Annotated in this window: 98 protein-coding genes, 1 tRNA gene, 1 other RNA gene and 4 pseudogenes (1 of these 104 running past the window's edge); 51 read left to right on the plus strand and 53 right to left on the minus strand. The window is 63.0% G+C overall.

What is annotated here, in order from left to right:
* Both N181_RS34265 and N181_RS11130 read left to right on the plus strand, forming a co-directional pair.
* The coding region (locus tag N181_RS34265) for a hypothetical protein (RefSeq protein ID WP_210172812.1) at positions 1–200 on the plus strand (200 nt) is incomplete at its 5' end.
* Positions 197–901: an aspartate/glutamate racemase family protein gene (locus tag N181_RS11130; RefSeq protein WP_037393497.1), complete on the plus strand. Its 705-nt coding sequence runs from the start codon at positions 197–199 to the stop codon at positions 899–901. The genes N181_RS34265 and N181_RS11130, both read left to right, overlap by 4 nt.
* Positions 902–1886: 985 nt before the next feature.
* On the opposite strand, the gene N181_RS11135 is transcribed toward N181_RS11130, so the two are convergent.
* Positions 1887–2099 (minus strand): ribbon-helix-helix domain-containing protein, encoded by a 213-nt coding sequence (locus tag N181_RS11135; RefSeq protein WP_037393499.1) that lies wholly within the window; start codon positions 2097–2099, stop codon positions 1887–1889.
* A 664-nt stretch (positions 2100–2763) separates the two neighbouring features.
* On the opposite strand from N181_RS11135, the gene N181_RS11140 reads away from it, so the two are divergent.
* The 3 genes from N181_RS11140 to N181_RS11150 are packed head-to-tail and all read left to right on the plus strand — an operon-like array spanning position 2764 to position 5520.
* A complete protein-coding gene (locus tag N181_RS11140) occupies positions 2764–3873 on the plus strand; it encodes a reverse transcriptase domain-containing protein (protein ID WP_037393501.1) in 1110 nt (369 codons plus the stop codon).
* Between the two features lie 41 nt (positions 3874–3914).
* Positions 3915–4349 carry a helix-turn-helix domain-containing protein gene (locus N181_RS11145; protein WP_037393503.1) on the plus strand — a complete coding sequence of 145 codons (435 nt, stop codon included), beginning with the start codon at positions 3915–3917 and terminating at the stop codon, positions 4347–4349.
* A gap of 19 nt (positions 4350–4368) precedes the next feature.
* Positions 4369–5520 carry a tyrosine-type recombinase/integrase gene (locus tag N181_RS11150; RefSeq protein WP_157784636.1) on the plus strand — a complete coding sequence of 384 codons (1152 nt, stop codon included), beginning with the start codon at positions 4369–4371 and terminating at the stop codon, positions 5518–5520.
* A gap of 216 nt (positions 5521–5736) precedes the next feature.
* Here the strand turns inward: N181_RS11150 and N181_RS11155 are convergent.
* The 3 genes from N181_RS11155 to cpdR1 all read right to left on the minus strand — a co-directional run bounded on the left by N181_RS11155 (position 5737) and on the right by cpdR1 (position 6489).
* Positions 5737–5811, minus strand: a tRNA-Val gene (locus N181_RS11155).
* On the minus strand, positions 5802–6011 hold the full coding sequence (locus N181_RS33070; RefSeq protein WP_153451997.1) for a hypothetical protein: 210 nt from the start codon (positions 6009–6011) through the stop codon (positions 5802–5804). Before N181_RS33070 ends, N181_RS11155 begins: the two co-directional genes overlap by 10 nt.
* Positions 6012–6126: 115 nt before the next feature.
* Positions 6127–6489, minus strand: coding sequence for a response regulator CpdR1 (gene cpdR1 / locus N181_RS11160; RefSeq protein ID WP_012709376.1), 363 nt, complete (start codon positions 6487–6489; stop codon positions 6127–6129).
* 191 nt (positions 6490–6680) lie between these two features.
* Between cpdR1 and N181_RS11165 the strand changes: the two genes are divergently transcribed.
* On the plus strand, positions 6681–7562 hold the full coding sequence (locus N181_RS11165; protein ID WP_037393506.1) for an N-formylglutamate amidohydrolase: 882 nt from the start codon (positions 6681–6683) through the stop codon (positions 7560–7562).
* Positions 7563–7809: 247 nt separating this feature from the next.
* The gene (gene hisN, locus N181_RS11170) at positions 7810–8586 is read left to right on the plus strand and encodes a histidinol-phosphatase (protein ID WP_037393508.1); all 777 of its coding nucleotides are present in this window, start codon (positions 7810–7812) and stop codon (positions 8584–8586) included.
* 63 nt (positions 8587–8649) lie between these two features.
* Here hisN and N181_RS11175 read toward each other — a convergent pair whose 3' ends face one another.
* Positions 8650–9633 carry an alpha/beta fold hydrolase gene (locus tag N181_RS11175; protein WP_037393510.1) on the minus strand — a complete coding sequence of 328 codons (984 nt, stop codon included), beginning with the start codon at positions 9631–9633 and terminating at the stop codon, positions 8650–8652.
* 390 nt (positions 9634–10023) lie between these two features.
* On the opposite strand from N181_RS11175, the gene N181_RS11180 reads away from it, so the two are divergent.
* The gene (locus N181_RS11180; protein ID WP_012709372.1) at positions 10024–10485 is read left to right on the plus strand and encodes an Hsp20 family protein; all 462 of its coding nucleotides are present in this window, start codon (positions 10024–10026) and stop codon (positions 10483–10485) included.
* 79 nt (positions 10486–10564) lie between these two features.
* Here the strand turns inward: N181_RS11180 and N181_RS11185 are convergent, their stop codons facing one another.
* On the minus strand, positions 10565–11611 hold the full coding sequence (locus tag N181_RS11185) for a threonine aldolase family protein (protein ID WP_037393512.1): 1047 nt from the start codon (positions 11609–11611) through the stop codon (positions 10565–10567).
* 621 nt (positions 11612–12232) lie between these two features.
* Here N181_RS11185 and gltB point away from each other — a divergent pair.
* A complete protein-coding gene (gene gltB / locus N181_RS11190) occupies positions 12233–16894 on the plus strand; it encodes a glutamate synthase large subunit (RefSeq protein ID WP_475513889.1) in 4662 nt (1553 codons plus the stop codon).
* 97 nt (positions 16895–16991) lie between these two features.
* Positions 16992–18449 (plus strand): glutamate synthase subunit beta, encoded by a 1458-nt coding sequence (locus N181_RS11195; RefSeq protein ID WP_060563381.1) that lies wholly within the window; start codon positions 16992–16994, stop codon positions 18447–18449.
* A 281-nt stretch (positions 18450–18730) separates the two neighbouring features.
* Here N181_RS11195 and N181_RS11200 read toward each other — a convergent pair whose 3' ends face one another.
* Together N181_RS11200 and N181_RS11205 are read right to left on the minus strand one after the other, a co-directional pair.
* Positions 18731–19987: an SGNH/GDSL hydrolase family protein gene (locus N181_RS11200; protein WP_037393526.1), complete on the minus strand. Its 1257-nt coding sequence runs from the start codon at positions 19985–19987 to the stop codon at positions 18731–18733.
* A gap of 110 nt (positions 19988–20097) precedes the next feature.
* Entirely contained in the window at positions 20098–21315 is a 1218-nt protein-coding gene (locus N181_RS11205) for a lytic murein transglycosylase (protein WP_037429763.1), read from the minus strand.
* Between the two features lie 251 nt (positions 21316–21566).
* Between N181_RS11205 and galU the strand changes: the two genes are divergently transcribed.
* The 3 genes from galU to N181_RS11220 all read left to right on the plus strand — a co-directional run bounded on the left by galU (position 21567) and on the right by N181_RS11220 (position 24223).
* Positions 21567–22454, plus strand: coding sequence for a UTP--glucose-1-phosphate uridylyltransferase GalU (galU, locus tag N181_RS11210; protein WP_037393530.1), 888 nt, complete (start codon positions 21567–21569; stop codon positions 22452–22454).
* A gap of 302 nt (positions 22455–22756) precedes the next feature.
* On the plus strand, positions 22757–23758 hold the full coding sequence (locus tag N181_RS11215; RefSeq protein ID WP_037429761.1) for a threonine ammonia-lyase: 1002 nt from the start codon (positions 22757–22759) through the stop codon (positions 23756–23758).
* 135 nt (positions 23759–23893) lie between these two features.
* A complete protein-coding gene (locus N181_RS11220; protein WP_060563383.1) occupies positions 23894–24223 on the plus strand; it encodes a DHCW motif cupin fold protein in 330 nt (109 codons plus the stop codon).
* A 24-nt stretch (positions 24224–24247) separates the two neighbouring features.
* Here the strand turns inward: N181_RS11220 and N181_RS11225 are convergent, their stop codons facing one another.
* The 3 genes from N181_RS11225 to N181_RS11235 all read right to left on the minus strand — a co-directional run bounded on the left by N181_RS11225 (position 24248) and on the right by N181_RS11235 (position 27243).
* Entirely contained in the window at positions 24248–25687 is a 1440-nt protein-coding gene (locus N181_RS11225) for an outer membrane beta-barrel protein (protein ID WP_037393535.1), read from the minus strand.
* Positions 25688–25790: 103 nt separating this feature from the next.
* Positions 25791–26246, minus strand: a complete 456-nt coding sequence (locus N181_RS11230) for an NfeD family protein (protein WP_037393537.1) — start codon at positions 26244–26246, stop codon at positions 25791–25793.
* Positions 26247–26256: 10 nt separating this feature from the next.
* Positions 26257–27243 (minus strand): SPFH domain-containing protein, encoded by a 987-nt coding sequence (locus tag N181_RS11235; RefSeq protein ID WP_037393540.1) that lies wholly within the window; start codon positions 27241–27243, stop codon positions 26257–26259.
* 202 nt (positions 27244–27445) lie between these two features.
* Here N181_RS11235 and N181_RS11240 point away from each other — a divergent pair, with 202 nt between their 5' ends.
* The 3 genes from N181_RS11240 to N181_RS11250 all read left to right on the plus strand — a co-directional run bounded on the left by N181_RS11240 (position 27446) and on the right by N181_RS11250 (position 32065).
* Positions 27446–29332 carry a diguanylate cyclase gene (locus tag N181_RS11240; protein WP_037393541.1) on the plus strand — a complete coding sequence of 629 codons (1887 nt, stop codon included), beginning with the start codon at positions 27446–27448 and terminating at the stop codon, positions 29330–29332.
* Positions 29333–29491: 159 nt separating this feature from the next.
* Entirely contained in the window at positions 29492–30928 is a 1437-nt protein-coding gene (locus N181_RS11245; RefSeq protein WP_037393543.1) for a metal-dependent hydrolase family protein, read from the plus strand.
* Positions 30929–31033: 105 nt separating this feature from the next.
* Complete coding sequence (locus N181_RS11250; RefSeq protein WP_037393545.1) at positions 31034–32065, plus strand: AI-2E family transporter; 1032 nt, start codon at positions 31034–31036, stop codon at positions 32063–32065.
* Between the two features lie 118 nt (positions 32066–32183).
* Here N181_RS11250 and gltS read toward each other — a convergent pair.
* The 4 genes and pseudogenes from gltS to N181_RS11270 form a co-directional block, all read right to left on the minus strand.
* Positions 32184–33382 (minus strand): annotated as a pseudogene (gene gltS / locus N181_RS11255) (sodium/glutamate symporter).
* A gap of 102 nt (positions 33383–33484) precedes the next feature.
* Entirely contained in the window at positions 33485–36643 is a 3159-nt protein-coding gene (locus N181_RS11260; RefSeq protein ID WP_037393549.1) for an efflux RND transporter permease subunit, read from the minus strand.
* A complete protein-coding gene (locus N181_RS11265) occupies positions 36640–37815 on the minus strand; it encodes an efflux RND transporter periplasmic adaptor subunit (RefSeq protein WP_037393551.1) in 1176 nt (391 codons plus the stop codon). The genes N181_RS11260 and N181_RS11265 overlap by 4 nt, the downstream gene beginning before the upstream one ends.
* A gap of 332 nt (positions 37816–38147) precedes the next feature.
* Positions 38148–38627, minus strand: coding sequence for a YqhA family protein (locus tag N181_RS11270; protein WP_012709357.1), 480 nt, complete (start codon positions 38625–38627; stop codon positions 38148–38150).
* 379 nt (positions 38628–39006) lie between these two features.
* Between N181_RS11270 and N181_RS11275 the strand changes: the two genes are divergently transcribed.
* The 4 genes from N181_RS11275 to N181_RS31570 all read left to right on the plus strand — a co-directional run bounded on the left by N181_RS11275 (position 39007) and on the right by N181_RS31570 (position 43861).
* Complete coding sequence (locus N181_RS11275) at positions 39007–40434, plus strand: basic amino acid/polyamine antiporter (protein WP_037393553.1); 1428 nt, start codon at positions 39007–39009, stop codon at positions 40432–40434.
* Positions 40435–40761: 327 nt separating this feature from the next.
* Complete coding sequence (locus tag N181_RS11280) at positions 40762–42195, plus strand: basic amino acid/polyamine antiporter (protein ID WP_014329771.1); 1434 nt, start codon at positions 40762–40764, stop codon at positions 42193–42195.
* A 15-nt stretch (positions 42196–42210) separates the two neighbouring features.
* Positions 42211–43467 (plus strand): arginine deiminase, encoded by a 1257-nt coding sequence (locus N181_RS11285; protein ID WP_037393556.1) that lies wholly within the window; start codon positions 42211–42213, stop codon positions 43465–43467.
* 106 nt (positions 43468–43573) lie between these two features.
* Positions 43574–43861, plus strand: coding sequence for a glycine zipper 2TM domain-containing protein (locus N181_RS31570; protein ID WP_014329769.1), 288 nt, complete (start codon positions 43574–43576; stop codon positions 43859–43861).
* A 140-nt stretch (positions 43862–44001) separates the two neighbouring features.
* Here the strand turns inward: N181_RS31570 and hemH are convergent, their stop codons facing one another.
* The 5 genes from hemH to N181_RS11310 form a co-directional block, all read right to left on the minus strand.
* On the minus strand, positions 44002–45039 hold the full coding sequence (gene hemH / locus N181_RS11290; protein WP_037393586.1) for a ferrochelatase: 1038 nt from the start codon (positions 45037–45039) through the stop codon (positions 44002–44004).
* 114 nt (positions 45040–45153) lie between these two features.
* Complete coding sequence (locus N181_RS11295) at positions 45154–47028, minus strand: bifunctional metallophosphatase/5'-nucleotidase (RefSeq protein WP_037435202.1); 1875 nt, start codon at positions 47026–47028, stop codon at positions 45154–45156.
* 225 nt (positions 47029–47253) lie between these two features.
* Positions 47254–47619 (minus strand): outer membrane lipoprotein Omp10, encoded by a 366-nt coding sequence (omp10, locus tag N181_RS11300; RefSeq protein ID WP_014329766.1) that lies wholly within the window; start codon positions 47617–47619, stop codon positions 47254–47256.
* 363 nt (positions 47620–47982) lie between these two features.
* The gene (locus N181_RS11305; protein WP_037393560.1) at positions 47983–49434 is read right to left on the minus strand and encodes a homospermidine synthase; all 1452 of its coding nucleotides are present in this window, start codon (positions 49432–49434) and stop codon (positions 47983–47985) included.
* A 190-nt stretch (positions 49435–49624) separates the two neighbouring features.
* A complete protein-coding gene (locus tag N181_RS11310; protein ID WP_037393562.1) occupies positions 49625–50536 on the minus strand; it encodes a heme-dependent oxidative N-demethylase family protein in 912 nt (303 codons plus the stop codon).
* Between the two features lie 117 nt (positions 50537–50653).
* Between N181_RS11310 and N181_RS11315 the strand changes: the two genes are divergently transcribed.
* Positions 50654–51604 (plus strand): GGDEF domain-containing protein, encoded by a 951-nt coding sequence (locus tag N181_RS11315; RefSeq protein ID WP_014329763.1) that lies wholly within the window; start codon positions 50654–50656, stop codon positions 51602–51604.
* On the opposite strand, the gene N181_RS11320 is transcribed toward N181_RS11315, so the two are convergent.
* From N181_RS11320 to N181_RS11330, 3 genes are read right to left on the minus strand one after another with little or no spacing between them, the layout of a single operon-like run.
* Entirely contained in the window at positions 51569–52195 is a 627-nt protein-coding gene (locus N181_RS11320; RefSeq protein WP_037393564.1) for an aminotransferase class IV family protein, read from the minus strand. The two genes, N181_RS11315 and N181_RS11320, sit on opposite strands and share 36 nt — an antisense overlap.
* Positions 52192–53349 carry an aminodeoxychorismate synthase component I gene (locus tag N181_RS11325; protein WP_037393566.1) on the minus strand — a complete coding sequence of 386 codons (1158 nt, stop codon included), beginning with the start codon at positions 53347–53349 and terminating at the stop codon, positions 52192–52194. Before N181_RS11325 ends, N181_RS11320 begins: the two co-directional genes overlap by 4 nt.
* Before the next feature lie 43 nt (positions 53350–53392).
* A complete protein-coding gene (locus tag N181_RS11330) occupies positions 53393–55261 on the minus strand; it encodes a M3 family oligoendopeptidase (RefSeq protein WP_037393568.1) in 1869 nt (622 codons plus the stop codon).
* Positions 55262–55446: 185 nt separating this feature from the next.
* Here N181_RS11330 and N181_RS11335 point away from each other — a divergent pair, with 185 nt between their 5' ends.
* Positions 55447–56991, plus strand: a complete 1545-nt coding sequence (locus tag N181_RS11335; protein WP_037393570.1) for a sigma-54-dependent transcriptional regulator — start codon at positions 55447–55449, stop codon at positions 56989–56991.
* A gap of 180 nt (positions 56992–57171) precedes the next feature.
* On the plus strand, positions 57172–59031 hold the full coding sequence (locus tag N181_RS11340; protein ID WP_037393572.1) for a peptidoglycan L,D-endopeptidase MepK: 1860 nt from the start codon (positions 57172–57174) through the stop codon (positions 59029–59031).
* Between the two features lie 67 nt (positions 59032–59098).
* On the opposite strand, the gene N181_RS11345 is transcribed toward N181_RS11340, so the two are convergent.
* From N181_RS11345 to N181_RS11355, 3 genes are all read right to left on the minus strand, one after another.
* The gene (locus N181_RS11345) at positions 59099–59365 is read right to left on the minus strand and encodes a DUF2312 domain-containing protein (protein WP_014329758.1); all 267 of its coding nucleotides are present in this window, start codon (positions 59363–59365) and stop codon (positions 59099–59101) included.
* A 175-nt stretch (positions 59366–59540) separates the two neighbouring features.
* Entirely contained in the window at positions 59541–59846 is a 306-nt protein-coding gene (locus N181_RS11350) for a DUF1244 domain-containing protein (protein ID WP_037393574.1), read from the minus strand.
* A gap of 31 nt (positions 59847–59877) precedes the next feature.
* Positions 59878–60672, minus strand: coding sequence for an N-formylglutamate amidohydrolase (locus N181_RS11355; protein ID WP_037393576.1), 795 nt, complete (start codon positions 60670–60672; stop codon positions 59878–59880).
* A 297-nt stretch (positions 60673–60969) separates the two neighbouring features.
* Between N181_RS11355 and N181_RS11360 the strand changes: the two are divergent.
* Positions 60970–61344: pseudogene (locus N181_RS11360) on the plus strand (DUF1036 domain-containing protein); the annotation flags it as partial.
* A complete protein-coding gene (pyk, locus tag N181_RS11365) occupies positions 61344–62783 on the plus strand; it encodes a pyruvate kinase (protein ID WP_014329754.1) in 1440 nt (479 codons plus the stop codon). The pseudogene N181_RS11360 and the gene pyk, both read left to right, overlap by 1 nt.
* On the opposite strand, the gene N181_RS11370 is transcribed toward pyk, so the two are convergent.
* The 6 genes and pseudogenes from N181_RS11370 to N181_RS11395 form a co-directional block, all read right to left on the minus strand.
* Positions 62750–63796 (minus strand): alpha/beta fold hydrolase, encoded by a 1047-nt coding sequence (locus tag N181_RS11370; protein WP_037393578.1) that lies wholly within the window; start codon positions 63794–63796, stop codon positions 62750–62752. The genes pyk and N181_RS11370 overlap by 34 nt on opposite strands.
* A gap of 22 nt (positions 63797–63818) precedes the next feature.
* On the minus strand, positions 63819–64418 hold the full coding sequence (locus tag N181_RS11375; protein WP_037393580.1) for a tetratricopeptide repeat protein: 600 nt from the start codon (positions 64416–64418) through the stop codon (positions 63819–63821).
* Positions 64419–64513: 95 nt separating this feature from the next.
* Positions 64514–64639: a type B 50S ribosomal protein L36 gene (gene ykgO, locus N181_RS11380; RefSeq protein ID WP_012709334.1), complete on the minus strand. Its 126-nt coding sequence runs from the start codon at positions 64637–64639 to the stop codon at positions 64514–64516.
* A 177-nt stretch (positions 64640–64816) separates the two neighbouring features.
* Positions 64817–65865, minus strand: a pseudogene (locus N181_RS11385) (5-(carboxyamino)imidazole ribonucleotide synthase).
* A complete protein-coding gene (gene purE, locus N181_RS11390) occupies positions 65862–66326 on the minus strand; it encodes a 5-(carboxyamino)imidazole ribonucleotide mutase (RefSeq protein WP_037393588.1) in 465 nt (154 codons plus the stop codon). Before purE ends, N181_RS11385 begins: the two are co-directional and overlap by 4 nt.
* Before the next feature lie 53 nt (positions 66327–66379).
* A complete protein-coding gene (locus tag N181_RS11395) occupies positions 66380–66583 on the minus strand; it encodes a YdcH family protein (RefSeq protein WP_034855051.1) in 204 nt (67 codons plus the stop codon).
* A 211-nt stretch (positions 66584–66794) separates the two neighbouring features.
* On the opposite strand from N181_RS11395, the gene N181_RS31575 reads away from it, so the two are divergent.
* Positions 66795–66968 carry a YdcH family protein gene (locus N181_RS31575; protein WP_012709330.1) on the plus strand — a complete coding sequence of 58 codons (174 nt, stop codon included), beginning with the start codon at positions 66795–66797 and terminating at the stop codon, positions 66966–66968.
* A gap of 178 nt (positions 66969–67146) precedes the next feature.
* Here the strand turns inward: N181_RS31575 and N181_RS11400 are convergent, their stop codons facing one another.
* Together N181_RS11400 and N181_RS11405 are read right to left on the minus strand one after the other, a co-directional pair.
* A complete protein-coding gene (locus N181_RS11400; protein ID WP_037389169.1) occupies positions 67147–67407 on the minus strand; it encodes an ArsR/SmtB family transcription factor in 261 nt (86 codons plus the stop codon).
* Between the two features lie 88 nt (positions 67408–67495).
* The gene (locus N181_RS11405; RefSeq protein ID WP_060563385.1) at positions 67496–68275 is read right to left on the minus strand and encodes a sulfite exporter TauE/SafE family protein; all 780 of its coding nucleotides are present in this window, start codon (positions 68273–68275) and stop codon (positions 67496–67498) included.
* 204 nt (positions 68276–68479) lie between these two features.
* On the opposite strand from N181_RS11405, the gene N181_RS11410 reads away from it, so the two are divergent.
* The 6 genes from N181_RS11410 to N181_RS11435 all read left to right on the plus strand — a co-directional run bounded on the left by N181_RS11410 (position 68480) and on the right by N181_RS11435 (position 75744).
* Entirely contained in the window at positions 68480–69133 is a 654-nt protein-coding gene (locus tag N181_RS11410) for a thiamine phosphate synthase (protein ID WP_037393594.1), read from the plus strand.
* Positions 69134–69414: 281 nt separating this feature from the next.
* Positions 69415–70557 (plus strand): tetratricopeptide repeat protein, encoded by a 1143-nt coding sequence (locus N181_RS11415; RefSeq protein WP_037393597.1) that lies wholly within the window; start codon positions 69415–69417, stop codon positions 70555–70557.
* A gap of 246 nt (positions 70558–70803) precedes the next feature.
* On the plus strand, positions 70804–71604 hold the full coding sequence (locus N181_RS11420) for an inositol monophosphatase family protein (RefSeq protein ID WP_014329745.1): 801 nt from the start codon (positions 70804–70806) through the stop codon (positions 71602–71604).
* Between the two features lie 275 nt (positions 71605–71879).
* Positions 71880–72986 (plus strand): MotA/TolQ/ExbB proton channel family protein, encoded by a 1107-nt coding sequence (locus tag N181_RS11425; protein WP_037393599.1) that lies wholly within the window; start codon positions 71880–71882, stop codon positions 72984–72986.
* Between the two features lie 3 nt (positions 72987–72989).
* Entirely contained in the window at positions 72990–74021 is a 1032-nt protein-coding gene (locus N181_RS11430; RefSeq protein ID WP_014329743.1) for a peptidoglycan -binding protein, read from the plus strand.
* Between the two features lie 73 nt (positions 74022–74094).
* A complete protein-coding gene (locus N181_RS11435; protein WP_081318989.1) occupies positions 74095–75744 on the plus strand; it encodes an FAD-binding dehydrogenase in 1650 nt (549 codons plus the stop codon).
* 206 nt (positions 75745–75950) lie between these two features.
* Here N181_RS11435 and N181_RS11440 read toward each other — a convergent pair whose 3' ends face one another.
* A complete protein-coding gene (locus N181_RS11440) occupies positions 75951–76943 on the minus strand; it encodes a Bug family tripartite tricarboxylate transporter substrate binding protein (RefSeq protein WP_014329741.1) in 993 nt (330 codons plus the stop codon).
* 136 nt (positions 76944–77079) lie between these two features.
* A complete protein-coding gene (locus N181_RS11445) occupies positions 77080–78882 on the minus strand; it encodes an ABC transporter transmembrane domain-containing protein (RefSeq protein WP_037393611.1) in 1803 nt (600 codons plus the stop codon).
* A gap of 197 nt (positions 78883–79079) precedes the next feature.
* Here N181_RS11445 and rpmE point away from each other — a divergent pair, with 197 nt between their 5' ends.
* A complete protein-coding gene (gene rpmE, locus N181_RS11450) occupies positions 79080–79301 on the plus strand; it encodes a 50S ribosomal protein L31 (RefSeq protein WP_012709319.1) in 222 nt (73 codons plus the stop codon).
* 140 nt (positions 79302–79441) lie between these two features.
* Here the strand turns inward: rpmE and rcdA are convergent, their stop codons facing one another.
* From rcdA to N181_RS11465, 3 genes are all read right to left on the minus strand, one after another.
* Positions 79442–79960 carry a protease adaptor protein RcdA gene (rcdA, locus tag N181_RS11455; protein ID WP_014329739.1) on the minus strand — a complete coding sequence of 173 codons (519 nt, stop codon included), beginning with the start codon at positions 79958–79960 and terminating at the stop codon, positions 79442–79444.
* Positions 79961–80309: 349 nt separating this feature from the next.
* Entirely contained in the window at positions 80310–80498 is a 189-nt protein-coding gene (locus tag N181_RS11460) for a DUF1192 domain-containing protein (protein ID WP_060563388.1), read from the minus strand.
* Positions 80485–81786 (minus strand): MFS transporter, encoded by a 1302-nt coding sequence (locus tag N181_RS11465; protein WP_037393626.1) that lies wholly within the window; start codon positions 81784–81786, stop codon positions 80485–80487. Before N181_RS11465 ends, N181_RS11460 begins: the two co-directional genes overlap by 14 nt.
* 178 nt (positions 81787–81964) lie before the next feature.
* Here N181_RS11465 and N181_RS34020 point away from each other — a divergent pair, with 178 nt between their 5' ends.
* Positions 81965–82120, plus strand: coding sequence for a hypothetical protein (locus N181_RS34020; RefSeq protein ID WP_080577376.1), 156 nt, complete (start codon positions 81965–81967; stop codon positions 82118–82120).
* 170 nt (positions 82121–82290) lie between these two features.
* The gene (locus N181_RS11470; RefSeq protein WP_080577378.1) at positions 82291–84198 is read left to right on the plus strand and encodes a TPR end-of-group domain-containing protein; all 1908 of its coding nucleotides are present in this window, start codon (positions 82291–82293) and stop codon (positions 84196–84198) included.
* Between the two features lie 23 nt (positions 84199–84221).
* On the opposite strand, the gene N181_RS11475 is transcribed toward N181_RS11470, so the two are convergent.
* From N181_RS11475 to tkt, 6 genes are all read right to left on the minus strand, one after another.
* Entirely contained in the window at positions 84222–85139 is a 918-nt protein-coding gene (locus N181_RS11475) for a PhzF family phenazine biosynthesis protein (RefSeq protein ID WP_037393613.1), read from the minus strand.
* Positions 85140–85301: 162 nt separating this feature from the next.
* Complete coding sequence (locus N181_RS11480) at positions 85302–86327, minus strand: class I fructose-bisphosphate aldolase (RefSeq protein WP_037393614.1); 1026 nt, start codon at positions 86325–86327, stop codon at positions 85302–85304.
* A 241-nt stretch (positions 86328–86568) separates the two neighbouring features.
* Positions 86569–87768: a phosphoglycerate kinase gene (locus N181_RS11485; RefSeq protein ID WP_037393616.1), complete on the minus strand. Its 1200-nt coding sequence runs from the start codon at positions 87766–87768 to the stop codon at positions 86569–86571.
* The gene (locus N181_RS11490; RefSeq protein ID WP_037393618.1) at positions 87768–88358 is read right to left on the minus strand and encodes a putative glycolipid-binding domain-containing protein; all 591 of its coding nucleotides are present in this window, start codon (positions 88356–88358) and stop codon (positions 87768–87770) included. Before N181_RS11490 ends, N181_RS11485 begins: the two co-directional genes overlap by 1 nt.
* Positions 88359–88362: 4 nt before the next feature.
* Positions 88363–89373 (minus strand): type I glyceraldehyde-3-phosphate dehydrogenase, encoded by a 1011-nt coding sequence (gene gap, locus N181_RS11495; RefSeq protein ID WP_037393620.1) that lies wholly within the window; start codon positions 89371–89373, stop codon positions 88363–88365.
* Positions 89374–89445: 72 nt separating this feature from the next.
* The gene (gene tkt / locus N181_RS11500) at positions 89446–91422 is read right to left on the minus strand and encodes a transketolase (RefSeq protein ID WP_037393622.1); all 1977 of its coding nucleotides are present in this window, start codon (positions 91420–91422) and stop codon (positions 89446–89448) included.
* A gap of 410 nt (positions 91423–91832) precedes the next feature.
* Here tkt and N181_RS11505 point away from each other — a divergent pair, with 410 nt between their 5' ends.
* The 3 genes from N181_RS11505 to ssrS all read left to right on the plus strand — a co-directional run bounded on the left by N181_RS11505 (position 91833) and on the right by ssrS (position 92748).
* The gene (locus tag N181_RS11505) at positions 91833–92102 is read left to right on the plus strand and encodes a DUF4164 domain-containing protein (protein ID WP_012709307.1); all 270 of its coding nucleotides are present in this window, start codon (positions 91833–91835) and stop codon (positions 92100–92102) included.
* A 12-nt stretch (positions 92103–92114) separates the two neighbouring features.
* Positions 92115–92492: a cell division protein ZapA gene (locus N181_RS11510; protein ID WP_014329728.1), complete on the plus strand. Its 378-nt coding sequence runs from the start codon at positions 92115–92117 to the stop codon at positions 92490–92492.
* Between the two features lie 97 nt (positions 92493–92589).
* Positions 92590–92748, plus strand: a non-coding RNA gene (gene ssrS / locus N181_RS11515) — 6S RNA.
* Between the two features lie 10 nt (positions 92749–92758).
* On the opposite strand, the gene N181_RS11520 is transcribed toward ssrS, so the two are convergent.
* Positions 92759–93625 (minus strand): LysR family transcriptional regulator, encoded by an 867-nt coding sequence (locus tag N181_RS11520; RefSeq protein WP_060563389.1) that lies wholly within the window; start codon positions 93623–93625, stop codon positions 92759–92761.
* Positions 93626–93727: 102 nt separating this feature from the next.
* Between N181_RS11520 and N181_RS33075 the strand changes: the two genes are divergently transcribed.
* Positions 93728–93952 carry a hypothetical protein gene (locus N181_RS33075; RefSeq protein ID WP_141322203.1) on the plus strand — a complete coding sequence of 75 codons (225 nt, stop codon included), beginning with the start codon at positions 93728–93730 and terminating at the stop codon, positions 93950–93952.
* Here N181_RS33075 and N181_RS11525 read toward each other — a convergent pair.
* On the minus strand, positions 93947–94156 hold the full coding sequence (locus N181_RS11525) for a hypothetical protein (RefSeq protein WP_014329726.1): 210 nt from the start codon (positions 94154–94156) through the stop codon (positions 93947–93949). The two genes, N181_RS33075 and N181_RS11525, sit on opposite strands and share 6 nt — an antisense overlap.
* A 272-nt stretch (positions 94157–94428) precedes the next feature.
* Between N181_RS11525 and N181_RS11530 the strand changes: the two genes are divergently transcribed.
* The 6 genes and pseudogenes from N181_RS11530 to N181_RS11555 all read left to right on the plus strand — a co-directional run bounded on the left by N181_RS11530 (position 94429) and on the right by N181_RS11555 (position 102422).
* Positions 94429–95010: a 5-formyltetrahydrofolate cyclo-ligase gene (locus tag N181_RS11530; RefSeq protein ID WP_037393633.1), complete on the plus strand. Its 582-nt coding sequence runs from the start codon at positions 94429–94431 to the stop codon at positions 95008–95010.
* A 5-nt stretch (positions 95011–95015) separates the two neighbouring features.
* Entirely contained in the window at positions 95016–95840 is an 825-nt protein-coding gene (locus tag N181_RS11535; protein WP_014329724.1) for a TIGR00282 family metallophosphoesterase, read from the plus strand.
* 349 nt (positions 95841–96189) lie between these two features.
* A complete protein-coding gene (locus N181_RS11540; RefSeq protein ID WP_014329723.1) occupies positions 96190–97347 on the plus strand; it encodes an efflux RND transporter periplasmic adaptor subunit in 1158 nt (385 codons plus the stop codon).
* Positions 97344–100519, plus strand: a pseudogene (locus tag N181_RS11545) (efflux RND transporter permease subunit). Before N181_RS11540 ends, N181_RS11545 begins: the two are co-directional and overlap by 4 nt.
* 174 nt (positions 100520–100693) lie before the next feature.
* Entirely contained in the window at positions 100694–101533 is an 840-nt protein-coding gene (locus N181_RS11550) for an MBL fold metallo-hydrolase (protein ID WP_037393637.1), read from the plus strand.
* A 142-nt stretch (positions 101534–101675) separates the two neighbouring features.
* Positions 101676–102422: a YebC/PmpR family DNA-binding transcriptional regulator gene (locus N181_RS11555; protein WP_037393639.1), complete on the plus strand. Its 747-nt coding sequence runs from the start codon at positions 101676–101678 to the stop codon at positions 102420–102422.
* Positions 102423–102481: 59 nt separating this feature from the next.
* Here the strand turns inward: N181_RS11555 and N181_RS11560 are convergent, their stop codons facing one another.
* Positions 102482–103483, minus strand: coding sequence for an LLM class flavin-dependent oxidoreductase (locus N181_RS11560; RefSeq protein ID WP_037393661.1), 1002 nt, complete (start codon positions 103481–103483; stop codon positions 102482–102484).
* A gap of 168 nt (positions 103484–103651) precedes the next feature.
* Between N181_RS11560 and ruvC the strand changes: the two genes are divergently transcribed.
* The 4 genes from ruvC to N181_RS11580 all read left to right on the plus strand — a co-directional run bounded on the left by ruvC (position 103652) and on the right by N181_RS11580 (position 107155).
* Entirely contained in the window at positions 103652–104164 is a 513-nt protein-coding gene (gene ruvC, locus N181_RS11565) for a crossover junction endodeoxyribonuclease RuvC (RefSeq protein WP_037435225.1), read from the plus strand.
* A 281-nt stretch (positions 104165–104445) separates the two neighbouring features.
* Complete coding sequence (gene ruvA / locus N181_RS11570) at positions 104446–105063, plus strand: Holliday junction branch migration protein RuvA (RefSeq protein WP_037393643.1); 618 nt, start codon at positions 104446–104448, stop codon at positions 105061–105063.
* A gap of 146 nt (positions 105064–105209) precedes the next feature.
* Positions 105210–106250, plus strand: a complete 1041-nt coding sequence (ruvB, locus tag N181_RS11575; RefSeq protein ID WP_060563390.1) for a Holliday junction branch migration DNA helicase RuvB — start codon at positions 105210–105212, stop codon at positions 106248–106250.
* Between the two features lie 2 nt (positions 106251–106252).
* A complete protein-coding gene (locus tag N181_RS11580) occupies positions 106253–107155 on the plus strand; it encodes a metallophosphoesterase (protein ID WP_014329715.1) in 903 nt (300 codons plus the stop codon).
* A 186-nt stretch (positions 107156–107341) separates the two neighbouring features.
* On the opposite strand, the gene N181_RS11585 is transcribed toward N181_RS11580, so the two are convergent.
* From N181_RS11585 to N181_RS11595, 3 genes are read right to left on the minus strand one after another with little or no spacing between them, the layout of a single operon-like run.
* Positions 107342–108238, minus strand: a complete 897-nt coding sequence (locus N181_RS11585) for an NAD-dependent epimerase/dehydratase family protein (RefSeq protein WP_037393647.1) — start codon at positions 108236–108238, stop codon at positions 107342–107344.
* On the minus strand, positions 108235–109116 hold the full coding sequence (locus N181_RS11590) for a glycosyltransferase (protein ID WP_014329713.1): 882 nt from the start codon (positions 109114–109116) through the stop codon (positions 108235–108237). The genes N181_RS11585 and N181_RS11590 overlap by 4 nt, the downstream gene beginning before the upstream one ends.
* Positions 109113–110333, minus strand: a complete 1221-nt coding sequence (locus N181_RS11595; protein WP_037393649.1) for an NAD-dependent epimerase/dehydratase family protein — start codon at positions 110331–110333, stop codon at positions 109113–109115. The genes N181_RS11590 and N181_RS11595 overlap by 4 nt, the downstream gene beginning before the upstream one ends.
* A 125-nt stretch (positions 110334–110458) precedes the next feature.
* Between N181_RS11595 and ybgC the strand changes: the two genes are divergently transcribed.
* A complete protein-coding gene (gene ybgC, locus N181_RS11600; protein WP_037393663.1) occupies positions 110459–110911 on the plus strand; it encodes a tol-pal system-associated acyl-CoA thioesterase in 453 nt (150 codons plus the stop codon).
* 61 nt (positions 110912–110972) lie between these two features.
* On the opposite strand, the gene ligD is transcribed toward ybgC, so the two are convergent.
* Complete coding sequence (ligD, locus tag N181_RS11605; protein WP_037393651.1) at positions 110973–113573, minus strand: DNA ligase D; 2601 nt, start codon at positions 113571–113573, stop codon at positions 110973–110975.
* A gap of 9 nt (positions 113574–113582) precedes the next feature.
* Positions 113583–114437: a non-homologous end joining protein Ku gene (ku, locus tag N181_RS11610; protein ID WP_037393654.1), complete on the minus strand. Its 855-nt coding sequence runs from the start codon at positions 114435–114437 to the stop codon at positions 113583–113585.
* 378 nt (positions 114438–114815) lie between these two features.
* On the opposite strand from ku, the gene tolQ reads away from it, so the two are divergent.
* On the plus strand, positions 114816–115343 hold the 5' portion of the coding sequence (gene tolQ / locus N181_RS11615) for a protein TolQ (protein ID WP_037393655.1). The gene runs 195 nt beyond the window's last position; only the first 528 of its 723 coding nucleotides appear in the window; the start codon lies at positions 114816–114818; its stop codon lies beyond the right edge, outside the window.

Below are 115343 nucleotides of genomic sequence, written 5' to 3' on the forward strand. Positions count from 1 at the left end.
CTCTACATTCCGTTTTCGCCCGGGCGACAGTCACAGCTACGACGGTCGAATGGGTAAGTTTCAGAGAGTCGTCTGACGACAGTGGTTTTGAATCGACTCCGGTCGAGCACGGCAATAGCGCGATCGGGTTCATATCACCCCTGCTGTTAGAGGCTCAAATTGAAGAGCGTGCACAATCAAACACAGAGATGAAGCCATGACTGCAGACGTTCATGAGTCCCCTGCGCTTGCCATGATCCATACTGTCGCCGGCATCATCCCCGCGTTTAACGAACTCGTTGGCCTCCATCTGCCCGGCTGGCGGCCGTTCAACATGTTGGATGAGAGCCTGCTGGGGAACACGATCCGCGAAGGCACGCTGTCACTTCAAACCAAGCGGCGGCTTTCGACTCACATCTGGTCGGCGGTGGATGCGGGTGCTTCGGCTGTCCTCGTAACCTGTTCCTCGCTCGGCCCTGCAGTGGATGCGGCAATGTCGCTCTGCCCCGTACCCCTCTTCCGTATAGATGACGGGATGGCGGTTGAGGCGATCCAACGCGGGAACCGAATTGGCGTCCTTGCAACTCTGGCTACAACAATGATCCCCACAACCCGCTTGATTGAACGCCATGCTCAAAGAATGGGTCATAACGTTTCCGTCACCAGTCGTCTTTGTGAAGAAGCCTTTGACAAATTGCGAAGCGGGGACAGAGCAGCGCATGACGCGATGATACGTGAAGGCCTCGCTTCCCTCGTCGGCAGTGTCGACGTGGTTGTTCTTGCTCAAGCATCAATGGCAAATGCCCTGAACGAAATGGGCGAGATATCGGTGCCAGTACTTACTAGCCCTGAACTCGGTGTGCTGCACATGTCCTCCACACTGAATGTGCGCTCCCGCGTCCAGGAAAATGCGCAAAGGTAGGCCAGCGGTTTGCCCGTTTTCAGCGGTCCAGAGCAGGCCTTCGGGCCAATTAACTTCTGATCAACAACGCCAGCAGCGGAGCTTCATCGACGGTGGCACTCTCCGGGAAGCGTGCATCCACCCGCCGCCTCATTGCCTCATTGCCTCATTGTCCGCTTTTTGGACCAGCACTGCACATTCCCGTCGGTATCGGTGAATGGCCGCTCAGGGTCGAAACCGGTATTTCAGCTCCGGTACCTTTACCACTAGTCAAGTGCGAAACACCGGAGTCGTCATGCTTGAACCGCGGTCAGTGTCACGACCCGAAATGCCTTATTGAAAACAATGGTGTATAGTGTCTTCTAGCTAAGACATTGATTTTTAACGATTTTCGTTGTAAAACCTTGGCTGTTGATCGGCCGCACGACTACTATTGGCCAGGCGAAAGTATCAACTCGATTGGGCGAACATCGTTCGCTTTCATTTTAACAAAGAGCGCCATTGCGGCGCTCTTTTGCTTTTCAGGAGCTACCCGATGCACATGCCTTCGACCTCGCCTTCTACGCCGCGTTCGGCGATCACGCTGGCACCCGTTTCGATTCTGGGCGCCGCCCCCGCGCTCGGCAACCTCCAGCCAAATTGCGCTCGGGATCTGCATACAGCGCGAAATGCGGTCATAGTCGGCGACAGAATGAGTTCCCCTCGATGGCACTATGGTCACGTTGCTGCTATCGGTCTTACCATCTGTCTTCGCGTAGGACAGCTCGGGCGGCAACGGTATTCCGGAGAAGGATGCCGAGGCGGCACGCCGGGAGCTGGAACAACCGTGATGGCAATCAGCCGCTTGAACCATGCCTGATCCAGCGGCGGCTGCGGTTCGTCCTTGAGCCGCTGCATGAAGCTTTGAAAATTCTTCTGCCCGCCGAGGTGTAGTCGGAGGCGCAGCGCCTTCTGGCGGCTCCACGAAAAACTCCGACAGCGCCCATGGGTACCTTTCTTTCGGGGATCAGGCGCTGGCGTGCGTTGCAACGGGTTGCACACGCTCGCGCTGGCGAATGGTCGATGCGGAGGCGTCCGTTTCGAGCAGGTGGTCGATTGCTGCCCTGACAAAGGCACTTCGGGTTGCGTAGTGACCAAGATCACCGGGAGAGCCTTTTCCGATGCGCGCATCAATCTGCTTTAGGATGCTGTCCTTAACATGTGTGGCGATGAGTTTCACGGCGGTTTTCCTAGTTAAATTCCATAAATGTTCTTACCATTGTGAGCGTGTCTTGGGAATATGGCTGAGTGTTTGTCAAACTACATTGTGCTCAATTGAAATAAATTCTTGAAAAGCTTCTTTAAGTACTTTACATATTTGTCGAGTTTACTGCAGGGAAAGTTATGTCGTTATCACCCGCCGACGCGTGTCTCAATGCCGTGCCTACAAATGGCCAAGGTCAAGGAAGTGAGATTGCGCGCGAGCCGGGACCGGGCGTCCTGAACCGCAAGCGCATGAGCAAAAAAATGCGCAAGGTGAGCGCAAAAAACCTCAAGCGGTTACAGCGACGCATTGCGAGAGCCGAGGCCCGCGGAGACTTTCGCGCTGCTGAACGCCTTCGGCGTCTCATTTCGAAGTCCTACTACATCAGAGTGGGAATGCTTGTAGAGGAAATGGACAGGCAGAACGGCCGTCGGCGCCCACGCCCCCAATCGACGGGGGAGGCGGGCAGTCCTCGTTGCAACTCGTTGCAACGAGACCGAAGCATGCTGACGGATATCACCTGGCACGACGAAGAGCTTGCTCCAAACGAAGTCCTAATCGAGAACGACGTCGTGAAGCTCGGCAGAGACTGCGTGTCAGCTCGGCGCTGGCGCCTTACCGTAACGTGGACGCGACGCGTATGGCGCAAAACCTCCATCTGGGAAAGGCGCCTCGCGATCTCTACACGGTTTTCCCGGTGACAAAGTCCGGAGGCGGCTTGCGTCCAATTCACGCCTTCGGGCCGATTGATCGAGTGCGCCAAAGACTTGCGTTGGCTGCGTACGGCGATCGTCTCAAGACTGCGCCTGGCATCTACTCCGCTAAGGGCAACGGCGGAAGAGGCGCGGCACTTGCTAAGGTCATTTCGTTACTGGAACTTGATGGGGCCGTGGCTTGGGCTGCGCCGCTCGATATCAAGCGCTTCTTCAACACTGTAAATCACGGATGGCTGGTCAAAAACCTGCCGTTGCCGAAAACATTCACCAAATCGACAATCCTATTAGACGACGGAGGAGAGCATGTAGGCGAATTCATGAGAGATTGTTTTGGCATGGCCAGAACAAGAGCCAAACTGACCGGAGTTAGTCAGGTGGCTGACATGATGCTTAGAGAGCTATGGAACACCTCACGTGCTGGGTTGCTACAGGGCGCCGCCACGTCTTCCGCAATTGCTACCCACATCGTCGCCGATGTCTTAGCCGACCTGATGCTGCCGCAAGGTGTCTTCTTGATCGTCTATGCCGACGACATTCTGCTGTTGGGGGCGAAGAAGGAGGCTGTGGAAAGGGCTGTTTTGACCTTGTGCGGGACGTTCGCGTCCCACCCAGCGGGCCCTTTCGTGTTGCATCGTGCCAACCCCCGACGAGTTTCCGACGGGTTCGAGTTTTTAGGTATGTCATTCAGACGGCAGAGGGGGCGTGTTGTTTGTAGACCCGATGTTGATGCATTGCGCCGGGCGCGCACGAGGATTGTGAAAACTTTGCTTTCTGTCCTGGAAGACACTGCCGAATTTGCGGCTCTAGAGAACGTGCTAACGGGGGCTGCCGCAAGTTTCGCGCCTTGGTCGATGCGGTGGAACTGGGTTTGGAACGTAGCGAGACAATTCAAAGTGGCTTTTCCAGAACTGTCTCCGCGCTCAAATCAGCTCTTTGCCCAGCTGAGGCGCGCCGCATCCGTTGAAATAGAAGAATACGGCCGACGTGCATGTCTTCCGTCGGAAGCGAGACCTCATCCAGAGCCTGAAAACTAGTGGGTCGATAGTGTAGTTCGGTTTCGTTTTGGGGGGTGCTTATGAGGCTACTTGATAAGTTGGGGGCGTCGGTCAGAGCTTCTTACGAGGCCGACAGACGGGCCAATCCGCATTGGTTCATAGGCAGCCCAGACGGCCTAGGGAGCGAGTTCCTCTTTGTCGAGAACGTTGCTCGGATGCTGGGCTGCGGCCTGGACTTCGTCCGCCGCATTCCCCGCAGCGAACTGCCCGCGTCGAAGATTGGCGCCCGCCTGATCTTTCGACGGGCCGATGTGATCGCCTTCATCAACTCGCGGCGGGACCACGGAGCCGGTGCCAAGCTGGTGCCAGCTCGAAAAGTGCGCATGCCCGTCGCGCGGGAGCCGTTGCAACTTATTGCACCGGAAAACGCCGGGTCATTTGATCCGGTGGTCTACGTGCGCAGTCTGACGAAAGGGGAAAACCAAAGAGATGACAAAGGCAAAACTAGAGGCTGAGAAGATCGGGCCATTCCGGGTGGCCCCGCGCATCCGCGACGGTGCGCATACAGGCGCATGGATCATTGATGTTCCGCCGCACCTGTCACCGAACGGGAAGCGTGCCCGCCATACGCTGGCGACAAAGGCGGAAGCGCTTGCCGATGCGAAGAGGATGCTGAGAGAGCTTCAGCTTGATGGCGCTCTATCGGGGCGCGGCTTCGCTCGCAGTATGAGCGGCGTCACCCTCTCAGAGGTTTCTAAGCGATGGCTGGAGGAGCAGGTTGACCGGGTGGCGACCGGCAAGAAGCGACAATCGTCCCTGGACGCTGATGGCTTCAAGCTGAAAGCAATCTTGGGCAAATTCCCCGAGACTGATGTCTCCAGCATCGGCACCAAGGAAATGGCTGACTATCAGAAGCACCGGGTTGAAGTGGGTTGCGTCGCAGCGACCATCAACGCGGAGACCTCCTTGTTCCTACAGGTGCTCCGGTGGGCTCAAGAAAAGGGCCTCGTGGAGAAGCTCCCGAAGGTGGAACGCATTCCGGTACCGGTGAAGCGGGTGGACGTGCCCACGCCTGAAGAGATGTCCCTCATTATGGACGCTCTCGGGGAGCAGAGAGCTCTGCTGGTGCGCTTTCTAGCGGAGACTGGTGTCCGCAAGACAGAGGCCTACACGCTCGAATGGTCGGACCTGGACACGGCAAATCAGCTCGTCTCCATTCGTCGCAAGGATGGCTTCACGCCCAAGACGCGCCACTCGGACAGAGACATTCCGATAAGCGCTTCCCTGTGTGAGGCACTCTCGGCAGCGAAGCGGGCAGTCCGAGCCAAGGCAATGAAGGCAGGCGAGACGCCACCCGCTCTTGTCTTCCCGGGCCGATTTGGCGGCAAGCTCGTGAACATTCGCCGTGCGCTTGCTAGCGCGGTGAAGAAGGCCGGGGTGAAGCGGAACGGGCAGCCGCTGAAGCTCTCGCCGCACGTTCTACGGAAGGCGATGGCGACTTGGCTTCACGTGCGCGGTGTGCCCGACGCTCTCCTCCAGCCGCGCCTGGGTCATGCGCCGGGAAGTCGCGTGACGAAGTCGGTCTATGTGAAGGTGACCACCGAGGACATGCGCGCCTCAGTGATCGACCTAGAGGCGGAGCGCCGTGCTCGCATGGGCGCTGCGGAAGCTGCGAAGACGGCCTAACCACCCGCTGTCGGTGCCAGGATTTGGCAGCGAGAGAGGTGCGACGATGCCCGGTGCAACGGGTTGCAATCGGGAAGGCAGTAGAGCTCTGGTGAAAGTGCATGTCGGGGCTATCGGGTGTCAAATTTGGCACCGTTTCACCGCCCCAACTTGGCACCATCTGGCACCAGAAACGACAAAGGGCTCAGCGAGTTACCGCTAAGCCCTTGAAAAGGATGGTGGGCGTGACAAGGATCGAACTTGTGACCCCTACGATGTCAACGTAGTGCTCTCCCGCTGAGCTACACGCCCATCCGATGCGGCGCATAGACCATAAAACCGGCGTCGGCGTCAATAGGCTTTTCGAAGGTTTTTTGACAGAAATTTCGCAGCCGACGGCGGGGCGGGATTGCGCTGGGTCGCTTGCGGCATTTTGCGCGCGACAGGCGTATCGAGCAGGCTAAATCATTGAAATAGCAAAAGCCGCTGCCGGGATTTACGCGCAACGGCATGGTCGACTCCCGAACCATGGCGGGCGGGAATCGCGAGGAGATTGTTTGTTCGGATCAGCCGGCCCGCGGTCGTCGCAGGGTAAATCGGGACGCCGGCGGGAAGCGCCTGGAGGTCTCAGGCGGCCAGCATCTTGTTGACCTCGTTGACGAGGTCGCGAAGGTGGAAGGGCTTGGAGAGGACCTTGGCGTCCTTCGGGGCCTTCGAGTCCGGGTTCAGCGCGACGGCGGCAAAACCGGTGATGAACATCACCTTCAGGTCCGGATCGAGCTCGGTCGCCCGGCGGGCAAGCTCGATGCCGTCCATCTCGGGCATGACGATGTCGGTCAGCAGCAGCGAAAAGGGCTCTTCGCGAAGCCGGTCGTAGGCGCTGGCGCCGTTGTCGTAGGACAGGACCTTGTAGCCCGCCTTTTCCAACGCCTTCACGAGGAAGCGGCGCATGTCGTTGTCGTCTTCGGCAAGGAGGATTTTCACAGTCATGAATTCAGCCGTGGCTACTTCTTTTCAATGCTTCTGGGATGCGGCAGCCTAGCAAACCGCAACAGCGTAAATATCCGGTGAACGGCAGGGGTCAACCCCCCGGAACCGGCGGGAGGCCACTATGGACACAGAGCCGGCCAACTGGCAACATGATCCGAACAGCAAGATCCGCGTATGGTAAAAGGGTTCCGATGGGGGAAGTGGCCGAGTGGGACGTGTTCGAGGTCTTGGAACCCGCGAGCCAGCGGATCCCCTTCGTGTTCAACTCCCCGCATAGCGGCCGGTATTATCCACAGACCTTTCTCGAACAGTCGCGGCTTGATTCGCATTCGATCCGCCGGTCCGAGGATCACTTCGTCGACGAACTCTTTCAAGCCGCGACGCATCTTGGAGCGCCGCTGCTGCGGGCCCATTTCCCGCGCGCCTTTCTCGACGTCAACCGGGAGCCCTACGAACTCGACCCGCGCATGTTCGATGGCGTGCTGCCGGCCCACGCCAATATCAGTTCGATGCGGGTCGCCGGCGGGCTTGGGACGGTGCCGCGACTGGTGGCCGAGAACATGGAAATCTATCGCAGCCGCTTTCCGGTCGAGGAGGCGCTGGCGCGCATCGAGGCAATCTACAAGCCGTATCACGCGACGCTCAGGAAGCTGATCGCCCGCACCCATGTCCAGTTCGGCATGGCCGTGCTTGTCGACTGCCATTCGATGCCTGGAAACGTCCACCTGCCTGGAAGCGGCCAGCGTCCGGATTTCATCATCGGCGACCGTTACGGAACAAGCGCTGCCGCGGAGCTGTCACGCGTTGCGGTCGAGCTGCTGGAAGGGCTCGGCTATGCGGTGACCCGCAACAAGCCCTATGCCGGCGGCTTTATCACCGAGCATTACGGCCGGCCGACGCGCGGTCTGCACGCGCTTCAGATCGAAATCAACCGCAGCCTCTATGTCGACGAGTCGACATTGGTCAAAAAGTCCGGATTCGCCGCCCTGGCCACCGATCTTGCGACCTTCGTCGCGGCGCTGGCGAGCCATGTCGAGGATTACGGCGCCTATCTGCCGCTCGCCGCGGAATAGCCGGCAGATTTCTTGCGCTCAAAAAGAACCGCGCCAGGGGCGCGGTCAAGTCTAGGGAGGAAACACCCAAGGAGGGTATTTGCAGCCACGCGTGACTGCAGGGAAAGATTAATATTGCACTGCACAATTGTCAAGTTTTGACGGTGCAGATCTCTGCAGCGCAGTGAGCATCGGCGGTGCCATCGTTGCCTTTCGATAAATTTCCTCTATGCAGAATGAACTTCCTTCCTCTGCTCAAGAGAGTGACATGCTGCCCGACCGCTCCTTCTTCGACCGCCTCGCCGATGCCGCCAAGGCGGAAACCCTGCCGCGCTTCCGCACGGGCACGAGCGTCGTCAACAAGCTCGAAGGCGGATTCGATCCCGTCACCGAAGCCGACCAGTCGGCGGAGGCGGCCATCCGGCGATTGATCGAAGCCACGTTTCCCGAGCACGGCATCCTCGGCGAGGAGCACGGCAATATCGGCCTCGACCGCGAGCATGTCTGGGTCATCGATCCGATCGACGGTACCCGTGCCTTCATTTCCGGGCTGCCGGTCTGGGGAACGCTGATTGGGCTCTACCGCAACGGCAAGGCGATCATGGGGCTGATGGACCAACCCTTCACCGGCGAGCGCTATTTCGCCGACGGGCAGAAATCGACCTATCGCGGCCCCGGTGGCGAGAAGGTGCTTTCAACGCGTGCCTGCGACGCGCTTTCGGACGCTGTCCTGTTCACCACGTCGCCGCATCTCTACACGGGCGAGCTCAAGGAGCGCTTCGAGGCGCTGCAGGCCGAGGTGCGGCTCTTCCGCTACGGGTGCGATTGCTATGCCTTTGCGCTGCTTGCGGCCGGGCATGTCGACCTCGTCATCGAATGCGGCCTGAAGCCCTATGATGTCGGCGGGCTCATTCCGCTGATCGAGCAGGCGGGTGGCGTCATCACCGATTGGCAGGGCGGGCCGGCGGAAATGGGCGGCGAGATCATCGCCGCCGGCAGCCCGGCGCTGCATGCGCAGGCGCTGGAGATGTTGCGATCGCGCTAAAGCGCGTCCTTATGCATGTCGTCATCCCAAAACCGCTGCTCACTTTCGGCGACATCCACTGAGTTACGCGTCTTCCATGGTGCGCGGCGAAAGGTCGGCCTCCTCGCCGTCGGCTTCCGGAAGAAAAGCCAGGATCGCGGCGAGCGCCTGAGCGCGGTAGCGGTCGGCTTCCTGGAGGAGTTCATGGCGCGCCCCATCGATCGGGATCAGGTGGCCGGCCCGGAAATTGCTGGCGAGAAATTCCATCGCGAGATAGGGCACGAGAGCGTCGGCCGTCGGCGCCAGGATGACGGTCGGGACGATGATCTTCGTCAGGTGCTCGCGGCGCATCGCGCGCCTGATCACTCTGAACGACTCGCTGAGCCACCGGCCCGTCGGCGGCCCGATCCGCAAATGCGGACGGGCGTCGATCAAGGCCAGGTTGCGCTGATAGCGTCGACTGTCGGCGGTCAGCGGATTGCTCGCGAACGGCGTCGGGCGCTCCTTGTCGCGGCGCACCGGCAGGTTGCCGAGGCCGAACCAGCGCATGACGGTGGCGATCGCCACGATGCCGCGCTCGCCGATCGCCTGGCCGCTCAGGCCCAGGAAGGGGGCAAGCAGCACCATGCGGTCGATGCGGCTTGCCAGCATCGGCGCCAGCGACAGGGCGACCAATGCGCCCATCGAATGAGCGACGATGGAGAAGGGCAGGCGCGTGTCGGGCAGGACGATCTGCTCGAGGAATATCGTGAGGTCGCGTTCGTAGTCGGCAAAATGCTCCACGTGGCCGTGACCTGGCTGCGGCAAAAGCCGCTCGGACCCACCCTGGCCGCGCCAGTCGAAAGTGGCGACCCAAAATCCCGCTGACGCGAGGTCGCCGATCGTTTCGAAGTATTTCTCGATCGACTCGTTGCGTCCCTGCAAGAGCACGATCGTGCCGCGCGTCACCGGCGCGTTCGCCTTGAACACCGCATAGCGGATCTTGCGGCCGCCGGCGCCGTCGAAAAAGCCCACTTGGGGCTTGCCGGGTATCGGATTGTCCGGCGTGGAATGAAGGATCGTCGTCATGAAGCGCGTCGGCCAATGGAAACGAAATCGAGATCGTTCAGGGATAGGCGGCAGTCTTGCCTCCGTCAAAGAAAAAAGCCGGAAGCGGCGGATGAAATCCGGACGATCACCGCTTCCGGCCGCTGAAGGAGAAGGGACGTGTCACTTCAGCCCTAGGCGTTTCCGCCCAGTGTGCTTGTTTTAGTCCTTCGTGGCTGAACGGCGGCCGAACCCGTCGTTCATATGCCGTTCACCAAAGCGCGCCGCTGCCGAAAGGCCCCTTGAACTTGCGCGAAGACGTTCCCATGTCTTGGTTGCGGACGCCAAGACGGGTCCGTTCACCGGTCGCGCCACAGCCTTATGGGGTGGCAGTCCAGACATCGCAAACCGTTGCTCTTGAAGGAGGACACCATGCGTCACTTTGATTTTTCTCCCCTCTACCGCTCCACCGTCGGCTTCGATCGCCTGTTCACCATGCTCGACAGCCTTGGCCAGCCCGATCAGGCGCAGACCTATCCGCCTTACAATATCGAGCGGACCGGCGAAAACGCCTATCGCATCACCATGGCCGTTGCCGGCTTTGACGAGAGCGAGCTTTCCGTCGAAGCGCGTGAAAACACGCTGACGATCAAGGGCGAGAAGAGCGAGGAGAAGGGTGAGGAAAGCCAGTTTCTCCATCGCGGCATCGCCAAGCGCGCCTTCGAGCGCCGCTTCCAGCTTGCCGACCATGTCGAGATCCGAGCCGCGTCGCTGAAGAACGGCCTGCTCCATGTCGATCTCGTGCGCGAGATTCCGGAAGCGGCAAAGCCGCGCCGCATCGCGATTGCTTCGGTCTCCTCTCAGCCGAAGCAGATCGAAGCGCAGAACGCCTGAGCTCAACGATCAGGACTCAAAAAAACGGCGCCCCGAGGGGCGCCGTTTCTTTATTGCCATTGATGCGCGGCGTCCGCCGTCAACAGGCAGCGACGAACTGGTCGACGTCTTCGGCCTGCGTGGCAAAACTGGTGACCAGCCGATAGAGGCCCTCGTCCTCGGCAAGGCTGCCGGCGAGATGGTCCGGCACGGGCCAATCGTAGAAGATCGCCCCCTGCTGCTTCAGCCGTGTTGCCGTGCCGTTCTTCAGGATCGCGAAGACCTCGTTGGCGTCTGGTGCCCAGGCCAGTCGGCTCGCGGCCGAAGCCGAGATGCCCTCTGCCAAACGACCGGCCATCGCATTCGCGTGGCGGGCCAGATCAAGCCAGAGGTCGCCGGCGAGATAGGCTTCGAACTGGGCGGCGATGAAGCGTGACTTCGAAAAGAGCTGGGCCGAGCGCTTGCGCAGGAAGTGCATGTCGTGCGCTTTGGAGAGGTCGAAGAGAATGAGGGCCTCGGCGCACCAGCAGCCGTTCTTCGTGCCGCCGAAGGACAAAAGGTCGACGCCGCGCTTCCAGGTCATCTCGGCCGGCGCGACGTCGAGGCTGACGAGGGCATTGGCAAAACGTGCGCCGTCCATGTGCAGCGGCAGCTTGTGCGACTTGGCGATCGCGGCGATCGCTTCGATCTCCGCAAGCGAATAGACGGTGCCGCTCTCGGTCGCCTGCGTCAGCGTCACCGCCATCGGCTGGCCGCCATGCACGAATTCCGCTGGAAACCGGCGGATCTCGGTCTCGAGCCGTGCCGCCTCCATCTTGCCAAACTCGCCGTCGACCGGGCTCAGCCTGGCACCATGCGAGAAAAACTGCGGCGCGCCGCATTCGTCGACATTCACATGCGCCTCTCGGTGACAGAATGCGACGCCTCCCGGACGGTTGGTGCTCGCCAGCGCAAGCGAATTGGCGGCCGTTCCGGTGCCGACGAAGAACACCGCGACTTCCCTTTCGAAAATCTCCGACAGGCGCTTTTCCACCTTCCGGTCGAGTTCGCTCGTGCCGTAGGCCGAGACATAGCCGTGGGCGTGCGCGGCGAGGTTCCCGGCAATGGCAGGGTGGGCGCCAGCCCAGTTGTCGGAAGCGAATATCATTGGCAAATCACCCTATCTGTCGGGCCCCTTGGCGGCCGCTTCGGCGAGACCATAGCCGAGTTCGCCGGCCAGACAATGCTTTGGCTTTGGCGTAAGGCCAACAGGAGACCAGTTTGAAACCAAAGGGAAGAAAACGGCTCAGTCGCGTAATATAATTTCAAAACTGCGAAATTTTCCGCAATGTTCGGCAAAATCTCCTCCATTATTTGCGGCTGGGCCCCTTGCGGAGAGAGGCGCTTTCTGGCATAGAGCACATGAAATAGGACAGGTTTGCTGTCCTATTTCGGTCTAGGGACCGGAACAATCGCCGGAAGGCCCGCGAAAAGCGGCCTCGGGCGGGGAGCGCAAGGGGTTTTCACCGAGTTTCATTCGGCTGATATCACCTGCCATCACCATGGTCGCGGACCTTCGTGCCTGATGAGCAGCGCTTCATTTGCGACCTGATCAGGATCATGCGACGATAATGCCCCGGCTTGCCGCAACGCGAAAACGCGACGCGGCGACAGGCGCGCGGGCCGCGTTATGCCCGGGATTCCGGGTTCAACAGGAGGGAAGACGATGACGGATCATTCGCCATCACAACAGATTGGGCCCAACCTCGCGCACGGTGTCGCGACGGCTGTGAAAACGCCCGCATTCCCCTCCGGTCTGCCGCGAAAACAGGGCCTCTATGATCCGCGCAACGAACACGATGCCTGCGGCGTCGGCTTCGTCGCTCATATGAAGGGCGAGAAGTCGCACCAGATCGTGCGCGACGGCCTGTTCATGCTCGAAAACCTGACGCATCGCGGCGCCGTCGGCGCCGACCCGCTGATGGGTGACGGCGCGGGCATTCTCGTGCAGATTCCCGATCGCTTCTTCCGTGAGGAGATGGCGGGCCAGGGAGTCACCTTGCCGAAGGCCGGCGAATATGCCGTCGGCTACCTCTTCATGCCGCGCGACGAGAAGCTGATCGCCCATTTCAAGGAGGTGATCAGCGAGGTCGTGGCCGAGGAAGGGCAGCACCTGCTCGGCTTCCGCGACGTGCCGGTCGACAATTCGTCGCTCTCCAAGGCGCCCGACATCGCCGCCACCGAGCCGCACCATGTGCAGGTCTTCATCGGTGCTGGCCGCGACGCCGCCACCAATGCCGAATTCGAGCGGCGGCTGTTCACGCTGCGCAAGGTGATCTCCAACCGCATCTATGCGGAAGCGGATGGCGGCGACCTCGGCTTCTATGTCGTGTCGCTGTCGACCTCGACCATCGTCTACAAGGGTATGTTCCTCGCCTACCAGGTCGGTGCCTATTACAAGGACCTCGCCGACGAGCGCTTCCAGTCGGCGGTGGCGCTGGTTCACCAGCGCTTCTCGACGAACACCTTCCCGTCCTGGAAGCTGGCGCATCCCTACCGCATGGTGGCGCATAACGGCGAAATCAACACGCTGCGCGGCAACGTCAACTGGATGGCGGCGCGGCAGGCGTCGGTTTCCTCGCCGCTGTTCGGCGACGACATCTCGAAGCTCTGGCCGATTTCCTACGAGGGCCAGTCGGACACGGCGTGTTTCGACAACGCGCTCGAGTTCCTCGTCCAAGGCGGCTATTCGCTGTCGCATGCGGTGATGATGCTGATCCCGGAAGCCTGGGCCGGCAACCAGCTGATGTCGCCGGAGCGCAAGGCATTCTACGAATATCACGCGGCGCTCATGGAGCCGTGGGACGGACCGGCGGCGGTCGCCTTCACCGACGGTCGCCAGATCGGCGCCACGCTCGACCGCAACGGCCTGCGTCCGGCCCGCTACATCGTCACCAACGACGACCGCGTCATCATGGCGTCGGAAGCCGGCGTGCTGCCGGTCGATGAGGACAAGATCGTCAAGAAGTGGCGCCTGCAGCCGGGCAAGATGCTGCTGATCGACATGGAAGAGGGCCGCATCATCTCCGACGAGGAGGTGAAGTCGTCGCTTGCCGGCAAGCATCCCTACCGCCGGTGGCTCGACGACACCCAGCTGATCCTCGAAGACCTGAAGCCGGTCGAGCCCCGCGCGCTGCGCCGCGACGTGTCGCTGATCGACCGCCAGCAGGCCTTTGGCTACAGCCAGGAAGACACCAAGCTGCTGATGTCGCCGATGGCGACGACCGGTCAGGAAGCGATCGGTTCGATGGGCACCGACACGCCGATCTCGGCGATGTCCGACAAGCCGAAGCTGCTTTACACCTATTTCAAGCAGAACTTCGCCCAGGTCACCAACCCGCCGATCGACCCGATCCGCGAGGAACTGGTGATGAGCCTTGTCTCGTTCATCGGTCCGCGGCCGAATCTCCTCGACCACGCCGGCATGGCGCATGCCAAGCGGCTGGAAGTCCGCCAGCCGATCCTGACGAATGGCGATCTCGAGAAGATCCGCTCGATCGGCCACACCGAAGACCGCTTCGACACGAAGACGCTCGATTTCACCTATGACATTTCGCGCGGTGCCGAAGGCATGCTGGAAATGCTCGACCGGCTTTGCGAGCGCGCCGAAGCGGCCGTCAAGGGCGGCTACAACATCATCGTGCTTTCCGACCGGCAGATCGGGCCGGATCGCGTCGCCATCCCTGCGCTGCTCGCCACCGCGGCCGTCCACCACCACCTGATCCGCAAGGGCCTGCGTACCTCGGTCGGCATCGTGCTGGAATCCGGCGAACCGCGCGAGGTGCATCACTTCTGCCTGCTCGCCGGCTATGGCGCGGAAGCGATCAACCCCTATCTCGCCTTCGACACGCTGGTCGACATGCACAAGCGCGGCGAGTTCCCGAAGGAAGTCGACGCCAGCGAGATTGTCTACCGCTACATCAAGGCGGTCGGCAAGGGCATCCTCAAGGTCATGTCCAAGATGGGCATCTCGACCTACCAGTCCTATTGCGGGGCGCAGATCTTCGACGCGGTCGGGCTGTCGTCGAAGCTGGTCGACAAGTATTTCTTCGGCACCGCGACGACGATCGAGGGGATCGGCCTCGAGGAGATCTCGGCCGAAACGGTCGCCCGCCACAAGGCCGCCTTCGGCGCCGACCCGGTGCTCGCCAACACGCTCGACATCGGCGGCGAATACGCCTTCCGGATGCGCGGCGAGAGCCATGCCTGGACACCGGACGCCATTGCCTCGCTGCAGCATGCCGTTCGCGGCAATGCCGAGGACCGCTACCGCGAATTCGCCGAAATGGTGAACGCGACGGCGCTGCGAATGAACACCATCCGCGGTCTCTTCACCATCAAGAGCGCCGAAGCCGCCGGCCGCAAGCCCGTTCCCATCGAGGAAGTCGAGCCGGCAGCCGACATCGTCAAGCGTTTCTCGACCGGCGCCATGTCCTTCGGCTCGATCAGCCGCGAGGCGCATACGACGCTCGCCAAGGCGATGAACAGGATCGGCGGCAAGTCGAACACCGGCGAGGGCGGCGAGGAAAGCGACCGCTATCTGCCGCGGCCGGACGGTTCGATGAACCCGGAGCGCTCGGCGATCAAACAGATCGCCTCGGGCCGCTTCGGCGTCACCACCGAATACCTGGTCAATGCCGATGTGCTGCAGATCAAGGTGGCGCAGGGCGCGAAGCCCGGCGAGGGCGGTCAGCTGCCCGGCCACAAGGTCGATGCGACGGTCGCCAAGACCCGGCATTCGACGCCGGGCGTCGGCCTGATCTCGCCGCCGCCGCATCACGACATCTACTCGATCGAGGATCTGGCGCAGCTGATCTACGATCTGAAGAACGTCAACCCGGAGGCCGACATCTCGGTCAAGCTGGTATCCGAAGTGGGCGTCGGTACGGTCGCGGCCGGTGTCGCCAAGGCGCGAGCCGACCACATCACCATCGCCGGCTTTGATGGCGGCACCGGCGCTTCGCCACTCACCTCGCTGAAGCATGCCGGCAGCCCGTGGGAAATCGGCCTGGCCGAAACCCAGCAGACGCTGGTGCTGAACGGCTTGCGATCGCGCGTCGCGCTTCAGGTCGACGGCGGCCTGAAGACCGGCCGCGACGTCATCATCGGCGCGCTGCTCGGCGCGGACGAATTCGGCTTCGCCACCGCGCCGCTGATCGCGGCCGGCTGCATCATGATGCGCAAGTGCCACCTGAATACCTGTCCCGTGGGCGTCGCCACCCAGGATCCGGTATTGCGCAAGCGCTTCAAGGGTACGCCGGAACACGTGATCAACTATTTCTTCTTCGTCGCCGAGGAGGTGCGGGAAATTCTCGCCTCGCTCGGGGTCAGGAAGCTCGATGACATCATCGGTGCTTCGGAACTGCTCGAGCGCGACCGGATGATCGAACATTGGAAGGCCAGGGGGCTCGACTTCTCGAAGATCTTCCACAAGGTGGAAGCGCCGAAGGAAGCGACCTACTGGACGACCCGCCAGAACCATCCGATCGACGACATTCTCGACCGCAGACTGATCGAGAAGGCCAAGCTGGCTCTCGAAACCAAGGTGCCGGTGGCGTTCGAGGCGGAGATCAAGAACGTGGACCGTTCGGCCGGCGCGATGCTTTCCGGTGCGCTCGCCAAGCGCTGGGGCCACAAGGGCCTGAAGGACGACACGATCCACGTCACCCTCAAGGGCACGGCGGGCCAGTCCTTCGGCGCATTCCTGGCCCGCGGCATCACCTTCGATCTCGTCGGCGACGGCAACGACTATGTCGGCAAGGGCCTTTCGGGCGGGCGTATCATCGTCCGGCCGCCGGAAAACGCCAGGATCGTGCCGCACCAGTCGATCATCGTCGGCAACACGGTGCTCTATGGGGCGATCTCCGGCGAGTGCTACTTCAACGGCGTCGCCGGCGAGCGCTTCGCGGTGCGCAACTCCGGCGCGGTGGCGGTCGTCGAGGGTGTCGGCGACCACGGCTGCGAATACATGACGGGCGGCGTCGTCGTCGTGCTCGGCGGCACGGGCCGCAACTTCGCGGCCGGCATGTCCGGCGGTGTCGCCTATGTGCTCGACGAGGAGGGCGACTTCGCCCGCCGCTGCAATATGGCCATGGTCGAGCTGCAGCCGGTGCCGGAGGAGGACGACATGCTGGAGAAGCTGCACCATCACGGCGGCGACCTCATGTACAAGGGGCGCGTGGACGTCTCGGGCGACATGACGCGTCACGACGAGGAGCGGCTTTACCAGCTCATCTCCAACCACCTGCACTTCACCGGTTCGCCGCGCGCCAAGGAGATCCTCGAGCACTGGGTGGATTACCGGCCGAAATTCCGCAAGGTCATGCCGGTCGAATATCGCCGCGCCCTCGAGGACATGGAGCGCATGAAGATAGCGGAAGCGGCCGAGTAACGGCCACTGTGACAGCGGCCCCCGAACCGTCCGGTTGACGGGGGTCATCACGCGCCTGAGGGCGCCTGTGCAGATTTGAAGATATCAGGATCGTAAGATGGGCAAGGTTACTGGATTTCTCGAGATCGACCGGCAGGTGGCGAAGTACCAGCCGGCATCCGACCGCATCCGCCATTTCCGTGAATTCACCATTCCGATGTCCGACCAGGAAGTGCAGAAGCAGGCCGCTCGCTGCATGGACTGCGGCATTCCTTACTGCCATGGGCCGACCGGGTGTCCGGTGCATAACCAGATCCCCGACTGGAACGACCTCGTCTACAACGGTAACTGGGACGAGGCGATCCGCAACCTGCATTCGACCAACAACTTCCCGGAATTCACCGGCCGCGTCTGCCCGGCTCCGTGCGAGGAAGCCTGCACGCTGAACCTCGAGGACGTACCGGTAGCGATCAAGACGGTCGAGCAGGCGATTGCCGACAAGGCCTATGAGATGGGCTACATCGTGCCGCAGCCGGCCGTCACCAAGACCGGCAAGAAGGTCGCGATCATCGGTTCCGGCCCGGCCGGCATGGCGGCCGCCCAGCAGCTCGCCCGCGCCGGCCACGAGGTCCATGTCTACGAGCGCGAGTCGAAGGCTGGCGGCCTGCTGCGCTACGGCATTCCGGATTTCAAGATGGAGAAGAACTTCATCGACCGCCGTGTCGAACAGATGAAGGGCGAAGGCGTGACCTTCCACTGCGGCGTCAATGTCGGCGTCGATCTGGCCGTGCAGACGCTTATCGACGACAATGACGCGGTGCTCTATTGCGGCGGCTCCGAGACCCCGCGCGATGCCGGAATCCCGGGCGTCGAATTCATCGGCGTGCACGACGCCATGCCCTACCTGGTGCAGCAGAACCGCCGCGTCGGCCGCGAGAACATCGACAGCGTCGGCTGGCCGTCCGAGCCGATCGTTGCCGGCGGCAAGCATATCGTCGTCGTCGGCGGCGGCGACACGGCGTCGGACTGCGTCGGCACCGCCTTCCGTCAAGGGGCGGTCAAGGTGACGCAGCTCGATATTCGCCCGCAGCCGCCTGAGAAGGAAGACAAGCTCGCCGTCTGGCCGTTCTGGGCGACGAAGATGCGCACCTCCTCCAGCCAGGCCGAGGGCGCGGTGCGCGAATTCCAGGTGGCGACGCTCGAATTCGTCGGCGATGAGGACGGCAACCTGACGGGCGTCAAGTGCTGCCAGGTGGACGATCGGCGCAAGCCGATCGCCGGTACGGAGTTCATCATCAAGGCGGACCTCGCCTTCATCGCCATCGGTTTCCGCGGTCCCTTCACCACCAGCGTGCTCAAGGACCTCGGCGACAAGCTCTCGCTTAACACCGACCGGCGCGGCTCGACCAACGTCGTCGCCAACGAACGGGACTATCGAACTTCGGTCGACAAGCTCTGGACGGCCGGCGACGTCCGCCGCGGCCAGTCGCTCGTCGTCTGGGCTATCCGCGAAGGCCGCCAGGCGGCGCGGGCGATCGACGAGACCTTGATGGGATCGACGGTGCTGCCGCGGTAGTTGCATACAGCCTCTTACTGCGTGAGAGCTCTCTTAGATCGTGGGGCTCCTGTGGGGTAGCGCCTCACCTGTCGTCATCCTCGGGCTTGACCCGAGGATCCAAGCAAGCATGGGCGCCTGCCCGGTGCGCGTCCAACCGCACAAAGTGAACCGAACCGCCCTTGCGCATGGATCCTCGGGTCAAGCCCGAGGATGACGAGCTTGGAGGATGGCAACACGGGTGATCAGGGCGGGGCGGCTCCGGCTTATCTTGGCAACAGACGCCCGCCGCTTCGCAGCAATCAATTCCGCAACAGCGGCTTGCTGATCACTGTCTCCGGCTTTGCCAGCCGGAAGTCGTCGATGCGACCGGCAGGGGCGGCGGGAACTTCGCCCTTTTCAACGAGCAGGTCTCGTGGGCTCTTGCCGGTGACCTTCGGCGGGGCACCGGCGCCGAGAAGCGCGGTGGCACCGTCGAGTTCCGGGTCGGTCACGCCGATCGGCGGCGTCTTGACGATATCCTCGTTGGCAAGCGGGGCGGTCACCACGAGATCCTTGAGCCCCTCGGCGCCCGGCACGGCCGCATCCGCGGCCGCTTCGCCGAGCAGCTTGCGGATGTCCTTCTCGACGTAGAAGGCGAGCTTGCGCTTGCCGGCCTTGGTCAGGTTGATCCCGTCGGAACCGCGCAGGCGCACCTGCTGGCCGTTGATGTCGGAGCCGGTCAGCACGAACTTGCCTTCCTCGTCGACGAAGCCGTCCCAGATGTCGATGAACTGACCGCCGACCTTCTCGACTTCCTCGAGATAGATGCCGTTGAAGGTGACCATGTCGGCCGTCATGGCGGTCGATTGGAAGGGCGGCATGCCGACCCAGAGAAGCGGCAGATTGTCCTGTCGGGCAAGCGCGGCGAGCGCGTTGACGCGCTTGCGGTATTCGGTCGTCCAGAGGTCGGTGCGGAACGTCTCCTTGGTCTCGCCGATCCGCATCGCCTGCCGGTCATTGGCGCCGAGGCTGACGATGATGACCGAGGGCTTGAGCTCGGCGGTGTAGCCCGGGAGGCTACCCGGCCAATTGAAATAGTCGTCGCGGACAAGACCCGAGGAGCCGTTGGCGCGCGTTTCGACGACGATGCCCGGCGTCATTTCGAATGCGGTCTTCAGGCCGTCGCCGAGGCTCCCGGCAACGAAGTCGCCGACCACCAGGACCTTTTTCGCATTGGGCGACTTCTCCACCACGGGTGCCGGCGGGGGGGCGTCGGCGACACGCGGCTTGGCGCGCTGCTGGCGCGGCCGCTGCTGCACGGCCGGCTGCTGCCGCCGTTTCTGTATGCGTTGCGGCCTCGGCTGGGCCGGGTACTGGTTGGGATCCTCGTAGTAGGTGCGCCGCTGCGGGGCGAAGCCGCCGAAGAGCCGTTGAAACAGGGTGCGACGCGGCGCAGGCTCCTGCGCCTCGGCCATGGAGGCAAAGAAGCCGGTAACCAGCATTGCGGCGGCGGCCATGAAGACCGGTGCCCGGCGCAGGAGAAGCAACCCTTTCCCGGCGTCTCTGGTTCTCAACATGATGACATCACCATCGAATGGCAGGCGCCTTCACCATACGCCAAATCACGACGATTTGGGATCGCATGATCGAAAATCGCCGTGATCCGGGGAGATTGGCTGCAGAGCGGTCACTTGCGCAACACGCGCAGCAGATGCTGCGTCGGTTCACCATCCGTCGGCAGGCCGTTCTGCGCCTGGAAGGCCTGGATCGCCGCTTTCGAGCCGGAGCCGAAATTGCCGTCCACCTCGCCGTCGTAATAGCCGAGTTCCTTCAGCCGGTTCTGCAGTTCGAACTTCTCGCTGATGTCAAGCGAACCGTCGGGCCGCGGCCAACGCTGCTGCATGCCGGCATAGCCGGCGATCTGGTCGGCGAGCAGCCCGACGCCCAGCGCATAGGAGTCGGAGGCGTTGTAGCGCTTGATGACGAAGAAATTGCGCGTCATCAGGAAGCCTGGGCCTTTGCCGCCGCCCGGCAGCTTGAGTTCGGCCCGCATCTTCGAATTGCGGAAGCCCCGGCCGTCCGGGCGGACGAAGCCCAGCGCCGCCCATTGGCCGAGCGTTTTCGTCTGGCCCGAATATTTCGCCGCATTGGCCGGTGCCACGATCTCATAGCCCCAGGTTTCGCCCGGCTGCCAGCCGTTCTTCCTGAGGAGGTTGGCAGCCGTCGCCAGCGCATCCGGAACCGAGTTCCAGATGTCGCGATGGCCGTTGCCGTCGGCGTCGACCGCATAGAGCAGGTAGCTGGTCGGGATGAACTGGGTATGCCCCATGGCGCCGGCCCAGGAGCCGGTCAGTTCGCGCGGCGTGATGTCGCCGCTCTGCAGGATCTTCAATGCGGCAATCAGCTGGGTCTTCGCAAATTTCGCCCGTTTCGGGTCCGCATAGGCAAGCGTTGCCAGCGCGCGCGGCACATAATGCAGCCGGTCGTCCTTCTGGAGAACGGCACCGTAGTTCGACTCCATCGACCAGATCGCCAGCAGGATGGTCCTGTCGACGCCGAAGTGTCGCTCGACCGCGTCAAGCGTGCGCGTGTGTTTGGCCGCCATCTCCTGGCCGATGCGCCTGGTATACGGATTGACACGCGAGTCGATATATTCCCAAATCTTGTGCTTGAATTCGGGCTGGTAGTTGGCTTTTTCGATGACGGCCGGATCAGGAGTCTTCACGCCGGCGAAAGCCTTGCGGTAGGTCGCCTGGCTGATCCCGCTCTTGGCGGCCGTTGCGTAGAAGCTGTTGATCCAGTTCTGAAAACCTTGGTCCGCCCGCGCGGTCGAGGGGCCGAGAGCGGCGGCAACGACGAGAGCGGCGGCGATATGGCGGAAGAACGTCCTGCGGTTTCTGATCATCTGCTGTCGGTTCCGTTTCTCGGCGGAGCATTCAGCCGGCGTTCATGCCGGACCGATTACTCCGGGTTTTACGAATGTTGCCCGCAGCGGCTGTGTCGGGTCAGTGGAGAAGCCTACAGAAACGAAGTCAACAAAGTCTTTACCATGAAATTCCCGAGTCGTCTCCCTTCGCAAAAAATGGCAAATGACGACGTAATCCGATTCAATTCGCCTGTTCAGGCTAGACCGAGGTTCACTCCAAGGAGGTGTTCATGACCGACAAGCGTAAAGTCCGCAAAGCCGTCTTCCCCGTCGCAGGCCTGGGGACACGTTTTCTTCCCGCCACCAAGGCGGTGCCGAAGGAAATGCTGACGGTCGTGGATAAGCCGGTCATCCAGTATGTCGTCGACGAGGCACTCGAAGCGGGGATCGAGCATCTGATCTTCGTGACCGGTCGCAGCAAGGCGGTCATCGAGGATTATTTCGACATTCAGGTCGAGCTCGAACAGACGCTCAGAGAACGCAACAAGAAAGCCGAAATCGAGCTGCTCGAAGCGATACTGCCGAAGGCCGGTACGACGAGTTTCACCCGTCAGCAGGCACCGCTCGGTCTCGGCCACGCAGTCTGGTGCGCGCGCGATCTCGTCGGCAACGAGCCCTTCGCACTACTGCTCCCCGACATGATCATGAAGGGCGAGAAGGGCTGCCTCAAGGGCATGGTCGAGCTCTATGAGCACAGCGGTGGCAATGTCATCGCCGTCGAGGAATGCGCCCCCGAGCAGGCGCACAAATACGGCATCGTCGGCGTCGGCGACAGGGTCGGCAACGGCTTCAAGATCACCAAGATGGTCGAGAAGCCGGCCCGGGGCACGGCGCCGTCCAACTTCTTCATCAACGGCCGCTATATCCTGCAGCCGGAAATTTTCCCGGTTCTGGAGCGTCAGGAGCGTGGTGCCGGCAACGAGATCCAGTTGACCGACGGCATGGTGAAGCTTGCCGAGGCGCAGCCGTTTGCCGCCTATCATTTCCGCGGCGAGACCTATGATTGCGGGGCGAAGGACGGCTTCATCCTCGCCAACGTCGCCTTTGCGCTCGAGCGTGCCGACATTCGCCCGACGGTCGAGGGGCCGCTCAAGGCGCTGCTGCAGGCGCTGAAGTAGTCTCTTTGGAATTCTCAGGCCGCGTCCCTACTGCATGATTCCTTAAATCGGAATCGATTTAAGGACAAAATCATGCAGCATTTCAAAGTGCTACAGCGTCCTTAGTGCGTCTGAAAAGACGCACGGCGCTGTAGACACGGCCTGAGTCCGTCGCCGCTCACGGCGTGAAGTTCAGATGTCTCGCTCACCCGCGCGACAACGTGACAATCGGTCACAAAAAATTGCTCCGGTTACAATATTGCGGTTGCGCCGGTCGCGCCGCTAGGCAGATTGATGCGAAACCTCGCCAAGGAGCGTCGTCAATGGCCGAAGCGGCACCCCACGTAAAACTCCTGCCAACCTATGCAGACATAGAGGTGGCCAACCGCCGCATCGCCGGCATCGGCATCGTGACGCCGTTGCTCGAATCGCCCTGGCTCAATCGCGAGCTTGGCGGCCGGCTGCTCGTCAAGGCCGAGAACTTGCAGGTAACCGGCTCGTTCAAGCTTCGAGGCGCTGCGAACCGGATGAAGGCGCTGACGGAAGACGAGCACCGGTGCGGCGTCGTGGCCCGGTCCTCCGGCAACCACGGCCTGGCGATTGCCTATTGCGCCAGCTTGATCGGTACCTCGGCCACGGTCGTGGTCCCCGAAACCGCTCCGGCCGCGAAAGTCGAGCGAATCAAGGGCTACGGCGCCACGGTCGTTCAGGCGCCGATGCAGAAGATTGCCGAGGTGGCGGCCGAGATCGCGGGTCGCGAAGGACGCGTGTTCGTCGATCCGGCCGACGACTTCTGGGTCGTCGCCGGCCAGGGCACCGTTGGCCTCGAGATCGCGGGTCAGGCGGAGGCGCTCGGAGCGAAGATCGATGACGTTGTTGTTCCCTGCTCGGGTGGCGGGCTGGCCGGAGGCTGTGCCCTCGCACTTGAGCAAAGGTCGCCCGGAACCAGGGTGCATGGCGTGGAGGCGGCCGGCTTCGAAAAGATGGCGAATTCGCTGGCGGCAGGTCGGCGAATCAATCTTCCGCCAGGCGGGCGTTCGATCTGCGATGCGATCGCCGGTCTCTACATGGCCGAAATCCCCTTCGACATTGTCAGGAACAGGCTGGCGGGAACCTTCGCGGCTACCGACGAGGAAGCCCTGATGGCGATGCGCGTCGCCTTCAGCGAGTTCGGCCTCGGCGTCGAGCCCGGCGGGGCGGTGGCCCTGGCGGCAGTTCTGAGCGGCAAGATGCCGATCAGCGGAAAGACCGTCGTGGCTGTGATCTCCGGCCGGAACGTGAACCCCGACCTTGCCCGCCGGGCGTTGGAGCAGGAAGCAGCCTGATGCACCGCTCGAGCCATCGCCACGCGAAGCCCGGGCATCGGACTCGCGAGCGGTCAGCATGACCACATTTGAGCCAGGTCACCGTCAGATGCTCCGATCTCACGCGGGCCGCAATACTGCAAAGGATCACTCTCGATGGAAATAAACGCCATTCCTTTCGGCATCACCGACTGGGCGGAGGTCGAGGCAACCGAGCACAAGGGGGAAACGGTCGTCGCCTACTGGCGGACGCGGCAGTTTGGTCCCATACGCGTTCGCGTGGTCGAATACACGCCTGGCTATCTCGCCGACCATTGGTGCTCCAAAGGTCACATTCTCTATTGTCTCGAGGGCGAACTGCAGACGGAATTGCCGGATGGACGGCGGTTTGTTCTGAAACCCGGTACGAGCTATCAGGTGGCCGACAATGCCGAGCCTCACCGTTCATTCACGTCGGTTGGGGCAAAGCTGTTCGTCGTGGACTGAGGGGGGCGCCGACGGCAGCAGCGGTCAACGCCGCAGAGTCAGGCCGACGCCGACGCGCGTCGTGTCACTCGAAGGGCCGACGTCCCTGTTGGTGCGCTCGTAGCTGACGTCACCGGTCAGCGCCAGATAGCGGCTCATGTCCCATGTCAGGCCGGCGCCGGTGCGCCAGGTGGCCTCGTCGGCAGCGGTGGCCTCCGACGGGAAGTCTCGCAGTGTCAGGCTGTTCGAGAGTGTCGCCACCAGCGTCGAACGGAGCTGGTGGGTGATGATATTGGTCAGCTCGTAGTTGATCGATCCCGGATTGTCCGCGGTCGTCGACGGATCGAGATAGGTCAGGAGGCCGAACAGCACGTCGGTGCCGCGCTGCGGCGACCAGTTGACCCGCCCGTCGACCGAGAGGCCGCCGAGGTCGCCCAGCCGGTCGTCGTCGAAACGATAGGTCTCATAGCCGAGCGCGAGTTCGCCGTTGAGCTTCTCGCCGAGGTCCACCTCCAGGCCGCCACGGCCCGCATAGCTCATATAGGAACGCTCGAAGCCGAGCGTGTCGCGCCGCAGATCATAGATGGATTTGCCGACCGAGGCTTCGAGGAAGGGGATGAGCGCCGGCGACAGCTCGTAGCCGAGGCGTCCGGTGAGCGTGCCGGTATTGCGGTCGCGATCCTCCTGCGAGAGCGTCGTTCCATTGTCGAGATCGACATCGCCATAGGTCTGGCGCTCGAAGTCGAGGCCGACGGAGCCGCGAACGAGGCCCAGGTCGCGCTCGATCGCAGCGCCCAGCCGGTAGGTGTTGACGGCTGATTGCTCCTCGGCGTTGGCGATGGCGTTCGGGTCGTTGGCGTCCTCGCGCTCGAAACTGTAGCCCGCTCTCAGTCTGGCCACCGTCTCGTCGGTCAAGTCGAGACGCAGCTCCGCATCGACATCGGCGCGCGGCTCTTCCTCGCCTTCGCCCGATATGTTGTTTTGCAGCACACCTTCGCCGGTCACGCTCAACTGATGGCGCGACCAGTCCGAGGTGAGCGACCCTTTGAGGCCGGTCTCCATAAAGCTGCGGCTCTGGCTGGAGCTGCCGTTTTTCTGTCGTTCGTGGTTGAAGGTTTCGCTGAGCGCCGGCTTCAGGACGAAGCTGCCGATGCGAAGGCCGGTCGCCTGGCCGGCATCCGGATCGATGCGCCTGCGCAGGCCGTCGATCGTCTCCTCGCGTCGGTTGAGGCGATTGAAATCCTCGTCCAATGCCGGCGGAAGATCGGAGGCCGCAACCGCGCCGGTCGTCTGCGGATCGGTGATCGCCGGGGTGCCCGCGTCAGCCATCGCGCCGACAATCGGGGCGTTCGTGCCGGGCGAGCTCTCGAAGCCTTGCGCGCCCGCGGGCCCGGCGAAAACAAGGACGCAGCCCACCAGAAGCCTGGCTCGCTTTTGCACAAGCAAGGCGCCCGCCTTGATCGAGCGTGAAATCCTGGGCGCCATCTACCGTCTGTCCGCGAACCTGATTGCAATCGTTTCGCAATCGTAAAGGCACGTGGTTAAGCAATCGTTTCTGAAGGGAAATCGGCCGCCGGGAATGCGAGTTTCAGGCCGGCTCGACGGTCAGCTGCCGGCCGCTGCTTGCGACGATGCGCACGCGGGTGCCTGCGGGCAGGTCGGGGCCCTCGACGGCCCAGGTCGTGTCGTCGAGGCGGATGCGGCCGCGGCCTTCGGCGATCGGCTGCTCCAGCAGCGCGGTGCGGCCGATGAGGCTCTCGCCGCGCTTGTTGAGCAACGGCTCGTCGCTCTTCGACGAGGAGACGACGAAGCGCCGGCCAATGAAGACCGCGGCAATCGACAGCAGCGCGAAAACGACGACCTGGGCCTCCCAAACCCAGAATGCCGTTTCCCAAAGGAGGAGAGAAAGACCGCCGGTGATGAGAGCTGCAAGGCCTACCCACACCAGGAAAACGCCCGGCAGCATCACTTCCGCCGCCAGCAGGGCGAGGCCCAGGATCCACCAGCTCCAGGGACCGAGTTCGATAGCGAAGCGCTGGATCATGGTACGATGCCTACCGGTTCTCTACGGGGTTGGACGCTGGCCCGGTTTGTGGCGTCGATCGGCGCGGGGAAGCCGGCGCCTGGCCGTCGCCGAACACTTCCCTGGCGATCGCGCCGATGCCGCCGAGCGAACCGATCAGAGAGGACGCTTCCATCGGCATCAGGACGATCTTCTGGTTGTTCGCGGTACCTATGGCAGCCAAAGCCTCGGTGTATTTCTGCGCCACGAAATAGTTGATCGCCTGCACGTCGCCGGCGGCAATTGCTTCAGAGACCATGCGGGTCGCCTTGGCCTCCGCTTCCGCCAGTCGCTCGCGCGCTTCCGCCTCGCGGTATGCCGCCTCCCTTTGACCTTCCGCCTCGAGGATCGCCGATTGCTTGGCGCCTTCGGCGCGCAGGATCTGCGCATTCCTGCTGCCTTCGGCTTCGAGCACCTGGGCGCGCTTCTCGCGCTCCGCCTTCATCTGCCGGGCCATCGCCTCGACAAGATCCGTTGGCGGCGCGATATCCTTGATCTCGACACGGGTGATCTTGATGCCCCAGGGATTGGCCGCCTCGTCGACGACGCGCAGCAGCCGGTCGTTGATCGTATCTCGGTTGGAAAGCAGTTCGTCGAGATCCATCGAGCCCATGACGGAGCGGATGTTGGTCATCGTCAGATTGAGGAGGGCGTTTTCCAGATTGGCAACCTGATAGGCAGCCTGGGCGGGGTTCAATACCTGGTAAAAGGCGACCGCATCGGCCGAGACGCTGGCATTGTCCTTGGTGATGACCTCCTGGGTCGGCACGTCGAGGACCTGCTCCATAACGTTCATCTTCGCGCCGATCCGGTCGAAATAGGGGACGATGAAGTTCAATCCGGGCTCTATGGTCTTCACGTAGCGACCGAAACGCTCGATCGTATAGCGATAGCCCTGCGGAACGGTCTTGATGCCGGCAAAAAGCGTCAAGAATACAAGAACAACGAGTGCGATAACCGCGTAATCGAAGCCGCCCAAGGATAATCCTCCCTCTTCGCAACTCCAGGACTTGGAGTGCCGCCCAGCCCATGACGTGGCGATTCGCTGCAATATTTCAAGCACCCGGCCGAGTTGTCTGGGCATTCCGGCTCGCCTGGCGGCATTCCGATTTAATAAAACTCAAACCAGTTGTCGTCTAAGGTCGGTCTTCTGAACGTGGTGAAAGGCCGAACGCAGCGCGATGAATGGCATCTGGGGGCAGTTTGTTGGCAACCTTGCATTTGTAAGCCTGGCGATTTCGATCTGGGCGCATCTGTCGATCTGGCTGCGGCGGCGGTTTGTCGGACATGAGAAAATCCTGTTCGGACTGATGGCCGGCGTTGCGTCGATCGGCTCGATCCTGCTGGCCGTCGAATTCGGCCCCGGCATCCATATGGACCTGCGCTTCGCCCCTCTCGCGCTCGCCGGCATGTTCGGCGGGCCGCTGGCGGCAGCCATCGCTGCAACCCTGACGGCTATTTTCCGGACTGCGCTCGGCGGTGTTGCGGCCACCGACGGCGTGATCGCGATCATTGCCGTCACGGGCATGGGCCTGAGCGTCAATCTCTTCATGAGGAAGAGATCGCCGACGCTTCTGCACGTCATCATGCTCGGCGCGGCGGTAGGAAGTCTGCTCGTGGTGCTGATGGCGGTGCTGCCCACCCTGTCGAAGGTTCATGCCTTGGCGGCAATGGGTCTGCCCATGGCGGCGATGAACTGCGCGGCCACCATCGTCTGCGGTTTCATAGTGCTGACGACGCAGTATCTGGAACTCGAGCGCAGAATGCTGGAGACCGCGTTCTCGCAATCGCCCGACTATCTTTACGTCAAGGACAGGGACAGCCGGTTCGTGACCGTCAACGAAAACATGATCCGCCTCTACCGCTTCAAGACGACGGCGGAAATGGTGGGCCTGTCGGATTTCGATCTCCATCCACGACGGCTTGCCGAGGAACTGTATCATCGAGAGCAGGAGGTCATGCGCACAGGCGTGCCTCTTCTCGATTCCCTCGAGCACATCGAAGACCGCGACCTGCTCGCCTCCAAGGTGCCGTTGCGCGACAAGGAGGGACGCGTGATCGGACTGGCGGGCGTCACGCGCGACATTACGGAACGCACCGCGCTCGAGCGGGAGCTGCGCGAAAGCAAGAACCTGCTCTCCCATGCGATGGCGGGAATGTCCGACGGCTTTGCGATGTTCGACCGGCAGGGCTATCTCATCTTCTGCAACGAGCAATACCGCAATGCCTTTCCGCTGTCGGGAAGCGCCCGGGTGATTGGCGCGCATATCAGCGATATCGTTCGCCGCGCCGCCGAAACACGAGAGCGGCTCAATGTCCCTTACGACTCAGTGGACGAGTGGATCAATGTGGCGACGTCCACATTGCACCGTAACAAGGACGAGGAGGTTCAGCTTCATAACGGCGATTGGCGCAGCATCAAGACAAGGCTCGCGACGGACGGTACGGCGATGGTGGTCGTCTCGGACATCACGGCGATGAAGCAGGCTGAAATCGCTCTGCGGCTTTCGGCCGAGCAGTTGAAGAACCTGGCGGAGACGGATGGATTGACCGGCATCGTCAACCGTCGCGCCTTCGATGAAGCCTTTATGCGCGAAGCGGCGCGATGCGCAAGGAGCGACGCGCCGCTCAGCCTGCTGATGATCGATCTCGATCGGTTCAAGGCGTACAACGACACCTACGGCCATCCGGCCGGCGATCAGTGTCTCCGTCTCGTCAGCAAGTGTCTTCTCAATTCGGCGAAACGCCCGGCCGATATCGTCGCCCGCTACGGTGGCGAGGAATTTGTCGTCCTGTTGCCGGAAACCAATGAGCGGGAAGCGACGATTGTCGCCCAGCAATTTGCCAGCCTGCTCGACGAAGAGAAGATCGCCCACTCGCAAAGCGAGTTCGGGCGGGTCACGGCAAGCATCGGCATAGCCTCGGCAATCGGGCATGTCCTGCAGGCGGAGCCGAGCCGCCTCCTGTCGGAAGCGGACGCCGCTCTCTACGAAGCCAAGATGCGGGGCCGCAACCGCATCCTCGTGCGCGCCTTCGCCGATGCGGCGGATGTCAAGATGGCCGGTTAGGACGGAAACTTCGGACCCAGCCGCAAGGCCTTCCGGCTCAACGATCGGGATCTGACGCGACGCGCGTCACGCGTCTACCTATACGCGGCAGTGGATATTCCCCGCACCCAATGGTAGTCTCATCATGGTCGTCTGACGACGTGAAACCGGAGGGGTGTCATGATTCGGTTGGGTACCAAGTATCAACACCTCGTTCACGGCACTGGCTGCGGCTGCCTCAGTCCCGTTCTGCAGCAAGCATCGCGCCGTTTGGATGAATTTTCCCGCAGAAGCTTTCTTGCCGGTTTAGGTGCCGCGGCTGTCACCGGGATGATGCCTGGGCGATCCTTTGCCCAGGCGCCGGCCTCCAAGCTTCTCTTGAGCAAGGTCCGGTTGTTCGACGGCAAGTCCGACAAATTGCGGGCAGGGGTCCAGGTCCTGATCGAGGGCAACAGGATCGCTTCCGTCGATGCGACGAACAGCGCTCCGCCGTCCGACGCGACCGTGATCGATTGCGGCGATCGCGTTCTGATGCCGGGCATGATCGATGCGCACTGGCATACGCTCTATGCTGCCGTTCCCTTGGCGGTTATAGCGACAGGCGATCCCGGTTTCGTCTTCTCCGCGTCCACGGCTGAAGCCGAACGGACCCTCATGCGCGGCTTTACTACCGTGCGTGACCTGGGCAGTCCCGTCTTCTCGTTCAAGCAAGCGATCGACAGCGGGGTCATACCCGGTCCGCGCATCTTTCCGTCAGGTGCGATGATCACCACCTCCGGCGGCCATGGCGACCTTCGCATGCCGAGTGAGATTCCGCCCGACTCCGGGCGGCTCAGCGTCAGTGAACTGGTGGGCGCCGCGGCGATTGCCGACAGCGTCGGGGACTTGAAGCAGCGCGTCAGGGAGCAGCTCCTACAGGGCGCCTCGCAGGTCAAGATCGTCGGAGGCGGCGGCGTGTCGTCTCCGCGCAGTCCGCTCGACATGTCGACCTTCAGCGAGGAAGAGCTACGCGCGGCGATAGACGTTGCCCGGGACTGGAACACCTACGCCACCGTCCATGCCTATGCTCCGAACACCGTGCAGCGGGCGGTCGCGGCGGGAGCGGCCTGCATCGAGCATGCGCATCTGATGGACGAAGAGACGGCAAGGATCATGGCCGACAAGGAAGTCTGGCTCAGCACCCAGCCTTTCCTGTCGACGGAGGATGTCGCCCAGCAGACAGGGCCATCGGCCGAACGCATGCTGCAGGTCTTCGCCGGAACTCCGAGGATCTACGAGCTCGTTCGCAAGCACGGGATCAAGACGGCATGGGGCTCGGACGTGCTCTTCTCACCTGAGATAACGCCGCGCCAGGGCATCATGCTGACCCATCTCAGCAACTGGTACACCAACGCCGAGACGCTCCGCGTGGCGACATCGGTCAATGCGGAGCTGCTTGCGCTTTCCAATCTGCGCAATCCTTACCCGGGCAAACTGGGAATCATAGAGGAGGGTGCACTCGCGGATATGCTGGTTGTGGATGGCAATCCGCTCGAGGACATTCGCCTGATCGAAGACCCCGGAAAGAATCTGGCCGTCATCGTGAAGGACGGCAAGGTCCATAAGAACACGCTGTGAGGCTCTGGCCGACGGTCGCGCGACAACGCTGTCATCTTATGCTTCCGAAAGGACTGGCGGAGATCGTCTGAATGGTGGGGAGCGTGCGGGCCGCAAGGGTAATCTATGCCACCCCAAATTCTGATCGCGGCTCTGCTCTTCCTGGCGATGCTCTCGATGGCGAGCTCGGTTTTTGCGCCAATAGCGTTCGCGCTGTTTATCATCGCGCTTGTGTGGCCGGCGCAGCGCCGCTTGCAGGATACGCTCCCTCGCTATTTGGCGCTTGTCATCAGCTTTCTCATGGTCGTACTCGCATTCCTCGCATTCGGCTGGCTGATCGCCTGGGCATTCGGGCAAGTCGGTCGGTGGATCATCGCGGATGCCGCGCGTTTTCAGCAGCTCTACGACGACGCTCGTCTCTGGCTCGAGGAACATGGCATCGCCGTTGCCGTGCTTTGGTCGGAGAACTTCGGCGTTGGCTGGATTGTGCGTACGGTACAGACGATAAGCAGCCGCCTTAACAGCACTTTCAGTTTCTGGCTGATCGCTCTCGTCTATGTACTGCTCGGGCTGATGGAGGTCGAGGCTTTCGAGCGCAGGATCAAGGCGCTGCGAAACCAGACTGCCAGTGCATTGCTTCTTCAGGGCAGTCGACAAACAGCAATGAAGATCCGTCGCTACATGATGATCAGGACGGCGATGAGTGTCGTCACCGGACTTCTGGTCTGGATTTTCGCCCGCGCTGTCGGGCTGTCTCTCGCCGAGGAATGGGGCTTCATTGCGTTCGCCCTCAACTACATCCCCTTTCTGGGACCGCTTGTGGCGACGTTGTTCCCGACGCTGTTTGCCCTCATCCAGTTCGGCACGGCGGAGACCGTGCTGGTGGTCTTCGTGGGGTTGAACCTCATTCAGTTCGTTGTGAGCAGCTACATCGAGCCACGCGTCTCAGGCAGCGCGCTGTCCGTGTCGCCCGTCGTTGTTCTGTTTTCCGTTTTCGCGTGGGGATATCTCTGGGGAGTCTTCGGCGCCTTCATCGGCGTGCCGATAACGATCGCGGTTGTGACCTTCTGCAGCCAGCATAGGTCCAGCAGGTGGGTTTCGGAATTGTTGGGTCTGGAGGTGGAGCCGGATCAGGTCTTCCCGACGCCGGAGGCTTGAAGCGCTTCACAATGCGCGGCCTCCACCAGTGGATGAATGTCGGGCCGTTGTTGTCGCCACCTGACTACTGCATCTCTCCTCAAATCGTCTCCGGTTTAGGGACAAACCCATGCAGCTCTCACCGCGCAAGAAAACCAATCACCGCGGCATTGGCGAGATCGATAAAGAATGCCGATATAAGCGGGAGGATGATGAAGGCGGTGGTAGCGGCACCATAGACCTTGGTCACGGCAGTCATATTGGCGATTGCTGTAGGCGTGGCGCCAAGGGCGATCCCGCCGAAGCCTGCAGACAAGACCGCCGCTTCATAGTCTCGCCCCATCGCCGGAAATACGGCGAGCAGGATGAAGAGTATCGTGGCTGCCGTCTGAAGCGCGAGGATCACCAGCAACGAAAAGCCCAGGCCTTCCAGCACCCATAGCTGCATGCTCATAAGCGACATGGCGAGAAACACGTTCAAGGACAAGTCGGAGAGAAGCGAAAGGGCGCGGCTGCGTGTGGGCCAAGGCAACCGCGGCAGCAGATATGGAATTGTATTCGTCAGGCAAATTGCGACCAGGAGACAGGCGACAAAGAGCGGAAGCTTGACGCCCGCTCCGTCGATGACTTCGTAAACGGCGTAACCAACGATGATGGCTATGTTCATCACCAGGAGTGTCTGCAGCAGGCTGACATAGCTCACGTCATCGTCTTCCGAACTGCTGCAGAAAGGCCAATGGTCAGGTCTTCGTCGGTGGCGCCTCGAAGACCATGGCGGGTAATAAGCAGGCGGCCGATCGGACCTCCGATCAGGCTGGCGATTACGAGACCGAGCGTGGAACTGGCGATGCCCACTTCCAATGCATTGTTGAGACCGTAGCGGGCCGAAATCAGTGGCGCCCATGCGATTGTGGTGCCATGGCCACCTATGAGTGAAGCCGACCCCAAAAAGATCGACATTCCCTCCGGAAGACCCAGCGTCGCGGCGCTTGCGATCGCGATGACGTTCTGGATAACGAGAAAGCAAAGCGTCAACGACAGGAGAACAAGAAATGGCCGTCCGCTGCCGATGAGATCTTTCACTCGGGCGTTGAGGCCAACTCCCGTGAAGAAGTAGAGGAGCAGCAAGTCGCGCGCCTCGAGCGTGAAAGTGATTTCCACATCCAAAAGCTCGTACGCGGCAAGCGTGGCGGTCGAAGCGAGCAGGCCGCCCGTCACGGCTTCCGGAATGGTCCAGCGTCCAAGTATTGGAATGATGCGGTTGAGGTGCGCGCCGATGAAGAAGACCACTATCGAGATAGTGAACGTCAACAGACCCGGGACTTCTATCGGTGTCATCGGTTTCCCTCTTGTGAAATTCCGTGTCGCCCGCCCCAGGCACCCCGCCTGTTACCCGACGCTCCTGCGCGGCATGCGATCGGCTCGACAGTCCGCATCCGCTCAGGGCTGAGGGCGGGCCACGTCATCCGCCGTCGTGCCTTGGCTCCGGCTGAAGACGCGCGCTTTGATTTGCTCGCGAATGGTCTGGACCAGGACATAGAGTAAGGGGATGAGCAGGAGGCCGACGACCGTGCCGACGAGCAGCCCGCCGAACACCGTCATGCCGATGGCGCGGCGGCTGCCTGCGCCTGCTCCTGTGGCGATCACCAGGGGAACGACTCCGAGGATCGACGCGACTGCCGTCATGAGAACCGGGCGAAAGCGCTGGGCCGTACCTGCCGCTGCGGCTTCGCGCGTCGTCATCCCCTCCTCGCGCCGTTCCTTGGCGAACTCCACGATGAGGATAGCGTTTTTCGCGGCGAGCCCGATCAATAGAACCAGGCCGATCTGGGCGTATACGTTGAGATCGATCGAGGCGAGCATCAGAGCCGCAAGAGCGCCGAGCACGGCAATGGACACCGAGAGCATCACCGCGAGGGGAACACTCCAGCTTTCGTACTGCCCGACGAGAAAGAGGTAGGTGAAGATGATGCCCATGATGAGAATGGCGACCGTCTGGTTGCCGGCCTGTTGCTCCTGCAGGGCGAGCCCCGTCCACTCGAATCCGAAGCCTTCCGGGAGGTTCTGCTCCGCAAGAGAGGCCATGATCGTGAGGGCCTCGCCGGTGCTTGTCCCGGTGGCTGCGTGGCCGTTGATCGAGGCGGAAGGAAACAGATTGTAACGGCTGATCGCGTTCGGTCCGTAGATGGTGGAGATGGACAGAAGGGCCTGCAGAGGCACCAGCTCCCCGCTTCGACTGCGCACCCGGAGCCGCTGAATGTCCTCGATCCGACTGCGGAACTGCGGCTCGTCCTGGATGCGCACCTGATACACGCGCGAGAAGATGTTGAAATCGTCTACATAGGACGACCCGAGATGGGACTGCATGGCGCTGAAGATGGTCGCCGTCGAAACGCCGAGCAGCTCGGCCCGGCGGCGATCCACGTTGAGGAAGACCTGTGGCACGTCTGCCGTGAAGGTGCTGAAGACACTGGCGAGGCCCGGGGTCTGGTTCGCCTTGACGATCAGGCCGCGCATCACCTCTGCAAGCTCCTGCTGACTCTGGCCGCCGCGCGCCTGAAGCCTCAGATCGAAGCCGCCGGTTGCGCCAAGTCCCGGAATGGCCGGAGGATTGAACGGCACGACGAAGGCGGTGGGAATCCGGGCGAATTCGGCACGCAGATGGTTCATGATCGCGTCGATGCTTTCATCGGCGCTCCTGCGTTCCTCCCAGGGATCGAGCGCGGCGATCACCATCCCCGCATTCGAGCCGCCGCCGCCCACCATGCTGTTGCCGGCGATGCCGACGGAATTGGCAACGCCCGGCGTTTGCCGCAAGATCCCGACGACAGAGGCGAGCGCCTGTTGGGTCCTCTCAAGCGACGCGGCGTTTGGCAGTTGCACGTTGACGAAAAGATAACCCTGGTCCTCCGCCGGCACGAACCCGGTCGGAAGCGCCCGGAACAGTCCATAGACCCCGCCGAAGATCGCCAGGAGAAGCACCGAGGCGATCACCAGCCTTCGCGACATGCGGTCCAGCATGTTGAGATACCATCTCCGGGAGACGTCGAGGCCACGGTTGAACCTCCCGAAAATCCCGCGCCGGTTCGCGCGCGGCCGCTCGAGCATGAGAACGCACAGGGCCGGACTGAGCGTCAGTGCGTTGATGGTGGAGAAAGTGATCGTGACCAGGATCGTTACCGCGAATTGGCGATAGAGTTGCCCGGTGATCCCCGGCACGAACGCGATCGGGACGAAGAGCGCCGCAAGGACGAGCGTGGTCGCTATGATCGGACCCGTCACCTGCGTCATCGTGCGTTGGGTCGCGGCGCGGACGTCCAGCCCCTCTTCGCTCATCACGCGCTGTACGTTCTCGACGACGATGATTGCGTCGTCGACGACCAGGCTGATGGCGAGGATGATGGCGAAGAGCGTGATGGTATTGGCCGAATAGCCAAGCAGATAAAGGACAGCGAAGCCGCCGATCAGGGACACTGGAATCGTCAGCGTCGGGATGACCGTCGCCCGCCAATCCTGCAGGAAGAGGTAGGTGACGGCGACGACAAGCGCGAAAGTGATCGCAAGCGTGATGCCGATTTCCTTGATCGTTTCGGTAATGAAGGCGGTGGTGTCGAAGACGACGGCGTAGGCAACGTCCTCGGGAAACTGTCGCGAAAGCCGATCGAGCTCGGAGAGGACTGCCCTCGACACCGCAAGCGCATTGGCGTCGGAGCTCTGATACACGACGACTGTCGCGCTCGGCTGCCCGTTGAAACTGGACGTCGTGTCGTAGGACTGCGCACCGAGTTCGACGCGCGCGACGTCGCGGAGGCGGACTATCGCACCGTCCACATTCGTGCGAACGATGATGTTGGCGAAATCCTCCTCGGTCGCGAGACGCCCTTGGGCCATGATCGTGAGTTGCAGCTGCTGGCCCGAGGCTGCAGGCGGAGACCCCAGCTGGCCGGCAGACGCCTGCGCGTTCTGGGCTTGTATCGCGCTCGCCAGGTCGGCGGCGGTGATGCCGAGCGCTTGCATCTGGTCCGGGTTCATCCAGATGCGCATGCTGTACGACGGTCCGAAAATGCCGGCCTCGCCGACGCCGGCAACCCGGGCGATCGCATCGCGGATATTGTTGGCGGCAAAGTTGCTTATGAATATCTCGTCGCGCGTTCCCTTCGGGGAATAGATCGCCACGCCCATCAGCATGCTGGACGACTGCGCTCTCACGGATACCCCCGTCTGGGTTACTGAGGCGGGAAGGCGCGGCGTCGCGAGTGCGACACGATTCTGTACGTTCACTTGCGCCATTGCCGGATCGGTGCCGACCGCGAAGGTCACAGTCAGCGAGTAGGTGCCGTTGTTGCTGCTTGCCGACGACATGTAGAGCATGTCCTCGACCCCGTTCACCTGGTCCTCGATCGGCGCGCCTACGCTTTCCTCCAGCACGCTGGCATTGGCGCCCGGGTAACTGGCGGTAACCTGCACCTCGGGCGGCGTGATCTGCGGGAACTGAGCGATCGGAATCTGCGACAGCGCAAGCGCACCGGCGATGGCCATGACCACGGCAATAACCATGGCGAGACGTGGGCGGTCGATGAAGTGCGCCGACAGGTTCATTGGCTTGAGGATCCTGGCGCCGAGGCGGATGTCGGCGCGGCGGCATTCGTTGCCGCGTCGCCGGCTGATATGCTCTGCGCCTCGACGACGGCACCCGGGGAGACGCGCTGGAGGCCCTGGACGATGAGCGTCTCCCCGCCCTTCAGGCCCTCTTCGACGACCCAGTTCTGTCCGAGCTGCGTAGAGACGCGAATGCGCTGCACGGTGGCGCGGCTCTCGCCGTCGACGACGAGCACGAAGCGGCCGTCGCGGTCCTGTTCCACCGACCCGATGGGTACAACCGGACGCTGTTGCCGGTCCGCGGGCTCGACGATCACCGTCACGAACTGCCCCGGCATGAGGAGAGACTGCGGGTTGTCGAACAGCGCTCGGATCGGCAGCGTCCCGGTCTGCACGTCGACCTCGTTTCCGAAGAATTCAACCTTTCCTGCCTGCTGGTAGGGCTCATCGTTGGAGAGGCGCAGCTTGAGCGCATAGCGCTTTGCCAGCGCGTCCTTTTCTGCCCCTCCCGCGGCAGCGCGAAGATCGAGGATCGTGCGATCGCTGACCGAGAAGACCACGCGGATGGGATCGATCTGAACCACCCGGGCCAACGGCTCCGACGAAGGGCCGACAAGGCTCCCCACGGAGAAGGCTGCACGGCCGATCCGACCCCCGATGGGGGCCTTGATGCGAGTGTAGCCGAGATTGAGCTCCGCCTGATTGACCCTGGCCTGTGCGGACAGGACGTTTGCCCGGGCAGTGTCGCGCGCCGCCTGGCTCGCCTCGAGCACGGCCTGCGAGACGGTGCTCCGGAGCGCCTGGTTTCGCTGGAACTGACGCTCGTCATTATCGAGGGTCGTCTGGGCGCTGACGAGGGCCGCTTGCGCATCCTGGAGGGCGAGCTCGTAGGCCATCCGCTCGAGGGTGAAAAGGTCCTGATCTTTCTCGACGTTTTGGCCTTCCGCGAAGGACCGGTTCTCCAGGAAGCCCTCGATCCTGGCTCGGATATCGACCGCGTTGAGGGCTTCGACCCGGCCAACGAACTCGTAGCCGGGCGACACGTCTTCGACTTGAACGGTCATGACGCCCACGACCGGCGCGCTCTGGGCGATACCGTCTGCGTTTGAGCAGAACAGAAGGCCGCTCACGCCCAGAACGAACTCCACAGACCGAAACACCGTTCTGAACATCAGACCCCACTTCGAGTTTCCGATGCAAGCCTCCTTTGGTGAGGCATGCTATCAGGCCGCCTGACGCCGCCTTGCGATAGAGGGAGACCCCTGGGAATGCCTGTCGGGACTTGTCACACGCCGAATGAGTGATCGTTTCGTCTTGCCCTCTACCGGTAACCCGCTGGGGCGCTTACGAGAGATATGCACGTTCACGGATGCAGCGCGGACGCTGCAACGTCAAGAAGTGTCAGACCGTAGGATCGGCAAGTTATACGCGCAAAGCCGGTGTCCTTCAAGCAAAATGACGGGTGGCCCAGCTCGAACGCGCTTGGGGAGGCCCTGCACTGCGTCTATTTCGGACCCACATCATGCGTGGAACTGGCAACAAGCTTCATCGCCGCCGCCAGGAGAAGTGCCGCGCCCGGCAGCACAAGACCGTTCCAGTCCAGCATGCCCTCGGTTTCCGCCACGACGGTCGCAAAATGGACGACGAGATAAAGGATGATCACCTCGATGAAGAGGATCTTCATTTCCGCGACCGTGTTGAGGATCATCCATCGCGGCACCCTTTTCCTGACTTCGTCCGACACATCGATGACGAAACCGAACGTGATCGCATAGCCGAAGATGGTGAGCACGATGCCGAAAAGAAACTTGTCGGTGGCGCGCAAGACGGCGGCGGTGACCGAAAGCTCCGGCTCGGTTCTGACGAAGGCGAAGGCGTTGCGCAAGAGAAGCGCGCCTTCGAAGAACATCAGCAGTGCGCCGCCCAGGACTCCTATGGACGCCAGGATCATGATGTAGCGGAGACTCAAGAAAAACGAGATCATTGGCCTTGCTGCCTTTCCGCAGCGGGTCAGGCACACTGATTGGGACGGTGCGCTTTCCCGGTCGAACGCATCTCCCTGATGCGCGGCAGCTCGACTGCTACCCAGCGCAGTGGAGTATCGTTCATCCACATTCATGCAGGTGCTGGCGACAGACGTAGATTAGCACAACTAAATCTGGTCCGGTCCCCCGGGATTTTACAGCTTGAAGTTTTGAAACTAAAGATACAACGTTGCGGCTCCTGCTACCTACAGCGCCGCGCGTCCTGTCAGATGCGCAAAGGACGCCGTAGCACTTAGGATTGCTGGATGTGCAGTGGCGGCCGCTCAACAGTAAGTGCCTTTCGTTCGATCAGGCAACCGTAACGCAATCGGAGGCCGCATGACCAGCACTGCTCAGAAACTTTCGCTTGCTTCTCTGTCCGCGCTCGTCGTCGGCTCCATGGTAGGAGCGGGCATATTTTCCCTGCCGCGCACCTTCGGCAATGCGACCGGACCCTTCGGCGCGATCGTGGCCTGGTGCATCGCAGGAGCGGGCATGTTCACTCTGGCTCACGTGTTCCGGGTGCTCGCGGAACGCAAGCCGGATCTCGACGCCGGCGTCTATGCCTATGCGAAGGCCGGCTTCGGTGACTATGCCGGCTTCCTTTCGGCCCTCGGATACTGGCTGGTCGGCTGCATTGCCGATGTGTCATATTGGGTGTTGATCAAGGCCACCCTCGGGGCGTTCTTCCCGATCTTCGGAGACGGCAACACGGTCGCCGCCGTGCTTGTCTCCTCTGTCGCGCTGTGGGGCTTCCACTTCATGATCTTGCGGGGGATCAAAGAAGCCGCGGCCATCAATACTGTCGTCACGGTGGCAAAGATCGTCCCCATTGTGATCTTCATAGTCATCCTGCTCGGTGCGTTCGAGACCGACCTCTTTCGCGCCAATTTTTGGGGCGGCGCGGGCATGCCCGAGGCAAGCCTGTTCGAGCAGGTTCGGGCGACCATGCTGGTCACGGTTTTTGTGTTCATCGGCGTAGAGGGCGCGAGCGTCTATTCACGCTACGCCCGCAAACGTTCCGATGTGGGCGTGGCCACGACACTGGGCTTCGTCGGCGTGCTGGGATTGATGGTGCTGGTGACGCTGCTGCCCTACGCCGCCCTCGAGCGACCGGAAATCGCAGGCATGCGGCAACCCTCGATGGCTTCCGTGCTGGAATCCGTCGTCGGGCCATGGGGCTCCGTCTTTGTCAGTGTCGGCCTGATCGTTTCCGTGCTCGGAGCCTATCTGGCATGGTCGCTGATCTGCGTCGAGGTGCTCTTCTGCGCCGCCAAGAACGGAGACATGCCGAGCGTTCTCGCCAGGGAGAACAACAACAACGTTCCTGCTGCGGCTCTGTGGCTGAGCAATGGAGTGATCCAGTTCTTCCTCGTCAGCACGCTGTTCTCCGAGGACGCGTTCCGGTTGATGGTAAACCTGACGAGCGCGATGGTTCTGGTTCCTTACCTGCTGGTCGCAGCCTACGGCTTCCTCATCGCCCGGCGCGGCGAGACCTATCACATCAGGCCGGAAGAACGGTTCAGTGACCTGATCTTCGCGGGTGCCGCCACGGTCTACACGGCATTCATGATCTATGCCGGAGGCCTGGAGCTTCTGCTACTTTCCACCATCCTCTACGCATTTGGAACGGTCCTGTTCCTCTACACGAGGCGTGAACAGAAGAAGCCTCTGTTCAACCCTCGGGAATGGCTCGTCTTCATGGCTGCAGCGGTCGGATGCGTTTTCGGCATCTACAGTCTCGTGACCGGCTACATCACCTTGTAGATCTCCGAGGAAACACGCAGCAATTCAAGGTTCTACAGCGTCCTTTGGGCGAAACGGGCGGCGCTATAGTTCACGCCCGTCGTTGTGTCGGCATATCAGCGGATATTGATTCCCTCTAGGAATTTTGAAGATTACACGTTAACATTGCGGTCAGAGGGTCCAAGCATGTTATAGAGGTGGTGCCAGAAGCGGATAACCGCTTCGAGGTCGAAAGCCTATAGGCAAGGTCCACAAGCTTATCCGGCATCACCAGCGATACCAGATCTGATCGGCGTCCGCACCGGCGCGGACGGCCCCCCTACATCGGTCAACCCCGGGAGTAGCGCGATGGCGATCAAAGCTGAGCAGAAGCTATCCCTTTTCGCTCTGACCAGCATGGTTGTCGGTTCCATGGTCGGCGCAGGCATCTTCTCGCTCCCGCGAACATTCGGCATTGCGACAGGGCCGTTCGGCGCAATCATTGCCTGGTGCATTGCGGGCGGCGGCATGTACATGCTGGCGCGCGTCTTCCAGTCGCTGGCCGAACGCAAGCCCGATCTCGACGCCGGCGTTTTCGCCTATGCCAAGGAAGGGTTCGGTGACTATCCGGGCTTCCTGTCCGCCTTCGGCTACTGGATCGGCAGTTGCATCGGCAACGTGTCATACTGGGTGCTGATCAAGTCCACGCTCGGCAATTTTTTTCCTGCCTTCGGCGACGGCAACACCGTGATCGCCATCCTCGTCGCCTCGGTCGGAATTTGGCTCTTCCACTTCACGATCCTGAGAGGCATCCAGCAGGCGGCCTTCATCAACACCGTCGTGACCGTCGCGAAGGTTGTCCCGATCATCGCCTTCATCATCATCCTCTTCTTCTTCTTCAAACTCGACCTGTTCCGCCTCAACTTCTGGGGTGGCGAGGGGATGCCGGAGGCAACCCTCCTGCAACAGATCCAGGCGACGATGTTGGCGACGGTCTTCGTCTTCATCGGCATCGAAGGCGCGAGCAACTATTCGCGCTATGCGCAGACGCGCTCCGATATCGGCACGGCCACGATCATGGGCTTCATCGGCGTCAGCGCGCTGATGGTGCTGGTGACGCTGCTGCCCTATGCGGCCCTGACGCGCCCCGAGATTGCCGCCATGAGCCAGCCTTCGATGGCAGGCGTACTTGCAGCCGTCGTCGGTCCCTGGGGTGCGGTTTTCATCAGCATCGGCGTGATCGTCTCGGTGCTTGGCGCTTATCTCGCCTGGTCTCTTGTGTGCGCGGAAGTGCTCTACGTGGCGGCGCGCACGGACGACATGCCCCGGGTTTTCGGCACCGAGAACCAGAACAAGGTCCCTGCAGCGGCGCTGTGGCTCACCAATATCGTCGTCCAGCTGTTCGTCATCAGCACCTACTGGTCGCGGGATGCGTTCGCGCTGATGCTGAATCTGACAAGCGCAATGTCGCTGATCCCCTACCTGTTCGTGGCCGCCTTCGGGTTCCTGCTGGCTCGACGCGCCGAGACCTACGAAGTCAGGCCGCATGAACGCAACCGCGACCTGATCATCGCCAGCATCGCCGCCGTCTACACGTTTTTCATGATTGTCGCCGGCGGCATGAAGTTCGTCCTGCTGTCGGCGCTTCTCTATGCCCCTGGCACCATCCTCTATTTCTGGGCCAGGCGCGAGCAAGGCAAGCAGCTCTTCAACACATCCGTCGACTGGCTGATTTTCGCCGCTGCAGTCATCGGCTGTATCGCCGCGATCATCGGATTGTCCACGGGCTACCTGACGATCTGAAAAAGGAGATGTGTCATGTCTTCTGAAAGCTCGAGCCACACTTTCGGCGTACACTCGGAGGTCGGCCAGCTGCGCAAGGTCATGGTCTGTGCGCCGGGCCACGCCCATCATCGTCTGACGCCAAGCAATTGCGACAGCCTCCTGTTTGACGACGTGCTATGGGTCGACAACGCCAAGCGCGACCATTTCGACTTCATGAACAAGTTGCGTGACCGTGGCGTCGAAGTTCTCGAGATGCACAACCTGCTCGCCCAAACGGTGGCAATTCCCGAGGGCAAGAAGTGGATTCTCGACCATCAGGTCGTGCCGAACCAAGTCGGGCTTGGGCTCGTGGACGAAATCCGCAGCTACCTCGAGGGGCTGCCTGACCGTGAGCTCGCGGAGACCCTGATCGGCGGGTTGTCGACCTACGAATTTCCCGAGACGCTTGGGGGCGAGATGTTGGAGTTGATCCGGGACGCCGCTGGCGTGGCGGAGTACCTGCTGCCGCCGCTGCCCAATACGCTCTATACGCGTGATACCACCTGCTGGATCTACGGCGGGGTGACGCTCAACCCGCTCTATTGGCCGGCGCGCCACGAAGAGACCATCCTCGCCACCGCCATCTACAAGTTCCACCCCGACTTCGCCGGCAAGGTCAATGTCTGGTGGGGCGACCCTACCAAGGACTGGGGTCTCGCCACGCTCGAGGGTGGCGACGTCATGCCGATCGGCAAAGGCAACGTGTTGATCGGCATGAGCGAGCGGACGTCGCGGCAGGCAATCAGCCAGCTCGCTGCGACCCTGTTCGAAAAGGGCGCAGCGGATCGTGTGATCGTCGCCGCAATGCCGAAGCTGCGTGCAGCCATGCACCTCGACACGGTGTTTACCTTCGCCGACCGCGACTGCGTGCTGATCTATCCAGACATCGTCGACGCCATTTCTGCCTTCTCCTACCGCCCCGCGTCAAAGCCGGGAACGGTAGACTTGCGCAAGGACGAAGGCAGTTTCGTCGAAACCGTGCGCGATGCCCTTGGCCTCAAGGAGCTGCGCGTGGTCGAGACGGGAGGCAACGACTACATGCGCGAAAGAACACAATGGGACAGCGGCGCAAACCTCGTCTGCGCCTCGCCCGGCGTCGTCTTCGCCTATGATCGCAACACCTACGCCAACACGCTGTTGCGAAAGCAGGGTATCGAGGTGATCACCATTTCCGGTGCCGAGCTCGGACGGGGACGCGGTGGCGGCCACTGCATGACCTGCCCGATCATGCGCGACGCCGTCGACTATTAATGTCGACGGTTCAGGCCGTGACCGACTGTGGCCACATGCTCTAAATTGCTGAATGTTCAAGCCGGATTTCGGAGAGAGTGGCCACTCGCAAAAGAAGGAGCATGCCATGACTCGAAGGACACTCTCTTTCGCACTCGCGATTGCGGCCGCCCTTGCCGCCGGCTGCGCCACGGAACAGAACCAACGCGGCTTGACCGGAGCTCTGGTGGGCGCGGGAACAGGCGCTGTGGCAGGCCAGCTCATCGGTGGAAACACAACGAGCACGGTCGCCGGTGCGGCTGGCGGAGCTCTTGTGGGCGCCGCGGTCGGGACTGCAACAACCCCGTCCTACAATCGTGGCAACTGCAGATACAGGCAACCGGACGGCACTATCATCATCGCTCGGTGCCGATGATTCCGCCTGGCGCTTGCTCTCATAGCCGGGACTTGACGTGCAAGTCCCTATGTCTCGACCGGGAACCCGACGTTTGGCCTGTGAAGGTCAAAGCTACGTTCGACCCGGCTTCAGAAGATGCTTGCCCGCAACGCGCTTGACTACAACCAACCCTCGAGTTCGCGGCGAACGACGTGGTTGAGCACCGCCATGCCTTCGGGGCTGTCGTTCAGGCAGGGGATATGCGCGAATTTCTCACCGCCATGGTGATGGAAGCTTTCGGCCGCCTGGCCTGCGATTTCCTCGAGCGTTTCCAGACAGTCGGAAACGAAGCCCGGATTGATGACGGCGATGCGCTTGACGCCGTCCTTGGCGAGCTTTTCGACTGTCGCGTCGGTATAGGGCTGCAGCCATTCCTCCGGCCCGAAACGCGACTGGAACGTCACCTGCAACTTCTCCTTCGTCCAGCCCAGTTTTTCGCGCAACAGCCGCGCCGTCTTCTGGCACTGGCAGTAGTAAGGATCGCCGAGATCGAAATAGCTTTTCGGGATCCCGTGGAAGGAGGCCAGAACCACCTCGGGCTGCCAGTCGAGCTTTGCCAGGTGATGCTCGATCGAGGCGGCGAGCGCATCGATATAGACCGGGTCGTCGTGATAGGGCGGCACGGTGCGCAGCGCCGGCTGCCAGCGCGTTTTCAGCAGCGCCTCGAAGGCCTTGTCGTTGACCGTCGCGGTCGTCGCCGCCGCATATTGCGGATAGAGCGGGAAGACGAGAATGCGCTCGCAGCCCTGTTGCTGCAGCGCCTCCATGCGCGAGGCGATCGACGGCTGGCCGTAGCGCATCGCCCAGTCGACGACGACGTGCGGGTGATTGGCAAAGCTTTCGGCCATCGACGCGGCCTGGTTGCGCGTGTAGGTCCGCAGCCAGCTCTCGTTCCGCTCCTTGTTCCAGATCAGCTCATAGGCCTTGCCGACCTTCTGCGGACGCGTGTTGAGCACGATGCCGTAGAGGATCGGGTACCAGAAGAGACGCGACCACTCGATGACGCGCCTGTCGCTCAGGAATTCCTTGAGGTAGCGGCGCATCGAGGTGTAATCGGTGCCATCCGGCGTGCCGAGATTGACCAGCAGCACACCGACCTTGCCGGATTTCACGGGCGGGTGAGCGGCGGTGGTCGGTTCGGCAAGTACTTCTGTCATCGTCTTCCTCATGGCGCTTATATCGCCAGCGGCGCCTCTGTTTTCAAATCCTTCTAAAAAGAAAAGCCGGCGCGGGAAAGCCCGCGCCGGCTTTTGCCGTAGAGGCAAATTGTCTTACTTCGCCGGAATCTCCAGTTCCCGCCCGATATGAAGAGCCCGCGGCTCGGGGTCGCCATTGGCTTCGGCGATCTTCTTCCACTCGAAGCCGTTGCCGTAGAAGGACTCGGCGAGATCCCAGAGCGTGTCGCCCCTGGCGATGACGTGCTTCTGCGGACCACCAGCGGCGGCTGCAGTTTCGCCCGATGGCTGGGAAGCGGGTGCCGCAGCGCTCTCGGCCGGCTTGGTCTCCGCAGCCGGTGCGGTCGCCGTTGCGCCGGCCGCAGCGGCGGCCTCCGCGATGCGACCGTCCGTATAGGGCTTGAACGGCTGATGCGCGGCGAGGTAGTCGGCCAGCACGGTTTCCAGGCCCGGGCCGTAGTCGTAGGCGTTCTCGCCCTTGGCCTTGAAGACCGCGTAGCCGTCGCCGCCGCCGCGCATGAAGTTGTTGCTGACGAGCGAATAGGTCTTTTCCGGATCGAGCGGCTTGAAGGCGTCACCCTCCTTCACCTCGACCGAAACCACTCGGCTGCCGGCGGGCTTCGAGCGGTCGAAGGAAAACTTGAGACCGGCCACCTGCGGGAAGCGCCCGCCGCCTTCCTCGACCTGGCTCACGCCGTTCTCCAGCGCTGCGCGAATATCGGCGCCCTTCAATTGGAACGTCGCGACGGTGTTCTGGAACGGCAGCACCGTGATCACTTCGCCCATCGTCACGTCGCCGGCGTCGATCGAGGCCCTGAGCCCGCCGCCATTGGTGATGGCGATCGTCACACCCTGACCCTTGACGCGATCCAGCATGGCGTCGGCGACGAGACTGCCCATTTCGCATTCCTTCGCCCGGCAATTCTCGCGCGCACCGTCGATCGGCGCTTCCGTCTTGGCGACGACCTTGGACCTCAACTCCTCGATCGGTTTGGCAAGCTCCTTGATGCGGGCGACGACTGCCTCATCCGGCTTGATCTTGGAGTCGACGAGGATCGGATCGCCCTTGGCGGCCTTGACCACGCCGTTGTCATCGAAAGTGACGACGAGATCGCCGAGGTATTTGCTGTAGGAACCCGCCTGCACCACCGGTACCTTGTAGCCGCCGGGGTTGTCGACCATCGTCGGATAGGGGCCTTCCGCCTTCTCGTCGGTGTTGGAGAGCAGGCTGTGGGAATGGCCGCCGACCACGACGTCGACATCCGGGATCTTGGCGATTGCCGCGAGGTCGCGCGGATAGCCGACATGGGTCAGCGCGATGATCTTGTTGACGCCCTGCTTCTTCAACTCATCGACGGCGCTGGTGATCGTTGCCACGTCCTCGCCGATCAGGATGTCCGGCCCCGGCGACGAAAGCTCCGGCGTGTCGTTGGCGACCGCCCCGACGATGCCGACCTTCTGGCCGCCGACGTCGAGCACGAGCGACGGCTTGATCCGGTCGCCGATCTTCGACTTGTGGCTCGGCAGCACGTTGGCCGTCACGACCGGGAAGGTGACCTTGTCGAGGAAGCTCGCGAGCCCGTCCTCGGCTTCGTCGAACTCATGGTTGCCGACGGTCATCGCGTCGAACTTCATGAGGTTCAGGAATTCCGCCTCGGCGGCGCCCCTGTAGGTGGTGAAGAAAAGCGACCCTTGAAAGTTGTCGCCGGCATTGAGCAGCAGCAGGTTCTTTCCGGTGAGTTCCTGGCGCTTCTGGTCGATCAGCGTTTTCAGGCGCGCGACGCCGCCGAAGCACTCGTTCTTGCCTTCCTCCTCGGCCGAGCAGGTCGAATCGAACTTGTTGATCGATTCGATGCGCGAATGCAGGTCGTTGATGTGCAGGATGTTCAATTCGTAATCGGCGAAGGCGGCGCCCGATGAAAGGGCGAGAAGGGATGCGGTGAGAAGGCCGGTCCGCATGTGTCTGATCATGATGTTCTCCTGTTGCCTGTCGTCTTCAGCCGATTGCAAGCCCCGAAAGGAAACCCTCTCCTGGCCGAGCGGTTTTAGCAGGCGGGATGTTTTCATCAGTCGCGCCGGACTTCAAGCGCTAAACGCGCCCCTCCTTTGCCGGATTCGAACTAGGGTTAAGCCGGATTCAGAAACAAAGAAGCCCCCGGATGGGGGCTTCGCAGACCTATTGTCTTCTGATCCTGCTCAGCCCTGGCGGGCGAGCGAGAACTGGGCGCCGGCATCCGTCGTGCAGTTCAGCTGCGTCGGCGTCACCAGCGCGCAGTTGACCCTGGATTGGGTCTGGCGGACCAGCGAGGTCATGTTGATCTCGACGAGGGTCGGGCTGACATTCACATAGGTGCCGGAGGCGAGAAGCTGATTATTATCGGTGGTGCGCGTCGAGAACGTGCCGGCGGCGAAGGTGGAAACAATGCCGTTCGGATCGACCCAGGATCCCTCCACGCCGCCAGCCCGCGCCTGTGGCGCCTGGCGGATTTCCCTTGGGGACGACTGGCATGATGCAAGCGCCGCGGCGGTTGCGAGAATGGTCAGTATGGCGAGTGGCTTCATCGGCGTTTCTCCCGCGTCACGAGTTGAAGCGGGATGCAAACGCAATACCGCTACAGACTTCTGCTCGTCCCCGCTCTACCGCATAATTCGCTCCGCCGGAACCGGCTTAACGGCAAATTGAGCAGCAGAGCGACGTTCCGGGGCGACTTTGTGCGCCCGGCGTTGCACTCAAGCCGCAGAGGCTTTCGTTTTCGAGAAAGACAAGCCCCGGACTTAGGTTGCAAGCAAGAGCAGGAAGCGGCGACCCTGGAGCGAATATCGCGGCAAAGGCGCCCGGAGCCAGAGAGGTCCGGGCGCGATTGATTCTAACGGGTTAGAGCGGGATGCGGGCGGAAAACCGCACACACTTTTCCTCATCCCGCTCTAGCGGACGAGGATGTTCTTGAACTGCCAAGGATCCTTGGTGTCGATGTCTTCGGGGAAGAGACCGGGACGACCGTCGAGCGGCGTCCAGTCGGTGTAGTGCCCCTCGACCGGGCCAAGATAGGGAAGCTGCACTTCGAGGCAGCGCTTGTAGTCCATCTCGTCGGCCTCGACGATGCCGGCCGTCGGATTTTCCAGCGCCCAGACCATGCCGGCGAGAACGGCGCTCGTCACCTGCAGGCCGGTTGCGTTCTGATAGGGGGCGATGCGGCGGGTTTCTTCCAGCGACAGGCGCGAGCCGTACCAGTAGGCGTTCTTGTCGTGGCCGTAGAGCAGCACGCCGAGCTCGTCGATGCCGTCCTCGAGTTCGGTCTCGTCCAGGACGTGGTGCACCGGTTGCGACGTTCCGCCGTTGCCGAACATCTCATGCAGCGACAACACCGCGTCGTTGGCCGGATGGTAGGCATAGTGGCAGGTCGGGCGATAGGTGGCGTCGCCATTCTTGTCATGCACGGTGAAGAAGTCGGCGATCGAGATCGATTCGTTATGGGTGACAAGGAAGCCGTATTGCGGGCCGGGCGTCGGGCACCAGCTACGCACGCGGGTGTTGGCGCCCGGCTGTTCGAGATAGATCGCCGCCTTGCAGCCCTTCTTGTGCTTCTTGGCGTTCTTCGGCATCCAGGTTTCATGGGTGCCCCAGCCGAGCTCGGCCGGCTGCAAGCCTTCCGAGATGAAGCCTTCGACCGACCAGGTGTTCCAGAAGACGTTGAGCGGCTTCGGGTGCTTGGTGCGCTGGGTGTCGCGCTCGGCAATGTGGATGCCCTTGACGCCGGCCTTCTTCATCAGCTTGGCCCAGCCTTCGCGGTCGTCCTGATGCGGCTCCTCATACTTCAGGCCGAGGTCGTCGGCGAGGTTGAGGAGCGCCTTCTTGACGAACCAGGAGACCATGCCCGGATTGGCGCCACAGGTCGAAACCGCCGTCGTGCCGCCCGGGTTCTTGGCCTTCTCGCGGCGCATCGTCTCACGCAGCGCGTAGTTGGTACGGGCGGCGTTGTCCATTTCGGCGTCGAAGTAAAAGCCGAGCCAGGGCTCGACGACCGTGTCGACATAAAGCACGTCGAGCTTGCGGCAGAGCTTGATGATGTCGAGCGAAGAGGTATCGACCGAGAGGTTGACGCAGAAGCCCTGGCCGCCGCCTTCGGTCAGGAGCGGCTTCAGAACTTCCTTGTAATTGTCCTTGGTCACGGCGGCGCGGACGTGGCGCACGCCATGGCGGGCAAAAATCTCCGTGTCCTTGGCGTCCTCACGGGGCTCCACCACGATCAACCGGCTCTTGTCGTATTTGAAGTGGCGCTCGATCAGCGGCAAGGTGCCGTGGCCGATCGAACCGAAGCCGATCATGACGATCGGGCCGGTAATCTCGCCATAGACCGGGTAGCTGGTGTCTGCCATTTTTGCGTCTCTCCTGACAAAACGTCTCTGTGTGCTGCTTGAATGCGCGCAGAAAGGCGCGCCTAGGGATCTCTCTGGGGCTGCCGACTGCACCTTGAAAAGCGCCGCGGCTGCCCTTGCGCGGCGCTGTAGAGCATAGTTTCATGTCACAATAAAGGGCCGTCGGGTCAACGGCGATTTGCGATGTTGCTTAACCGGCTATCGATAGCAAGGCGGAGATCAGGGCCTCTCGTTTGCTGACCAGGCCCTTGTAGGCCGCCTGCGGCAGGGTCAATTCGCTGAGTTGCTCGATGAAGGCACGGGCAAGCGCAGCCGCGTCGGGCCGGTTTCTGAGTGCGGCGAGCGGATCGGAATAGATGCGGATGGTGAAGACGATCGCGCCGCTTAGCGGCAACTTGCGCAGCGTCTGCCGTTCGACGCGGATGAAGGTGCCGTCCTCCGTCAGTCGGACGGCCTCGGCGCCGCTGCCTTCCGATTTCGGCTTCGACAGATGCAGCGCGCCGTCGACATTGACCGCCCAGTTGAACCGCTCGACGAAGCGGGCTGGCGAGAGATTGTCGAACATGCGGGCGATCAGCTCCGCATTGCGACTCCCCGCTTCGAAGCCCGGCACCGGGGCGTGGATCTCATCGAGCGACCGGCCGAACTTGTCGCCGAGAGACCAGGACGATGGAAAGGCGACATAGGCGGCGGTGAGGCGCCATTCGCCGTCCTTGCGTTCCATGATCGCCAGATCGTCCTGGATCAGCGACCCGGCGGTGACGAGCGGCACGTCATCGTCGAGCCCCACACGACGGCTGCCGGCGATGATCGCGCCGTTCTCGCGCCGGTAGACCTGCGGATAGCGGTGCGGGAGATAGTCGGTCAGAAAATCGAGGAGCTCCCGTTGGGCCATCTCCGTTCCGGCCTCCGCCGCAAAGACGCTGCCGCGATCTTCCGCCAGCAGCCGCGCCTTTTCCGAGAGATAGAAGTCCAGCGCCTCGTCCGGCTCTATCCATCGGTCGGGGTCGAGTTGCGTCAGTCCGATCGTGAAGGGCGTCGACGAGCCGTCGTAGGGCGTGTGCTTCATGTGCGAGTTCGGCGCGTTCTGCGGCTTAACCATTTTCGCTTCGTTTCACATGTTATACGGCTTGCCACAAGCTTTTCGTGCTATAGCTTTAGCTGATCCGTCCGCTTCGCGCCGTGATTGATTTGTTGTTCAAGCTGGAGCAGACCAACCATGACCGGTGATTACGTCAAGGCCCTGATGGGTTTGCAAGCCCGATCGCCCGTGCTGATGTCGCTCTACGATCAGCACGATCGGCTGCGCTTTGCCAATGCGGCATTCCGTTCCACCTATCATGTCGGCGCCGACGAGTCGCCGACCTGGGAAGAGATTGTGCGCCGCAATCACGCGGCCGGCCGGGGCATGATACTCGGGACCGACGACATCGATACCTGGATCGGCACGGCCCTCGAGCGGCGCGTCACCGTGCCGTCTCGCACGACGGAGGCCGAACTGCACGACGGCCGCTCGCTGTGGGTGACGGACACCGTCGATGAAAAGGGTTGGACGCTTTCGATGGCGGTCGACGTGTCCGGCATACGGGAGGAGGAGCGCAAGCACCGAAAGGACAGGGATTTCGCCTTGCGGGATGCGCCGGTGGAGGAACTCACCCATGTCCCCGACCGGCGCCATACGCTCGGGAAGCTCGCCGAGTTCATCCAGAACTGCGCCGAGAATCCGCAGATGTGGGGCTGTGTGGCGATCGTCGACATCGATTATTTCAAGGCGATCAACGACCGCTATGGTCCCCAGCGCGCCGACGAAGTGCTGATCGATTTCGCGCGTCAAATGCAGGGCTTCGTCCGTCGCTCCGATTGCTTCGGCCGCCTCGGTGGCGAGGCATTCATGCTGATCCTGCCCGACACGACGGTCAGCGAGTCTAACCTCATCCTCGATCGCTTGCTGGAAAAGGTGCGCGGCGCCAGGCCGCTGTCGAACATTCCGGAGTTCTATTACACCTGCTCGGTCGGGCTTGCGGAATATCGCGAGGGCGACAAGGTCAGCGACATCTATTCCCGCGCCAACCAGGCGCTCAATCTGGCGAAGCGCGAGGGCCGGGACCGGGTGAAGCGCTATACCCTGCCTGGCTCAGACCACGAGTTCCGCCCGGATCAGACCTCGTAGAGAATTGCCGACATAGAGGCGGCCTTTCTCCAGATCGGCGGGAAACAGTCGCGCCACCCGTGCCCGCCGTTGGCAGATGAGCTCCGTCCTGAGGACGCCGGCGAGCAGGCCGCAGGAGATCGGCGGCGTCTTCAGCGCTCCATGGCCGTCATCGAGGAAGATCGAGGTAATCGTGCCCTCGCAGACCTCGCCCTTTTCGTTGAAGAGGAGAACTTCGTCGGCCTCGGTCGAAGGAAACTCCCTGCGTGCCGCCTCGTATGCGCTGCGCCGCGTCGTTTTCATGCGGAGCAGCCGGTCGGAAGAATCGAGCCGCGTCGAGGCGATCCGGACGCGCCACAGCGCATCGGGCGGGAGGGCCGCGAACGGTGCGGTCGTGACCGCGATGGTGCCTTGACGGTCGAGCGTGAGCCGCACGCGCATTGCGCCTTCCGCATCGCGAACCGCCTCTTGCAGCCGCGCCTCGGCCGCCGCCGCGCCGGCGAAACCGAGACGCCGGGCGGAGCGTGTCAGCCGTGCAAGGTGCAGTCTGAGGCGGACGAAGCCGGCCTCCGGATCGTAGCGCAGGGTCTCGATCAGCGAGAAATCCGTCATCGGGCGATCTCGGCGTCGCCGAGGGCGAAGCGGGCCTTCAGCAGGCATTCGTCATACTCGGCTTCGGCCTTGGAATCGAAAACGATGCCGCCGCCGACATTGAAGATGGCGCGGCCGTCGGGAAACAGGGAAATCGTCCGGATCGCCACATTGAAGCGCATCACGCCATCCGGAGCGATGAAGCCGATCGCCCCGCAATAGGCGTCGCGGGGGCCGGATTCCAGCTCATGGAGGATCTCCATGGCCCGCATCTTCGGCGCGCCGGTAATCGAGCCGCACGGGAAGAGGGCGGCGAAGATGTCGGCGACCGAAAGATCGGGCAGGAGCCTGGCCCGCACATGGCTCACCATCTGGTGGACCGTCGGATAGGTCTCGATCTCGAAGAGCTTCGGGACACTGAGCGTGCCGACCTCGGTGATGCGGGAGATGTCGTTGCGCAACAGGTCGACGATCATCCGGTTCTCGGCCTGCGTCTTCTCGTCCTCGCGCATCTCCGCGATGATCGCCGCGTCCTCCTCGGCAGTGAGCCCACGCGGTGCGGTGCCCTTCATCGGGTGCGTCTCGATCCAGCCGTCCGTGTCGACATGGAAGAACAGTTCGGGCGATCGCGACAGCAGGACGGGTCCATCGAGCGCCACCAGCGCGCCGTATTTGACCGGCTGGCGTTCGATCAGCGACCAGAAGGCGGCGCGCGGATCGCCGGACCAGCGCGCGTGGATCGGCATGGTCAGGTTCGCCTGGTAGCAATCGCCCTGGCGCAGGTGCTGGTGCAGCCGTTCGAAACGCTGGCGATAGGCGGGAAAATCCCAACCGGCCCGGGCTTCGGACAGGAAGGGTTCGTTTTCGACACGTCGCTGCGGCGCGGCGAGCGGATGGCCTTCCGCCGGCGCGTCGAAGACGCCGAAGGACATCAGCGGCGTCTCGCGGTGCTCCTCGGCGAAAGGCGCAAGCTTCTCCTCGAAGAGATGCCCCGCCTCATAGCCCATGTAGCCGGCGAGCCACTTGCCGGCGCGGTGGGCAGCCTCGAGTTCGGAAAGCCCGCGTCGGAATTCCGCCGGCGTGCGCGCCGTGATGACGCGCGTCGGTTCGGCGAACACCGTCGTGCGGTCTTCGCTGTCGTCCCGGAACAGGACAAAGGGCGCGTGGTCAATCATCGAGGCTGGTCGCTGTCAGTCGGTCAACGTTCCGCGGGGCGGATCACGCCTTATCAAGCGCCTCCAGTTCATCGATCAGCCCTTCAATCATCGACAGGCCCTGTGCCCAGAACGACGGATCGGCGGCATCGAGCCCGAAGGGCGCCAAGAGTTCGGAATGATGCTTGGTTCCGCCGGCCTTCAGCAGGTCGAAATATTTCTCCTGGAAGCCGCTCTCGGCATTCCGATAGACGGCGTAGAGCGAATTCACCAGGCAATCGCCGAAGGCATAGGCATAGACATAGAAGGGTGAGTGGATGAAATGCGGGATATAGGCCCAGAAGGTCTCATAGCCTTCCGAAATCCGGATGGCCGGCCCGAGGCTTTCGCCCTGCACCGAAAGCCACAATTCGCCGAGGTCGTCGGCGGTCAGTTCGCCCTGCTTTCGCGCCGTGTGGACCTTGCGCTCGAATTCGTAGAAGGCGATCTGGCGCACCACCGTGTTGATCATGTCCTCGACCTTCTGGGCGAGCATGGCCTTGCGCTCGCGCTTGTCCTTGGTCCGGTCGAGGAGGGCGCGGAAGGTCAGCATCTCGCCGAAGACCGAGGCGGTTTCGGCGAGCGTCAGCGGCGTCGACGCCATCAACGCGCCCTGCCCACCGGCGAGCACCTGATGGACGCCATGCCCGAGTTCGTGGGCGAGCGTCATCACGTCGCGCGGCTTGCCCATGTAATTGACGAGCACATAGGGGTGGACGGAGGGGACGGTCGGATGGGCGAAGGCGCCAGGCGCCTTGCCGGGGCGGACAGGGGCGTCGATCCAGCGGTCATCGAAGAAGCGCCGGGCGATCGACGCCATTTCCGGCGCGAAGCCGTGATAGGCGGATAGGACCGTGTCCTTCGCCTCGCCCCAGGAGATCAGTGCATTCGGCGTCTCCGGCAGCGGCGCGTTGCGGTCCCAGAACTCCATCTGCTCCATGCCGAGCCATTTGGCTTTCAGCCCATAGTAGCGATGCGAGAGGCGCGGATAGGCGTCCTTGACCGCCGCGGCGAGCGCGTCCACCACTTCACGCTCCACCCGGTTGGCGAGGTGGCGGCTGTCGGCGATGTCCTCGAAGCCGCGCCAGCGGTCGGAAATTTCCTTGTCCTTGGCCAGCGTATTGGTGACCAGCGTGAAGGTGCGGATATTCGCCTTGAAGGTCTCGGCAAGCGCGATCGCCGCCTTCTTGCGGTTTTCGGAGGACGCATCCTGCAAGAGGTTCAACGTCACCTCGAGCGGCAGTGCTTCTCCGTCGACGGAGAAGGTCAGCGATGCGATCGTCTCGTCGAACAGCCGGTTGAAGGCGTTCGCCCCGGTCATCGATTTTTCCAGGAAAAGCTGCTCCAGCTTGTCCTCGAGCTGGTAGGGCTTGTCCTTGCGCAGGTCGAGAATCCACGGCTTGTAGTGGGCGGCAAGGCTGTCCGCCTCGAGCGCGGCGTCGATTACCTTGTCGTCGATCCGGTTGAGCTCCAGCGAGAAGAACAACAGATGCGCCGATATATCGGTGAGCTTCGATTGGACGTCGCCGTAGAGCTTGCCGTTCGCCGGATTGGACGTGTCGGAGAAATAGGTGAGGCCGGCGAAGGAGGCAATCCGTCCCATCAGGTCCTCGAGCGCCTCGAACTCCTTGACGGCCGCGCCGATGCCCTGATCGCCTGTCCTGGCGGCGGCGTCTGCGAGCTTGCCCTTCCACCTGTTCTCGAAGGCGAGCGCGTCGGCTTCGGCCTTTGCGAGATCGCTACGGAATTCATCGGAGCTGGCGGAGGCATAGAGATCCTCGAGCCGCCAGGTGGGCAACTCGCCGAGATCGGCAACTGCACTCGCCGCCTGCACCGCCTGCGCGCGCATTGGGGAGGGACCGAAGGCGGCGAGAAGGGGCGAAGCGAGTGTCATTGGCGGGTCTCCCGTTTTGCCTGGAGCAGGCAAGCGATATGGGGCGCATTGCTATCGTCCGCAATGGCTAAAATGCAAGCATTTCTCAAAACACGATGTTCAGTCCTCTATGGCACGAATGGCTGGCATGATTTGGCACATGAGGCTGGCCAAAGAGTACCGCGTGTCCTAAGCAGGAGGCTTTCGTGACATCCCATATTCTTGTCATCGATGACGATCCGGTGCAGCGCCGTTTGCTGACGAACATGATCGAGCGGCTCGGCCATGTCGCGCATCTCGCCGACAACGGGCGCAGCGGGCTCGAACTCCTGGAGCGCAAGGGCGGCATGATCAATGTCATCCTGCTCGATCTCCTGATGCCGGAGATGAACGGCCACGGTTTCCTCGAGGTGCTCGCCGAAAGGGGTATCGATACGCCGGTCATCGTCCAGACAGGGCAGGGCGGCATCGAGACGGTCGTTGGGGCGATGCAGGCGGGTGCCTTCGATTTCCTCGTCAAGCCGGTCTCCCCGGAGCGACTGTCGATCGCCATCGGCAATGCGCTGAAGATGGCGAGCCGCGACGGAAGGGTCAAAACCGCGCGCCGGCCGCGCGGCGGCGCGATCGGTTTCGACGATATCGTCTCGGCAAGCCCGGCGATGATCCGCGTCCTCGATCTGGCGCGGCGTGCCGCGCAATCGAACATCCCGATCGTGCTCGAGGGTGAATCCGGTGTCGGCAAGGAGATGGTGGCGCGGGCGATCCAGGCGGCAAGCGACCGGGCGGGCAAGCCCTTCGTCACCGTCAACTGCGGCGCCATACCGCATAACCTCGTCGAGAGCATCCTCTTCGGCCATGAGAAGGGCGCCTTCACCGGCGCGACCGAAAAGCACAGCGGCAAGTTCGTCGACGCCGACGGCGGCACGCTCTTCCTCGACGAGATCGGCGACCTGCCGCTCGAGGTCCAGGTGAAGCTGCTGCGCGCCGTCCAGCAGGGCGAGATCGAGACGATCGGCGCGCGCCAGCCGCAGCGCGTCAACGTGCGGCTGATCTCGGCCACCAACAAGGATCTGATCAACGAGGTGCGCGAGGGACGCTTCCGCGAGGACCTCTACTACCGCCTCAACGTCTTCCCGATCACCATCCCGGCGCTGCGCCGGCGCAAGGAGGACATTCCCGTGCTGGTGCGCTCCTTCGTCGAGCGCTTCACCGCGGAGCAGAGGCTCAACCAGCCTGTGACGGTTTCGAGCGGCGCGATGGCGTTGCTGACCGCCTATGACTGGCCCGGCAATATCCGCCAGCTCGAAAACGCCATCTTCCGCGCTGTCGTGCTGGCCGAAGGCGGCGAACTCGGCGTCAAGGACTTTCCGCAGATCGCCACCCAGATACCGGGCTACGTCGTTGCCGACCGCAGCGGCTTCTCCTGGGGCGAAGCAGGCCCGGAACGCCGCCCGCCGGCTGGCGCCGCCGCAATCGTTCTGCGTTCGCGCCCCGATATCCCGGAAAGGTCCGAGCCTTTCGGCCCGGTGCCGGAAGGACGTTCCGAAAACGCCATCGCCAGCGTGGACGAGGGCGGAGAGGTGCGCAAGCTTGCCGAAGTCGAGGAGGAACTGATTCGGTTTGCGCTCAAGTTCTATCGCGGCCAGATGAGCCAGGTCGCCCGCAAACTCGGCATTGGGCGCTCGACTCTCTACCGAAAGCTCAAGGATTACGGCATCGATCCGGACAATCCGCTGCGCGAAGCGGCATAAAATCGACGCATTCACACCTCATTTGCCGTGCAATTCGGTCACCGCCGTTTAGACCTTGTTAGGAAACTGTTCACTATATTATAAGGGGCGGTGACGACTGTGGCATATTTGCCATGCTGTCACCTTATTTGACAGTCATCTGAGACAGCAAAGCACGGTAGTCCGTCGAACGGGGATTGAATGCCAAATTTGTTCGGTTTGGGGGAGCCTATCGGTTCCTTGACGCGCAGACTCTGCTCGGCGATCACCCGCAAGGGGCCGCAGGTTCTCGCCTCCATCGCCTTGGCCTGCTCCCTCGTCACTCCCGGAATGGCGCCGCCGGTCGAGGCCGCCGGCCAGACACGGACACTGAAGCTCTATTTCATCCATACCAAGGAAAAGGCGCAGATCACCTTCAAGCGCAACGGCCGCTACGATTCCAAGGGCTTGCAGCAGATCAACCGGTTGCTGCGTGACTGGCGGCGGAATGAGCCGACCAAGATGGACCCGCGCCTTCTCGACCTCATCTGGGAAGTCTACCAGAAGAGTGGTTCGCGCGATTACATCCACGTCGTCTCCGCCTATCGCTCGCCCGCCACCAACGGCATGCTGCGGTCCCGTTCGAAGGGCGTCGCCAAGAAGAGCCAGCATATGCTCGGCAAGGCGATGGACTTCTACCTGCCCGACGTGCGGCTCAAGACGCTGCGCGAGATCGGCATGAAGTTCCAGGTCGGCGGCGTTGGCTATTATCCGACCTCTGGGTCGCCCTTCGTGCACATGGACGTCGGCGGCGTGCGCGCCTGGCCGCGCATGACCCGCAACGAGCTCGCGCGGCTCTTCCCCGATGGCAAGACGATGCACATTCCCGCCGATGGCAAGCCGCTACCGGGTTTCCAACAGGCAGTTGCCGATTACAAGCGGCGCGTCGGCGCGTCGGCGATCGAGGTCGCCGGTGGTGGCGCGAAAGGACCGGGCGACGTTGGCGGCAAGCGCCGCAACCTCTTCGCTGCGCTCTTCGGCGGCGGCGGGGACGAGGATGAAGAACCGACGGCGATCGCCGCCGGCGCAGGCGAGGGCGGCGGCGAGGAAGCCCCGGCCAATGTCCAGACCGCCGCGGCGTCGGCTGATCAGGAGGCGCTGCCGGGGGTCGCCGGTTCGGTCGCCGGTGCGCCGGCCGACGAACAGCAGAACATCAACGCGCCGGTGCCCGCCGTGCGCCCGGCCTTCAGGAATGCACCGGCCGAAGCCGGCGTAGCGGTCGCGCTGGTTGCACCGGAAAAGAACAATGCTCAGGAAGCGCTGGCCGCCGCCATGCCGCAGACGGCCGAGACGCCCTCCGAATATGCCGATCTCAGCACGTTGAAGGTGCCGGTCCCGCAGATGCTCGCACGGCGTGACATGAACGCGCTGGTGGCCGGCGAGACACTGGTGGCCTCTGCCGATGGTCGGACGCCTGAACTCGGCTTCGTGCCGGTGCCGGGGATGCGTCCGGCCGGGGAAGCGGCGCTCGCCGCCGTCGCCGAAGCCAATGTCACCGTCCCGCTCGTTCCGGAGCGCCCGGTTGCGGCCGCATCCGTTGCCGACACCATCGACATGGCCCAGGCTGATATGACCCCGCCGGCCGATACGCGTGTAGCGCTGGCGGCACCGACCGTCGACGCGCATCAGGGGTCGGCGATCCAGGTGGCCGCCTACGCGCCGCAGTCCGATACCGGTTCGCAGGCTGCGATCTTCGACAGCGCCTTCGATACCGAGGCGGACCTTCCTTCGAAGGGTGCCCGTCCGAAGCGGCAGGATGCGGAGGCGGCAAGCCGCTCCTCCGTCCGAACGGAGCCGAAGCTGACGAAGAAGATCATCTCCGAATGGGCGCTGTCGACCGGACGCGTCGCCACGCTGTCGAAGCCGGTCAAGGCGCCTCGTTTCGTCAGCAGTTCGCTCAGGGCCGCGCCGACCACCGTCTATGCGGCCGGCTTCAACAGCAGTGCCGGCTCGGTCGATACGGCTCGCTTCAGCGGCAATGCCGTGAACTTCATGGAAGTGAAGAAGTTCAGCACCAATTGAATTCATCCACCGGACATGAAAAAGCCCGCCGACCGGCGGGCTTTTTGTTGATCCCGTCTCTTCGCAACTATGCGGCCTCCTCGGCCGCCGGAACCATCCCCAGTGCCTGCAGATAGGTGTCAAGGATCGCTTCCTGCTCCATGCGCTCGTCGGCGTCCTGCTTGCGGATGGAAATGACTTTGCGCAGGATCTTCGTGTCGAAGCCCATCGACTTGGCCTCGCCATAGACATCCTTGATGTCGTCGGCGATCGTCTTCTTTTCCTCTTCCAGCCGCTCGATCCGTTCGATGAAAGCGCGAAGTTGATCGCGTGCGAAGCCTTGAGCATCCGACATGGTCTTCTCCTTTGGGGAATACAATTCTCGTGCCGTGACCTGCCGCGAACGGCAGGCGAGGTCAAGGGCCTTTGCGCAACAGAACGGGCAATTCCTCCGCGAGCCCGCGCGGAGGGGTGCTGCGCATGTGGATTGATGTGGATACGGCGGGAAATTCCCGTCTTCCTGGATTGCGCTATTCCTTTGGGCGGTTGCGCTCGAATGCTGCCTTCTGTTCGGCAGATGCGTCGCCCTGGTAGAACTCGCGCCATTCGTCATAGGGCATGCCATAGATGATCTGGCGCGAATCTTCCTTGCTCATCTGTGTGCCCGACGCTTCGGCCGCCTCGCGATACCAGTTCGACAGGCAATTGCGGCAAAAGCCGGCAAGGTTCATCAGGTCGATGTTCTGGACGTCGCTGCGGGTGCGCAGGTGCTCGACCAGCCGACGGAAGGCGGCGGCCTCGAACTGGATGCGCTGCTCCTTGCTGAGCTCGGTCATGCTTGTCTCCCTTAGGTCCTGACCCTCATCATCAGCCCTCATAAGCGCCGGTCCGCGAAGGATAGCGCTGATAGGCGTGCAGTGCCGGCATGGCGTTGAGTTCCGCGAGGATAGGCGCCAGCCGCTCGGCCCAGGCGGCAACCCCTGTTGCGTCGGCAATCAGGTCCTGCCTCACTTCGATCAAGGCATGGGCGATGCCAGGCATCATGCAGTGGCGGTACATGGTATCGCCCCGGAGCGCGCCGTCATAGGGCTCATTGTTGCCGACGATGATGTCGCCGGCCGCTCCGAGCTTCTCGATCAATGGGAAGACGGCGCGCGGGTCGTTGTCCCAGAGCACCGCCGCGTGCCAGGGGCGCGCAATACCCTTCCAGGCCGGCGTGAAGGAATGCAGCGAGATCACCAGCGGCGCCTTGCCGCCGGCGGCAGCGGCCTCGGCGATGGTCTGCGACACGGCCTCATGGTACGGCCGATGAAAACGATTCAGCCGGTTCTGCCATTCCTCGTCGGTGATCGGATAGTTGCCCGGGACGATCGCGCCGTCCGAGATCTTCATGATCAGGGTCGGGTCGTCCTCGCCGCGGTTGGGGTCGATCAGCAGGCGTGAGAAGCAGCCGAGCACCGCAGGCGCCTCAAGTGCCGCGGACAATCGCCGCACCAGAGGTTCGATGCCGATGTCGTAGGCGATGTGGCGTTCGAAGGCGCTATCGGCGAGACCGAGCCGTCCATATTCCGGAGGAAGCCGGTTCATGGCGTGGTCGGCAAGAAGGATGAGGCCCTTTTCCCGTTTGCCGTCGATAATTTCGTAGGGGGAGAAGTGGCGCATTCCGATCCCGTGTCGCTCTCCAACGTTGCGCACCTGATCGCATGCAAACTTGCGCCTCGCAATAAAAAGCCGTGAGTTCAGCGCCTTCTGTCACAGGAATGGCAAATATAATCGATTAGAGTTGCGTTGACTTTCCCGGCTGGCCGTCGCAAGAAAGTGCCACGCAATTTCAAAAACGGAGTTCCGCAGGAAGCCGTGTCTAGATATCCTTTTTCCAAAGCGAAGCCGGGGTCGACGACGTTAGGAGCTATCCTCCTGTATTCCTTGGTGATTTCCGGCGCATTTCTGTTTTCTGGCGAGGCTCGGGCCGATTTTCGGGTCTGCAACGGGACGCAGCAGCTGGTCGGCGTGGCGATCGGCTATCGCGCCAAGGACGGCTGGGTCACGGAGGGCTGGTGGCAGGTGCCGGCAACGACTTGCGCGACGCTGATCGAGGGCGAACTCCAGTCCCGCTACTACTACCTCTATGCGGAAGACGCGGCCAAGGGCGGCCGCTGGACCGGCGACATCAACATGTGCGTCGCCGAGAACGAGTTCAAGATCGCCGGCGTGCAGGACTGCTTCGCGCGCGGCTTCCAGCGGATGGGATTCAAGGAATATGACACGGGACGGCAGGGGAGCTGGATGGTTCAGCTTTCCGATACGCCCGGCACGCAGGAAAGCCAGAATTGATGAGACGGAACAGAAAAGTCAAAATCCTCGCCACGCTCGGGCCGGCATCGGCCGAGGAGCAGATGATCCAGAAGCTGCACGAGGTGGGGGCCGACCTGTTCCGCATCAATATGAGCCACGCGAGCCATGAGGTGATGCGCACGCTCATCGAGCGAATTCGCAGTGTCGAAGCGCGCTGCGGCCGGCCGATCGGCATCCTTGCCGACCTGCAGGGGCCGAAGCTGCGCGTCGGCAAGTTCGCCGACGGCAAGGTCGAGCTCAAGATCGGCCAGACGTTCACGCTCGACAACAAGGACGTGCCCGGCGACACCACGCGCGTCTATCTTCCGCATCCGGAAATTCTCGAGGCGGTGAAGCCTGGCGACCGCTTGTTGATCGACGACGGCAAGCTGCATCTCAGGGCCGAAAAGACCGACGGCAAGAGCATCGTCACCACCGTCGTTTCCGGCACCAGAATCTCGGACCGCAAGGGCGTCAGCCTGCCCGATACATTGCTCGGCGTCGGGGCGCTCACCGACAAGGACCGGGCCGATCTCGACGCGGTGCTCGCCACCGGCCAGGTCGACTGGGTGGCGCTTTCCTTCATCCAGCGCCCCGAGGACCTCGCCGAGGTCCGCAAGATCGCCCGCGGTCGCGTCGGGATTATGTCGAAGATCGAAAAGCCGCAGGCGATCGAGCGCATCGACGAGATCATCGAGCTTTCGGACGCGCTGATGGTGGCGCGCGGCGATCTCGGTGTGGAAATGCCGCTCGAATCCGTCCCCGGCCTGCAGAAGCAGCTGACGCGCGCCTGTCGGCGTGCCGGCAAGCCCGTCGTCGTCGCGACGCAGATGCTCGAATCGATGATCTCCTCGCCGGTGCCGACGCGCGCCGAGGTCTCGGACGTCGCGACCGCCGTGTTCGAAGGCGCCGATGCGGTCATGCTTTCGGCCGAATCCGCCTCCGGCGAATACCCGGTCGAAGCGGTCGCAACCATGGCTTCGATCGCCAGCAACGTCGAACGCGACCCGCATTATTCGGGCATCATCTACGCCCAGCGCACGCCGCCGGAGGCAACCGGTGCCGACGCCATCTCGCTTGCCGCGCACCAGATCGCCGAGACGCTCAATCTGGCGGCGATCGTCACCTACACGTCGTCGGGCGCGACCGGTCTGCGTGCCGCCCGCGAGCGCCCGCAGGTGCCGGTCATCGCCCTTTCGCCGATCGTTCAGACAGCCCGTCGCCTCTCCGTCGTGTGGGGCCTGCACTGCGTCGTCACCGAGGATGCGACCGACCTCGACGACATGGTCAATCGCGCCTGCCGCATCGTCGTCAGCGAGGGCTTCGGCAAGCCGGGCGATCGGATCATCATTTCCGCCGGCGTGCCGCTCGGAACGCCCGGCGCCACCAACATGCTGCGCATCGCCTATATCGGCTCGGACGGGCGCACCGGCGTATAAGGGAGATCCGTTGTCGGACCCTTGATCGTCAGGCGGGCCTCGGCCCGCCTTGCGATTTTTTGAAGATCACGCGGCTTGCCGGAGATCTTCTCGATCGCGGCGACGACGAGGTCGGTCACGACGTAGTCCGGCTTATGGCCGAGATTGCCGATCCACAGCAGTTCCGATCCCACGATGGATGATGCCAGTCCGCGGGAATGAATGTCGGCAAGGACGATCTCGTCCTGGTCGCCGGTGATGATCACCGTCGGTGCGGAAATCTCCGCATAGCGCGGCGCCACCTGCGTGACGTAAGCGTGCAGATTGGCGACGTCGACGGCGTTGTTGAGAAACGTGGCTGGTCTGAGCACGAGGTGCGGCGCCGTATTGGCAACGTAGTCTTTCGGCCGTGGATTCGGCCAGAATATCGTCTGCGTGACCCGGTCGATGCGCCTCAGCCCGAGCGGAATGACGGCGGTGTTGGCGAAAAGCCAGCCGACAAGGGGCAGCGTCGCCAGGGTAATATGCCAGTCGACGCCCCCCGGCCAGGGATGCGTCGCCGGGGCGAGCAGCACGACCCCCTCGGTTCTTTCCGGATGGCGAAGGGCGAGGCTGGCGACAATCGCCGCTCCGAAAGAATGACCGACGATGATTGCCCGGGAGATGCCGCGCTTGTCCATCAGGCGGGCAATGGCGTCTGCCTGGCCGTCCGGACGAGCATTGGCCGGTCCGCCGCGCTCCGAATAACCGTGACCCGGCCGATCGACGAAGAGCATTTCGGCACGGCCGTCGAGCGCCGGCTGAAAGGCGTGCAACTGATCGAGAAGATTGCCGCCGGCGCCATGAATGAACACGATCGGCGGTAGATCCGCCGTCCCATCCGGCCGGATATGGACGCAGTTCATCTGGAAACCGCCGACGTCCACCATCTCCCCGCTGTTCGGGAATCGCGTTGCGATCCGGTGCGCCTGCCATTGGCTGTGGGCGAAAGCCGCAAGGATCAGGGTGGCGAGAATCAGAAGTGTCAGGAGCATGCGTCGGTCATATCGGCAAGCGTCACGTACGGCTGCCGGCGAGCTTTTCGGCGAGCTCCCCGAATTGCTCCTGGGCCTTGCGGTCGGAGGGATAGACATCGAGGAATTGCTGCCATGCCCGCATCGCCAACTCGTTCTTGCCGGCCGCCTCCAGCATGGTCGCCATGCCGGCGATTGCGCCGAAATGCCGGGGTTCGATCGCCAGGACACGGTATATGTCGGACATTGACTTCCGGTAGTTGCCCATCTGGAAATGCAGTGTGGCGCGGCGATTCCAGCCTTCGACGTAATTGGGAGCAAGCGCGATGACCTGGTCGAGAATATCGAGGGCCACCGGCTTCTTGTCGTCCGTGATCGCCTTGTCGGCCGATTGCATCAGAAGGTTGACCGTGGCGCTGCCGGAATCCTGCCACTCGAGGCGAATGCGGTCGGCAAGTTCGCGCGCCTCGTTTTCGTCACGCTCCTTCTTGAGGTCCATGAAGAGGGCGTCGAGGCGTTGTTTGGATGTCGCGAGACTGGCCGTTTCCGGCTGAGGGGCGGGGTTGGCCGCTTGCGACAGGGCCGCAGTTGCAGGGACGGTCAGGGCCAGAATCAAAGTCAGAAAAAAGCGCATGGCGGACATCGTAGCCCGCCATGAAACAAGTTCAAAATCAAATGTGAATGAGGATCACCGAAGCGACCGACGTTCAGGCCGGCGGCCATAGCCGCCCGAGGGCATCAGCCCTGACGAGCCTTGAAGCGCGGGTTCGACTTGTTGATGATGTAGACGCGGCCCTTGCGGCGAACCAGGCGGTTTTCGCGGTGACGGGTCTTCAGCGACTTGAGCGAATTCTTGATCTTCATTTTTCCTGATCCGCAGGTTTCGGGGAACGAAAATTCGCCCGGTAATTCGAACAATCAAAAGCGCGCCATTCAGCGCGCTCTTCAAGTAGGCAGGCACATACCTTGTCGCCCTGATCGTGTCAACCGCAGGCCGGCGCGATTTCGACAGGCCGGCGCGCAATCCTGTGGCCAATCGGCTCAGAGAAGGCGGGTGAAATGACCCATCTTGCGGCCAGGGCGCGCCTCAGCTTTGCCGTAGAGATGAACCAGCACGTTCGGCGCGGCGAGCAGGTTGGGCAACTCGGCAATCTCGTCGCCGATGAGGTTCTGCATGGCGCAGTCCGAGTGGCGCGAAGGGTCGCCGAGCGGCAGGCCGGCAATGGCGCGGACATGCTGCTCGAACTGCGAAACGACGCAGGCGGCTTCCGTCCAGTGGCCGGAATTGTGGACGCGCGGGGCAATCTCGTTGACGACGACGCTGCCGTCGGCAAGCACGAAAAATTCGACGCCGATCACGCCGACATAGCCGAGCGCCTCGAGAATGGCGGTCGCGGCCCTGCGGGCAGCCTCGGCGGTCGGGGCTGCGACCGATGCGGGCACGGTCGAGGTGTAGAGAATGCCGTTCCGATGCACGTTATCCGCCGGATCAAAGCAGGCGGTGGCGCCGTCGAGGCCGCGCGCGGCGATGATCGAGATTTCCCGTTCGAATGGCACAAGACTTTCGAGGATCAGCGGCACGTTCCCCAGGGCGGCGAAGGCGCCGGAGGGATCGTCCGCCGCGGAGCGGAAGAGGCGCTGCCCCTTGCCGTCATAGCCGAGGCGGCGGGTCTTCAGCACGCCGGCGCCGTCGAAATCGGCAAGCGCCGCCCCGAGGTCCGCCTGGCTGTCGACGGCGTGGAACGGGCGGTGGCAATGCCGCAGCCATTGATGAACTGCTTCTCGACCAGCCGGTCCTGCGCGACTTCCAACGCCTTCGGCGGCGGGAAGACCGGCCGCGCTGATGCCAGCCGCTCGGCCGCGGCGACGGGAACGTTCTCGAACTCGTAGGTGATCAGGTCGGCGGTCCGGGCGAGCTTGTCGAGCCCTTCAGGATCGTCATAGGCCGCGACAACCTGGGCGTTCGCCACCTGGGCGGCGGGACAATCCGGCTGCGGTTCGAGAATGACGGTGCGAAAATTCAGCCGCGCAGCCGCCATGGCCAGCATGCGGCCGAGCTGGCCGCCGCCGATGATTCCGATGGTCTTCATGCCTGGTCTACCGGGTACTCGGCGACCGAAACGGTCTGCTGTTCGCGCCAGTCGTCGAGGCGGTCGGCGAGGTCGTCGTCGCTCAACGCCAGGACGGCGGCGGCAAGCAGGGCGGCATTGACGGCCCCCGCCTTGCCGATCGCGAGCGTGCCGACCGGAATGCCGGCGGGCATCTGGACGATCGACAGCAGGCTATCCTGGCCGGAGAGCGCCTTCGACTGGACCGGGACGCCGAAGACCGGCAGCGGCGTCATCGAGGCGCACATGCCCGGCAGATGAGCGGCTCCGCCGGCGCCGGCGATGATCACTTTGAAACCCTCATCGCGTGCGCCCTTGGCAAAACGGACCAGCCGGTCGGGCGTGCGGTGCGCCGAAACGATGCGGGCCTCGTAGGCGATGTCGAGGGCCTCGAGCGTGTCGGCGGCGTTCTTCATCGTCTCCCAGTCCGACTGGCTTCCCATGATGATGGCGACGGGCGGGGTCGTGGTTTCGGTCACGTCTGTCAGGATCCGTTTCAGGCGATGATGTCGGGGATGATCTGGTCTTCGATCTTGGTGATCTTGTCCTTGATGGCCAGCTTCTTCTTCTTCATGCGCTGGATGCGCAGGGCGTCGCAACCGGTCTCGATCATGGCGTTGATGGCGACGTCGTAGTCTTCATGTTCCTGCCTCAGGCGCGCGATGGTCAGTCTGAGTTCGGCCTGGTCCTGATCCGGCATGCAATACGATCCCCATAAGCCCGGTCGCGTATGCGCCGCGATCCGGAATTTCCTGCGCCGCTCTATCACATCTTGGGCGGTGACGGGAAGTTATCCGACGTCATCATTTCGCCTTCGACAAATGAAAAATGGCGTGGCACACTAGTAAGGTTACAACCATGGAACATCCGGCATTTGCGTGGCGGATGCAAGCAAAAGGAAGGGACTGCCAATGACCATTGAGGCTCATCTTGCAACGCTTGAGAAAAAACATGGCGCCTTGGAAGAGGAACTGCATGAAGCGCTCAATTCTCCCTCCTGCGAGGACGAACTGATCAGCGAACTCAAGCGGCGGAAGCTGCGCATCAAGGACGAAATCGAAAGACTCCGTTCCTCGACACACTGATTGCGAACGGTATTTCCCGCGTTTTCGGGATGCGTCGTTTCGTTGAAGCGACGCGACAGAGGTCAAAAACAATCCCAAAACATGACGGATCGCTAGACCGGGCTCACAGCCCGGTCCGCTTCTGCAGGCGGCTTCCTGTCCTCCTGCTGCCCGCGAGCGGGGCGAGCCACGCGAAGCCTCAGGACCAGAACTGGTCGAGCCATAGGTTGAGGCGGTCGAAGCCGGGTCTGTGGATGGCGTAGATGCGCCTGGTGCCGCTCGTCGATACGGATACGAGATTGCAGTCGAGCAGCGCTTTCAAATGCTGCGACACCGCCGGCCGGCTGATCGGCAGCCCTTCGGCAAGTTCATTGACAGTCTTCGGGGCGCGCCGCAGCTCCTCCAGCAAGTAACGCCGGTTCGGATCCGCAATGGCATCGAAAGGGTCCGCGATCGTCATGAGCGGGACGTTAAGCGAATTCCTGCCGGGCGGCAAGAAAATTGTGCGATGCGATAATTCCGCATTGCTTTGCAGCATTCCATCGCGGTCAGCCGCCGGATAGAAGGCTGGTAAGCCCTTCCCAGACAAGTCTCGATCCGGCGATGAAAGCCATGGTGTACATGAAGGGATAGAACACCTGCGGCTTCATCCGGCGGACGATCCAGGCGCCGCAGGCCGTCGCGACCATCGCCAGGGGAAAGAGCGTCGCCGAGGTCACGAGGTTGCTGGTGTCGAGCTGCCCCAGCGCGAAATAAGGGATCAGCTTCACCGCGTTGAGCGTCGCGAAGAAGCGTACGATCGTGCCGGTATATTCGCGCGGGTCGAGCTTCAACGGCAAGGCGTAGATCTGGAACGGCGGCCCGCCGGCATGCGCGACGAAGCTGCCATATCCTGCGAAACTTCCCCACAGTGCGGCCGGACCCAGACGATGCTGCTTCGGAAGGATTGCCGCGCCACTGCGGCTCCGCCAGACGGTGTAGACGTAGCGCAGCACGAACACGACGGTGATGGCGCCGATGATCAGCCGCAGCGCATCGCGCGGCACATAGGCGGAGGTCGCCCAGCCGATGGCAATGCCGGCGAGCGCGCCGGGCAGCAGCATGGTGAGCGTCTTGCGGTCGCCGTGCTTGCGCCAGATCCACAGGGAGACGATGTCCATGGCGATGAGGATCGGCAGAAGCAATGCCGCCGCCTGGACGGGCGAGACCGCAAGCGAGAGGATCGGAACGCCCATCAGCGACAGCGCCTCGCCCATGCCTCCCTTGCTGAGGCCAACGAGCAGCACTGCCGGAACGGCGACGAAATAGAAGTCGAGATCGGGGAGCATGGGCGGCGGTTGATCCTTTGGTCATCTCCGTCTATCGGTTTTCCCGAATGAAATCGAGTAGCGGATTTCCGCCCTACAGCGCCGTGCGTCTTATTGGACGCACAAAGCTCGCTGTAGCACTTTGAATTGCTGCATGTTTTTCCTTAAATCGGCGACGATTTAAGGAAACATGCAGTAGAGCCGGCTTCGCCAGGAACGAACGATATGAGCAATACCGATAACCGCTGCCGCCTCGTCTTGATCGCACCCGATCTGCCGGATATCGCGGAATGTGCGAAGGCGCTCGCCGATGCGCTCAAGGGCGGAGACGTCGCATCCGTCATCGTTCCGCAATACAGCCTCAACGAGACGGATTTCCAAAGGCGGGCCGAGGCGCTGGTGCCGGTCATCCAGCAGGCAGGCGCCGCGGCGCTGATCGAGGGCGACACGCGCGTTGCTGGTCGTGCCAAGGCCGATGGCCTTCACATTGCGGCCGGCGCGGATGTGCTCGGCGAGGCGATCGAGCGGCATACGCCGAAGATGATCGTCGGCGGCGGCAATGCGACCGACCGCCACCACGCGCTTGCGATCGGCGAGCTCCGTCCGGACTACGTATTCTTCGGCCGCACCGACGGCGACATCAAGCCGGAGGCGCACCCGAAGAACCTGGCGCTCGCCGAATGGTGGGCATCGATGATCGAAATTCCTTGCATCGTCATGGGCGGCACTGATCCGCAATCGGCGCTCGCGGTGGCTGAGGCCGGCGCCGAATTCGTTGCGCTTCGGCTTGCCGTCTTTGCCGAGCCGGGTCAGGCGCCCTCCGTGGTTGCTGCCGTCAACGCCCTGCTTGACGAAAAAGCGCCACGGTTTGAAGATTAGAGCCTTTCATGGCTATCTGGAAACAATTCTGTTGGCTCAAGCGAAGTGGAATGTTTGCTCGGCTGGCGCGCGTCGTAGCCAAAGCATACGACCAAGCCAGCCGAGCAAACAGGCCGCCCGCTTCAGCCAACCCGAAGGGCCGGGCATCTTTCCGCCAGGCTCAGAGGCGATCGCCTCGGCCGTACCTTCAGGTACGACCTTCGGCAATCGCCTCTGCCCTGACGAAAACCTGCTCCGGCAGAATGTTTCCAGATAGCCATGAAAGGCTCTAAGACGTGGCGATGCTGAGCCGATCCCCCCTGAAATTGATCCGGGCCGCGACCCTTGCTGTCGCCGTGGTTCTGGCCGTCATGCCGGCTCACGCCGAACAGCCGCCGTCTCCTGCTCCGGCGGACGAGGGCATCGTCCCGAAGCGCGGCCGGATCACGCCCTTTAACGGTGCAGCGCTGCCGGAGGGCGCCGAAAAGCCGGCGAAGAGCGATCCGGGCGCAAAGCCGAAGGCTGTCGAGGAAAAGCCGTCCGGGGGCGTCAATGTCATCGACCGCATGGGCGCCGAACTTCCGGCGCTTCCGGCGGAAAAGCCGTTCGCCGGCAAGGTGGACGACGCCTATGGAGCCTTCCAGCGAGGCTTCTACCTGACGGCAATGGATCTCGCCCTGCCGCGCGCCCAACTCGGCGATCCGGCGGCGCAGACGCTCGTCGCATCGATCCTCGAACAGGGCCTCGGCGTCGCCCGCAATCCCAAGGATGCGGCTTTTTGGTATGGCCAGGCGGCCAATAACGGCGATCCGGCGGCGATGTTCAAATATGCGCTGATCCTGATGGAGGGGCGCTACGTCAAGCGCGACCGCAAGAGCGCCGATGAATTGATGAAAAAGGCCGCCGATCTCGGCAACGCGGCCGCCCAGTTCAACTACGGGCAGACGCTCGTTGCCGACGCGCCGGGCCAGAAGGGGCTGAAGGCGGCGATGCCCTACTACGAGAAGGCGGCCGAACAGGGGATTGCCGACGCGCAATATGCGCTCTCGCAGATCTATCTCAATGTCGATGGCGTCGACGACGGCAAGCGGGCGCGGGCGCGCGAATGGCTAGCCCGGGCGGCGCGCGCCGGTTATGACACGGCGCAGCTCGACATGGCGATCTGGCTGATCGAGGGGATCGGCGGCGACCGCAACCTCGACGAGGGGTTTGCCTGGATGAAGCGGGCCGCCGAGGGCGGCAATGTCGTCGCGCAGAACCGCCTTGCCCATCTCCTCGTCAATGCCATCGGCACGCGACCCGATCCGATCGAGGCGGCGAAGTGGTACGTGCTGTCGCGCCGGGCCGGGCTCAAGGACGATGCGCTCGAGGATTTCTATCTCGGCCTCAACGACCAGCAGCAGAAATCGGCGCTCGCGGCGGCGAACAAGTTCCGCTCGTCCTGAGGATGGTGCGCCGCGATCGGACCGGTGCGATCTATTTCGCTTGAACTTTCGGGTATTTTGTGGTCTTGAAGCCGCGGTTTTGTCCGAGGCCCCCAGTATTCCAGCGGCGCGGACAGAGTGACTTCTCACTCGGTTTTTTGACGACGGTTGCGTCCCTTCGCCGACCCTTCCGAGGGCGGACCGTCAAGCAGGTTCAATGTCCGGTCGAGATGGCTCGACCGGCCTTCGCTTTCAGAGGATTGCCCTATGGCCCGTTCTGCCCTTCTCAATGTCATGGTCCAGGCGGCCTTCAAGGCCGGCAAGTCGCTGGCGCGCGATTTCGGCGAAGTACAGAACCTGCAGGTCTCCTTGAAGGGGCCGAGCGATTACGTTTCCCAGGCCGACCGCAAGGCCGAGCGGATCATCCGCGAGGAGCTGCTGAAGGCCCGCCCGACCTACGGCTTCCTCGGCGAGGAAGGCGAGGAGATCAAGGGGACCGATGGCGCCCATCGCTGGATCGTCGATCCCCTCGACGGCACCACCAATTTCCTCCACGGCTTGCCGCATTTCGCCATCTCGATCGCGCTGGAGCGCCAGGGCGAGATCGTCGGCGCGGTCGTCTTCAACCCGGCGACCGACGAACTTTATACGGCCGAGCGCGGGGGCGGCGCCTTCCTCAACGACCGGCGCCTGCGCGTCGGCGCCCGCAAGGCTCTCTCCGATGCGGTGGTTGCCACGGGCACGCCGCATCTCGGCCGCGGCAATCACGGCAAATATCTCATCGAACTTCGCCACGTCATGGGGGAAGTCGCCGGGATTCGCCGCTTCGGTTCCGCCTCGCTCGATCTCGCCTATGTGGCGGCCGGGCGGTTTGACGGCTTCTGGGAGCGTGACCTTGCCGCCTGGGACATCGCCGCCGGGGTCCTGTTGATCCGCGAGGCCGGCGGCTGGGTAACGGACATCGACGGTGGATCGAAGCCGGTCGAAGACGGCTCGATCGTCTGCGGCAACGAATATATCGCCAAGGCGCTGCGCGACGTCATCCATCGCCCGGTCCCGACGAAGTAGTCGATGGCCCGCGCCTGAAGCCGAGCAATGCGGGGGCGGTCTTGCGCCGCCCGACCGAAGCCATTCCTGTGCGGGCCTTCCGTTTTCCCTTCAATTTGGCGCAAAGTTCCACTAGTCTCCGGGCCGATAGAGGTGGTCTCCGGCCATCGGCGGCATCGTTTGATCAAGATCGCTATTGATTTCGAGAATGGTCCGCTAGTTCAAAGAGTTGCAGCAACCATCGCCTGTGCGGACAGGCGCGAGGACATGCCGCAAACCGGGAGATTGGCAAACGCATGACGAAACTGAGTCTGTCCGGCTGGCGTGGGCAGGAAGTGGCGGAGGAGAACTTTAATCCGCACAAGCTTTCGAGCCCGATGCCCTATTTCTGGACGATGGTCATCTTCCTGATCATCGTCGGTTTTGTCTCGGCGATCCTTTTCCGGCAGGCTCGCGAAGCCTTCGTCGGCAATCCCGGTCTCAATGGACTGATCCTCGGCGTGCTCTTGATCGGCATTCTGCTGGCGTTCAACCACGTGCTCGGCCTGAGGCCCGAAGTGCGCTGGTTCAACTCGTTCCGTGCCGCCGGCAGTGCCGACAAGGTGGGTCGCGATCCGGTGCTGCTTGCGCCCATGCGGTCGCTGATCGGCGGGCGACAGACCACGGCGATCTCGACGATCGCGCTCCGCTCGATCCTCGATTCCATCGCGGCGCGTCTCGACGAGTCGCGCGACATTACGCGCTATCTCGCCGGCCTCCTCGTCTTCCTCGGCCTGCTCGGCACCTTCTGGGGCCTTCTCGGGACGATCGGCTCGATCAACACCGTCATCCAATCGCTGGATGCCGGCTCCGGCACCACGGAGGACCTGCTGAGCTCGCTGAAGAGCGGCCTCTCGGCGCCGCTGACCGGCATGGGCACGGCCTTCTCGGCCTCGTTGTTCGGCCTCTCCGGATCGCTGATTCTCGGTTTCCTCGATCTCCAGGCGGGCCGCGCCCAGAACCGCTTCTACACGGAGCTTGAAAACTGGCTTTCATCGGTCACCGATGTCGGCTCCGGCTTTTCGTCGCCGATCGAGGCGGCCGGTGGTGCGCCGGCCGAGGAAATGCGTCGCGTTGCCGACCAGCTCTCCCGCCTCGCGCATGACGGCGGCGTCAACCAGCGCACGACGGCAGCCATGGCGAGCCTTGCCGAAGGCATCCAGGGTCTCGTCAAGAACATGCGCGGCGAGCAGCAGATGTTGCGCGACTGGATCGAGGCGCAGCAGGAGGAGGCCAAGTCGATGCGCAAGACGCTCGACCGGCTGACGTCGCGCATCGGCCAGGCCGACCGTATCGCCGTCAACAGCGAGAGGACATCCTCACAGGCGAAGCTCAGTCACGCCGACGAAAGCGGGGGCGAGTAATCCATGGCGCTCGCCCGAAGGGGCCGCACTCCGCGGACGATCAATTACTGGCCGGGCTTCGTCGATGCGCTTTCGACCTTGCTGATGGCGATCATGTTCCTGCTCAGCGTCTTCGTCACCGCGCAGTTCCTGATGGGGCGGGAGATCACCGGCAAGGACGAGGTGCTGAACCGCCTCAACAGCCAGATCAACGAACTGACCCAGCTACTGGCTCTCGAAAAGGGCGGCAAGCAGGACCTCGAGGATTCGCTTGCCAATCTCCAGGCCTCGCTCTCCCAGTCGGAAGGCGAGCGATCGCGCCTGCAGGCGCTGCTCGACCAGGGGGCCGGCAGCGCCGATGCCGCCGATCAGAAGATCGGCCGGCTGGGTTCGGAGCTCGAAAACGAACGACAGATCAGTTCGCGCGCGATGAGCCAGATCGAGCTTTTGAACCAGCAGATCGCCGCGCTGCGCAGCCAGATCGCCGCCATCGAGGGCGCGCTGCAGGCTTCCGAGGCCAAGGACCAGACATCGCAGGCGAAGATCGCCGATCTCGGCCGTCGGCTGAACGTCGCGCTCGCCCAGCGCGTGCAGGAACTCAACCGCTACCGCTCGGACTTTTTCGGGCGCCTGCGGGAAATCCTCTCGGATCGCGAAAACATCCGCATTGTCGGCGACCGCTTCGTTTTCCAGTCGGAAGTGCTGTTTTCCTCGGGCAGCAACGACCTGAACCCTGAAGGCCAGGTGGAGATGGCCAAGCTCGCCACGGCACTGCTCGACCTTGCCAAGGAAATTCCGGCCGAGATCAACTGGGTGCTGCGCGTCGACGGCCACACGGACAACGTGCCGCTGTCCGGCACCGGCCGCTTCGCGGACAATTGGGAACTGTCGTCGGCTCGCGCCACGTCGGTCGTCAAGTTCCTGATCTCCAAGGGTGTTCCAGCCGACCGCCTGGTGGCGGCCGGGTTCGGCGAATACCAGCCCATCGCGGTCGGGGAGAGCCTCGAGGCGCGGGCGCAAAATCGGCGCATCGAGCTCAAGCTGACCGAAAAATAGGCGAGCACTCCCGCTTGAATTGACCTTGACGTGTGCGTAAGAGTCGTCGGGGGAGATCGGGGAGACACCTTTGATGGATTGCGATGTGCTGGTCATCGGTGCGGGCCTTGCCGGGCTCGTAGCGGCGTCCGAGGCGGCGGCGCTGGGCCGCAAGGTGATCGTTCTCGACCAGGAGGGAGAGCAGAATCTCGGCGGCCAGGCTTTCTGGTCGCTCGGCGGCCTCTTCTTCATCGACAGTCCCGAGCAGCGGCGCATGGGAATTCGCGACAGCCGTGACTTGGCCGGCCAGGACTGGATGGGGTCGTCGCAGTTCGACCGGCCCGAGGATCACTGGCCACGCCTCTGGGCCGAGGCCTATCTCGATTTCGCTGCCGGCGAGAAGCGCCGCTGGCTGCATGCGCTCGGGCTGCGCTGGTTTCCGGTCGTCGGTTGGGCCGAGCGCGGCGGCGGCCTTGCGCATGGCCACGGCAATTCCGTTCCCCGCTTCCACGTCACCTGGGGCACCGGCCCGGCCGTGCTCGAACCCTTCATCCGGCTGACGCGGGAGGCGGAAAGCCGGGGTCTTGTCCGGTTCCGCTTCCGCCACCGCGTCGACGAGCTCGTCACGACCGACGGCGTCGTGACCGGCGCCCGCGGCGCGATCCTCAAGGCGGATCCGGTCAGCCGCGGCGAGCGCAGCGCGCGGGACGTCGCCGGCGACTTCGAGATTTCCGCCGGCGCGGTGATCGTCAGCTCGGGCGGCATCGGCGGCAATCATGAACTGGTGCGCCGCAACTGGCCCCGCAAGCGGCTCGGCCAGCCGCCGGCCTCGATGGTCAGCGGCGTGCCGCATCATGTCGACGGCCGGATGCTCGAGATCGCCGGTCGGGCCCGCGGCTCGATCATCAACGCCGATCGCATGTGGCACTACACTGAGGGCCTCAGGAACTTCGACCCGATCTGGCCGGATCATGGCATCCGCATCCTGCCGGGCCCGTCCTCCTTCTGGTGCGATGCCGACGGAAACCGTTTTTCGGCGCCGGCCATGCCGGGCTTCGATACGCTCGGGACCTTGGCTGCGATCCGTGAGAGCGGCCACGACTATAGCTGGTTCATCCTGACACGGGCGATCATCAAGAAGGAGTTTGCCCTTTCCGGATCCGAGCAGAATCCGGATCTGACCGGCAAGAGCATCGCGCTTCTCCTGAAGCGGCTCGGCGCCAAGCCGCCCGGCCCGGTGCAGGCTTTCATGGAAAAGGGCGAGGATTTCATCGTCAGGGACCGGCTCGAGGATCTCGTCGAGGCGATGAACAGACTGACCGGCGAGAACCGGCTTTCGGTGAACCATCTCAAGGTGCAGATCGAGGCGCGCGACCGGGAGATCGACAATCCGTTTTCCAAGGATGCGCAGGTTACCGCCATCCGCGGTGCCCGCGCCTATCGCGGCGACCGCTTGCTTCGCACCGCCAGGCCGCATCGTCTTCTCGACCCGAAGGCCGGGCCGCTGATCGCGGTGCGATTGCACATCCTGACGCGCAAGACACTCGGCGGGCTGCAAACCAACTTGTCCGGCCAGGTGCTGGAGCTTTCCGGCGAGCCGGTGCCAGGCCTTTATGCGGCCGGCGAAGTAGCGGGCTTCGGCGGCGGCGGCATGCATGGCTATAACGCGCTCGAAGGCACCTTCCTGGGTGGCTGCATCTTTTCCGGCCGTGCCGCGGGGCGGGGCGCGGCCGGGGAGGTTTGAGGCACGGCGTTGCTATCGTTACGTTGTGTGATTGCCCCTCACCCTAGCCCTCTCCCCGTTTTGACGGGGAGAGGGGACTGGTGGGAGCTCGCGGTCGGCCCCACAGACTTATGGGTGGGGCAGGGCGGCGCCGCAGGTTCCCTTCGCCCCGCTTGCGGGGAGAAGGTGGCCGGCAGGCCGGATGAGGGGCAAACACCGGTCGCCCGTCAATCCATCTGGACGTTTGCGTCGCGCACGACCGGCGTCCATTTGGCCAGTTCCGCTTTCACATGGGCAGCGAGCTCTTCGGGCGTCGAACCGACGATCTTGGCGCTGAACTCCTCCATGCGCTTTTGGACCGCCGGATCGGCGAGGGCCTTGTTGGCCGACTCGTTCAGACGGGCGATCACCGGCTGAGGCGTATTGGCCGGGGCAAAGAGGGCGTTCCAAGTATAGGTCTCGTAGCCGGGAATGCCGGACTCGGCGATGGTCGGCACATCCGGGAAGGAAGGGGCGCGTTCGGCCGTTGTGACGGCCAGGGCCCTCAGCGTCCCGGCCTTGATGTGGCTCGACGACGAGGGCAGGTTGTCGAACATGATCGGCACCTGGTTGCCGATGACGTCGTTCAGCGCCGGGCCGGAGCCCTTGTAGGGAATGTGCTGCATCTCGACGCCGGCCATCGCCTTGAAGAGCTCGCCGGAAAGATGCAGCGGCGTGCCATTACCGGAGGATGCGTAGCTGTACTGATCGGGCGACGCCTTCAGCAGCGCCAGCAGCTCCTGCACCGACTTGGCCGGCAGTTCCGGATTGACGACCAGGACGTTCGGAACGATGACCAGCAGCGAGATCGGCGCGAAATCCTTCTCGGGATCGTAGGGCTTCGTCTTCAGGATCAGCGGATTGAGGGCGTGGGTTGCGACCGTCGCCATCAGGATCGTGTAGCCGTCCGGATCGGCGCGCGCCACATTGGACGCGCCGAGGTTGCCGCCCGCGCCCGCGACGTTCTGCACGACGATCTGCTGACCGAGATCCTCGGACATCTTCTGGGCGATGATCCGCGCCACGACGTCGGTCGAACCGCCGGCGGCGAAGGGGACCACGAGCGTTATCGTCCGGTCCGGAAAGCTTTGCGCCTGCACCGGGCTGCCGAGCGTCATCGCGGAAAGCGTGGCGATGCCGAAGGCAAGGGCGGCGCGGCGGGTCATGCGTAGAAATGGCATACGGATATCCTCCCAATCTCATCGAAGGCGCTGTCGGCAACAGCCGGCCCCCTTACAATAGGGCCGTGGTTGCCGTGGGCAATGGCGGATCGACAAACAATCACGCCCGACGAGCGAGTGGTTAACGCTCGGGGCCTCAGACCTGGGATGCGACGAACAGGCCCTCCGCCCCATGATCGAACTGGAGCCGCGCGAGCTTGGCATAGAGGCCACCGTGGCGGATCAGCGAGGCGTGGGTGCCTTCCTCGACGATGCGGCCATGATCCATGACGAGGATGCGGTCGGCCTTCAGCACCGTCGCCAGCCGATGCGCGATGACGAGGGTGGTGCGCTCGCGCATCAGCCCGTCGAGTGCCTTCTGCACCAGCGTCTCGCTCTCTGCGTCGAGGGCCGATGTCGCCTCGTCGAGGAGCAGGATCGGAGCGTTCCTGAGGATCGCCCGGGCAATCGCGATGCGCTGGCGCTGGCCGCCGGAAAGCGTCACGCCGCGCTCGCCGACCGGCGCGTCGTAGCCCCGGTCGAGCCTTGCGATGAATTCATCGGCCTGCGCCGCAATCGCCGCCGCCCGCACCGCCTCGCGGCTCGCCTCCGGCGTGCCGAAGGCGATGTTGTCATGCACCGAGGCGGCGAAGATCGTCACATCCTGCGGGACGATGGCGATCCGGTCGCGCAGATCCTTCGGATCGACGGTGCGGATGTCCATGCCGTCGACCAGGACGGCTCCGTTGATCGGGTCGTAGTAGCGCAGCAGCATCGAGAACACGGTGCTCTTGCCGGCGCCGGAAGGGCCGACGATGGCGACGGTCTCGCCCGGCTGCACTGCCAGGGTCAGGCCCTTGAGGCTCTTGTAGTCGGGTCGCGCCGGATAGGCGAAATGGACGTCATCGAACTCGATGGCACCTTTGGCCGGAGCAGGCATTGCGACGGGATGCTCGGGTGCGCGGATCTGCGGGACTTCGCTCAGGAGCTCGTTGAGGCGCTCGGCGGCGCCTGCCGCCTGCGAGAGTTCGCCCCAGACCTCCGAGAGTGCTCCGAGACTGCCGGCGGCGAAAACCGAATAGAGCAGGAACTGGCTGAGCGTGCCGGCGGAAAGCGTTCCGTTGAGGACGTCGCGGGCGCCGAACCACAGCACGGCGACGACGCTGCCGAACACCATGGTGATGGCAAAGGCGGTCAGCGCCGAGCGCGCCCGGATCGCGGCACGGGCGGCACCGTAGGCTTCTTCTACTGCCGCGCCAAAACGGCGGTTGGCGCTCTCTTCGCCATTGAAGGCCTGCACCGTGCGGGTGGCGCCGATCGCCTCGCCGGCATAGGCGGAGGCGGCGGCGAGCGTATCCTGCGCCTCGCGGGAGCGGCGGCGGACGGAGCGGCCGAAGCCGACGAGCGGGAAGACGATGAGCGGAATCGCGGCAATGACCAGGCTCGACAGTTTCGGGCTGGTATAGACCATCATGCCGATCGCTCCGAGACAGAGGATCAGGTTGCGAAGCGCAACGGAAGCCGTGGCGCCGACCGCCGACTTGATCTGTGTCGTATCGGCGGTCAGGCGCGAAACGATCTCGCCGGACTGGTTGACGTCGAAGAAGGAAGCGGAAAGCCCCGTCACCCGGGCGAAGACGTCGCGCCTGAGATCGGCGACGATGCGCTCTCCGAGCGAGATGACGAAATAGTAGCGCGCCGCGCTCGCCAGCGCCAAGACGATCGCCAGCACCATCAGCATGGTGAAATAGGTGTTGATGAAGGCGGCATCGGAATTGGAGAAGCCGTGGTCGATCATCCGGCGCACCGCCAGCGGCAGCGTCAGCGTAGTGACCGCGGCGACCGTCAGCGCGACGGCGGCGCCGATCGCAAAGCGACGGTATCGCTTGACATAGGGCAGCACGGCTGCAAGTGGCCGGACGGACTTGCGCTCGCGCGCTTGGTTCTCTTGTCTTGGCACGTGACCCCCGATCGCCTGTCACGGAGGGTCGATTAGTCTTCCGCGCGGCACTTGTTATCCCGCGGACCTTCATGTATAGGCACGGCATCGAATTGGGAAGCCGTGGCCGAGAGCGGTCCGCGGCTTCATTTACGTGTTCGGTCCGAAAGTCGCAATGCCTTGCGACAATTGGACCCTGGAACTCTAGGAAGATTGTTATGAAGGCTGGCATCCATCCCGAATACCACACGATCAAGGTGGTCATGACCGACGGCACCGAATACGAAACCCGCTCGACCTGGGGTTCTGAAGGCGCAACCATGCATCTCGAAATCGACTCGAAGTCGCACCCGGCCTGGACCGGCGGCAACCAGCAGCTCGTCGACCGCGGCGGCCGCGTTTCGAAGTTCAAGAAGCGCTTCGAAGGCCTCGGCCTCTAATTACTCGCCATACGGCGTTTGTGAAGCCCGGCCCTGCCGGGCTTTTTTGTTGTCTGCGATGCACTCTTCTTCCAGCCAAGCAAACAAAAGCCCGGCACGACGGCCGGGCTGGAGACATCTCGGGAGAAGGGGCTTCGGCGTCAGTTGCTGCCGAAGGCGGTCTGCAGCAGCTTGATCTGGGCCTTGACGCCGTTCTGGTTGTCCGGAACGAAGGTCGTCGCTTCCTGCGGCCGGTAGATCTCGCGGTCGAGAAGGGCGACGCGGTTCTGCAGGCGGAGCGAGCGTTCGATCAACTCGCGGAACGAGTCCGGCAGGTCGTTCCATCCAGGCGCGCTGCGGTCGACGTTGAAGCTGTCGAGGCGAACCTTGCTCTTTTCCGACATGACCTGCTCGCGGCTCATTTCGCCGTTGTTGACGGCGCGCTGCAGGAGAAGCCAGGAAGCCATCTGCATCAGCCGCGTGGTCAGCCGCATCGACTCGGCGGCGTAAAGCACGGAAGCCATGCGCGGCAAGACCTTGGAGGCGGCGCGGCCAGGTCCGTCAAGATAGCTCGCCGTCTCCTCGACAAGGCCCATTCCCTCTGCATAGAGGGCCTTGAACTGCGCCGAGGACGCAGCGTGTCCTGCGAAACTGACGGTATTCAATCCTCTCTCGGACATGGCCTGTCTTTCCTGGTTCAAAACGCATCACGGTCAGGTAACGAAGTGGCTTTGGGAAAAGTTTCCTTGAGGCCCCTCTATGCTCGAAGAATGATCTGATACCGCATTCCGCGCAAGGGTATTCTTAAGAAAGGGTTAATCTCCACAATTCTTTGAATTCACCTGTCGCGAAACAAAAAAAGAGCCGCGCGGGGCGGCTCTCAAGGTAAAACAGGGAGAAAATCAGACCCATTCGCCAGTTGGTGAAAATGTCTGAGTCCGGAAGGACCGGATGACCGGACTATTACAGAAAATGCCTAATATCCCGTTAAGCGGGGTCCATCCGCCGCGCGCCGCTTGCACTTTTGCATCAACGGAGCAACCCTTCAGCAGCCGAGCGGCTCGCCGATTTGCGAGTGCGCTCCGCCTCCAGTCGGGCGATTTCTTCCGTCAACAGCGCGATACGCGCGGTGAGCTCGTCGACGGAGAGCTGCGAAAGGTCGCTGCCGATCTCATGCGCGGTCTTCTTCTTCGGCTGATCGTCGTCAAACAGGCTCATTGGCTCTTTCCTCCTCCTCGGGGTCGTCGACGATGTCTCCTCGGGCTTCCTCAAACGGTGCCGCGCGCGGGGAGAGCTGCAGGCTTTCCGGAGTCGTCGGCGCACCGGCATTGACCGGCGAGAAGGTCTCGCGCTCGGCGACCGGGACCGGTGCGCGCCGGCGGCTGCGGATGATCGCGTAAGCGGTGATCAGCATATGCGCGCAGGCGGTGATCATGAAGAGGCCATAGGGGCCCGTCGCGGTCATCACCGGTCCGCCTATCGTCGGGCCGATGATCGTGCCGATGCCGTATAGCAGCAGCAGGCCGCCGGAGACCTTGACGAAATCCTCGGCCGTGGCGAAGTCGTTGGCGTGCGAGACAGCGATCGGATAGAGCGCGTTGGCGGCGGCGCCGTAGACGGCGATCAGCGTCAGCACGATCCAGACCTGGCCCGGCTCGACGAGGAAAAGGAGGAGACCGGCCAGGGCGCCGACGCCGGCCAGCACGGCGAGCACGTAGCGGCGATCGACCCGGTCGGAGATGCGGCCGGCGGGCAGTTGCATGACCGCCCCGGAGAAGATCGCGACGCTCATCATCGCCGCGACGGTGCTGTCGGAGAGGCCCGCCTGACGGCCGAAAACGGCGCCGAGGGTGCCGAAGGCACCGTTGGCGATGCCGATCAGCAGGATGCCGAGAAAGGACACCGGCGAGTTGCGATAAAGGCCGCGAAGGTCGAGGCGGACCTGTTTCAGCGGCGTGGGCGAGGCGGCCTTGGACAAGAGCGTCGGCAACATCGCGACGCAGTAAAGAATGCCGCAGATCATGAAGAAGAAAGTGGTGCCCGTTTCGCCGAAGGGAATCATCATCTGCCCGCCGACGACGCCGAAGAGGGTGATGGCGATATAGAGGGAGAAGATGACGCCGCGGCTTTCATTGGTGGCGCGTTCGTTCAGCCAGCTTTCGATGATCATCGACGTGCCGGCGGTCGAGAAACCCGTCAGCGCGCGCAGGGCCAGCCACCAGATGGGGTCGATCATCATGCCCGTCAAAAGGGAAACGATTGCGATCAGTGCAGTGAAGACACTGAAGGCTCGCACGTGGCCAATGCGCTTGACGACATTGGGGGCGAAGAAGCAGCCGAGCACGAAGCCCGAAGCCCAGGACGTGCCTATCAGGCCGAGAATCGTGGTCGGGTATCCTTCCGCCGTGCCGCGCACCGGCAGGAGCAGACCGAGCAGACCGTTTCCGAGAAAGAGGAACAGAGTGCCGAGCAACAGCGCGGCGACGGGGAGCAGGTTGTTTCTCATCGTCCATCCGAAATCGTTCTGCGGCCGGCAAGTCGTGGGGCGCTTGGCGCCATGCCAACCGGAATCGCTACCGCCGGTCATTGCAAATCGGCGGCGAAAACAATAGCCCTCTATGCGACGAAAAGTGACGGCCGTATGACGTTGCAACCTCGGCCGCGGAATTCTCCGGAACAAATGAATGTCGAAGGCACTGACGCTTCTCCTCTTCATCGCCATGTGTTTGCAGCTCATCAAGCCGCTTGGATATCCCGGCCTCAGGCAGCGTCGGGACTTCTGGAAGATCGCCGTGTTCGCCATCGCCGTGATGATGGTCACGGTGCTCGCCCGGCCGTAGCCGCAGGCGGCGGCCCAGCATCGCTCCTCCCGCGGATATCACATGCGCATGGAATGCGCGACCGTCCGGCGTTCCCTTAGAAACAGCTAACTTTGCTGGGCCGGGCTATAGTTGCGCCCAAATCCCCGAACTCTGCGCACGACATGTAGTCAAGAAAAGGTTAAATTACCGTGCTCGGCCACAAGATGAAAATCGAGGCTCTGTTGGAACGCCGCCTGACCGCCATTCTCGCTGCCGATGTCGTGGGCTACAGCCGTCTGATGGGAACCGACGAGGCGGGGACGCTGGCCACGCTGAAACGGCATCGCCGCGAGTGCCTGGAGCCGAAGATCGCCGAACACAAGGGGCGCATCGTCAAGCTGTCCGCCGACGGCATGCTTATCGAATTCTCGAGCGTCGTGAATGCGGTCGCCTGCGCGGCCGAGATCCAGCGCGGCATGCTCGCCCGCAACGAGGGCCTGCCGAGGAGCAGGCGCGTCGAACTGAGGATCGGCATCCATCTCGGTGATGTGATCGTCGAAGAAGGGGATATTTTCGGCGACGGCGTCAACGTTGCGGCCCGGCTCGAGGGGCTTGCCGACCCCTCCGGCATTGCGGTGTCCTCGTCGGTGCGCGATCAGGTCGGCTCGAGGCTGGATCTCGGCTTCGTCGACAAGGGCGAGTACAGCCTGAAAAACATCGCTCCGAACATCCGCGTCTATACGGTAGCGCTCGGCGATGCGGCTGCCCGGCAGGAGCCGGAGGCTTCTGACGCGACCCTCGACGCGGGCTACGAGCTGTCGATCGGCGTTCTGCCGTTCACAAACATGAGTCGCGACCCGGAGCAGGAATATTTTTCCGACGGCATCACCGAGGATATCATCACCGACCTGTCGAAGATCTCGCGCCTGCATGTCGTCGCCCGCAACACAGTCTTCACCTACAAGGGCAGGGCGGTGAAGGTGAAGCAGGCCGCCCACGAGCTCGGCGTCCGCTTCATTCTGGAAGGCAGCGTGCGCAAGGTGGGCGAACGCGTCCGCATCACCGGCCAGCTCATCGACGCACAGACCGGAGGGCATCTTTGGGCCGATCGCTATGATCGCGATCTGACCGACATCTTCGCGATCCAGGACGAGATTACCCATGCGATCGTCGACCAGTTGAAAATCAAGTTGCTTCCGGAGGAGAAGAAGGCGATCGAAAGCGATCCGACCACCTCCGTCGAGGCCTACACCTACTACCTCCGGGGCCGGCAGTTCTCGCATACCTGGACCCGATCCTACCTGCTGCTTGCGCGCCGGATGTTCCTGAAGGCTGTCGAGCTCGATCCGAACTATGCCCGCGCCTATGCGGGCATCGCCGAATGCGAGTGTGCGATCAGGGATTGGCACGAAAAGGATTTTCCGCTCGAGAGCATTTTCGACATGAGCGCCAAAGCGCTGGCCCTCGATCCAAATCTGGCGGAGGCACACGCCTCCCGCGGGCTGGCATTGACCCACAATGGCCAAACGGAGGAGGCCGGCCGCGAGTTCCGCCAGGCGCTGGCGCTTAGCCCTTCGCTCTATGAGGCGAATTTGTACTATGGTCGCTTCCTGTTTGCGCAGGGGCGGTTCCAGGAGGCGGTGCAGTTCTTCAAGCGAGCGGCCGAGATCCGGCCGGACGACTATTTTTCGCCGATTCACCTGATGGGTTGCTATTTTTCACTCGGCGTGGAGGACGAGCGCCAGCGCTGGGCACGGATCGGCATCGAGCGGGCCAAGACTGCGCTGGAACGGCATCCGGAGAACGCCAGTCCGGCCCATCGCGGTGCGTTGGCACTCGCTCATATGGGGGAAGGGGAGCGCGCCAAGGAATGGGTGACTCGCGCCCTGGCGATCGATCCCGACGATGTGGTCGCCCAGTACAATGCGGCCTGCGTCTATTCGTTGCTTGGGGAGAGCGAGCGCGCGCTCGACTTGCTGGAGACCGTGGTGCCGCAGAGTTCCAGCTACCATCTCCAGTGGTTCGAGCAGGACTCCGACCTAAACGCCATTCGCGATCATCCTCGCTTCCGCGCGCTTCTCCAGACGATGGGAGGTTACGACGCCAGGACGCGCTGATCCCGGTTTGGCCCGCGATAGGCTCAGACCTCGATCGACCCGCGCATCACCATCACGCAATCGCCCGCGACGCTGACCTCGCGAACTGTACCGTCCTTCTTGCTGACGGCGACATCTATGAGGCTGCGGCGGCCCATCTCGACGCCCTGCTCGATGGTAATCTCAATATCGGCATCGGCCTGCGGAAGGAGCGAAACGAGATAGGCGCCGAGTGCGGCCGAGGCGCTGCCGGTCGCCGGGTCCTCGATGACGTTGTCGAGCGGCGCAAACATGCGTGCCCGGATCTGCCAGGGGCGCTCGGGCGTGCGCGCGTAGAGAAACAGGCTGAAGCTGTCGTCGGCGAGTGGGTAGCGGGCGTTCGCTTCATGGAAGGCGCTGACGTTGGGCCGCGCATTCGACAGGGTGCCGACATCCCTGAGTTCGGCGGCGGCAAAGGCGAGGCCGACCGAGATGCGGACCGGCGCGTGACTGCGCTCGCTGACGTCCTCCGGCTGAAGCGAGGCGCAGGCGGCGACCGTCGCGGCGTCGATGACGGGTCCGATGGCGAGTGGCCGGGGAGCGACGATGCGGGCTCCGGTGATGGCGCCCTCTTTCCTGAGGAGAGCGACCTCGACGAGGCCCGCATTCTCTTCGAACCGCAGCTTGTCGCCGGGCTTCCTGCCGAAGATTTCCTGCTGCCGGCCGAGCACGAAGGCGGTACCGACATTCGGGTGTCCGGCAAAGGGCACTTCGGCCACGGGCGTGAAAATGCGCACCCGGGCGGTGTTCGCCGGATCGTCGGGCGGCAGGACGAATGTGACTTCGGAATAGCCGAATTCGACGGCGATCGCCTGCATCTCATCGTCGCTCAAGCCCCGCGCATCCGGGATGACGGCAAGCTGGTTTCCGGCAAAGCGCTCGGCGGTGAAGACGTCGACGGTGACATAGGAGACGGTATTCATGGAGGCCTCTGGGCAATCGGAGATGGCACTGATGTAAGAACGTTGTCGGCTTGGCTGAAACAGCAAACTTGTCTCCCTGACAATTGCCCCCTTTGAAATCAAAGGCCCGGCGACATCGCTGCCGCCGGGCCTTCTCCTCGCTCCCCTTTAATTTCGGACCGCTCAAGCGGCTTGTTCGAGATCCTTCTTCCAGCTGCCCTTGGCGGCGAGGCTGCACATCTTGGCGCGATGCGTGAAGGCGCGCTGGCCGGCGGCGACGTTCTCCGGCTTGCCATTCCAGGCATTCAGCGCTTCCTGCTGCAGGGCGCGGCCGTAGGAGAAGGTCAGCTTCCAGGGCAGGTCGTGCGTCGTGTTCATGGCGGAGAGATGCGCGGTCGCTTCTTCCGTCGACTGGCCGCCGGACAGGAAGGCGATGCCGGGCACGGCGGCCGGCACGGTGCGCTTCAGCACCTTGATGGTGCGTTCGGCAATCTCTTCGACCGGGGCCTTGCGGGCCTTCTTGCCGTCGATCACCATGCTCGGCTTCAGGATCATGCCTTCGAGCTTCACACGCAGGTCGCCGAGTTCCTCGAAGACGGTGCGCAGTACCCATTCGGTTACTTCTTCGGCCCGATCGATCGAGTGGTCGCCCGGAGTGCCGTCCATCAGCACTTCCGGCTCGACGATCGGCACGATCCCGGCCTCCTGGCAGAGCGTCGCGTAGCGGGCCAAAGCATGGGCGTTGGCCTTGATCGCGCCGAAGCTCGGCAGGGCGCCGGAGACGGCGATGACGCCACGCCACTTGGCGAAGCGGGCACCGGCTTCGTAGTATTTGGCGAGGCGGGCGGCGAGGCCGTCGAGGCCCTCGGTGATCGTCTCGCTGGGGAAATGCGGCAGCGGCTTGGCGCCCGTGTCGACCTTGATGCCGGGGATCGAGCCGGCGTTCTTGATGATGTCGACGAGCGGCGTGCCGTCGGCCGCCTTCTGGAACAGGGTTTCCTCATAGAGAATGACGCCGGAGATATAGTTGCGCATCGCTTCATCCGAGCGCAGCAGCATCTCGCGATAGTCGCGGCGCGCGTCCTCGGTGGACTCCAGCCCAATGCTGTCGAAGCGCTTCTTGATCGTTGCGGTCGACTCGTCGGCAGCGAGCAGGCCCCGGCCGTTGGCGACCATGGCAACCGCAATATCTTCCAGTCTTTCGCTCATCTTTTTCTCCTACACACAACGCCGAGCCTCAGGGGCAGCGCAAGAACTGTTTCGGTCTGAAGGCCGCGAAAAGGCATCCTTCGCGACGCCGAACGAGGGCGCGATAACAGAAGATACTGTGCGGGAAAATGGCAGTAAAATCGGCTAAAACGATTTAAATAATTTTAATCGTTTGAAATATCATAATTATTTTTGTCGCCGACCCAGGCCTATCAATTTGCCTGGGTCGGTGAGCGTGCTGTTACTTCTGTTGATGGAGGATATCGACGCCCGGCAGCGGCTTGCCCTCCATCCATTCGAGGAAGGCGCCGCCGGCGGTGGAAACATAGGTGAAATCGTCGGCGACCTCGGCGTGGTTAAGGGCCGCCACGGTATCGCCGCCGCCGGCGACCGAGACGAGCGAGCCTTGGCGGGTCCGGGCGGCCGCGTGCTTGGCGGCAGCCGCCGTCGCCTTGTCGAAGGGTGCGATTTCAAAGGCGCCGAGCGGACCGTTCCAGACGAGGGTCTCGGCACGCGAGATCCAGTCGTTGATGGCAGTCACGGACTTCGGACCGACATCGAGGACCATGGCGTCGGCCGGGATCGCCTTGATGTCGACGACCTCGTTGTCGGCGCCGGCCTTGAACTCGCGAGCAACTACGCCGTCTTCCGGAAGCACGATGGCGCAACCGGCCGCGGCCGCCGCGGCAATGATCGACTTTGCCGTCTCGGCAAGATCGTGCTCGCAGAGCGACTTGCCGACGTTGATACCCTGCGCTGCCAGGAAAGTGTTGGCCATGCCACCGCCGATAACGAGGGCGTCGACCTTCTTCACGAGGTTCTGCAGGAGGTCGATCTTGGTCGATACCTTGGCGCCGCCGACGATGGCGACGACCGGACGCTTCGGATTGCCGAGGCCCTTTTCGAGCGCCTCGAGTTCGGCCTGCATGGTGCGGCCGGCATAGGCGGGGAGATGCTGCGCCAGCCCCTCGGTCGAGGCATGGGCGCGATGCGCGGCCGAGAAGGCGTCGTTCACATAGATGTCGCCGTTGGCGGCGAGTGCCGTGACGAAGGCCGGATCGTTCTTTTCCTCACCCTTGTGGAAGCGGGTGTTTTCGAGGAGGAGCACGTCGCCGTCATTCATTTCGGCGATCGCGTTGGCGGCCTTGTCGCCGATGCAATCGGCGGCGAAGTGGACGCGCTGGTCAAGGATTTCCTCGACGGCGGAGGCGATCGCCTTCAGCGACATGTCGGCGACCGGCTCGCCCTTCGGACGGCCGAAATGGGCAAGCAGGATGACCTTGGCGCCCTTTTCGGAGAGTTCTCGGATGGTCGGCGCCACGCGCTCGATGCGGGTGGTGTCGGTCACCTGGCCGTCCTTGACCGGAACGTTGAGATCGACGCGCACCAGCACGCGCTTGCCGGCGATGTCGGTCAGATCGTCAAGGGTCTTGAAAGTCATCAGTTCGTCTCCAGTGATAGTCTCTGAAACAGGGTGGGATAGTCGGTGACGAGTCCATCCTCGTCCACCGGCAGGTCGGCAGTGAAGCTGCGATCTTCCGCCTGATAGCGATAGAGCTTGCCGTCCTCGATGCTGGTGTAGTGCTGACCGTCGACGGTCGGCTCGAAGCTGTCGAACGGCACGTAGAGCATCCTGAGCTTCGCGGTGCCGGAGGCACGCGTGAGATCCAGACGGCGTATCGGCAGCGTATTGGTGAATGGCGTGCCGGCGAGGTCGATATCGATGCAGCCGTCGAAACGGGGGAGGGCGACGCCCTCGGCCGTGCGCCAGTGGCCGCCGCCGTCGGAGAGCAGGTGAAGCCGGCGCCCGTCCGTCGTCTCGATGACGAAGGACGTGACGCGCCAGCCGGCATCGCAATCGATGCGATAGCGAACCCCGTAGGCGGTCCCGCCGCGCTCGCCGATCAGCACGCTTTCGGCGCGGATGGCCGCGCCGACGGAGGCGTCGAGGGGCCGGATCGTCAGATGTTCGAGCCCTTCCCCCTCGAGCGGTCGCCAGCGCACCGTCGTTGAGGAAAGGGCCCGGAACATCGTCTTAGAGCAGCTTGCTGAGGGCGACCGCCGTATCCGACATACGGTTCGAGAAGCCCCATTCGTTGTCGTACCAGGTGAGGATCGAGACGAACTTGCCTTCCATCACCTTGGTCTGATCCATGTGGAAGACCGAGGAATGCGGATCATGGTTGAAGTCGATCGAGACGTTCGGGGCGAGCGTATAGCCGAGAATGCCCTTGAGCGGGCCGTCGGCGGCTGCCTTGATCGCCGCGTTGATCTCTTCCTTGGACGTGTCGCGCTTGGCGACGAACTTGAGGTCGACGACCGAGACGTTCGGGGTCGGCACCCGCATGGCGAAGCCGTCGAGCTTGCCCTTGAGCTCCGGCAGCACGAGGCCGACGGCCTTGGCCGCGCCGGTCGAGGTCGGGATCATCGACAGCGCCGCAGCACGGGCCCGGTAGAGGTCCTTGTGCATCTGGTCGAGCGACGGCTGGTCGTTCGTATAGGAGTGGATCGTCGTCATCATGCCATGGTCGATGCCGATGGCGTCGTTCAGCACCTTGGCGACCGGTGCAAGGCAGTTGGTCGTGCAGGATGCGTTGGAGATGACGAGGTGATCCTTCGTCAGCTTGTCGTGGTTGACGCCGTAGACGACGGTCAGGTCGGCGCCGTCGGCCGGTGCCGAGACGATGACGCGCTTGGCGCCGGCTTCGAGATGGGCGGCCGCCTTGTCGCGCGCGGTGAAGATGCCGGTGCATTCCATCGCGATGTCGACGCCGAGGTCCTTGTGCGGCAGTTCGGCCGGATTGCGGACGGCGGTCACCTTGATCGGCTTGCCATTGTTGATGACGATCGTATCACCTTCGACCTTCACGTCGGCCGGGAAGCGGCCATGGATGGAATCGAAGCGCAGCAGGTGGGCGTTGGTCTCGACCGGGCCGAGGTCGTTGATCGCGACGACTTCGATATCCGTGCGGCCGGATTCGACGATGGCGCGAAGCACGTTGCGGCCGATGCGGCCGAAACCGTTGATGGCGACTTTCACTGTCATGTCGGGTCTCTCCCTATCAGGATGGCGTGGGTAAACGAATGAAGGGCGCCACAGCGGCGCCCTCCGGCTTGATCAGGACAGCTTGGCTTCGGCGGCCGCGACAACCGCTTCCGGCGTGATGCCGAAGTGCTTGTAGAGCTCCTTGTAGGGACCGGAAGCACCGAAGCTCGACATGCCGACGAAGGTGCCGTCGCTGCCGATGATGTGATCCCAACCCTGGCGGACGCCGGCTTCGATGGCGATCTTGACCGGCGAATTGCCGATGATCGCCTGCTGATAGTCGTCGCTCTGTTCGGCGAAAAGCTCGATGCAGGGCACGGAAACGACACGCGTCGCGATGCCCTTCTCCGTCAGCGCATCGCTCGCCTTGACGGCGATTTCGACTTCCGAGCCGGTGGCGAAGATCGTCACCTTGGCGTCGCTCGCCGGGATCAGGTCATAGGCACCGCGGGCGCAGAGGTTCTCTTCCTTGTATTCGGTGCGCACCGCCATCAGGTTCTGGCGCGTCAGCGCGATGGCGGACGGGCGCTTCTTGCTTTCCAGCGCCAGCTGCCAGCATTCGGCCGTTTCCGTCGCGTCGGCCGGGCGGAACACCAGGAGGTTGGGGATGGCGCGCAGTGCGGCCAGATGCTCGACCGGCTGGTGCGTCGGGCCATCCTCGCCGAGACCGATGGAATCGTGGGTCAGGACGTGGATGACGCGGATGCCCATCAGGGCGGCAAGGCGGATCGACGGACGGCAATAATCCGAGAAGATCAGGAAGCCGCCGGAATAGGGGATCACGCCGCCATGCAGCGCCATGCCGTTCATGGCGGCAGCCATGCCGTGCTCGCGGACGCCGTAGTGGACGTAACGTCCGGAGAAGTTGTCCGGCGTGATCGAATGGGTCTGGCTGGTCTTGGTGTTGTTGGAGCCGGTCAGGTCGGCCGAGCCGCCGATCGTCTCGTTGAGCACGCCATTGATGACTTCCAGCGCATCCTCGGAAGCCTTGCGAGTGGCCGGCGACGGCTTGGTCTCGGCGAGCTTCTGCTTGTAGGCGCTGATCGCCGGGGCGAGCCCGGCTTCCAGCTCGCCGGAGAAGCGGCGCACAAATTCAGCCTTCCTCTCGGCGGCCTGGAGGTTTGTCTCCCATGCCTTGCGGGTCTCCACCGAGCGCTGGCCGGCAAGGCGCCAGGCATCGAGCACGTCGGAGGGAACAGTGAAGGCTTCGGCTTCCCAACCGAGCGCCTTGCGGGTCGCGGCGATCTCCTCGGCGCCGAGCGGCGAGCCATGCACCTTGTGGGTGCCGGCCTTGTTCGGGGCGCCGAAGCCGATGACGGTCTTGCAGGCGATCATCGTCGGCTTGTCGGATTTCTGCGCTTCCTCGATCGCGGCGGCGATCGCCTCCGGATCATGGCCGTCGACGGCGATCGTGTGCCACTTGGAAGCACGGAAGCGGGCGTGCTGGTCGGTCGAGTCGGCGATCGAGATCGGCCCGTCGATCGAGATGTTGTTATCGTCCCAGAAGACGATAAGCTTGTTGAGCTTCAGATGGCCGGCAAGCGCGATGGCTTCCTGGCTGATGCCTTCCATCAGGCAGCCGTCGCCGGCGATCGCATAGGTATAGTGCTCGATGAGGTCGCTGCCGAACTCGTCGCGCAGCTTGCCCTCGGCGAGCGCCATGCCGACGGCGTTGGCAATGCCCTGTCCGAGCGGTCCGGTCGTTGTCTCGATGCCGGCGGCATGGCCGTATTCCGGATGGCCTGCCGTCTTCGAGCCGAGCTGGCGGAAATTCTTGATCTCGTCGATGGTGATGTCTTCGTAGCCGGTCAAGTAGAGCAGCGAATAGAGCAGCATCGAGCCGTGGCCGGCCGACAGCACGAAGCGGTCGCGGTTCGGCCAGGCGGGGTTCTTCGGGTCGAAGCTCAGGTAGCGGGTGAAGAGAACCGTTGCTATGTCGGCCGCCCCCATCGGGAGACCAGGGTGGCCGGAATTTGCCTTCTCGACGGCGTCCATGGAGAGGAAACGGATTGCATTCGCCATCCGGTCGTGTTTTTCGCGAGAGATCATGACTGTTCCGTTTGAGTTCGGTGGTCAGGGGACGGTCTCTATCCTCCAAAGACCGTATGAGAAGCGGCCGAACACATAGCAGGTGCGCCGCCCGAGTCAACAAATACAGGCCTTCCGGTGCCGTGGCGGCGACCTTTTTGCGATCCTGCCTGGGCCATGGGATCGTGCCCGCAAGCATATCACCAGCAGATAAAATCGGCGATCCACAGCTTGCAGGGTGCAATTGGCGAAGCCGCCATTGTTGAGCCTTACGGAATGGGTTTAAAAAGGACTATCCGAGGCGCCCGGAACGCCGGTCGATTCGGAGCGCGGAGCGAGACACGTTCAAGCGACGGATCGGCTCTGCACCTTGTTTAGGGCAATGAGAGGGCGCTCGCCTTTCTCACCCCTCTGGAGAGGTTTCGAAAGAGATGCCTGCAAAGACGGTCAATGCGGCGATCGAGGAATTGCGAAACGCGGTTCAGTCTCTTGAAATCGCAATCGACGGCCGCTTTGACAAGGAAAAGGACGTGAGCGAGTTCGAGGGCGAGGTGCGCCGGGTCAATACGGACCGGTCGCGGCTGGCGCAGGAACTCGACCAATCGCAGTTCCGGGCCAATCGACTGGAAGAGGTCAATCGCGAGGTATCCCGTCGTCTCGTGACGGCGATGGAGACCATTCGGGCAGTGCTGGATCGCTGAGGTTCTTGAAGCATGGCACAGGTGACGGTGACGATCGACGGCAAGGCCTATCGCATGGCCTGCGAGGAAGGGCAGGAGGATCACTTGAGCGACCTCGCCACCCGGTTCGATCAATATGTCGGCCATCTCAAGGGACAGTTCGGCGAAATCGGCGACCTGCGGCTGACCGTGATGGCGGGCATCATGGTCATGGACGAGCTGAGCGAGGTCAATCGGCGGCTGAAGAACCTCGAGGCCGAGGTCGGCAACCTGAAAGACAGTCGAGACACAGACCTTTCCGATCAGGCGAGAGGCGAGGAGGCGCTTGCCTCGGCCTTGGCTGAGGTCACGGCGCAGATCCAAGATATCACCGCCAAGCTCAACGGCCGCCCGGTCGCCCCGGCAAATTGAGCGCGCCCTGCCTCCCGGACGTCGAAATGTCGATTTGAGCGTATTTTTCCGTAGAACCCGCTCTGGCGAAAGCCGTCAGGACGTTCTATATCTGCGGGGCGATCTGCGCTTCCCGACAGGAACCACAATCCCCGGGGCCATACACGATCTCAAGGGAACTGTCCCTGTCCGGACCCGTGGGTCTGGACACACGGTACCCACCTACTTTGTAGGCACCCGGGATCGTAAACAATCCACCGGTCGTCGTGGATCGCACTCCTTCCTTTTCAGTCGATACCCCGAAAGGCGCGACGAATGGCGTCGGCCATCGCGTCGATCGTCGGGGAGCGATGATCCGGCTTGGTGCGCAAGACGACGTTCGACATGTCGATGATGCCGAAGCCGTCGTCTTCGGTCAGTTCGCGGCAGCCGGCGGGTATGGCGCTGCGCGACATCGGAGCGATGGCGAGGCCCGATACGACCGCGGCGATCAGGCCGCTGCTGGTGCGGCTAACATAGGCGACGCGGCTTGCTATGCCCCGCTTCTTCAGACTGCGCATCGCCAGGTCATCGCACCACCCGCCCTCATAGTGGGTATAGGTTGCGATCGGTACCGGCCGCCGCTCATGCGTGCCGTGCTGGTCGGAGGTTGACCATACCGTAGGGTCGACCATCAGGACTTCGTTTCTGGTTCGCCCGCCCGGCTCGAAGACGACGGCGATGTCGATCTCGCCGGCATCGAGCGATGTCAGGTTGGACATCGAATGTCCCTGCTGCACCGTCACCTCGACGTTCGGGTGTATGGCGGCAAAGGCGCCGAGCGCCTTCGGCAGGGTAGAGTTGATGTACTCCTCCGATATCCCGATGCGGACGGAGCCTTGCAGAGCGGGCTGGCGGAGGGCCGCCGCCGTGTCGTCGAGCAGCGCAACGATCCGCCGCGCATTGTCGACGAGGCGCCGGCCCTCAGCCGTCAGCACGACGCCGCGGGAATGACGCTCGAACAGCGCGAAGCCCAGCAGGTCCTCGAGCTTCTTGATCTGCATGCTGACGGCCGATTGGGTACGTCGAACGGTATCGGCGGCCCGCGTCAGGTTGCCCGTATCGGCAACCGCGAGGAAGGTTCTGAGCAGGTCGCTGTCGAGCGGAAGGGACATGGGACGTCATAAGAAAATCTGATGATAGCTATGTTCGCAATTTGTTTGTCTCATGTCAAGGGAAGGCGGAAGATCGGTTGCTCTATCTTCTCGAGGCCCGTCATGCCTGTGCTGGTTGTGCCTGCATCTCCCACTCCCCGGCAATCCTCCCCGTTGAGGGCGGCCGTTGAACATTTCCGATTGCGCCACGCGATCGAGGCCTATTGGGCGCGGGTCATCGACCGCTGCGATCCACATCTCATCGACGACGCGGGCCTCGCCGATATCGAGCGTCCGCTGACGGGCTGGTGGCCGGACCCGGTCCGGCATTCACACTGGATGCTATGAGAGAAGGTCAAGCCTGGCAGCGCGGAAAACGGCTTCGGCCAGATTGTTCGCCTTGAGCTTGCGTATCGCCGCTTCCAGGGCCTGGTCGATCCGTTCCATCGGAATGTCGGTTTCGCGCACCATCTCCAGGCGCGTCCGGCCACGCGCCGCCAGGCAGAGGCAGCGCAATTCAAGGGGGCCGAGCTGGTCGATCCTGTCCGTCATGGACACGGCCTATCCTTCGAGAGCCTCCGGCAAATCGCCGGATCGCAACTCTTCCTATCTTTTGAAATCATGAAGCTAATTGCACGCGCAGTGCGCCTGGCGAAGCCGAACCGTGGCAAAAGGTGAAGGCCGGGTTAATGCTGTTTCGATATGGGAAGGGTGGAGGACTGTCGCGAAATGTTGCAAAAGCGACGGGGACACGGGTTCAGTTCGCCTGCGATCTGCACTACCTCGTTGCCCGTTACGAACGGTTTGCCGGAAAGGGACACTTGATGTCACCGAAGGACTTGAAGGCCGCATTGCGGAAGGAACGTCTGGGCATGCGGGACGCCATGCCGGCGGAAGCGCGTATCGAGGCGAGCCTCGCCATGGCGGATCATGCCGCCGACATCATCGCGCTGGATCCCGGCCATGTCGTTTCGGGCTTTTGGCCGATCCGTTCGGAGGCGGACATCCGGCCGCTGATGGTGCGGCTCAAGGACCGCGGTGCAAGACTTTGCCTGCCGGTGATCCTCGACAAGAAGACCATCGTGTTTCGCGAGCTTGCCGACGGCGTGGCGGTGGTCGAGACCGGCTTCGGGACGACGGGTCCGGGGCCGGGAGCGCCGGAGCTCGATCCGGATATCATGTTGGTGCCGCTTTCCGCCTTCGATGCAGTCGGCCATCGTATCGGCTATGGTGCCGGTTATTATGACCGTGCGATCAACCGGTTGCGCGGCAAAGGCCACATGCCGCGCCTGATCGGGATTGCATTCGACTGCCAGGAAGTGGCATCAGTGCCGGCAGAACCGCATGACGTGGCGCTGGACGCCGTGTTGACCGAGAGCGGTTTTCGTCACTTCGAGCGGGATTGAACGGCATGCGACTTCTGTTTCTGGGAGATATGGTTGGCAAGACGGGCCGCACGGCGGTCTGGGAGCGCCTCCCGGGACTGGTGAGCGATCTCAAGCTCGATTTCGTCGTCGTCAACGGCGAGAACGCCGCCGGCGGCTTCGGCATCACCGAGGATATCTTCCTGGAGACGATCAGCGCCGGAGCCGACGTGGTGACGACCGGCAACCATGTCTGGGACCAGAAGGAGGCCGTCGTCTTCTGCGAGCGGCACGACCAGTTCCTGCGCCCGGCCAACTACCCGGCCGGCACGCCGGGTCGCGGCTCCAACCTGTTCTTCGCTCGCAACGGCGCCCGCGTGCTGGTCGCCAATGTCATGGGCCGGGTCTTCATGCATCCGGAGCTCGACGACCCGTTCAAGTGCGCCGAGGCGATCCTCGAGGCCTGCCCGCTCGGAGAACAGGCCGATGCCGTCGTCTTCGACTTTCACGCCGAGGCGACGAGCGAAAAGCAGTGCTTCGGCCATTTCGTCGACGGGCGCGCCAGCCTCGTGGTCGGCACGCATACCCATGTGCCGACCGCCGATCACCAGATCCTGAACGGCGGAACGGGCTATATCAGCGACGCCGGCATGTGCGGCGACTACGATTCGTCGCTCGGCATGGACAAGGAAGAGCCGCTCAACCGTTTCATCTCCAAGATGCCCAAGGGCCGGTTCGAGGCGGCTTCCGGTCCCGCCACGATCTGCGGCGTCGGCGTCGAGGTCTCCGACCGCACGGGTCTTGCCGAGAAGATCGCGCCGCTCCGGCTCGGTCCCCGGCTTAGTGAAACGATCCCGGAATTCTGGGCCTAAGCGTCGAGGGTTTTCGGCCGATTTGCCTGCATGTGCTTCAGTCCGAAGCGGCCGCAGTCCCGCCTTCTTGCGCTTCTGCGGGCCGCTTTTTTTCAGTGACAGGCTTTGAAAATGGTGGCAGGTTAGCGCGCAAAATCAGAGCCGTATCGAGCGGCCGCTATTCGCAAGTTTCCATGTCAATCTAGAAACCAGAGCGAATGCGTGCGGGTAACCCGCTGCACACTTTCTTCTTCCCCGCTCTGGCGCTACCCGGAGGCGAATGCCCCGGGCTCGAGACTGTCGCCACGGCAACTGGATCAATCCAACCGGCGCCGGGCGATCTTGATGTTCAAGTGCCTGGAGAGCGTGCATGTTGCGAAAGTGGCGTCTGCCGGCGATCGTCGGCATTTCCATCTCTCTTCTCGTTTCGACCCCGGCGGGGGCGCAGGACGCGCAACTGCCGGCGGTGACCGTCGCCAAGCCGGTGGTGCGGGACGTCATCGATGCCGATGAGTTCATCGGGCGGTTCCAGGCGGTGGACGAGGTTTCGGTCCGTTCGCGTGTCGGCGGCTATCTGGACCAGGTGTTCTTTACCGACGGCGCCTTGGTGAACAAGGGCGACAAGCTCTTCGTCATCGACCAACGGCCTTTCCGCCTGGCTCTTTCCCAGGCGGAGGCGTCGCTTGCCTCGGCACAGTCAACGCTCGGCTTCACCGAAGCGCAGTTCAAGCGAACCGAGTCCCTGACCGGCACCGGCACGCTTTCGATTTCCAAACTCGACGACGACCGCCGCGCGCTGCTTGCTGCGCAGGCGAATATTCGTGGCGCCGAGGCGGCCGTCGATCGGGCCAAGCTTGATCTCGAATACACCACCATCACCGCGCCGCTCAGCGGCCGCGTCGACCGGCGCTGGATTTCGCCCGGCAACCTTGTCCAGGCGGACGAGACCGTGTTGACGACGATCGTCTCGCTCGATCCGATCGATTTCTATTTCGACGTCGACGAGCGGCGGCTGCTTTCCTACGCGCGCACCGCCCGCGAACGTGGCAGCGCGCTGCAGGAGGGCGCGGGCGCGCTCTCGGTGCTGGTGACGATCGCCGACGCCACGGAAGCGCCATTCGAAGGCAAGCTCGACTTCTCCGAGAACAGGGTCGACACCCAAACGGGTACGATGCGCCTGCGCGCCCGCTTCCCCAACCCGAACTTCACTCTGCAGCCAGGCCTTTTCGGGCGCGTCGAGGTCGAGGGGTCGAACACCTACCAGGCGATCCTCATTCCCGATGAGGCAATCGCCGCCGACCAGAACGAACGCGTCGTCTATGTGGTCGGCGAGGACGGAAGCGTCGCCACCAAGCCCGTGCGCCTTGGGCCGCGGCTGCATGGCTACCGGGTCATCCGCAGCGGTCTGACCGGAGAGGAGACGATTATCGTCAACGGGATCATGCGGGCGCGGCCCGGCGTCAAGGTGAAGCCGGAACTCGTCGTGCTGCCGCAGGAAGCGGCGCAATCGGCGGAGAGTGCCCAATGAGGTTTGCGCATTTCTTCGTCGATCGGCCGATCTTTGCTTCGGTTCTGTCGATCGTCCTCTTGATCGTCGGCGGCATCGCCTATTTCCAGCTGCCGGTGGCGCAATATCCGGAAATCGCACCGCCCACCATCGTCGTCAGGGCCTCCTATCCGGGAGCGGATGCGGAGACCGTCGCCAATACGGTCGCGACCCCGCTCGAACAGGAAATCAACGGCGTCGAGAACATGCTCTACATGTCCTCGTACTCGACCGCCGACGGTTCGATGTCGCTGACGATCACCTTCAAGCTCGGCACGGACCTCGACCAGGCGCAGGTGCTCGTGCAGAACCGCGTCTCGATTGCCGAGCCGCGCCTGCCGGAGGATGTCCGGCGCATCGGGGTCACCACGACCAAGAGCTCGCCCGACCTGATGATGGTCGTTCACCTGCTGTCGCCGAACGACCGTTACGACCAGCTCTATGTCTCCAATTACGCGCGCACCCGCATTCGCGACCTGCTCGTCCGTCTCGACGGCGTCGGCGACGTCATCCTGTTCGGCGAGCGCGAGTATGCGCTTCGTGTCTGGCTCGACCCGCAGAAACTCTCCGCCTACGGCATGACGTCCGGCGACGTCGTCGAGGCGTTGCGCCAGCAGAACGTCCAGGTCTCCGGCGGCTCGATCGGCGGTCCGCCGATGTCGGGCGACAGCGCCTTTCAATATACCGTCACCACCGACGGCCGCTTCAGTGACGCCCGGCAATTTCGCTATGTGATCGTCAAGGCTACCGAGGATGGCAGGCTCGTGCAGTTGCAGGACGTCGCTCGCGTCGAGCTCGGAGCGCGCGAATATGTGACAAACAGTTACCTGAACGGCAGTCCGGCCGTCGCGCTTGGCATCTTCTCGCGCCCCGGCACCAATGCGCTTGCGGCGGCGGACGCGATCCAGGCGAGATGGCCGACCTTTCCAGGGACTTTCCCGAGGGACTCGAATACAGGATCATCTACAACCCGACCGAATTCATCTCGGAATCGATCGACGAGGTCTACATGACGATCGCCGAGGCGGTGATCCTCGTCGCGCTGGTGGTCATCGTCTTCCTCCAATCCTGGCGCACCGCGATCATTCCGATCGTCGCCATTCCGGTGTCGCTGATCGGCACATTCGCGCTGCTCTTCGCCTTCGGCTTCTCCCTCAACATGCTGACCCTCTTCGGGCTGGTGCTGGCGATCGGCATCGTGGTCGACGATGCGATCGTCGTCGTCGAGAATGTCGAGCGCAATCTGGCGCAGGGCATGGCGCCGCGGGAGGCGGCGCATGTAACCATGGATGAAGTCGGCGCGGCGGTCATTGCCATCTCGCTCGTTCTCACCGCCGTCTTCGTGCCGACCGCCTTCATTCCGGGCATCGCTGGCCAGTTCTACCTGCAGTTCGCCGTGACGATCGCGGTCGCGACGGTGATCTCGGCCATCAATTCGCTGACCTTGTCGCCGGCGCTTGCGGCCATCCTGCTGCGACCGCATGACGATCACGAACATGAAAGCCGCAATCCGGTGACCCGCTTCGGCCGGGCGCTTGCCAATGGCTTCAACAGCGGCTTCGACCGCATGGCCGACGGCTATGGCTGGGTGGTGCGCCGCCTTGTCCAGACGCGAGTGGCGCTCGCCGCCGCCCTCCTGGTCTTCGTCGCCCTGCTCGGGGCCACCTGGTACATGGCGCAGGTCGTGCCGCGCGGCTTCATCCCGACGATGGACCAGGGCTACGCGATCGTCGTCATCCAGCTCCCCGACGGCGCCTCGCTCGAGCGGACGGACGCCGTCGTCCAGCGGGCATCGGCGATGATCCGCGAAGTTCCGGGGGTGAGGGACGCCGTCGCTTTTGCCGGCTTCAACGGAGCGACTTTCACCAATGCCTCGAATTCGGGCGTCATCTTCACGCCCTTCGACAGCTTCGACGAGCGGCTCGAACACGGCCAAAGTGCCACGCAGATCATCGGCCAGATCTTCGGCGCCATGCAGAGCATCCAGGAGGCCTTCATCATCGCCGTGCCGCCGCCGTCGGTGCGCGGCATCGGCAATTCGGGCGGCTTCAAGATGCAGATCATGGACCGCCAGAGCGCCGACATGCGTCGCGTGCTTGGGCTCGCATTCCAGATGATGGGGGCGGCCAACCAGACCGAAGGATTGACGGGCGTCTTCACCACCTTCTCGGCCTCGAGCCCGCAATTCTTCCTGGCGATCGACCGCGACAAGGCGCGGGCGCTGAACGTGCCGATCCCCAATATCTTCGAGACGCTGTCGATCAACCTCGGCACGTCCTACGTCAACGATTTCAACGCATTCGGCCGCGTCTACCAGGTGCGCGCCCAGGCCGACCAGGAATATCGCGTCGAGCGCGACGACATCCTTGCGCTGAAGGTGCGTTCCGCGTCGGGCGCACTGGTGCCGCTCGGCACGCTCGTCGAGATCCGCGACACCAGCGGACCCGCGCTCGTGCAGCGCTACAACATGTATGTCTCGGTGCCCATTCAGGGCAATCCGGCGCCGGGGGTTGCGACCGGTACGGCGCTCGACAAGATGGAGTCGCTCGCCGCGCAGATCCTGCCGCAGGGAACGACCTTCGAGTGGACCGAGCTTGCCTTCCAGGAGCGCCAGACCGGCAACACGGCCGCGTTCATCTTCGCGCTGTCGGTGATCTTCGTCTTCCTGGCGCTTGCCGCCCAATACGAGAGCTGGGTCCTGCCGCTGGCGATCATCCTGATCGTGCCGCTTGCCGTTCTGGCCGCCCTTATCGGCGTTTCGCTCCGGGGAATGGACAACAACGTCCTGACGCAGATCGGCCTCATCGTGCTGATCGGCCTTGCGGCGAAGAATGCGATCCTGATCGTCGAATTCGCGCGCCAGGGCGAGGAGGAGGGCAAGTCGCCGATCGAGGCGGCAATCGAGGCAAGCCGGCTGCGGCTGCGCCCGATCCTGATGACCGCCTTCGCCTTCATTCTCGGCGTGGTTCCACTGGTGATCGCCACCGGTCCCGGCGCCGAAATGCGTCAGTCTCTCGGCACGGCGGTCTTTGCCGGCATGCTGGGCGTCACTTTCCTCGGGCTGTTCCTGACGCCGGTCTTCTACGTGACGCTGCGCTCACTCCGCCGCAAGCCTGCGGCGTTGCCAAAGGCCGCGGGCGCGCCGGCGGAGTAGCCGGAACCGGTGCAATGACACGATTGTGAGCGGCGGGCGGCCGTTTGTTTATGGACGGCGCGGCGCGCTTGAATGATCCTGCGGGCCGATCCTGGTCGTTGGAGGGGAATACGGGAGGGAAGGCCGCCTGGCTGCTCCTCATCCCGCCCTGAAACTGCGCCTGAGAGGTGAAGGATGCTGGTGCGTTACCTTGCCTACGCGCTCGTCGCCATCTGGTTCATCCATACGCTTTGGCCGGAACCGGCCCATGCGCAGGACGCGTCCGCCCCGATCAGCCAATGCCAGGCGATCGCCGAAGCCGTGCCGAAGGCAACCTTCGCCAGCTTCGCGGCGCCTGAGGTCGCACCCGTCGCGGCAGCGGCGGAACGCGACGTCACCATCACCTATCTCGGCCATTCGACCTTCCTGATCGAAACCCCCGGCGGCATCTCGATCGCCACCGACTACAACGGCTGGTTCCGGCCCGCGGCGCCGCCGACCGTGGTGACCATGAACAAGGCCCATTCGAGCCACTATACGCTGACGCCCGATCCGGCGATCCGTTACGTGCTGCATGGTTGGGGCGAGGACGGCGAGCCGGCTGACTACGACCTTGTCGTCGGCGACACCTATGTCCGCAACGTGACGACCGACATCCGCTCCGGTTTCGAGGGCATGGAGCCCGACGGCAATTCGATCTTCATCTTCGAGGTCGCGGGCCTCTGCATCGGTCATCTCGGCCACCTGCACCACGAGCTCGACGACAGCCATTACCGGCAGATCGGCCGGCTTGACGTCTTGATGGTGCCGGTCGACGGTGGCCTGACCATGGGCGCAAAAAGCATGAGCCGCGTCACCTCGCGGCTGCGCGCCGCGCTGATCCTGCCGATGCACCGGCGCGGCCCGCCGATCGGCGATTTTCTGGCGATGTTCGGCGACGACTACGACAAGAGCTTCGCCACCGGTCCGAGCATCAACGTTTCCCTGCGCACGCTGCCGAGCAAGCCGCTGATCCACGTCCTTCAGGGCGTCTGATACCTGTCGTGCCCGGGCTCTCTGGAGGCGTTGCAGGTGCGCGGATTTCCGCGTGCCGAAAAGACGGCCCCTGCTGGACGAAAAGCGGCAATGAAACTATAAGGCGCCCGATCCCAACAAATTCATCCATGCAGAGGGCGTCATGGCTGGCCATTCACAGTTCAAGAACATCATGCACCGCAAGGGCCGTCAGGATGCGGTGCGCTCCAAAATGTTTTCCAAGCTCGCGCGCGAAATCACCGTCGCGGCGAAGTCCGGCATGCCCGACCCGGCGATGAATCCGCGCCTGCGGCTGGCGATCCAGAACGCCAAGGCACAATCGATGCCGAAGGATAATATCGAGCGCGCCGTCAAGAAGGCCGCCGGCGGCGATGCGGAGAACTACGAGGAAGTGCGCTACGAGGGCTATGGCCCGGGCGGCGTCGCCGTCATCGTCGAGGCGCTGACCGACAACCGCAACCGCACCGCCTCCAACGTCCGCTCGATGTTCACCAAGGCGGGCGGCGCACTCGGTGAAACCGGTTCGGTCTCCTTCTCCTTCGATCGTGTCGGCGAAATCACCTACACGCTTTCCGCCGGCGACGCCGACAAGGTGATGGAAGCGGCGATCGAATCGGGTGCCGACGACGTGACGACGGACGAGGAGAGCCACACCATCCTCTGCGGTTTCGAAGAAATCGGCGATGTTTCGAAAGCGCTCGAAGGCGTGCTTGGCGAAGCCGAAACCGTCAAGGCGATCTGGAAGCCGCAGAACACCGTGCCGGTCGACGAGGAAAAGGTCCAGTCGCTGATGAAGCTGATCGACAACCTCGAAGACGACGACGACGTACAGAACGTCTATTCGAACTTCGAAGTCTCCGACGAGGTCCTGGCCAAGCTGTCGGCCTGACGCGACATTCTGCAAGGCTACAGACCCGCGTCGCGTGAAGCGTTGCGGGTCTTTTGTTGTCAGGCGGCGGCGGCAAGAGACCGTTGCGCCTCGGCGAACAGCTCCAGCGAGTGCAGTCGCTTGTCCATGTCGAAGATCGGCATGGAGACGATCAGCTCGTCGGCCTTGGTGAGATCGACGAAGGATGCAATCTTGCGACGGATGGTTTCGGGACCGCCAACGACCGCATAGCGCATGGCGTGGTCGACGAAGATCTTTTCGTCCGGGGCCCACAGACCGTCCATCGACTGGACGGGCGGCGGGAAGCGGCCGCGCGCATTGCGGCGAAGCGCCACGAAGGACTGCTGCATCGAGGTGAAGAGATAGTTCGCCTCCTCGTCCGTGTCAGCGGCGACGCCCATGACGCCGACCATCACATGCGGCTTGTCGAGCTGCGGCGACGGCGTGAAGCGCTCCCGGTAGATCTCCAGCGCCGAAAGCAGCATATCCGGCGCGAAGTGCGAGGCGAAGGCGAAGGGAAGGCCGAGCATGCCGGCGAGATGGGCGCTGAAGTGGCTGGAGCCGAGCAGCCAGATCGGCACGTTCGAATCGGCGCCGGGAACGGCGATGATTTTCTGGTCTTCGCTGACGGGGCCGAGCAGCGCCTGCAGTTCCACCACATCGTTGGGGAAATTGTTGGAGCTCGCTTCCATGTTGCGCCGGAGCGCCTGCGCCGTCCGCATGTCGGTTCCGGGTGCGCGGCCGAGGCCGAGATCGATGCGCCCGGGGTAGAGGGCCGCGAGCGTCCCGAATTGCTCGGCAATGACCAGCGGCGAATGGTTGGGAAGCATGATGCCGCCGGAACCGACGCGGATGCTCTTTGTCGCCGCTGCCACATGCGAAATGACGATTGACGTCGCGGCGCTGGCAATGCCCTTCATGCCGTGATGCTCGGCCAGCCAGAAGCGCTTGTAGCCATTCTTCTCCGCCGCAAGTGCAAGCCGGCGCGAGTTTTCCAGCGATTGGGCGACGCTGCCGCCCTCGGTGATCGGTGACAGGTCGAGAACGGAGAAGGGGATCATCGCAACGCCTTCAATTAAATGAAATTGATCCATCGCAATGTAGGTTCAAGTTTCCTAAGACCAAGAGCGGGCCAGCGGTTTTATTCGAAGGCTCGGCGTTTCTGTGTAATGTTTTTGTTTTGTTCACTTTTTGCTGGCAGCGTCCGGTCGACCGACATAGGGTGAGCCATGCAGACTACGATTCGCATCATCGGCATCGATCCGGGCCTGAGACGCACCGGCTGGGGCATCATCGAGACGCTCGGCAATTCGCTGCGCTTCGTCGCTTCGGGCACGGTGACCTCCGACGGCGAGATGGACCTGGCCTCGCGGCTCTGCCAGTTGCACGACGGGCTCGCCGAGGTGGTGCATGGCTACCAGCCGCACGAGGCGGCCGTGGAGCAGACTTTCGTCAACAAGGATGCGACGGCGACGTTGAAGCTCGGCCAGGCGCGCGGCATCGCCATGCTGGTTCCGGCACGCGCGGGCCTGAGGGTCGCCGAATATGCGCCGAACGCCGTCAAGAAGGCCGTCATCGGCGTCGGCCATGGCGAAAAACAGCAAATCCATATGATGCTGAAGGTGCTGATGCCGAAGGCCGAGTTCAAAGGCAATGACGCGGCCGACGCGCTTGCTATTGCCATCTGCCATGCGCATAACCGCCAGACGGTGACGAGCCGCCTCGCGGCGCTTGCGGGGTAGGGAGACAGTGGGAGCGGAAGGATGGTGACGAGGTCTAACCCCCTCTGGCCTGCCGGCCATCTCCCCCACAAGGGGGGAGAATACATGCGGCTTGCCCCACGCTCCCACCGAAACGCTTTAGCAAGCGGAACCCTTCAGTCGAAACGCAGATCGTGCCACATCTCCTCTCCCCCCTTGTGGGGGCGATGGCCGGCAGGCCAGAGGGGGTGGAGCGCACCTCGACCTGCACGGGGGTGTGCAGGAACAGCTCGTGTTTCAGAACGCAGAAAGACGGACAGCAGATGATCGGCAAGCTCAAGGGCACCATCGACGAAATCGGCGAGGACTTTGTCGTTCTCGACGTCCACGGGGTCGGTTATGTCGCCTATTGCTCGGCGCGCACGCTCGCCAAGCTTGGCTCTGCCGGCGAAGCCGCGGTGCTCTTCATCGAGACCTACGTCCGCGAAGACCAGTTGAAGCTTTTCGGCTTCCTGTCGGCGCTCGAGCGGGAATGGTTCCGGCTGCTGCAGACCGTCCAGGGGGTGGGCTCCAAGGTGGCGCTGGCGCTGCTTTCGACGCTGACGCCCGGCGAGCTCGCCAATGCCATCGCACTGCAGGACAAGACGTCGGTGGCGCGCGCTCCCGGCGTCGGACCGAAGGTGGCGGTGCGGATCGTCACGGAGCTGAAGAACAAGGCACCGGCCTTTGCCGGCGAGATGTCCGCATCGATCGGTCTCAAGCAGGAACTGGGTGAGGGGGTGGCGTCTGCGCCGGTTTCCGACGCGGTGTCGGCGCTCACCAATCTCGGCTATTCGCGCGACCAGGCGGCGAACGCCGTGGCAGCAGCGTTGAAGAATGGCGGCGAGGGGGGCGACAGCGCCAAGCTGATCCGTCTCGGGCTGAAGGAGCTGGCGCGGTGAGGGCAAGCCATCCTGCAGCCACAATGGCATCGGAGTGAGAAGCACGTGAAGCGATCGCTCTGGATTGGCCGCCGTCCTCGCACTATGGTTGAGACGCGCCAAGACGTCGGGCGACTGCGCGATCTGCCCCGCAACGGAAGTTTGAAATGACTGAAGCCGCACGCCTGATTGCGCCGGAGAAGCGGGGCGAGGACCTCGACGCCACACTGCGCCCGCAGTCGCTCGACGAGTTTACCGGCCAGGCGGAGGCGCGCGCCAATCTCAAGATCTTCATCGAGGCGGCGCGCAACCGCGGCGAGGCGCTCGATCATGTGCTCTTCGTCGGACCACCCGGCCTCGGCAAGACGACGTTGGCGCAGATCATGGCCAAGGAGCTCGGCGTCAATTTTCGTTCCACCTCGGGCCCGGTCATTGTCAAGGCCGGCGATCTCGCGGCGCTGCTCACCAATCTCGAAGAGCGCGACGTGCTGTTCATCGACGAAATCCACCGGCTGAACCCGGCGGTCGAGGAAATCCTCTATCCGGCCATGGAGGATTTCCAGCTCGACCTGATCATCGGCGAGGGGCCGGCGGCGCGCTCGGTGAAGATCGACCTCGCGAAATTCACGCTGGTGGCAGCGACGACGCGCCTCGGCCTCTTGACGACGCCGCTCCGCGATCGCTTCGGCATTCCGGTGCGGCTCAATTTCTACACGGTCGAGGAACTGGAGCTGATTGTCCGCCGCGGCGCGCGGCTGATGGACCTCGGCATGACTGACGAGGGGGCGCGTGAAATCGCCCGCCGCGCCCGCGGCACGCCGCGCATCGCCGGCCGCCTGTTGCGGCGGGTGCGCGACTTCGCCGAGGTGGCGCGTGCCGAGGCGGTGACCCGGCAGATCGCCGACGAGGCACTGACCCGATTGCTGGTCGACAGTATGGGGCTCGACCAGCTCGACCGCCGCTATCTGACGATGATCGCCCACAATTTCGGTGGCGGACCGGTCGGCATCGAGACGATCGCGGCGGGGCTTTCCGAGCCGCGCGACGCGATCGAGGACATCATCGAGCCCTACCTGATCCAGCAGGGCTTCATCCAGCGCACGCCGCGCGGCCGTGTCCTGACGGCAAATGCCTGGAAACATCTGGGCCTCAATCCGCCGAAGGATGTCGAGGCGTCACAGTTCCGGCTGACGCTCGAGGACGAATAGACATGATCACCCGCCGCGGATTGTTGAAACTGATCGGCGGTGGTTTCGCCAGCGCTGTGGCACTCGGCGGCTATGCCTTTGCCTTTGAGCCGCTGGCCCGGCTGAACGTGACCCGCTACGCGCTGACGCCGCCCGGCTGGACGCCCGGGTTGAAGCTGCGCATCGTGGCACTCGCCGACATCCATGCCTGCGAACCCTGGATGTCCGCAAACCGCATCGCCTCGATCTGCCGCCAGGCCAACGATCTCGGTGGCGACATCACCGTGTTGCTCGGCGACTATGCGGCCGGCATGAACTTCGTGAGCCGCTATGTTCACTCCCGCGAATGGTCTAAGGCGCTCGCGACGCTGTCGGCGCCGCTCGGCGTACATGCCATCATGGGCAATCACGACTGGTGGGAAGACAAGACCGCACAAAGAAATGGCGGCGGAACGACGTTCGGACATAGGGCGCTTCAGGACGTCGGCATCAAAGTCTACAGCAACCAGGCGGTGCGGTTGGAGAAGGACGGTCAGGGCTTCTGGCTGGCGGGCCTCGAGGACCAGCGCGCCCTGATAGCGGGTAAGAAGTGGAAACGCAAACATCTGCAGGGGCTCGATGATCTCGACGGCACGCTTGCGCAAATCACCGACACGGCCCCTGCCATTCTGCTAGCGCATGAGCCGGACATCTTCCCGCGCGTGCCGTCGCGTATGGCGCTGACGTTGTCGGGCCATACCCATGGCGGCCAGGTGCGGTTCCTCGGCCACGCTCCGATGGTGCCGTCGAGCTATGGCGACCGATATGCCTACGGCCACATCGTCGAGGAAGAGCGCAATCTGATCGTCTCGGGAGGGCTTGGCTGCTCTGTCGCACCGATCCGCTTCGGTGTCCCGCCCGAGATTGTCGTGGTCGATCTTGGATAGACGTGATCAGATTTGCCCGAATTGCCCCTCATCCGGCTGCCGCCACCTTCTCCCCATTCTGATGGGGAGAAGGTGGCGGCGACCTATCGTTCCGCCAGTGTGACGCGAGCGAGGTGAGAAGGCTTGAGCGCCGGACTACCGGTCCCCTCGCCCAGCGTGCGGGGAGAGGGCTATCGCCGCCATGACTTATTTAGCTACCTCCGCCAGTTCCCTGATCGTCGCCGCAAGCCGTCTGCTTCCGCCGGGAATCCAACCGAGCGCGCGCAGCTTCTCGGTGGACATCTCCTTGAAATCGCCCCTCTCGACCACCGCCGGCAGAGGGTGTGGGCAGCCGGTTGCCGCCTGAAGAATGGAAAGAATCTCGCGATTGCCGGTCAGCACGTCCGAGACGTTGAAAACCTGTCCGGAAATCTTCGCCGGATCGGCTTCCAGCATGAGGCGTACGGCCGCGGCGACGTCGTCGCCATGCACTTCCGTGCCGACGCGCGGCGCGATTGGCCGACCGGCGAGGTAGTCGGCAAAAAGGCCGCTCCATTTGTGCTGCCGGCCAGGGCCGGCGGGGCCATAGACGCCGGTGACGCGCAGGCTGGCGGTGACGAATTCATGGCCGGCGACCGACTTCAAGGCGTCTTCGGCGGCGAGCTTCACCGCGCCATAGAGCGTGTCGGGCTCGGTTGGCGAGGTCTCGTCGACGACGCTCGACACGCTCTTGCCGTAGACGGCGCGGCTCGACAGGAAAAGGCAGCGACGCACGCCGGTGATGCGTGCCGCCTCAAACAGCCGGACCGACCCGTCGAGATTGGCGCGGCTAAAGCCCTCCGGGTCATCCCCTTCGCCGCCGCGGTATTTGCCCTCGACATGCTCGAAGGCGGCGTGGACGAAATAGGAGATATTGTCGAAGGCGGCGATCTGCTCGGCGTCCGTATCGAGCTGCAGCGGCACGTAGGAAACCGGCTGTGAGAAGAAACTCTCCGACGGTCGCGAGCGGCCGCCGACGGTGACCTCGTAGCCGCTTGCAAGCAGGTGCTCGACGATGAAACGGCCGACGAAGCCGGTGCCGCCGGAGACCAGGACGCGGGTCATGGCGAGGCGGGATCGGCTTGCTGGGCCGGATTGGCGAGCATAGCGACGTCGGGGATATTTTCGCCTGCCAGATAGGCATGCCAGAGATCGATCAGCGGCCGCAGCTGTTCCACCCGCGGATGGTCCTTCTCCCACGGTTTTTCATACTGATAATGCAAGACGCCGATCGACTGCCAATCCCACAGCGCCGGCAGGTTGAACCAGACATATTGCAGCATGTTCATCATCACAGGCAGGCCATGCCAGTCGGGGAAGAAAGTCTGGAGGAAGGTCTGGTCGGTGCGCGGCCAGAAGGCACCCGGTGCGTCGAGGGCCGCAAGCATGTTCTCGAAGGTCTCAAGCGACGGTTTCGCGACGAAGACACCTGAGTTCAGCCGGTGAAAATCGGCGAGGCTCTCGTAGACATTCGGTGCGGCGGAAAACTCCGGATAGAGGAAGAGCCTGTCGATATTGCGCAGCACGATCGCGTCGGCGTCGATGAAGATGCAACTCTCATATTCGACGAGCTGCCAGAGCCGGAGCTTGCAGAAATTGTCGAGCGGCGAGTGGAAGTCGGGTTTCCGGCCTTTGGTGAAGGGCGCCTTCTCGTGGACGTTGCGACGCGCATGCCGGGCATTGAATTCGTCCGAGAGCGGCAGCAGCTCGGTTCCGATCAGGCGGCAGTCGAATTCGGTGAGCGGATCGAGCGCGGCGGCATCCACCCCGCCGGTGTAGAGCACGACGATATCCGCTGGCGTCCGCGTCAGGCGGATCGACCGCAACAGGGCCTTTGCGCCGAGAGCGTAGTCGGCATTGGTGACGAGCGTGACGAAGGCCTGGTGCGCCGCCGCCGGGGATGACGGCCCCAATTCTTCCGGATTGGCGACGGCGGGGTTCATGAGACGGATTTCAGCCGCTTGCCCTCCGGATCATGGTTGATCAGGGAGGCGATGTCCTTCGTCCAGGCGGAGACGGCCGGCACCCGCGAGCGGTCGACCCGATAGGCGAATTTCTTCGCCACGTCGACGATCTCCGAAAGCAGCCCGTCTTCGAGCCGGATCGGATCGAGTCCGAGCGCCAAAAACTTCTCGTTATGCACGACGAGATCGTTCTCGGCCGCTTCCTTGCGCGGGTTCGGCAACCAGGCGATCTTCGAGCCGGTCATCCGCGCGATCATCTCGGCTAGGTCGCGGATGCGGTGCGTCTCGGTCATCTGGTTGAAGATCTCGACGCGGCTGCCGCGCGCCGGCGGGTTGTTGAGCGCGAGCTCGATGCAGCGCACCGAATCCTGGATGTGAATGAAGGCGCGGGTCTGGCCACCGCTGCCGTGGACCGTCAGCGGATAGCCGATCGCCGCCTGGATCAGGAAGCGGTTGAGCACCGTGCCGTAGTCGCCATCGTAGTCGAAGCGGTTGATGAGCTGCGGATGCCGCCGCGTCTGTCCCGTATGGGTGCCCCAGACGATGCCCTGGTGCAGGTCGGTGATCCGAAGCCCGTCATTCTTCGCGTAGAACTGGAAGAGCAACTGATCGAGGCACTTGGTCATGTGGTAGATCGAGCCCGGATTGGACGGGTAGAGGATCTCTTGGCTGACCGTCTCGCCGTCCATCGTCTCGACGCCCACCGGCAGATATCCCTCGGGAATCGCCGCGCCGATCGTCGAATAGCCGTAGACGCCCATTGTGCCGAGATGCACGAGATGGGCGTCGAGGTCGAGTTCGACCAGCGCGTTCAGCAGATTATGCGTGGCGTTGACGTTGTTGTTGACGGTGTAGTTCTTGTGCCGGTCGCTCTTCATGGAGTAGGGCGCGGCACGCTGCTCGGCGAAATGCACGATGGCGTCGGGGCGATGTTCGGCAAGCCACTTCTTCAGCAGCTCGTAGTCGCGGGCGAGGTCGATCAGGTTGAAATGGATGCGCCGGCCTGTCTCGGCGTGCCAGATGCGGGTGCGCTCCTGAATGGAATCCATCGGCGTCAAGGATTGCACGCCGAGCTCGGTGTCGATCCAGCGGCGGGACAGATTGTCGAGAATATGGATGTCATGGCCCGCATCGGACAGATGCAACGCGGTGGGCCAGCCGACAAAACCATCACCGCCGAGGATTGCAATCTTCATGCACGATTCTCCTGATCGCGAAGGGACAGGGTGACCTGATAGGATAGGATTGTGACAAAGCTGCAATGCTTGCAAATGTCTTTTGGTTCCTGCACAGAAAAAGCAAAATCCTCCCGGAGAATGCCATGTCACTGATTTCGCTTGCCGGCGAGCTGACCGAGACCGGCCACCGTTTGATCCAGCGGGTCTATTACGAAGACACCGATTTTTCCGGCGTCGTCTACCACGCGCGCTACCTGCATTTCATGGAGCGTGCCCGAACCGACTATCTGCGGTTGCTCGGCGTGGAGCAGGCGTCGCTCGCCATCGAGAGCGATGCGGAAGGCCTTGTCTTCGTCGTTCACCGCATGGAGATCGACTTCAAATCGCCGGCGCGCATGGACGACATCCTGACGATCGAGACGACCACGGAGAAGGCCGGCGGTGCCAAGATGGTGCTGCAGCAGGAGATCCGCCGCGCCGGGGCGTTGCTGATCGCGGCCAAGGTGATCATCGCGGTGATCAACGGACAGGGCCGCCCGCGCCGATTGCCGGAAGCGCTGGCGACGAAGTTCCTGGCAGCGCAGCGAGCAGCGTAAAGGCAATTATTTCCATGCATGTCGTTGCCCCAAAACCGCGCACACTTTTGGGCGACATGCGTTACTTCGCGACCGAATCCATCATCTTCTTCGTGAGTGACTGCTTCACCTTGCCGATGTCGCGCCACGGGTCGGTGTCCGCTTCGATGCGCTCGAGAATATCGCCGATGTGGAAGGTGTTGGCCGCGCTCAGCCGTTCGAGCTCATCCCAACCGACCGGCGTGGCGATCGGCCCGCCTTCGCGGGCACGGCTGGAATAGGGGGCGATCGCCGTGGCGCCGCGCTCGTTTCTCAGCCAGTCGATGAAGATTCGCCCCTTCCGCTTCGCCTTTGACATGGTGGCAACGAATTGATCCGGATCGCGATCGGCGATGTTCTGCGCCACGGCCTTGGCGAAACTCTTTGCGTCGTCCCAACTGGCCCGCCGGACAAGCGGCACGACGACGTGAACGCCTTTGCCGCCGGTCACCAGCGCAAAGGACTGCAGGCCGATGTCCGCCAGTTCGGTGCGCAAGGCGACAGCGGCGTTCTTCACGGTCGTGAAGTCGACGCTCGGATCGGGGTCGAAGTCGAAGACCAACCGGTCAGGCGTTTCCAGCTTGTCGATCGTCGCGCCCCAGATATGGAACTCGAGCGTGCCCATCTGCACGGCGGCGACCAGGCCCTTGGCGTCGTGCACATACATGTAATTCTCGGTCTCGCCTGAGGACTCGGTGATCGGCACTTCGCGGATCGCCTCCGGGAAGCCGTCGTTTGTGTGTTTCTGGAAAAAACAGTGCCGCTGCCCGCCCTGGGGGCAGCGCACCAGCGAAACGGGATGGTCGGCGGCAAAGGGCAGCATCCTGTCGGCGACAACGGCGTAGTAGCGGGCAAGATCGATCTTGGTGATGCCCTGACCTTCGAAGAGGATTCGGTCGGGATGCGAGATGTGGATGCCGAGGACATCGGTATCGCCCTTGGTAGGCGACGCCTTGTTCGTCTTGGCGGACGGTTTGCTCTTCGCGGCCCCCGGCGCGGCGTCTGTCGGCTTTGCTGTTTCCAGTTTCACGGCCTTGGCCTCCTTGTCCTCGCGCATTCCCTCGAATGAGCCGTGGCGGACATGTCCGTCGGCGGTAAATTCGGCGAAATCCACCTCGGCTACCAGATCTGGCTTCAGCCAGACCGCATTTCGCATTCTTTCCCGTGGCACGCTGTCGAAGGGCGGCGTCTCGCGTCTGCGCCTTGCAAAGGCGGCAGCAAGTTCCTGCATGACCTTTTCGCCGAAGCCGGTACCGACGCCGCCGCGATAGACCAATTTTCCCTCCTCGAAAGTGCCGACGAGGATCGAGGCGAATGGCCGCCCTTTCTTCGATGACGGCGTATAGCCGCCGATGACGAATTCCTGACGCTTGGTGCATTTGACCTTGAGCCAGCTTCGGGTGCGACCGCTGCGATAGGGCGCCTTCGCCTCCTTGGCGATGATACCCTCCTGGCCCGCCTTGCATATCGCGGCAAGCACATGCTCGCCATTGCCCTCAACGTGCTCGCTGTACTGAACGGTCGCGGCGGTGGTGCCGAGCGAGTCGAGCAGAACTTTCAGCTTTTCCTTCCGCTCGATGAGCGGCTCGCGGCTGAGGTCCTTGCCGTCGAGTTCGATGAGGTCGAAGGCGTAGAGCCTCGTGCTGGCGCCGGTTCTGAGGGCCTTCTGCAGCGCCGAAAAGCTTGAGCCCGCGTCCGACAGCGCCACCACCTCGCCGTCGATCAGGGCGGATTTGCAATCGAGCTCGGCAAGGGCGGCCGCAATCGCCGGGAACTTCTCGGTCCAGTCGAGGCCATTGCGGGTGTAGCAGCGGACAGTGCCGCCACCGATGGCACATATCAGGCGGTAACCGTCGAACTTGGCTTCGTTCAGCCACGTCTCGCCGGCGGGTGCTTTCGTTACCAGCGTTGCGAGCTGCGGGGCCTTGAAGGCGGGCAGCTTGCCGGAAGGTCTGCGTGCCGACCGCCTGCGAGCGTTATCGTTCTCGGCAATTGCGCCGGCCTTGAGGTTGGCCGCCGTGCTCTTGTTGGAATGCCAGACGCGCGCCCGTTTTTCACCCTTGCCGCCGGCGATCTCGTCCATCGTGCGGCCCGTCACTACGCTGGTGATGTTCTCCTTGATCAGGTTCTCGCCGTCCTCGGAGGCGATCTCGTCCGTCTCCTTGACGAGCAGCCAGTTTTCGCGCTTCTCGCCGTCGCGCGGCCGCATGCGCACCAGCGCCCAGCCCCCCTTCATTCGGCTGCCATGCAGCTTGAACGAAAGCTTGCCCTTCTTCAGACCTTTCGATGGGTCACCTTCCGGCTCCCACCAGCCGGTATCCCAGAGCATCACCGTGCCGCCGCCATACTCTCCTTCCGGTATCGTTCCCTCGAAGTCGCCATAGGCGAGGGGGTGATCCTCGGTGCGGATGGCGAGGCGCTTGTCCTCCGGGTTGAGGCTTGGACCGCGGGTGACGGCCCAGCTCTTCAGGACGCCCTCCCATTCGAGGCGGAAATCGTAGTGCAGCCGGGTCGCGTCGTGCTTCTGGACGAGAAAACGCTTCCTGCCGGCATGCGTTCGAGCGACTGCGCCCTTCGGTTCGCGTGTCTTGGTAAAATCACGGCGTCGATTGTATTCCGAGAGCGGTTCACTGCGCGCGGCCATCGATCGTCCTCAAGCCGATTTCCGCCGGGCGCGGCGCGAAGACGACTGCGCCTTTGCCGGCTTCTTCTTGGGTTCGTTGCTTTCGAGGCTCTTCTTCAGGGCGGCCATGAGGTCCACGACATTGTCGCCGCGACGCTCAGGACGCTCGCCTTCCTCGACCTCGATACGCGCCGACTTACCCTTCATCTTGCGTTTGACAAGCTCCCGAAGCGCCGTCGCGTAATTGTCCTTGAAGGCCTTGGCGTCGAAGGGAGCGGTCTTGCGCTCGATCAGCGCTGCGGCGACTTCCAGCAGTTCCTTGTCGGCTTTCTTGCCGGATATGTCCGAGAACATCGGGTCGGCCTTCCGCAGCTCGTCGGCATAGCGCAGCGTCTCGAGGAGCAGGCCGTCGCCGCAGGGTTTCACCGCGACGAGATATTCCCGGCCGCGCAGCGTCAGTTGCCCGAGCCCGATCTTGTTCGCCGTCTTCAATGCATCACGGACGACGCGGTAGGCATCCTCGGCCAGATCGTCCGCCGGAACGAGGTAGTGGGGTTTGTCGAAATAGAGCGGCGGAATCTCGCCGACATCGACGAACTGAACCAGTTCCAGCGTCTTCTTGGTCTCGAGCTTGATCGCGTCGACCTCCTCCGGGTCGAGCAGGACGTATCTGTCGTCTTCGTATTCAAAACCCTTGACGATTTCGTCGACGTCGACCGGTCCGACGCCTTCGACGACTTTCTCGTAGTGGATGGGCTTGCCGGAGGGCTTGTGGATTTGCCGAAACGAAATGCTCGCGCCGGAGCGGGTCGCGCTGAACAGCTCGACCGCGATCGACACCAGCGACAGGCGAAGCTGCCCTTTCCAAAGTGCGCGCGCCGCCATCGCTATGTCCCTCTCAGCCGGCGCCGCGTCGCTGCGGCCGAACCACGGTGACCGTTTCGCCTCGGTTGTATTCTCGCTTGAGCGCCCATTGACCGGAAACGTGCGAGCTTTGGCGAAGTTCCGCGCCGCAGCCGCCGGCCAAGCCGCTCCGGTAACACTCCCTTAACGATAATAGTGTCTTTATCTGTGTATCAGGATTTGTGCAGTGCACGTCATCCTTTGACCAAAATTGACGGCAAGAAGGCAGGCTGAAGCGAGTAGATCGCAATTGCCGCGAACGGCGGCGATGCCGGGGCATTTTGCAGCAGGACGTTTGGGCGACCCGGTCATGAGCACGCGTTGCTCCTGCCGGGTGTTTGGATTCGGGGACTGAGATCGATGGAACAGGTTGGATTGGCCGCGGCGAGCGATGTGACTCTCTGGTCGCTGTTCATGCAAGCGGGCTTGGTGGTCAAGCTGGTCATGCTGGGGCTGATTGCAGCTTCGGTCTGGACCTGGGCGATCGTCGTCGACAAGTCGCTCAATTACGGACGCGTGCGCCGGCAGCTCGACAATTTCGAGCAGGTCTTCTGGTCCGGCCAGTCGCTCGAGGAGCTCTACCGCACCCTCTCCGATCGGCAGACGACCGGCATGGGCGCGATCTTCGTCTCGGCGATGCGCGAGTGGAAGAAGAGCTTCGAACGCGGCGCCCGATCGCCAATCGGCCTGCAGATGCGCATCGACCGCGCCATGGATGTGACGCTCGCCCGCGAATCCGAATCGCTCGAGGCGCGGCTCGGCTCGCTGGCGACGATCGGTTCGTCGGCTCCCTTCATCGGCCTCTTCGGCACCGTCGTCGGTATCATGACCTCGTTCCAGGCGATCGCCGGCTCGAAATCGACCAACCTCGCCGTTGTTGCGCCCGGT

This window comes from Sinorhizobium fredii USDA 205, assembly GCF_001461695.1.
Classification (GTDB): Bacteria; Pseudomonadota; Alphaproteobacteria; order Rhizobiales; family Rhizobiaceae; genus Sinorhizobium; species Sinorhizobium fredii.

What these genes read in the sequence shown, in the direction of transcription:
- N181_RS11320 (WP_037393564.1), bottom strand. Translation starts at nt 52,195, where the DNA reads ATGACGGATTTCTCGCTGATCGAGACCCTGCGCTACGATCCGGAGGCC.
- ykgO (WP_012709334.1), bottom strand. Translation starts at nt 64,639, where the DNA reads ATGAAGATCAAGAATTCGCTCAAGTCGCTGAAGACCCGTCACCGCGAA.
- cpdR1 (WP_012709376.1), bottom strand. Translation starts at nt 6,489, where the DNA reads ATGACTGTGAAAATCCTCCTTGCCGAAGACGACAACGACATGCGCCGC.
- ligD (WP_037393651.1), bottom strand. Translation starts at nt 113,573, where the DNA reads ATGGCCGCGCGCAGTGAACCGCTCTCGGAATACAATCGACGCCGTGAT.
- N181_RS31575 (WP_012709330.1), top strand. Translation starts at nt 66,795, where the DNA reads ATGACCATTGAGGCTCATCTTGCAACGCTTGAGAAAAAACATGGCGCC.
- N181_RS11465 (WP_037393626.1), bottom strand. Translation starts at nt 81,786, where the DNA reads ATGAGAAACAACCTGCTCCCCGTCGCCGCGCTGTTGCTCGGCACTCTG.
- N181_RS11425 (WP_037393599.1), top strand. Translation starts at nt 71,880, where the DNA reads ATGACGAAACTGAGTCTGTCCGGCTGGCGTGGGCAGGAAGTGGCGGAG.
- N181_RS11560 (WP_037393661.1), bottom strand. Translation starts at nt 103,483, where the DNA reads ATGATCCCCTTCTCCGTTCTCGACCTGTCACCGATCACCGAGGGCGGC.
- N181_RS11525 (WP_014329726.1), bottom strand. Translation starts at nt 94,156, where the DNA reads ATGACGGACAGGATCGACCAGCTCGGCCCCCTTGAATTGCGCTGCCTC.
- ruvB (WP_060563390.1), top strand. Translation starts at nt 105,210, where the DNA reads ATGACTGAAGCCGCACGCCTGATTGCGCCGGAGAAGCGGGGCGAGGAC.
- N181_RS11230 (WP_037393537.1), bottom strand. Translation starts at nt 26,246, where the DNA reads ATGATCCAGCGCTTCGCTATCGAACTCGGTCCCTGGAGCTGGTGGATC.
- N181_RS11350 (WP_037393574.1), bottom strand. Translation starts at nt 59,846, where the DNA reads ATGACCGAGCTCAGCAAGGAGCAGCGCATCCAGTTCGAGGCCGCCGCC.
- N181_RS11240 (WP_037393541.1), top strand. Translation starts at nt 27,446, where the DNA reads ATGAATGGCATCTGGGGGCAGTTTGTTGGCAACCTTGCATTTGTAAGC.
- ruvA (WP_037393643.1), top strand. Translation starts at nt 104,446, where the DNA reads ATGATCGGCAAGCTCAAGGGCACCATCGACGAAATCGGCGAGGACTTT.
- N181_RS11520 (WP_060563389.1), bottom strand. Translation starts at nt 93,625, where the DNA reads ATGTCCCTTCCGCTCGACAGCGACCTGCTCAGAACCTTCCTCGCGGTT.
- gap (WP_037393620.1), bottom strand. Translation starts at nt 89,373, where the DNA reads ATGACAGTGAAAGTCGCCATCAACGGTTTCGGCCGCATCGGCCGCAAC.
- N181_RS11415 (WP_037393597.1), top strand. Translation starts at nt 69,415, where the DNA reads ATGCTGAGCCGATCCCCCCTGAAATTGATCCGGGCCGCGACCCTTGCT.
- N181_RS11535 (WP_014329724.1), top strand. Translation starts at nt 95,016, where the DNA reads ATGCGACTTCTGTTTCTGGGAGATATGGTTGGCAAGACGGGCCGCACG.
- N181_RS11530 (WP_037393633.1), top strand. Translation starts at nt 94,429, where the DNA reads ATGTCACCGAAGGACTTGAAGGCCGCATTGCGGAAGGAACGTCTGGGC.
- N181_RS11185 (WP_037393512.1), bottom strand. Translation starts at nt 11,611, where the DNA reads ATGATATTCGCTTCCGACAACTGGGCTGGCGCCCACCCTGCCATTGCC.
- pyk (WP_014329754.1), top strand. Translation starts at nt 61,344, where the DNA reads ATGAGACGGAACAGAAAAGTCAAAATCCTCGCCACGCTCGGGCCGGCA.
- N181_RS11200 (WP_037393526.1), bottom strand. Translation starts at nt 19,987, where the DNA reads ATGTTGAGAACCAGAGACGCCGGGAAAGGGTTGCTTCTCCTGCGCCGG.
- N181_RS11435 (WP_081318989.1), top strand. Translation starts at nt 74,095, where the DNA reads ATGGATTGCGATGTGCTGGTCATCGGTGCGGGCCTTGCCGGGCTCGTA.
- N181_RS11315 (WP_014329763.1), top strand. Translation starts at nt 50,654, where the DNA reads ATGACCGGTGATTACGTCAAGGCCCTGATGGGTTTGCAAGCCCGATCG.
- N181_RS11330 (WP_037393568.1), bottom strand. Translation starts at nt 55,261, where the DNA reads ATGACACTCGCTTCGCCCCTTCTCGCCGCCTTCGGTCCCTCCCCAATG.
- hemH (WP_037393586.1), bottom strand. Translation starts at nt 45,039, where the DNA reads ATGACAGAAGTACTTGCCGAACCGACCACCGCCGCTCACCCGCCCGTG.
- N181_RS11325 (WP_037393566.1), bottom strand. Translation starts at nt 53,349, where the DNA reads ATGATTGACCACGCGCCCTTTGTCCTGTTCCGGGACGACAGCGAAGAC.
- N181_RS11275 (WP_037393553.1), top strand. Translation starts at nt 39,007, where the DNA reads ATGACCAGCACTGCTCAGAAACTTTCGCTTGCTTCTCTGTCCGCGCTC.
- N181_RS11245 (WP_037393543.1), top strand. Translation starts at nt 29,492, where the DNA reads ATGATTCGGTTGGGTACCAAGTATCAACACCTCGTTCACGGCACTGGC.
- N181_RS11595 (WP_037393649.1), bottom strand. Translation starts at nt 110,333, where the DNA reads ATGAAGATTGCAATCCTCGGCGGTGATGGTTTTGTCGGCTGGCCCACC.
- N181_RS11220 (WP_060563383.1), top strand. Translation starts at nt 23,894, where the DNA reads ATGGAAATAAACGCCATTCCTTTCGGCATCACCGACTGGGCGGAGGTC.
- N181_RS34020 (WP_080577376.1), top strand. Translation starts at nt 81,965, where the DNA reads ATGTCGAAGGCACTGACGCTTCTCCTCTTCATCGCCATGTGTTTGCAG.
- N181_RS11295 (WP_037435202.1), bottom strand. Translation starts at nt 47,028, where the DNA reads ATGATCAGACACATGCGGACCGGCCTTCTCACCGCATCCCTTCTCGCC.
- N181_RS11510 (WP_014329728.1), top strand. Translation starts at nt 92,115, where the DNA reads ATGGCACAGGTGACGGTGACGATCGACGGCAAGGCCTATCGCATGGCC.
- N181_RS11460 (WP_060563388.1), bottom strand. Translation starts at nt 80,498, where the DNA reads ATGAGCCTGTTTGACGACGATCAGCCGAAGAAGAAGACCGCGCATGAG.
- N181_RS11420 (WP_014329745.1), top strand. Translation starts at nt 70,804, where the DNA reads ATGGCCCGTTCTGCCCTTCTCAATGTCATGGTCCAGGCGGCCTTCAAG.
- N181_RS11205 (WP_037429763.1), bottom strand. Translation starts at nt 21,315, where the DNA reads ATGATCAGAAACCGCAGGACGTTCTTCCGCCATATCGCCGCCGCTCTC.
- ruvC (WP_037435225.1), top strand. Translation starts at nt 103,652, where the DNA reads ATGCAGACTACGATTCGCATCATCGGCATCGATCCGGGCCTGAGACGC.
- N181_RS11340 (WP_037393572.1), top strand. Translation starts at nt 57,172, where the DNA reads ATGCCAAATTTGTTCGGTTTGGGGGAGCCTATCGGTTCCTTGACGCGC.
- N181_RS11195 (WP_060563381.1), top strand. Translation starts at nt 16,992, where the DNA reads ATGGGCAAGGTTACTGGATTTCTCGAGATCGACCGGCAGGTGGCGAAG.
- omp10 (WP_014329766.1), bottom strand. Translation starts at nt 47,619, where the DNA reads ATGAAGCCACTCGCCATACTGACCATTCTCGCAACCGCCGCGGCGCTT.
- ku (WP_037393654.1), bottom strand. Translation starts at nt 114,437, where the DNA reads ATGGCGGCGCGCGCACTTTGGAAAGGGCAGCTTCGCCTGTCGCTGGTG.
- N181_RS11145 (WP_037393503.1), top strand. Translation starts at nt 3,915, where the DNA reads ATGAGGCTACTTGATAAGTTGGGGGCGTCGGTCAGAGCTTCTTACGAG.
- N181_RS11430 (WP_014329743.1), top strand. Translation starts at nt 72,990, where the DNA reads ATGGCGCTCGCCCGAAGGGGCCGCACTCCGCGGACGATCAATTACTGG.
- N181_RS11395 (WP_034855051.1), bottom strand. Translation starts at nt 66,583, where the DNA reads ATGCCGGATCAGGACCAGGCCGAACTCAGACTGACCATCGCGCGCCTG.
- N181_RS11280 (WP_014329771.1), top strand. Translation starts at nt 40,762, where the DNA reads ATGGCGATCAAAGCTGAGCAGAAGCTATCCCTTTTCGCTCTGACCAGC.
- ybgC (WP_037393663.1), top strand. Translation starts at nt 110,459, where the DNA reads ATGTCACTGATTTCGCTTGCCGGCGAGCTGACCGAGACCGGCCACCGT.
- N181_RS11405 (WP_060563385.1), bottom strand. Translation starts at nt 68,275, where the DNA reads ATGCTCCCCGATCTCGACTTCTATTTCGTCGCCGTTCCGGCAGTGCTG.
- N181_RS11440 (WP_014329741.1), bottom strand. Translation starts at nt 76,943, where the DNA reads ATGCCATTTCTACGCATGACCCGCCGCGCCGCCCTTGCCTTCGGCATC.
- N181_RS11265 (WP_037393551.1), bottom strand. Translation starts at nt 37,815, where the DNA reads ATGTTCAGAACGGTGTTTCGGTCTGTGGAGTTCGTTCTGGGCGTGAGC.
- tkt (WP_037393622.1), bottom strand. Translation starts at nt 91,422, where the DNA reads ATGATCTCTCGCGAAAAACACGACCGGATGGCGAATGCAATCCGTTTC.
- N181_RS11130 (WP_037393497.1), top strand. Translation starts at nt 197, where the DNA reads ATGACTGCAGACGTTCATGAGTCCCCTGCGCTTGCCATGATCCATACT.
- N181_RS33075 (WP_141322203.1), top strand. Translation starts at nt 93,728, where the DNA reads ATGCCTGTGCTGGTTGTGCCTGCATCTCCCACTCCCCGGCAATCCTCC.
- N181_RS11555 (WP_037393639.1), top strand. Translation starts at nt 101,676, where the DNA reads ATGGCTGGCCATTCACAGTTCAAGAACATCATGCACCGCAAGGGCCGT.
- N181_RS11410 (WP_037393594.1), top strand. Translation starts at nt 68,480, where the DNA reads ATGAGCAATACCGATAACCGCTGCCGCCTCGTCTTGATCGCACCCGAT.
- rcdA (WP_014329739.1), bottom strand. Translation starts at nt 79,960, where the DNA reads ATGTCCGAGAGAGGATTGAATACCGTCAGTTTCGCAGGACACGCTGCG.
- N181_RS33070 (WP_153451997.1), bottom strand. Translation starts at nt 6,011, where the DNA reads ATGCCGTTGCGCGTAAATCCCGGCAGCGGCTTTTGCTATTTCAATGAT.
- N181_RS11165 (WP_037393506.1), top strand. Translation starts at nt 6,681, where the DNA reads ATGGGGGAAGTGGCCGAGTGGGACGTGTTCGAGGTCTTGGAACCCGCG.
- N181_RS11540 (WP_014329723.1), top strand. Translation starts at nt 96,190, where the DNA reads ATGTTGCGAAAGTGGCGTCTGCCGGCGATCGTCGGCATTTCCATCTCT.
- N181_RS11260 (WP_037393549.1), bottom strand. Translation starts at nt 36,643, where the DNA reads ATGAACCTGTCGGCGCACTTCATCGACCGCCCACGTCTCGCCATGGTT.
- N181_RS11490 (WP_037393618.1), bottom strand. Translation starts at nt 88,358, where the DNA reads ATGTTCCGGGCCCTTTCCTCAACGACGGTGCGCTGGCGACCGCTCGAG.
- N181_RS11225 (WP_037393535.1), bottom strand. Translation starts at nt 25,687, where the DNA reads ATGGCGCCCAGGATTTCACGCTCGATCAAGGCGGGCGCCTTGCTTGTG.
- rpmE (WP_012709319.1), top strand. Translation starts at nt 79,080, where the DNA reads ATGAAGGCTGGCATCCATCCCGAATACCACACGATCAAGGTGGTCATG.
- N181_RS11215 (WP_037429761.1), top strand. Translation starts at nt 22,757, where the DNA reads ATGGCCGAAGCGGCACCCCACGTAAAACTCCTGCCAACCTATGCAGAC.
- N181_RS31570 (WP_014329769.1), top strand. Translation starts at nt 43,574, where the DNA reads ATGACTCGAAGGACACTCTCTTTCGCACTCGCGATTGCGGCCGCCCTT.
- N181_RS11355 (WP_037393576.1), bottom strand. Translation starts at nt 60,672, where the DNA reads ATGCGCCACTTCTCCCCCTACGAAATTATCGACGGCAAACGGGAAAAG.
- N181_RS11250 (WP_037393545.1), top strand. Translation starts at nt 31,034, where the DNA reads ATGCCACCCCAAATTCTGATCGCGGCTCTGCTCTTCCTGGCGATGCTC.
- N181_RS11550 (WP_037393637.1), top strand. Translation starts at nt 100,694, where the DNA reads ATGCTGGTGCGTTACCTTGCCTACGCGCTCGTCGCCATCTGGTTCATC.
- N181_RS11485 (WP_037393616.1), bottom strand. Translation starts at nt 87,768, where the DNA reads ATGACTTTCAAGACCCTTGACGATCTGACCGACATCGCCGGCAAGCGC.
- N181_RS11505 (WP_012709307.1), top strand. Translation starts at nt 91,833, where the DNA reads ATGCCTGCAAAGACGGTCAATGCGGCGATCGAGGAATTGCGAAACGCG.
- N181_RS11285 (WP_037393556.1), top strand. Translation starts at nt 42,211, where the DNA reads ATGTCTTCTGAAAGCTCGAGCCACACTTTCGGCGTACACTCGGAGGTC.
- hisN (WP_037393508.1), top strand. Translation starts at nt 7,810, where the DNA reads ATGCTGCCCGACCGCTCCTTCTTCGACCGCCTCGCCGATGCCGCCAAG.
- N181_RS11270 (WP_012709357.1), bottom strand. Translation starts at nt 38,627, where the DNA reads ATGATCTCGTTTTTCTTGAGTCTCCGCTACATCATGATCCTGGCGTCC.
- N181_RS11580 (WP_014329715.1), top strand. Translation starts at nt 106,253, where the DNA reads ATGATCACCCGCCGCGGATTGTTGAAACTGATCGGCGGTGGTTTCGCC.
- N181_RS11305 (WP_037393560.1), bottom strand. Translation starts at nt 49,434, where the DNA reads ATGGCAGACACCAGCTACCCGGTCTATGGCGAGATTACCGGCCCGATC.
- N181_RS11310 (WP_037393562.1), bottom strand. Translation starts at nt 50,536, where the DNA reads ATGGTTAAGCCGCAGAACGCGCCGAACTCGCACATGAAGCACACGCCC.
- galU (WP_037393530.1), top strand. Translation starts at nt 21,567, where the DNA reads ATGACCGACAAGCGTAAAGTCCGCAAAGCCGTCTTCCCCGTCGCAGGC.
- N181_RS11585 (WP_037393647.1), bottom strand. Translation starts at nt 108,238, where the DNA reads ATGACCCGCGTCCTGGTCTCCGGCGGCACCGGCTTCGTCGGCCGTTTC.
- N181_RS11400 (WP_037389169.1), bottom strand. Translation starts at nt 67,407, where the DNA reads ATGACGATCGCGGACCCTTTCGATGCCATTGCGGATCCGAACCGGCGT.
- N181_RS11370 (WP_037393578.1), bottom strand. Translation starts at nt 63,796, where the DNA reads ATGCTCCTGACACTTCTGATTCTCGCCACCCTGATCCTTGCGGCTTTC.
- N181_RS11475 (WP_037393613.1), bottom strand. Translation starts at nt 85,139, where the DNA reads ATGAATACCGTCTCCTATGTCACCGTCGACGTCTTCACCGCCGAGCGC.
- N181_RS11375 (WP_037393580.1), bottom strand. Translation starts at nt 64,418, where the DNA reads ATGTCCGCCATGCGCTTTTTTCTGACTTTGATTCTGGCCCTGACCGTC.
- N181_RS11140 (WP_037393501.1), top strand. Translation starts at nt 2,764, where the DNA reads ATGGCGCAAAACCTCCATCTGGGAAAGGCGCCTCGCGATCTCTACACG.
- purE (WP_037393588.1), bottom strand. Translation starts at nt 66,326, where the DNA reads ATGGGAAGCCAGTCGGACTGGGAGACGATGAAGAACGCCGCCGACACG.
- N181_RS11590 (WP_014329713.1), bottom strand. Translation starts at nt 109,116, where the DNA reads ATGAACCCCGCCGTCGCCAATCCGGAAGAATTGGGGCCGTCATCCCCG.
- N181_RS11345 (WP_014329758.1), bottom strand. Translation starts at nt 59,365, where the DNA reads ATGTCGGATGCTCAAGGCTTCGCACGCGATCAACTTCGCGCTTTCATC.
- N181_RS11480 (WP_037393614.1), bottom strand. Translation starts at nt 86,327, where the DNA reads ATGAGCGAAAGACTGGAAGATATTGCGGTTGCCATGGTCGCCAACGGC.
- N181_RS11175 (WP_037393510.1), bottom strand. Translation starts at nt 9,633, where the DNA reads ATGACGACGATCCTTCATTCCACGCCGGACAATCCGATACCCGGCAAG.
- N181_RS11180 (WP_012709372.1), top strand. Translation starts at nt 10,024, where the DNA reads ATGCGTCACTTTGATTTTTCTCCCCTCTACCGCTCCACCGTCGGCTTC.